Source organism: Vibrio sp. 704, from assembly GCF_033339295.1.
In genome coordinates this window covers 34,794-150,136 of sequence record NZ_JAWOUH010000004.1, presented here as the reverse complement: position 1 = coordinate 150,136, position 115,343 = coordinate 34,794, and the positions used below count along the sequence as shown (strand labels likewise).

103 protein-coding genes, 2 tRNA genes and 1 pseudogene (1 of these 106 only partly in view) are annotated in these 115,343 nt (G+C 44.7%); 51 read left to right on the top strand and 55 right to left on the bottom strand.

Going from position 1 to position 115,343, the window contains the following annotated elements:
• Nucleotides 1-2,026 carry the 5' portion of an excinuclease ABC subunit UvrB gene (uvrB, locus tag R7R24_RS08895; RefSeq protein ID WP_017636056.1) on the bottom strand. 5 nt of this gene lie to the left of the window's left edge, so only the first 2,026 of its 2,031 coding nucleotides appear in the window; the start codon lies at nt 2,024-2,026; its stop codon lies off the left edge, out of view.
• 559 nt (nt 2,027-2,585) lie between these two features.
• Here uvrB and R7R24_RS08890 point away from each other — a divergent pair.
• From R7R24_RS08890 to R7R24_RS08840, 11 genes and pseudogenes are all read left to right on the top strand, one after another.
• A tRNA-Asn gene (locus R7R24_RS08890) sits at nt 2,586-2,661 on the top strand.
• 350 nt (nt 2,662-3,011) lie between these two features.
• A pseudogene (pflB, locus tag R7R24_RS08885) lies at nt 3,012-5,329 on the top strand (formate C-acetyltransferase).
• A gap of 305 nt (nt 5,330-5,634) precedes the next feature.
• Entirely contained in the window at nt 5,635-6,213 is a 579-nt protein-coding gene (rsxA, locus tag R7R24_RS08880) for an electron transport complex subunit RsxA (protein ID WP_005380762.1), read from the top strand.
• 3 nt (nt 6,214-6,216) lie between these two features.
• Nucleotides 6,217-6,813, top strand: a complete 597-nt coding sequence (gene rsxB / locus R7R24_RS08875) for an electron transport complex subunit RsxB (RefSeq protein WP_005380760.1) — start codon at nt 6,217-6,219, stop codon at nt 6,811-6,813.
• Between the two features lie 8 nt (nt 6,814-6,821).
• Entirely contained in the window at nt 6,822-9,572 is a 2,751-nt protein-coding gene (gene rsxC / locus R7R24_RS08870) for an electron transport complex subunit RsxC (RefSeq protein WP_206946729.1), read from the top strand.
• Nucleotides 9,572-10,618, top strand: coding sequence for an electron transport complex subunit RsxD (gene rsxD, locus R7R24_RS08865; protein ID WP_054577635.1), 1,047 nt, complete (start codon nt 9,572-9,574; stop codon nt 10,616-10,618). The genes rsxC and rsxD overlap by 1 nt, the downstream gene beginning before the upstream one ends.
• A 7-nt stretch (nt 10,619-10,625) precedes the next feature.
• Nucleotides 10,626-11,258: an electron transport complex subunit RsxG gene (rsxG, locus tag R7R24_RS08860; protein ID WP_054577634.1), complete on the top strand. Its 633-nt coding sequence runs from the start codon at nt 10,626-10,628 to the stop codon at nt 11,256-11,258.
• Entirely contained in the window at nt 11,258-11,950 is a 693-nt protein-coding gene (locus tag R7R24_RS08855; protein WP_005396543.1) for an electron transport complex subunit E, read from the top strand. Before rsxG ends, R7R24_RS08855 begins: the two co-directional genes overlap by 1 nt.
• A 64-nt stretch (nt 11,951-12,014) precedes the next feature.
• The gene (nth, locus tag R7R24_RS08850) at nt 12,015-12,656 is read left to right on the top strand and encodes an endonuclease III (protein WP_054577633.1); all 642 of its coding nucleotides are present in this window, start codon (nt 12,015-12,017) and stop codon (nt 12,654-12,656) included.
• Nucleotides 12,657-12,688: 32 nt separating this feature from the next.
• Nucleotides 12,689-13,105 (top strand): lactoylglutathione lyase, encoded by a 417-nt coding sequence (gloA, locus tag R7R24_RS08845; protein WP_017635317.1) that lies wholly within the window; start codon nt 12,689-12,691, stop codon nt 13,103-13,105.
• A 150-nt stretch (nt 13,106-13,255) separates the two neighbouring features.
• Complete coding sequence (locus tag R7R24_RS08840; RefSeq protein WP_005384886.1) at nt 13,256-13,690, top strand: DUF2753 domain-containing protein; 435 nt, start codon at nt 13,256-13,258, stop codon at nt 13,688-13,690.
• A gap of 120 nt (nt 13,691-13,810) precedes the next feature.
• On the opposite strand, the gene motY is transcribed toward R7R24_RS08840, so the two are convergent.
• Nucleotides 13,811-14,692: a flagellar protein MotY gene (gene motY, locus R7R24_RS08835; protein ID WP_005384887.1), complete on the bottom strand. Its 882-nt coding sequence runs from the start codon at nt 14,690-14,692 to the stop codon at nt 13,811-13,813.
• A gap of 341 nt (nt 14,693-15,033) precedes the next feature.
• On the opposite strand from motY, the gene rnt reads away from it, so the two are divergent.
• Both rnt and R7R24_RS08825 read left to right on the top strand, forming a co-directional pair.
• A complete protein-coding gene (gene rnt, locus R7R24_RS08830) occupies nt 15,034-15,678 on the top strand; it encodes a ribonuclease T (RefSeq protein WP_005384888.1) in 645 nt (214 codons plus the stop codon).
• A 28-nt stretch (nt 15,679-15,706) separates the two neighbouring features.
• Nucleotides 15,707-17,032 carry a Na+/H+ antiporter family protein gene (locus R7R24_RS08825; RefSeq protein ID WP_017821192.1) on the top strand — a complete coding sequence of 442 codons (1,326 nt, stop codon included), beginning with the start codon at nt 15,707-15,709 and terminating at the stop codon, nt 17,030-17,032.
• 78 nt (nt 17,033-17,110) lie between these two features.
• On the opposite strand, the gene R7R24_RS08820 is transcribed toward R7R24_RS08825, so the two are convergent.
• Nucleotides 17,111-17,740 (bottom strand): DsbA family protein, encoded by a 630-nt coding sequence (locus R7R24_RS08820; RefSeq protein ID WP_005384890.1) that lies wholly within the window; start codon nt 17,738-17,740, stop codon nt 17,111-17,113.
• Nucleotides 17,741-17,814: 74 nt separating this feature from the next.
• Nucleotides 17,815-18,150 carry a Grx4 family monothiol glutaredoxin gene (locus R7R24_RS08815; protein ID WP_017635833.1) on the bottom strand — a complete coding sequence of 112 codons (336 nt, stop codon included), beginning with the start codon at nt 18,148-18,150 and terminating at the stop codon, nt 17,815-17,817.
• Nucleotides 18,151-18,435: 285 nt separating this feature from the next.
• On the opposite strand from R7R24_RS08815, the gene sodB reads away from it, so the two are divergent.
• The 3 genes from sodB to R7R24_RS08800 all read left to right on the top strand — a co-directional run bounded on the left by sodB (nt 18,436) and on the right by R7R24_RS08800 (nt 20,556).
• Entirely contained in the window at nt 18,436-19,020 is a 585-nt protein-coding gene (gene sodB, locus R7R24_RS08810) for a superoxide dismutase [Fe] (RefSeq protein ID WP_005396533.1), read from the top strand.
• A gap of 154 nt (nt 19,021-19,174) precedes the next feature.
• The gene (locus tag R7R24_RS08805) at nt 19,175-19,678 is read left to right on the top strand and encodes a VC2046/SO_2500 family protein (protein ID WP_033907342.1); all 504 of its coding nucleotides are present in this window, start codon (nt 19,175-19,177) and stop codon (nt 19,676-19,678) included.
• Between the two features lie 134 nt (nt 19,679-19,812).
• Complete coding sequence (locus R7R24_RS08800) at nt 19,813-20,556, top strand: SDR family oxidoreductase (protein ID WP_054577632.1); 744 nt, start codon at nt 19,813-19,815, stop codon at nt 20,554-20,556.
• A gap of 143 nt (nt 20,557-20,699) precedes the next feature.
• Here R7R24_RS08800 and adhE read toward each other — a convergent pair whose 3' ends face one another.
• Entirely contained in the window at nt 20,700-23,402 is a 2,703-nt protein-coding gene (gene adhE, locus R7R24_RS08795; RefSeq protein ID WP_054577631.1) for a bifunctional acetaldehyde-CoA/alcohol dehydrogenase, read from the bottom strand.
• Nucleotides 23,403-24,052: 650 nt separating this feature from the next.
• Between adhE and R7R24_RS08790 the strand changes: the two genes are divergently transcribed.
• Together R7R24_RS08790 and R7R24_RS08785 are read left to right on the top strand one after the other, a co-directional pair.
• Nucleotides 24,053-24,691, top strand: a complete 639-nt coding sequence (locus tag R7R24_RS08790; RefSeq protein WP_005380729.1) for a YchE family NAAT transporter — start codon at nt 24,053-24,055, stop codon at nt 24,689-24,691.
• A gap of 35 nt (nt 24,692-24,726) precedes the next feature.
• Nucleotides 24,727-25,590 carry an ion transporter gene (locus R7R24_RS08785; RefSeq protein ID WP_005380728.1) on the top strand — a complete coding sequence of 288 codons (864 nt, stop codon included), beginning with the start codon at nt 24,727-24,729 and terminating at the stop codon, nt 25,588-25,590.
• 57 nt (nt 25,591-25,647) lie between these two features.
• Here R7R24_RS08785 and asd read toward each other — a convergent pair whose 3' ends face one another.
• The gene (gene asd / locus R7R24_RS08780) at nt 25,648-26,763 is read right to left on the bottom strand and encodes an aspartate-semialdehyde dehydrogenase (protein WP_005380727.1); all 1,116 of its coding nucleotides are present in this window, start codon (nt 26,761-26,763) and stop codon (nt 25,648-25,650) included.
• A 431-nt stretch (nt 26,764-27,194) separates the two neighbouring features.
• On the opposite strand from asd, the gene nhaC reads away from it, so the two are divergent.
• Nucleotides 27,195-28,628, top strand: coding sequence for a Na+/H+ antiporter NhaC (nhaC, locus tag R7R24_RS08775; protein ID WP_005380726.1), 1,434 nt, complete (start codon nt 27,195-27,197; stop codon nt 28,626-28,628).
• A gap of 90 nt (nt 28,629-28,718) precedes the next feature.
• On the opposite strand, the gene R7R24_RS08770 is transcribed toward nhaC, so the two are convergent.
• The 3 genes from R7R24_RS08770 to yejK form a co-directional block, all read right to left on the bottom strand.
• Nucleotides 28,719-29,882 (bottom strand): hypothetical protein, encoded by a 1,164-nt coding sequence (locus R7R24_RS08770; protein ID WP_054577630.1) that lies wholly within the window; start codon nt 29,880-29,882, stop codon nt 28,719-28,721.
• 104 nt (nt 29,883-29,986) lie between these two features.
• Nucleotides 29,987-31,315 carry an Hpt domain-containing protein gene (locus tag R7R24_RS08765; RefSeq protein WP_054577629.1) on the bottom strand — a complete coding sequence of 443 codons (1,329 nt, stop codon included), beginning with the start codon at nt 31,313-31,315 and terminating at the stop codon, nt 29,987-29,989.
• Nucleotides 31,316-31,397: 82 nt separating this feature from the next.
• The gene (yejK, locus tag R7R24_RS08760; RefSeq protein WP_005380723.1) at nt 31,398-32,396 is read right to left on the bottom strand and encodes a nucleoid-associated protein YejK; all 999 of its coding nucleotides are present in this window, start codon (nt 32,394-32,396) and stop codon (nt 31,398-31,400) included.
• Nucleotides 32,397-32,481: 85 nt separating this feature from the next.
• On the opposite strand from yejK, the gene R7R24_RS08755 reads away from it, so the two are divergent.
• The 3 genes from R7R24_RS08755 to R7R24_RS08745 all read left to right on the top strand — a co-directional run bounded on the left by R7R24_RS08755 (nt 32,482) and on the right by R7R24_RS08745 (nt 34,785).
• The gene (locus R7R24_RS08755) at nt 32,482-32,709 is read left to right on the top strand and encodes a YejL family protein (RefSeq protein ID WP_005380722.1); all 228 of its coding nucleotides are present in this window, start codon (nt 32,482-32,484) and stop codon (nt 32,707-32,709) included.
• Nucleotides 32,710-32,731: 22 nt separating this feature from the next.
• Nucleotides 32,732-34,540: a DUF3413 domain-containing protein gene (locus tag R7R24_RS08750; RefSeq protein ID WP_054577628.1), complete on the top strand. Its 1,809-nt coding sequence runs from the start codon at nt 32,732-32,734 to the stop codon at nt 34,538-34,540.
• A gap of 154 nt (nt 34,541-34,694) precedes the next feature.
• Nucleotides 34,695-34,785: transfer RNA gene (locus R7R24_RS08745), tRNA-Ser, on the top strand.
• Nucleotides 34,786-34,979: 194 nt separating this feature from the next.
• On the opposite strand, the gene R7R24_RS08740 is transcribed toward R7R24_RS08745, so the two are convergent.
• A complete protein-coding gene (locus R7R24_RS08740) occupies nt 34,980-35,903 on the bottom strand; it encodes a histone deacetylase (protein ID WP_206946727.1) in 924 nt (307 codons plus the stop codon).
• 271 nt (nt 35,904-36,174) lie between these two features.
• Here R7R24_RS08740 and R7R24_RS08735 point away from each other — a divergent pair, with 271 nt between their 5' ends.
• A complete protein-coding gene (locus tag R7R24_RS08735) occupies nt 36,175-36,864 on the top strand; it encodes an SDR family oxidoreductase (protein WP_054577626.1) in 690 nt (229 codons plus the stop codon).
• Nucleotides 36,865-37,047: 183 nt separating this feature from the next.
• Nucleotides 37,048-37,254 (top strand): hypothetical protein, encoded by a 207-nt coding sequence (locus R7R24_RS08730; RefSeq protein WP_005380717.1) that lies wholly within the window; start codon nt 37,048-37,050, stop codon nt 37,252-37,254.
• A 50-nt stretch (nt 37,255-37,304) separates the two neighbouring features.
• Here the strand turns inward: R7R24_RS08730 and R7R24_RS08725 are convergent, their stop codons facing one another.
• Nucleotides 37,305-39,266, bottom strand: a complete 1,962-nt coding sequence (locus R7R24_RS08725) for a DNA topoisomerase III (protein WP_054577625.1) — start codon at nt 39,264-39,266, stop codon at nt 37,305-37,307.
• Nucleotides 39,267-39,369: 103 nt separating this feature from the next.
• Entirely contained in the window at nt 39,370-39,918 is a 549-nt protein-coding gene (locus R7R24_RS08720; protein ID WP_005380711.1) for an NAD(P)H nitroreductase, read from the bottom strand.
• 173 nt (nt 39,919-40,091) lie between these two features.
• On the opposite strand from R7R24_RS08720, the gene R7R24_RS08715 reads away from it, so the two are divergent.
• Entirely contained in the window at nt 40,092-41,408 is a 1,317-nt protein-coding gene (locus R7R24_RS08715; RefSeq protein WP_206946725.1) for an MFS transporter, read from the top strand.
• A gap of 60 nt (nt 41,409-41,468) precedes the next feature.
• On the opposite strand, the gene R7R24_RS08710 is transcribed toward R7R24_RS08715, so the two are convergent.
• Entirely contained in the window at nt 41,469-43,481 is a 2,013-nt protein-coding gene (locus tag R7R24_RS08710; protein ID WP_054577623.1) for an NADPH-dependent 2,4-dienoyl-CoA reductase, read from the bottom strand.
• 224 nt (nt 43,482-43,705) lie between these two features.
• Here R7R24_RS08710 and sppA point away from each other — a divergent pair, with 224 nt between their 5' ends.
• Nucleotides 43,706-45,556: a signal peptide peptidase SppA gene (gene sppA / locus R7R24_RS08705; RefSeq protein ID WP_054577622.1), complete on the top strand. Its 1,851-nt coding sequence runs from the start codon at nt 43,706-43,708 to the stop codon at nt 45,554-45,556.
• A gap of 164 nt (nt 45,557-45,720) precedes the next feature.
• Nucleotides 45,721-46,734: an asparaginase gene (gene ansA / locus R7R24_RS08700; RefSeq protein ID WP_054577621.1), complete on the top strand. Its 1,014-nt coding sequence runs from the start codon at nt 45,721-45,723 to the stop codon at nt 46,732-46,734.
• Between the two features lie 95 nt (nt 46,735-46,829).
• On the opposite strand, the gene R7R24_RS08695 is transcribed toward ansA, so the two are convergent.
• Nucleotides 46,830-47,114, bottom strand: coding sequence for a YeaC family protein (locus tag R7R24_RS08695; RefSeq protein WP_005380700.1), 285 nt, complete (start codon nt 47,112-47,114; stop codon nt 46,830-46,832).
• 101 nt (nt 47,115-47,215) lie between these two features.
• On the opposite strand from R7R24_RS08695, the gene R7R24_RS08690 reads away from it, so the two are divergent.
• The gene (locus R7R24_RS08690) at nt 47,216-48,037 is read left to right on the top strand and encodes a DUF2989 domain-containing protein (protein ID WP_047104411.1); all 822 of its coding nucleotides are present in this window, start codon (nt 47,216-47,218) and stop codon (nt 48,035-48,037) included.
• Between the two features lie 116 nt (nt 48,038-48,153).
• Here R7R24_RS08690 and msrB read toward each other — a convergent pair whose 3' ends face one another.
• The gene (gene msrB / locus R7R24_RS08685) at nt 48,154-48,561 is read right to left on the bottom strand and encodes a peptide-methionine (R)-S-oxide reductase MsrB (protein WP_005380698.1); all 408 of its coding nucleotides are present in this window, start codon (nt 48,559-48,561) and stop codon (nt 48,154-48,156) included.
• A gap of 337 nt (nt 48,562-48,898) precedes the next feature.
• Between msrB and gap the strand changes: the two genes are divergently transcribed.
• The 10 genes from gap (at nt 48,899) to R7R24_RS08635 (ending at nt 59,001) form a co-directional block, all read left to right on the top strand.
• The gene (gene gap, locus R7R24_RS08680) at nt 48,899-49,894 is read left to right on the top strand and encodes a type I glyceraldehyde-3-phosphate dehydrogenase (protein ID WP_005380697.1); all 996 of its coding nucleotides are present in this window, start codon (nt 48,899-48,901) and stop codon (nt 49,892-49,894) included.
• 155 nt (nt 49,895-50,049) lie between these two features.
• The gene (locus tag R7R24_RS08675) at nt 50,050-50,934 is read left to right on the top strand and encodes a D-hexose-6-phosphate mutarotase (protein ID WP_025767193.1); all 885 of its coding nucleotides are present in this window, start codon (nt 50,050-50,052) and stop codon (nt 50,932-50,934) included.
• A 199-nt stretch (nt 50,935-51,133) separates the two neighbouring features.
• Nucleotides 51,134-53,170 carry a methyl-accepting chemotaxis protein gene (locus R7R24_RS08670; protein ID WP_054577620.1) on the top strand — a complete coding sequence of 679 codons (2,037 nt, stop codon included), beginning with the start codon at nt 51,134-51,136 and terminating at the stop codon, nt 53,168-53,170.
• A 96-nt stretch (nt 53,171-53,266) separates the two neighbouring features.
• Complete coding sequence (rlmA, locus tag R7R24_RS08665) at nt 53,267-54,094, top strand: 23S rRNA (guanine(745)-N(1))-methyltransferase (protein WP_005380691.1); 828 nt, start codon at nt 53,267-53,269, stop codon at nt 54,092-54,094.
• Between the two features lie 98 nt (nt 54,095-54,192).
• Nucleotides 54,193-55,140 (top strand): ChaN family lipoprotein, encoded by a 948-nt coding sequence (locus tag R7R24_RS08660; RefSeq protein ID WP_042522507.1) that lies wholly within the window; start codon nt 54,193-54,195, stop codon nt 55,138-55,140.
• Nucleotides 55,141-55,391: 251 nt separating this feature from the next.
• On the top strand, nt 55,392-55,751 hold the full coding sequence (locus tag R7R24_RS08655) for a hypothetical protein (RefSeq protein WP_005380688.1): 360 nt from the start codon (nt 55,392-55,394) through the stop codon (nt 55,749-55,751).
• 398 nt (nt 55,752-56,149) lie between these two features.
• The gene (locus tag R7R24_RS08650) at nt 56,150-57,727 is read left to right on the top strand and encodes an alkaline phosphatase (RefSeq protein WP_005380687.1); all 1,578 of its coding nucleotides are present in this window, start codon (nt 56,150-56,152) and stop codon (nt 57,725-57,727) included.
• A gap of 136 nt (nt 57,728-57,863) precedes the next feature.
• On the top strand, nt 57,864-58,163 hold the full coding sequence (locus R7R24_RS08645) for a ribbon-helix-helix domain-containing protein (protein ID WP_064368687.1): 300 nt from the start codon (nt 57,864-57,866) through the stop codon (nt 58,161-58,163).
• A 140-nt stretch (nt 58,164-58,303) separates the two neighbouring features.
• Nucleotides 58,304-58,699, top strand: a complete 396-nt coding sequence (locus R7R24_RS08640) for a VOC family protein (protein WP_005380685.1) — start codon at nt 58,304-58,306, stop codon at nt 58,697-58,699.
• 17 nt (nt 58,700-58,716) lie between these two features.
• The gene (locus R7R24_RS08635; RefSeq protein ID WP_225491491.1) at nt 58,717-59,001 is read left to right on the top strand and encodes a putative quinol monooxygenase; all 285 of its coding nucleotides are present in this window, start codon (nt 58,717-58,719) and stop codon (nt 58,999-59,001) included.
• Nucleotides 59,002-59,070: 69 nt separating this feature from the next.
• Here the strand turns inward: R7R24_RS08635 and R7R24_RS08630 are convergent, their stop codons facing one another.
• Nucleotides 59,071-60,750: a mechanosensitive ion channel family protein gene (locus R7R24_RS08630; RefSeq protein WP_005380681.1), complete on the bottom strand. Its 1,680-nt coding sequence runs from the start codon at nt 60,748-60,750 to the stop codon at nt 59,071-59,073.
• A 191-nt stretch (nt 60,751-60,941) separates the two neighbouring features.
• On the bottom strand, nt 60,942-61,382 hold the full coding sequence (locus tag R7R24_RS08625) for a YcgN family cysteine cluster protein (RefSeq protein ID WP_005384948.1): 441 nt from the start codon (nt 61,380-61,382) through the stop codon (nt 60,942-60,944).
• A 188-nt stretch (nt 61,383-61,570) separates the two neighbouring features.
• On the opposite strand from R7R24_RS08625, the gene R7R24_RS08620 reads away from it, so the two are divergent.
• From R7R24_RS08620 to aqpZ, 3 genes are all read left to right on the top strand, one after another.
• Nucleotides 61,571-61,819 (top strand): GlsB/YeaQ/YmgE family stress response membrane protein, encoded by a 249-nt coding sequence (locus R7R24_RS08620; RefSeq protein WP_005380625.1) that lies wholly within the window; start codon nt 61,571-61,573, stop codon nt 61,817-61,819.
• 137 nt (nt 61,820-61,956) lie between these two features.
• A complete protein-coding gene (locus R7R24_RS08615) occupies nt 61,957-62,205 on the top strand; it encodes a YkgJ family cysteine cluster protein (protein ID WP_065767476.1) in 249 nt (82 codons plus the stop codon).
• 229 nt (nt 62,206-62,434) lie between these two features.
• Nucleotides 62,435-63,133 (top strand): aquaporin Z, encoded by a 699-nt coding sequence (gene aqpZ, locus R7R24_RS08610; protein WP_005384951.1) that lies wholly within the window; start codon nt 62,435-62,437, stop codon nt 63,131-63,133.
• Nucleotides 63,134-63,184: 51 nt separating this feature from the next.
• Here aqpZ and recR read toward each other — a convergent pair whose 3' ends face one another.
• The 7 genes from recR to R7R24_RS08575 all read right to left on the bottom strand — a co-directional run bounded on the left by recR (nt 63,185) and on the right by R7R24_RS08575 (nt 68,930).
• On the bottom strand, nt 63,185-63,784 hold the full coding sequence (recR, locus tag R7R24_RS08605; RefSeq protein ID WP_005380619.1) for a recombination mediator RecR: 600 nt from the start codon (nt 63,782-63,784) through the stop codon (nt 63,185-63,187).
• A 30-nt stretch (nt 63,785-63,814) separates the two neighbouring features.
• On the bottom strand, nt 63,815-64,144 hold the full coding sequence (locus R7R24_RS08600; RefSeq protein WP_005380618.1) for a YbaB/EbfC family nucleoid-associated protein: 330 nt from the start codon (nt 64,142-64,144) through the stop codon (nt 63,815-63,817).
• Between the two features lie 82 nt (nt 64,145-64,226).
• Entirely contained in the window at nt 64,227-66,332 is a 2,106-nt protein-coding gene (gene dnaX / locus R7R24_RS08595; RefSeq protein ID WP_225491492.1) for a DNA polymerase III subunit gamma/tau, read from the bottom strand.
• 8 nt (nt 66,333-66,340) lie between these two features.
• On the bottom strand, nt 66,341-66,886 hold the full coding sequence (gene apt, locus R7R24_RS08590; RefSeq protein ID WP_005380615.1) for an adenine phosphoribosyltransferase: 546 nt from the start codon (nt 66,884-66,886) through the stop codon (nt 66,341-66,343).
• 162 nt (nt 66,887-67,048) lie between these two features.
• Nucleotides 67,049-67,435 carry a YbaN family protein gene (locus R7R24_RS08585; RefSeq protein ID WP_080276930.1) on the bottom strand — a complete coding sequence of 129 codons (387 nt, stop codon included), beginning with the start codon at nt 67,433-67,435 and terminating at the stop codon, nt 67,049-67,051.
• 33 nt (nt 67,436-67,468) lie between these two features.
• Complete coding sequence (locus R7R24_RS08580) at nt 67,469-67,600, bottom strand: hypothetical protein (protein WP_005380608.1); 132 nt, start codon at nt 67,598-67,600, stop codon at nt 67,469-67,471.
• A gap of 223 nt (nt 67,601-67,823) precedes the next feature.
• Nucleotides 67,824-68,930, bottom strand: coding sequence for a response regulator (locus R7R24_RS08575; RefSeq protein ID WP_005380606.1), 1,107 nt, complete (start codon nt 68,928-68,930; stop codon nt 67,824-67,826).
• A 289-nt stretch (nt 68,931-69,219) separates the two neighbouring features.
• Here R7R24_RS08575 and R7R24_RS08570 point away from each other — a divergent pair, with 289 nt between their 5' ends.
• Nucleotides 69,220-70,095 (top strand): LysR family transcriptional regulator, encoded by an 876-nt coding sequence (locus R7R24_RS08570; protein WP_005384959.1) that lies wholly within the window; start codon nt 69,220-69,222, stop codon nt 70,093-70,095.
• A 65-nt stretch (nt 70,096-70,160) separates the two neighbouring features.
• On the opposite strand, the gene purF is transcribed toward R7R24_RS08570, so the two are convergent.
• The 10 genes from purF to fabB form a co-directional block, all read right to left on the bottom strand.
• A complete protein-coding gene (purF, locus tag R7R24_RS08565) occupies nt 70,161-71,675 on the bottom strand; it encodes an amidophosphoribosyltransferase (RefSeq protein ID WP_005380592.1) in 1,515 nt (504 codons plus the stop codon).
• A gap of 36 nt (nt 71,676-71,711) precedes the next feature.
• Nucleotides 71,712-72,203, bottom strand: a complete 492-nt coding sequence (locus tag R7R24_RS08560) for a CvpA family protein (protein WP_005380590.1) — start codon at nt 72,201-72,203, stop codon at nt 71,712-71,714.
• A gap of 61 nt (nt 72,204-72,264) precedes the next feature.
• The gene (locus tag R7R24_RS08555) at nt 72,265-72,858 is read right to left on the bottom strand and encodes an SPOR domain-containing protein (RefSeq protein ID WP_017820797.1); all 594 of its coding nucleotides are present in this window, start codon (nt 72,856-72,858) and stop codon (nt 72,265-72,267) included.
• Nucleotides 72,859-72,872: 14 nt separating this feature from the next.
• Nucleotides 72,873-74,135: a bifunctional tetrahydrofolate synthase/dihydrofolate synthase gene (gene folC / locus R7R24_RS08550; RefSeq protein ID WP_053349561.1), complete on the bottom strand. Its 1,263-nt coding sequence runs from the start codon at nt 74,133-74,135 to the stop codon at nt 72,873-72,875.
• Nucleotides 74,136-74,181: 46 nt separating this feature from the next.
• Nucleotides 74,182-75,108, bottom strand: a complete 927-nt coding sequence (gene accD / locus R7R24_RS08545; RefSeq protein ID WP_005380583.1) for an acetyl-CoA carboxylase, carboxyltransferase subunit beta — start codon at nt 75,106-75,108, stop codon at nt 74,182-74,184.
• Nucleotides 75,109-75,305: 197 nt separating this feature from the next.
• Nucleotides 75,306-76,100 carry a tRNA pseudouridine(38-40) synthase TruA gene (gene truA / locus R7R24_RS08540; protein WP_033907367.1) on the bottom strand — a complete coding sequence of 265 codons (795 nt, stop codon included), beginning with the start codon at nt 76,098-76,100 and terminating at the stop codon, nt 75,306-75,308.
• A gap of 142 nt (nt 76,101-76,242) precedes the next feature.
• Nucleotides 76,243-80,538 carry a FimV/HubP family polar landmark protein gene (locus tag R7R24_RS08535; protein WP_054577617.1) on the bottom strand — a complete coding sequence of 1,432 codons (4,296 nt, stop codon included), beginning with the start codon at nt 80,536-80,538 and terminating at the stop codon, nt 76,243-76,245.
• A gap of 197 nt (nt 80,539-80,735) precedes the next feature.
• Entirely contained in the window at nt 80,736-81,749 is a 1,014-nt protein-coding gene (locus R7R24_RS08530; protein WP_005380562.1) for an aspartate-semialdehyde dehydrogenase, read from the bottom strand.
• Nucleotides 81,746-82,879, bottom strand: a complete 1,134-nt coding sequence (locus tag R7R24_RS08525; protein ID WP_054577616.1) for a 4-phosphoerythronate dehydrogenase — start codon at nt 82,877-82,879, stop codon at nt 81,746-81,748. Before R7R24_RS08525 ends, R7R24_RS08530 begins: the two co-directional genes overlap by 4 nt.
• Nucleotides 82,880-83,219: 340 nt before the next feature.
• Nucleotides 83,220-84,431, bottom strand: a complete 1,212-nt coding sequence (gene fabB / locus R7R24_RS08520; protein WP_005380557.1) for a beta-ketoacyl-ACP synthase I — start codon at nt 84,429-84,431, stop codon at nt 83,220-83,222.
• A 128-nt stretch (nt 84,432-84,559) separates the two neighbouring features.
• Here fabB and mnmC point away from each other — a divergent pair, with 128 nt between their 5' ends.
• On the top strand, nt 84,560-86,578 hold the full coding sequence (gene mnmC / locus R7R24_RS08515; protein WP_054577615.1) for a bifunctional tRNA (5-methylaminomethyl-2-thiouridine)(34)-methyltransferase MnmD/FAD-dependent 5-carboxymethylaminomethyl-2-thiouridine(34) oxidoreductase MnmC: 2,019 nt from the start codon (nt 84,560-84,562) through the stop codon (nt 86,576-86,578).
• 76 nt (nt 86,579-86,654) lie between these two features.
• Here mnmC and R7R24_RS08510 read toward each other — a convergent pair whose 3' ends face one another.
• The 3 genes from R7R24_RS08510 to R7R24_RS08500 all read right to left on the bottom strand — a co-directional run bounded on the left by R7R24_RS08510 (nt 86,655) and on the right by R7R24_RS08500 (nt 88,145).
• The gene (locus tag R7R24_RS08510) at nt 86,655-87,179 is read right to left on the bottom strand and encodes an NADPH-dependent FMN reductase (RefSeq protein WP_005380552.1); all 525 of its coding nucleotides are present in this window, start codon (nt 87,177-87,179) and stop codon (nt 86,655-86,657) included.
• A gap of 146 nt (nt 87,180-87,325) precedes the next feature.
• Nucleotides 87,326-87,589: a YfcL family protein gene (locus tag R7R24_RS08505; protein WP_005380548.1), complete on the bottom strand. Its 264-nt coding sequence runs from the start codon at nt 87,587-87,589 to the stop codon at nt 87,326-87,328.
• A gap of 25 nt (nt 87,590-87,614) precedes the next feature.
• Nucleotides 87,615-88,145: an elongation factor P hydroxylase gene (locus tag R7R24_RS08500; protein ID WP_005380546.1), complete on the bottom strand. Its 531-nt coding sequence runs from the start codon at nt 88,143-88,145 to the stop codon at nt 87,615-87,617.
• A 332-nt stretch (nt 88,146-88,477) separates the two neighbouring features.
• On the opposite strand from R7R24_RS08500, the gene R7R24_RS08495 reads away from it, so the two are divergent.
• Nucleotides 88,478-89,101 (top strand): trimeric intracellular cation channel family protein, encoded by a 624-nt coding sequence (locus R7R24_RS08495; RefSeq protein ID WP_005380544.1) that lies wholly within the window; start codon nt 88,478-88,480, stop codon nt 89,099-89,101.
• 223 nt (nt 89,102-89,324) lie between these two features.
• Here R7R24_RS08495 and aroC read toward each other — a convergent pair whose 3' ends face one another.
• Complete coding sequence (gene aroC / locus R7R24_RS08490; protein WP_031780893.1) at nt 89,325-90,410, bottom strand: chorismate synthase; 1,086 nt, start codon at nt 90,408-90,410, stop codon at nt 89,325-89,327.
• A 180-nt stretch (nt 90,411-90,590) separates the two neighbouring features.
• Nucleotides 90,591-91,523: a 50S ribosomal protein L3 N(5)-glutamine methyltransferase gene (gene prmB, locus R7R24_RS08485; RefSeq protein ID WP_005380541.1), complete on the bottom strand. Its 933-nt coding sequence runs from the start codon at nt 91,521-91,523 to the stop codon at nt 90,591-90,593.
• 62 nt (nt 91,524-91,585) lie between these two features.
• Here prmB and smrB point away from each other — a divergent pair, with 62 nt between their 5' ends.
• Nucleotides 91,586-92,116, top strand: coding sequence for an endonuclease SmrB (gene smrB / locus R7R24_RS08480; RefSeq protein WP_005380539.1), 531 nt, complete (start codon nt 91,586-91,588; stop codon nt 92,114-92,116).
• A 96-nt stretch (nt 92,117-92,212) separates the two neighbouring features.
• Here smrB and sixA read toward each other — a convergent pair whose 3' ends face one another.
• Complete coding sequence (sixA, locus tag R7R24_RS08475) at nt 92,213-92,677, bottom strand: phosphohistidine phosphatase SixA (protein ID WP_005380537.1); 465 nt, start codon at nt 92,675-92,677, stop codon at nt 92,213-92,215.
• Between the two features lie 375 nt (nt 92,678-93,052).
• Here sixA and R7R24_RS08470 point away from each other — a divergent pair, with 375 nt between their 5' ends.
• The gene (locus R7R24_RS08470; RefSeq protein ID WP_054577614.1) at nt 93,053-95,830 is read left to right on the top strand and encodes an insulinase family protein; all 2,778 of its coding nucleotides are present in this window, start codon (nt 93,053-93,055) and stop codon (nt 95,828-95,830) included.
• Between the two features lie 169 nt (nt 95,831-95,999).
• Nucleotides 96,000-96,254: a hypothetical protein gene (locus tag R7R24_RS08465; protein ID WP_017635936.1), complete on the top strand. Its 255-nt coding sequence runs from the start codon at nt 96,000-96,002 to the stop codon at nt 96,252-96,254.
• Nucleotides 96,255-96,316: 62 nt separating this feature from the next.
• On the opposite strand, the gene fadJ is transcribed toward R7R24_RS08465, so the two are convergent.
• Nucleotides 96,317-98,428 (bottom strand): fatty acid oxidation complex subunit alpha FadJ, encoded by a 2,112-nt coding sequence (gene fadJ / locus R7R24_RS08460; protein ID WP_054575364.1) that lies wholly within the window; start codon nt 98,426-98,428, stop codon nt 96,317-96,319.
• Nucleotides 98,428-99,735 carry an acetyl-CoA C-acyltransferase FadI gene (fadI, locus tag R7R24_RS08455; RefSeq protein WP_054575365.1) on the bottom strand — a complete coding sequence of 436 codons (1,308 nt, stop codon included), beginning with the start codon at nt 99,733-99,735 and terminating at the stop codon, nt 98,428-98,430. The genes fadJ and fadI overlap by 1 nt, the downstream gene beginning before the upstream one ends.
• 720 nt (nt 99,736-100,455) lie before the next feature.
• On the opposite strand from fadI, the gene R7R24_RS08450 reads away from it, so the two are divergent.
• The 4 genes from R7R24_RS08450 (at nt 100,456) to R7R24_RS08435 (ending at nt 104,938) form a co-directional block, all read left to right on the top strand.
• On the top strand, nt 100,456-101,031 hold the full coding sequence (locus R7R24_RS08450; protein ID WP_042522516.1) for a sigma-70 family RNA polymerase sigma factor: 576 nt from the start codon (nt 100,456-100,458) through the stop codon (nt 101,029-101,031).
• Nucleotides 101,024-101,755, top strand: a complete 732-nt coding sequence (locus R7R24_RS08445; RefSeq protein WP_033907380.1) for a DUF3379 domain-containing protein — start codon at nt 101,024-101,026, stop codon at nt 101,753-101,755. Before R7R24_RS08450 ends, R7R24_RS08445 begins: the two co-directional genes overlap by 8 nt.
• A 297-nt stretch (nt 101,756-102,052) precedes the next feature.
• Entirely contained in the window at nt 102,053-103,312 is a 1,260-nt protein-coding gene (locus R7R24_RS08440) for an outer membrane protein transport protein (protein ID WP_005384451.1), read from the top strand.
• 309 nt (nt 103,313-103,621) lie between these two features.
• On the top strand, nt 103,622-104,938 hold the full coding sequence (locus R7R24_RS08435) for an outer membrane protein transport protein (RefSeq protein ID WP_005380525.1): 1,317 nt from the start codon (nt 103,622-103,624) through the stop codon (nt 104,936-104,938).
• Between the two features lie 74 nt (nt 104,939-105,012).
• On the opposite strand, the gene R7R24_RS08430 is transcribed toward R7R24_RS08435, so the two are convergent.
• The 13 genes from R7R24_RS08430 to R7R24_RS08370 form a co-directional block, all read right to left on the bottom strand.
• Nucleotides 105,013-105,786, bottom strand: coding sequence for a VacJ family lipoprotein (locus tag R7R24_RS08430; protein ID WP_005380523.1), 774 nt, complete (start codon nt 105,784-105,786; stop codon nt 105,013-105,015).
• A 216-nt stretch (nt 105,787-106,002) separates the two neighbouring features.
• Nucleotides 106,003-107,217 carry a c-type cytochrome biogenesis protein CcmI gene (ccmI, locus tag R7R24_RS08425; protein ID WP_025767178.1) on the bottom strand — a complete coding sequence of 405 codons (1,215 nt, stop codon included), beginning with the start codon at nt 107,215-107,217 and terminating at the stop codon, nt 106,003-106,005.
• Complete coding sequence (locus R7R24_RS08420; protein WP_005380519.1) at nt 107,217-107,702, bottom strand: cytochrome c-type biogenesis protein; 486 nt, start codon at nt 107,700-107,702, stop codon at nt 107,217-107,219. The genes ccmI and R7R24_RS08420 overlap by 1 nt, the downstream gene beginning before the upstream one ends.
• On the bottom strand, nt 107,699-108,253 hold the full coding sequence (locus R7R24_RS08415; RefSeq protein WP_005380518.1) for a DsbE family thiol:disulfide interchange protein: 555 nt from the start codon (nt 108,251-108,253) through the stop codon (nt 107,699-107,701). The genes R7R24_RS08420 and R7R24_RS08415 overlap by 4 nt, the downstream gene beginning before the upstream one ends.
• A gap of 1 nt (nt 108,254) precedes the next feature.
• Nucleotides 108,255-110,231, bottom strand: coding sequence for a heme lyase CcmF/NrfE family subunit (locus R7R24_RS08410; RefSeq protein ID WP_005384454.1), 1,977 nt, complete (start codon nt 110,229-110,231; stop codon nt 108,255-108,257).
• Nucleotides 110,228-110,713 carry a cytochrome c maturation protein CcmE gene (ccmE, locus tag R7R24_RS08405; RefSeq protein ID WP_005380516.1) on the bottom strand — a complete coding sequence of 162 codons (486 nt, stop codon included), beginning with the start codon at nt 110,711-110,713 and terminating at the stop codon, nt 110,228-110,230. Before ccmE ends, R7R24_RS08410 begins: the two co-directional genes overlap by 4 nt.
• Nucleotides 110,710-110,916, bottom strand: coding sequence for a heme exporter protein CcmD (gene ccmD, locus R7R24_RS08400; protein ID WP_005380515.1), 207 nt, complete (start codon nt 110,914-110,916; stop codon nt 110,710-110,712). Before ccmD ends, ccmE begins: the two co-directional genes overlap by 4 nt.
• An 11-nt stretch (nt 110,917-110,927) precedes the next feature.
• The gene (locus R7R24_RS08395) at nt 110,928-111,671 is read right to left on the bottom strand and encodes a heme ABC transporter permease (protein ID WP_005380513.1); all 744 of its coding nucleotides are present in this window, start codon (nt 111,669-111,671) and stop codon (nt 110,928-110,930) included.
• Nucleotides 111,672-111,780: 109 nt separating this feature from the next.
• Nucleotides 111,781-112,449, bottom strand: coding sequence for a heme exporter protein CcmB (gene ccmB, locus R7R24_RS08390; RefSeq protein ID WP_005380512.1), 669 nt, complete (start codon nt 112,447-112,449; stop codon nt 111,781-111,783).
• Between the two features lies 1 nt (nt 112,450).
• Entirely contained in the window at nt 112,451-113,068 is a 618-nt protein-coding gene (gene ccmA, locus R7R24_RS08385) for a cytochrome c biogenesis heme-transporting ATPase CcmA (RefSeq protein WP_005380511.1), read from the bottom strand.
• Between the two features lie 289 nt (nt 113,069-113,357).
• A complete protein-coding gene (locus tag R7R24_RS08380) occupies nt 113,358-113,852 on the bottom strand; it encodes a DUF2802 domain-containing protein (RefSeq protein WP_054577710.1) in 495 nt (164 codons plus the stop codon).
• A 13-nt stretch (nt 113,853-113,865) separates the two neighbouring features.
• Nucleotides 113,866-114,360 carry a chemotaxis protein CheW gene (locus tag R7R24_RS08375; RefSeq protein WP_005380507.1) on the bottom strand — a complete coding sequence of 165 codons (495 nt, stop codon included), beginning with the start codon at nt 114,358-114,360 and terminating at the stop codon, nt 113,866-113,868.
• 35 nt (nt 114,361-114,395) lie between these two features.
• The coding region (locus tag R7R24_RS08370) for a chemotaxis protein CheW (RefSeq protein ID WP_318119482.1) at nt 114,396-115,343 on the bottom strand (948 nt) is incomplete at its 5' end.

Here is a 115,343-nt window from a genome sequence, read left to right as displayed (position 1 = left end):
TATTTGCGATGAACTGCGCTCGTAGTTTTTCAATCTCGTCACGCTTTTGTGCCGCTAACTCAAATTCTAAATCTTGCGCATGCTGATACATCGCTGCCTCCAGTCGACTGATTTCTTTTTCTAGCTGCTGAGGGGACAGTGCCTCGTAAGTTTGCGAAGGCTCCGCCACTTTCGATAATGGTACCTGTTTAGTGTTACGCTGGCGTTTAGACTTAGTGATATCGCCAAGTTCCATGATGTCTTTGATATTTCGTTTGAGCGCTTGTGGCGAAATACCCATTTCTTCGTTGTACGCTTCCTGCTTCTCGCGACGACGGTTAGTTTCATCCATCGCCTTTTTCATTGAGTTGGTGATTCGGTCAGCGTATAAAATCGCCTTACCTTCGATGTTTCGTGCAGCACGACCAATGGTCTGAATGAGTGAGCGTTCAGACCGCAAGAAGCCCTCTTTATCCGCATCCAAAATTGCAACTAACGAGACCTCTGGCATATCCAGGCCCTCTCTCAATAAGTTTATTCCCACCAGCACGTCAAATTCCCCAAGACGAAGGTCACGGATAATTTCCACACGCTCAACAGTATCAATGTCTGAGTGTAAATAACGTACCTTAACATCATGTTCGTGAAGGTATTCGGTGAGATCTTCAGCCATTCGTTTGGTCAGTGTTGTAACCAGAACTCGTTCATCTTTAGCAGCGCGAATACGGATCTCAGACAATAGGTCGTCGACTTGGGTCGCTACTGGGCGAACTTCCAACTCAGGGTCAAGTAAGCCTGTAGGACGAACGACTTGATCCGCTACATCACCCGCCGATTTTTCTAGTTCGTAATTTCCAGGAGTAGCAGAGACGAAAATCGTTTGTGGCGCTAGTGCTTCAAACTCCTCAAACTTCAGTGGACGATTATCCAAAGCTGAAGGTAACCGGAAACCAAACTCCACCAGCGTTTCTTTACGCGAACGGTCGCCTTTATACATGGCACCTATCTGCGGTACTGTCACGTGAGATTCATCGATGATCAACAAGCCATCATGAGGTAAGTAGTCAAACAGGGTTGGTGGCGGCTCACCTTCCGAGCGTCCACTGAGATAACGAGAATAGTTTTCGATACCGGAGCAAAAGCCCAACTCATTCATCATTTCGATATCGAATTGAGTGCGCTGGCTAATTCGCTGCTCTTCCAGTAGCTTGTTGTTATCTAGAAGCTGCTTTTTGCGCACTTCTAGTTCGACTTTAATATTTTCAATCGCTTCAAGAATGCGATCTCTTGGCGTCACATAGTGCGTCTTGGGATAGATGGTATAGCGCGGCAAGTCTCGTTGTTTGACCACGCCTGTCAATGGATCGAACACACTGATGCAATCCACCTCATCGTCAAACATCTCAACGCGCACAGCGTCTTGGTCTGATTCAGCAGGGAATATATCAATCACCTCGCCACGGACACGGAACTGCCCTCGCTCAAAAGCAACATCATTGCGTGAGTATTGGAGCTCCGCTAGGCGACGAAGCATATCACGCTGATCAATCACATCTCCACGTCGCAAATGAAGCATCATTTGTAAGTAGGATTCCGGATCACCCAAACCATAGATAGCTGAAACCGAAGCAACGATAATAGCGTCTTTCCGTTCCAATAAAGCTTTAGTGGCAGACAGTCGCATTTGCTCAATGTGGGCGTTAACCGAAGCGTCCTTTTCAATGAAAGTATCTGTTGTGGGAACATATGCTTCAGGTTGGTAGTAATCATAGTAAGAAACAAAATACTCAACCGCATTATTAGGAAAGAATGACTTCATCTCACCATATAACTGAGCAGCAAGCGTTTTGTTTGGCGCAAGTAATATTGCAGGTCGTTGGGCTTGAGCAATCACATTCGCTAGTGTGAAGGTTTTACCTGAGCCTGTGACCCCCAACAATGTTTGATGTGCTAGCCCAGCATCGAGCCCCTCAAGCAACTGATTGATCGCTCCTGGTTGATCGCCCGACGGCTGATAATCGGAGACCAATTCATAGACTTTACTCATACCCTTCCTCAATTTTACTGCGCTTTGGCTGTATATATATACACCTTAGCTAATGAAATCTACGTCTATCGAGAATTTAACCATCATTGTTAATAAATTTTCTTGTTTGTCTAGAATGCTATAGCCATATAAAAGTGACTCTGATATAGTACTTCGCCCTAGTTGAAGAGCTACACACATTCTTCACATTATAGTTTCCACAACTTTTCCCCAAAAATTAGCTTAAAACTTTCTTATCCCCAAAAGATTGATTTTTATCCACTTTGAATACCTTTTGATTAAGATCGATAAATCTCTGTTTTATTTGCTTATTTTACGCATAACTCCGACTAAAAATTCATTAAATAAAAACTTAGTTGCATATCAATTTTCTTTACCCAGATCTCATCAACATACTTATCCACAAATTTAGTGGATAACTAACCTCGAGCCTTTACTCGCAAGCCATACAGAAAAGTAAAGCCCTTAACTCAATATTTTTTGCTAAAAATGTATTTTTTTACTGTTGACAGTAGTTTGAGTGCTCGGTAAGATTCTTCCCGCTTTCAAGCAAAGCAATTCCTCCTTAGCTCAGTTGGTAGAGCGACGGACTGTTAATCCGCAGGTCGCTGGTTCGAGCCCAGCAGGAGGAGCCAGATTATAGAAAAGCCGTGTCGCAAGACACGGCTTTTTTGTATCTTAATCGCCATGAAATCTAAGCCAATCTAGGCGCCATAAAATCACACCGAAATAAGTTCAAATTACAGAACTCATAACATTGTCATAGATAGTGTTCTCACAGCACCACACATTTAATTCTGTCTCTTTTCTAGCAAAACACAATCGTAAATAGTTGAATCTATTATTAATGCAATTTAATCATTAAAAAAATGAAAAGCATTCATTTTACTCATAATAAATAAATCCATACGATTAAAAGGGTTAAGAATGGTTCCGTCCTACTCGTCGCCTCCATTCTAATTATCAATAACTTAGGGATTTACTTATGACTATTCCGACAACTGACATGCTAGATGCATGGGCTGGATTTACTGCTGGTGAATGGCAAAACTCTGTCAACACTCGTGACTTCATCCAAAAAAACTATACACCCTATGAGGGAGACGAGTCTTTCTTAGCCGAGGTTAGCAAATCCACTTCAGCATTATGGAACCAAGTGCTTGAAGGCATAAAACAAGAAAGCCGCACACACGCCCCTATTGATTTTGACACAGACTTGCCCTCAACAATCACTTCCCACGATGCAGGCTACATCAACAAAGATCTGGAAAAGATCGTTGGCTTACAAACTGATCAACCGCTAAAACGTGCAATCATCGCCAATGGCGGGATTCGCATGGTAAAAAACTCGTGCGAAGTTTATGGCCGCGAATTGGATCCAACGGTCGAAAAGATCTTCACTGAATACCGTAAAACTCACAACAAAGCGTGTTTCGATCTTTACACCAAAGAAATTCTAGCGTGTCGTAAATCAGGCATCATCACTGGCCTTCCTGATGCCTATGGCCGCGGTCGTATCATTGGTGACTACCGTCGTATCGCCCTTTACGGTATCGACTTCTTAAAAGCAGACAAAAATTCTTAAAAGCAGACAAAAAAGAGCAATACAATTCGACACAGACTTTCCTAGAGCGCGGTGGCGATCTTGAGAAAACACTTCGTCTACGTGAAGAAATTGCAGACCAAGTTCAAGCACTTGAAGACATTCGTCAAATGGGTTTGAAATACGGCATTGATATGTCGCTACCTGCAAAAACAGCGCAAGAAGCGATTCAATTTACCTACTTTGGTTACTTGGCGGCCGTTAAATCACAAAATGGCGCTGCAATGTCATTAGGTCGTACATCAACTTTCCTAGACGTATACCTAGAGCGTGATATCGCAAATGGCTTGATTGATGAATCACAAGCGCAAGAGATGATCGACCACTTCATCATGAAACTGCGCATGGTTCGCTTCCTTCGTACACCAGAATACGATTCATTGTTCTCTGGCGACCCAATCTGGGCAACAGAAGCGATGGCAGGTATGGGGGTTGATGGCCGTACACTAGTATCTAAAACCACATTCCGATACTTGCATACGCTACATACTATGGGCCCTGCTCCTGAACCAAACATGACGATTCTTTGGTCAGAACAATTGCCAGAAGCGTTCAAGCAATACGCTGCAAAAGTGTCAATTGATACCTCTTCTGTTCAATACGAAAACGACGATCTAATGCGTCCTGATTTTGACAATGATGACTACGCGATTGCATGCTGCGTGAGCCCACAGATTGTTGGTCAACACATGCAGTTTTTTGGTGCACGTGCCAACCTTGCAAAAGCGCTGCTTTACAGCATCAATGGTGGTATCGATGAAAAATCGAAAGCGCAAGTTGGTCCAGTCGTGGACAAAGTTCAAGATGAAATTCTCGACTTTGACGCTTTGATGCCACGCTTCGACAACATGTTGGAATGGCTAGCAACACAATACGTCACAGCGTTGAACATCATCCACTACTCACATGACCGTTACAGCTACGAAGCATCACTAATGGCATTGATGGATCGCGACGTGCACCGCACTATGGCGTGTGGTATTGCAGGTCTGTCCGTTGTCGCTGACTCTTTGGCGGCAATTAAATACGCGACCGTGAAGCCTGTTCGTGGTGAAGATGGCATCGCCGTTGATTTTGAAATCGAAGGTGATTATCCAAAATTTGGTAACAACGATGCCCGTGTTGATGACATCGCTTGTGATCTAGTTGAGCGCTTCATGAAGAAAATTCAGAAGATGCACACCTACCGCGAAGCAGTGCCAACTCAATCGATCCTAACGATCACATCTAACGTGGTTTACGGCAAAAAAACGGGTAATACACCAGATGGCCGTCGCGCAGGTATGCCTTTTGGCCCGGGTGCAAACCCAATGCACGGTCGTGATGAAAAAGGGGCGGTTGCGTCTTTGGCATCGGTTTCTAAATTACCGTTTGCTTACGCGAAAGATGGTATTTCTTACACCTTCTCAATTGTGCCTAACGCACTGGGTAAAGATGAATTAAGTCAGAAGAAGAACCTAGCTGCGCTAATGGATGGTTACTTCCATCACGAAGCAAGCAACGAGGGCATTGCGATTGAAGGTGGTCAACACCTTAACGTCAACGTTCTAGACCGAGAGATGTTATTGGATGCGGTTGAACATCCAGAGAAATACCCTCAGTTGACGATTCGAGTGTCTGGTTATGCGGTACGTTTTAACTCTCTAACGACAGAGCAACAGCAAGACGTCATCACTCGTACTTTCACAAGTAAGATATAAACATAGTCCATCAAGCACTCAGAAGATTTAAATAATTAGCTTGTAAATATGCATTGCCCGCTTCTCTTTTCTACCTGGGAGAGGCGGGCTTTTTTTAAAATCACACATTAGATGAAAATTAATAGGTAGTATCCTCTCGCTAACAATACATTCAGCAAACGATTCAATTTCTTATTGATTCATCAAAATAGATCAAATAGACGACTATTTTTCCATCGTGTATGTAAAACCACATCGTTCACTGGTTGTTATTGGTGTCACAAAACACGATAATATCAAGATCGGATTTTAAGAACGTAATAACTATGACCGAATATGTTTTGTTGTTGGTCGGCACTGTGCTGGTGAACAACTTTGTACTGGTGAAGTTTTTGGGCCTATGTCCTTTCATGGGTGTGTCCAAAAAACTGGAAACAGCAATAGGTATGGGCTTAGCGACAACTTTTGTGCTAACGCTCGCGTCAGTGTGTGCGTATTTAGTGGAAAGCTACATCCTTCGTCCACTAGGTATTGAGTACCTTCGAACCATGAGTTTTATTTTGGTGATAGCCGTTGTGGTGCAGTTCACCGAAATGGTTGTGCACAAAACCAGCCCGACGCTTTATCGCTTGCTTGGCATTTTCTTACCGCTGATCACAACAAACTGCGCAGTATTGGGCGTGGCACTTCTTAACATTAATGAAAACCATAACTTTATTGAATCGATCATCTACGGCTTCGGCGCCGCTGTTGGTTTCTCATTGGTGTTGATACTTTTTGCATCCATGCGAGAGCGCATAGCCGCCGCCGACGTTCCTGTACCTTTTAAAGGTGCATCAATAGCAATGATTACAGCAGGTTTAATGTCACTCGCCTTTATGGGCTTTACAGGTTTGGTGAAGTAAGCGATGAGTACGATTTTAATTGCGATTATCGCGTTAGCGGTTCTGGCTGCGATTTTCGGCGCGATACTTGGTTTTGCTTCTATTCGCTTTAAAGTTGAAGCGGACCCTATTGTGGATCAAATCGACGCCATTTTACCGCAAACTCAATGCGGTCAATGTGGCTACCCTGGTTGCCGCCCTTATGCTGAAGCAATTGCAAATGGCGACCACATAAACAAATGTCCCCCTGGTGGTCAGGCAACAATCGAAAAGCTCGCCGACTTAATGGGTGTTGAGCCAGAAGAATCTGCGCACGATCTCGACAGCAAAATTCCAACCGTTGCGTTTATTCATGAAGACATGTGTATTGGCTGCACTAAGTGTATTCAGGCGTGTCCGGTGGATGCAATTGTAGGCGGAACAAAGGCGGTCCATACCGTAATCAAAGATGAATGTACGGGCTGTGACTTGTGTGTTGCCCCATGTCCGACTGATTGTATTGAAATGATTCCTGTGGCAACGACCACAGAAAGCTGGAAGTGGCAACTTCACTCCATTCCGGTACTTAACATTACGGATGCTGCCGACAATGCAGCGAACGTGAAAGATTCAATTAAGTAAGGTTTCACATGTTGTCTTTGATTGAACAAATTCGTACAGGCGCGCTTTGGGATTTCCCAGGTGGTGTGCATCCGGCAGAAAATAAAAAGCAGTCCAACAAAACTGAACTCGCTCATGCGGCTATCCCGTCAGAAATTGTATTGCCGCTAAAACAGCACATTGGTAAAGCGGGTAACCTACTGGTTGCCGAAGGTGACTACTTATTAAAAGGTCAGCCATTAACGCAATCGGAGACCGGCTTTACGGTTCCAGTGCATGCTCCAACATCAGGTACGCTCACCGCGATTGAGCCACGAACTGTCGCGCACCCTTCTGGGTTAAGTGAGTTGTGCGCAGTCATCACGCCTGATGGGAAAGATGCATGGTGTGAAAGAAACCCCGTCGCAGATTACCAACAAGAAACCCCTGACGCACTGATTGATATTATTCGTCTCGCTGGTATTTCTGGTATGGGTGGCGCAGGCTTCCCTACTGCAAAAAAAATCCAATCAGGTTTTGCTCGTACCGAGATTCTTATCGTTAATGCAGCAGAGTGCGAGCCATACATCACGTCTGATGACAAGCTCATGCAAGAACATGCCGAAGAGCTTATTCAAGGTATCGAAATTGTCGAACATATCCTGACACCAAAGCTCACGATTATTGGCATTGAAGACAACAAACCAGAAGCAATCAAAGCGCTAGAAGCTGCGGCTATAAACAAAGACATCGTTATTCGCGTTATCCCAACTAAATACCCTTCTGGCGGTGAAAAACAGCTGATCAAAATTTTAACCAATAAAGAAGTGCCAAGTGGCGCGATTCCAGCAGATATTGGTATTTTGGTCCAGAATGTTGGTTCTCTTTACGCTATAAAACGCGCAGTCATCGACGGTGAGCCGATGATAAAACGCATCGTGACTCTCACTGGTAAAACCTTCAAACAACCACGCAACGTTTGGGCATTATTAGGGACACCAGTACAAGCACTGTTGGATGAGTTTGGCTATAAAGCAGATAAGAAGTTACAGCGTTTAATTATGGGTGGGCCAATGATGGGCTTTACCCTTCCTCACTCCCAAGTGCCGATTACCAAGACAGCAAACTGTATCCTTGCTCCGACTCGTCGTGAGATCTCTCCGCACCAGTATGAGATGGAATGTATTCGCTGTAGCCAATGTGCAGAAGCGTGCCCTGCTTCGCTGCTGCCTCAACAACTGCAATGGCATGCAAAAGCTGAAGAGTATGACAAACTCGAAGAATTAAACTTAAAGGATTGTATCGAGTGCGGCGCTTGTGCGTTTGTATGTCCAAGTGAAATTCCGCTCGTACAGTACTACCGCCAAGCAAAAGCAGAAATTAGAACTAGGACACAAGAAGCGGAAGCTGCAGAGCGAGCAAAACTGCGTTTTGAAGAGAAAAAAGCGCGTATGGAACGCGAAAAAGCAGAACGTGAAAATCGCTTCAAGAAAGCTGCCGATCAGCGCCGTAAAGAGATGAAGTCTTCTGGCGGCGATGATGCGATAGCAGCAGCAATCGCACGAGTGAAAGCTCAAAAGACAGAAACCACAGAAAAAGCAGAGCCAGCAGTAAAACCAGCCGTAGCGGCAGCCATTGCCAAAGCGAAGGCGAAACAAGCGGCAGCAGCTAAAGCAGGCTCTAGTGAACCTGATAACTCAGAAATGGCAAAACTGCGCGAAGAACGCAAACGTCTTGCTCGCGAACGGAAAGCGCAAAAAGAACAAGGCGAAACGCCAGACAATAACGCTGATGATAAAAAGTCGGCAGTTGCGGCCGCCATCGCCCGAGCTAAAGTGAAAAAAGCACAACAAGAAGATTCAACTGAATCTGTAGAATCGGAAACGTCTGCACAGCAAGACAGCGATCCGAAGAAAGCCGCGGTTGCTGCTGCCATTGCACGTGCCAAAGCACGTAAAGCGAAGCAAGCAGACTCACCTGAAGCGGAAGAAGCTGACGCACCTGCTGAGCAAACCGACGATCCGAAAAAAGCCGCAGTTGCCGCTGCAATTGCTCGAGCCAAAGCGCGCAAAGCTAAGCAAGCAGACTCAACCGAAGCGGAAGAAGCTGACGCACCTGCCGAGCAAACCGAAGATCCGAAAAAAGCCGCAGTTGCCGCTGCGATTGCACGTGCCAAAGCACGAAAAGCGAAGCAAGCAGACTCAATTGAAGCGGAAGAAGCTGAAGCACCTGCCGAGCAAACCGAAGATCCGAAAAAAGCCGCAGTTGCCGCTGCGATTGCACGTGCCAAAGCGCGCAAAGCGAAGCAAGCAGACTCAACTGAAGCGGAAGAAGCTAAAGCACCTGCTGAGCAAACCGACGATCCGAAAAAAGCCGCCGTGGCAGCTGCCATTGCACGTGCCAAAGCACGTAAAGCGAAGCAAGAAACGCAAACTGAGCCTGTTGAAGACGCAACTTCTGAAGAACCAGAAGTGGATCCGAAAAAAGCCGCGGTTGCCGCAGCAATTGCGCGCGCGAAGGCTCGTAAAGCGAAACAAGCAGACTCAACTGAAGCGGAAGAAGCTGACGCACCTGCCGAGCAAACCGAAGATCCGAAAAAAGCCGCCGTGGCTGCTGCCATTGCACGTGCCAAAGCGCGTAAAGCTAAACAAGAAACGCAAACTGAGCCTGTTGAAGAAGCAACTTCTGAAGAACCAGAAGTGGATCCGAAAAAAGCCGCGGTTGCCGCAGCAATTGCGCGCGCGAAGGCCCGCAAAGCGCAACAAGAAGCTAATAAAAATAATACTGAGGAGAACGAGTAGTGTCGTTTTTTATTGCCAGTTCACCGCATACCCACAGTCGTCGTAGTACGCCAGACTTAATGAAATGGGTGGCACTTTGCGCACTTCCAGGTTTAGTAGCTCAAACCTACTTCTTTGGCTGGGGAACGCTTATTCAGCTGATTTTTGCCATCGCAGTCGCTGTATCACTTGAAGCCTTAGTTATGGTCTTCCGTAAACGTTCGCCGATGCGAGCACTACGTGATAACAGTGCGATCGTTACCGCTTGGTTATTAGCCGTTGCTATTCCACCATGGTCTCCGTGGTGGATTATGGTGATCGGACTTATTTTCGCGATCGTAATTGCTAAACACCTATATGGTGGCCTTGGTCAAAACTTATTCAATCCTGCCATGGTCGCTTATGTGGTCTTGTTAATCTCATTCCCAGTGCAAATGACGAGTTGGAGTGCCCCGACGTCACTCATACCTGATCACGTAAATTTTGCAGATACACTCTCTTTAATTTTTACGGGCTATGATTACGACGGCTTATCGCTTCAGCAAGTTCGAACAGGGGTTGACGGTGTGACAATGGCGACGCCACTTGATGCATTTAAGACCGGCATTCATACAGGTGCAACCCCAAGCGAAGTACTGTCGCAGCCAATATTCGATGGATTAGCTGGCATTGGTTGGCAATGGGTAAATCTTGCCTACTTACTTGGTGGTTTAGTGATGATCAAAAAACGTATCATCCAATGGTATATCCCCGTAGGCTTCCTAGCGAGCCTGACGCTATTTAGCCTCGTGTTCAGCTTGCTGACCCCAGGGGAAACTGCGTCGCCAATCTTCCACTTGTTATCAGGTGCAACCATGCTTGGCGCATTCTTTATTGCAACCGATCCCGTGTCGGCGTCTACCACCGTTAAAGGACGTTTGATCTTTGGCGCGCTTATTGGTGCTTTGGTCTTTATCATTCGCAGTTGGGGCGGCTTCCCTGATGGTGTTGCATTCGCAGTGTTACTTGCAAATATGTGTGTGCCACTGATCGATTACTACACCAAACCTAGAACTTACGGTCACTGAGGTAAACATGTTAACCGCTATTAGAAAAAATGGTCTGACACTTGCGATCTTTGCCTGTGCAACAACCGGATTAGTCGCCTTTACTCAGTACCTAACAAAAGACCAAATCAAGATACAAGAACAACAACAATTGCTTTCTGTTTTGAATCAAGTCATTCCAGAAAACATGCATGACAACGCACTCACGCAAGCCTGCACTATGGTCACGTCACCAGAACTGGGGACATTGCGTGCGATGCCAGCCTACCTCGCCACGAAGAATGGTGAACCGACAGCAATCGCAATAGAATCCATCGCGCCAGATGGCTACAATGGTGAGATAAAAGTGATTACTGGGATTGATAATCAGGGCAATATTTTGGGGACACGCGTCCTAAACCACCAAGAAACCCCTGGTCTGGGCGATAAAATAGATCTTCGTGTCACCGACTGGATCCTGAGCTTTACGGGCAAACAAGTCACGGAAAGTAACTGGAACTCATGGAAAGTTCGTAAAGATGGTGGTGATTTCGATCAATTTACTGGTGCAACGATCACGCCTAGAGCCGTCGTAAAAGTGGTGCGAAATACCGTTAACTACGTAAACCAATCTCGTGAAGACATTCTTAGCCAGCCTTTGGGCTGTGAAGGAGAGCAGTAATGAGTGAAAATAAATTGCTGATGAAAAACGGTATGTGGAGCAATAACCCTGCTCTCGTACAGCTGCTGGGTCTGTGTCCACTACTAGCGGTTTCTTCCACGATAACCAATGCCTTAGGTCTTGGTATTGCAACCTTATTAGTGCTGGTCGGCTCCAACGTCACGGTTTCTCTTATTCGTAATTACGTACCAAAAGAGATCCGCATTCCTGTGTTCGTGATGATCATTGCCTCTCTCGTTACCTGTGTTCAGTTATTGATGAATGCCTATGCGTATGGTTTATACCTATCTCTTGGTATCTTTATTCCTCTGATTGTAACGAACTGCATTATTATTGGCCGAGCAGAAGCTTACGCGTCAAAAAATGATGTTGCACCCGCTGCGCTAGATGGTTTGTGGATGGGGCTTGGTATGACAAGCGTTTTGGTCGTGCTAGGTGCCATGCGTGAGTTAATTGGTAATGGCACACTATTCGACGGGGCAGATCTGCTATTAGGAGACTGGGCATCCGCTCTCCGCATTCAAGTTTTCCAATTTGACAACAGCTTTCTGCTAGCGCTTCTTCCACCCGGTGCATTTATCGGTGTTGGTCTGTTGATAGCGCTTAAAAATGTCATCGATAATTCAGTCCAGGCACGTCAACCTAAAGAAGAAAAACCAACCATAGAACGTGCTCGCGTCACCAACGCATAACAAGATAAGGCTCTGTCATAGGAGCCTTTTTCATAAACCGCAGAGACGGTATTGGAAGTCAGCAATGAACAAAATAAAAAGAATCGAAATTCTTGAGCGATTACGAGAAAACAATCCGAATCCTCAAACTGAGCTTAACTGGAGCTCCCCTTTTGAACTGCTAATCGCGGTATTACTATCAGCGCAAGCAACCGATGTAAGTGTCAATAAAGCCACCGACAAGCTTTTCCCTGTCGCTAATACACCACAAAGTATTCTCGATTTGGGAGTCGATGGCTTAAAAGAATACATAAAGACCATCGGTTTGTTTAACTCAAAGGCAGAAAACACAATCAAGACTTGTAAGATCTTGTTGGAAAAACACAATGGTGAAGTTCCTGAAGATCGTGCCGCGTTAGAAGCGCTACCAGGCGTAGGTCGCAAGACCGCAAACGTCGTGCTCAACACCGCTTTTGGTTGGCCAACTATTGCCGTCGATACGCACATTTATCGCGTGTCGAATCGCACTAAATTTGCGATGGGAAAAACGGTTGATGATGTCGAGCAGAAGCTATTAAAAGTTGTGCCAGAAGAGTTCAAACTCGATGTGCACCACTGGCTCATTCTTCATGGTCGTTATACGTGCGTAGCAAGAAAGCCTCGCTGCGGTAGCTGTATTATCGAAGATTTGTGCGAATATAAAGAGAAAGTATACCCAGATAGCTAATGCTATTTGTAAATCAAAGCTAGGAGCAAAAAATGTCAAACGGTCGAATTCTCCACACTATGCTTCGCGTAGGTGATCTAGACAAATCCATCAAGTTTTACACTGAAGTTATGGGCATGCAGCTGCTTCGTACTAACGAAAATAAAGAGTACGAATACACGCTAGCGTTTCTTGGTTATGGTGACGAATCCCAAGGTGCAGTGATCGAACTGACTTACAACTGGGGTAAAACTGAGTATGACCTAGGTACTGCTTTTGGTCATATCGCCATTGGTGTTGATGATATCTACACAACTTGCGACGCTATCAAAGCGGCGGGCGGTAATGTGACGCGTGAGCCAGGTCCAGTAAAAGGCGGAAGCACGCACATTGCATTCGTAAAAGACCCAGATGGTTATATGATTGAGCTTATTCAAAACAAGCAAGCTTCATCAGGTCTTGAAGGCTAAGCGGCACTTCTAATAATCACTTGTACTGCAAGTTGAACTCCGATTACAGGCAGGTCTGCGATCTGCCTGTCCTTTTATAAACAAAACTCTTTACTTGATAATAGTTATCGTTTAGATTTATCCGCAACTTCGATATGCGGGATTACGATAATGATCAGTGAATGGGAAAAACACACACTTCTAGCCGATACGGCACTTCAACTAGATGACCCTGTTCGCAGCATTCTTCATTACCAGCAAGCCCTAAGCCTGAGTGAAGATATCAGCGAATGTGTGGAAATTGAGGCGGACGAGCGATTATTAATTTCTGTGATTTCTTGTCATAACTTAGCTCAGTTCTGGCGTTGGGCTGGAGATACTGACTATGAACTCAAATACCTTCAACTGGCCTCTGAGAAGGTCTTAACACTTATCCCACAATGCCCAAATAAAGAGTGTGCAAGCTTTATCGACTCGATAGGATGCTGTACTAAGGCGTTGATAGACTTTATGAAGCGTCACCCTAATCCGGCTATTGCCAAACAGGTTGAAAAAATCGATACCGCCACCAATTGCGAAGTCATTGCCAAATTCCGCTTAAACTAACATTCAAATTATACAGCAGGAATCACCGAAACGTGCTTGGCAAAATACCACTAAAATATTATTAACAACGTCAGTAAATCAAAAACGCCGAAGCTTTCAGCTTCGGCGTTTTTATATGCATCACACTTGGGTTCGCCCTAGAGATATCACGACTCGGCGGTTTTTGTCTTTTCCTATTGGCGAACCGTTATCTGCAATAGGACGACGCTTGCCGTACCCTTGCACTTGAATTCGATCTTCCGGTAGCCCTAGAGACTGAAAATAGTCACGAAGTGACTCTGCACGTCGCTCTGATAAACTTTGACTCGCACTTTTACCATCGGTTGAATCTGTGTACGTCGCCACCAGCACGAGATCGATATCTTGATTATGTCGGATATAATCTGCAATTTGTGATAAACGCTTTTTAGAAGCCTTGGTTAACTGATCACCTTGTCTTTCGTAGTGCAAAATCGTAAAAGCAATGTCCTCGAAACTGTATTTCAATAAGTTGGAAATACAGTCGCTAAACGCGTTGTACTTGTTTTGAAACAGTACTGATGACAATGCGACTTCAATTCTCTGATCTCGGCTCTGCCAATCTTGGTAACTAAAAGTCGGATAACGGCCTTTTTCCAGCTCAGACAAAATGCCCCATGCTGTTTGCCCTCCGACATAACCATCAAACTGTTTAAAAAACTTTAGGTTTGTAATTCGATCGGCGTGTTCACCTGGCCGCCAAGGTGGCGGCATAGAAATGAGACTGACGTTACGTGTTTCTCCCATCGGGCGACGCATTTTTAACTCAAAGTCTAAATTGATTTTTTTATTTGCACGAGATGAAAATACCGCATCTCCAAAGCTTGGAATGGGGTGTACAAGCTGACATTCTAATGGTGTATTGACCACCATTTCCCATTGAGATTGCTGTGGAGTTGCAGCATAACGTTTGCCCATCAAAGCGAAGCTGCTTGTGCTAAACAACGAAAATACAACACCACTGGTAATCAGCCATTTCTTCATCTAATACTGTCTCTTAAACGGCAGTCTGTTGCCGTCAATTTGCATCAATAAAACCACTTCAACCGGCATGCAAAAATCTCGCCAATATAGGGTTATCTGTCACACTGCCATTAATGTGAGCCACCGTGTTCCAATCACCTTAACCGCCACTTAGCGTTTTACTTCCTCATGTTTTATCGGTTTACATGATGCAAAGTATGGCGAATAAACGTCTACATAATATGCAATACAAACTTATTGATTGGATGCAAAATAGAATTCCGGTTTTCTCTTAAATTGCGGTTTTTCTCATCGGTATAATCTGCAATAATGCAGCCTTCGTCACACAAAAATAAGCCAACATGACACTAGAAAATGAAGCTCTAACCTTGAAAAAACGCTTTCGTGGTTATTTCCCTGTGGTAGTAGACGTTGAGACCGCTGGTTTCAATGCTCAAACTGATGCACTTTTAGAAATCTGTGCCGTTACGTTGAAAATGGACGAACATGGCGTGTTGCATCCGGCCTCCACCATTCATTTTCATGTGGAGCCATTTGAAGGCGCTAACTTAGAAAAAGAAGCGCTTGAATTCAATGGTATTCGTGACCCTTTCAGCCCTCTTCGTGGTGCTGTTTCTGAGCAAGAGGCGCTAAAGGAAATTTATAAGCTTATTCGCAAAGAACAAAAAGCCGCAGATTGCTCACGTGCAATTATGGTTGCTCATAACGCAGCATTCGACTTGGGTTTTGTAAATGCAGCAAATGAACGCTGTAAACTAAAAAGAGTCCCTTTTCATCCCTTTGCTACTTTTGATACGGCTACATTAAGTGGCCTTGCTTATGGCCAAACAGTTCTCGCTAAAGCATGCAAAACAGCCGGGATGGAATTTGATAACCGTGAAGCACACTCTGCGCTTTACGATACACAAAAAACAGCAGAATTATTCTGCGGTATTGTCAACAAATGGAAGGCCCTCGGCGGTTGGCCGCTTGTCGACGAAGAATAATAAGTAAACACAACATATTAGGAAAAGTATGAATCCTGTCGTTATATCAGTGTGCGTCATGCTCGTGTTAGCATTGATGCGCGTAAACGTGGTGGTTGCCCTCACGTTTAGTGCCATCGTAGGCGGCCTAGTCGCAGGCATGAGCCTTGGGGATACGGTTGCCGCATTTGAAAGTGGTCTAGGTGGCGGTGCAACTATCGCGCTAAGCTACGCCATGTTAGGTACTTTCGCTGTTGCCATCTCGAAATCAGGCATCACGGATCTACTGGCCAAAAGTGTTATCAAGCGCTTAAATGGTAAAGAAAACTCCGCTTCCACTACTGGCTTAAAGTACGCCGTGTTGGTGGCGTTAGTGCTTGTCACGATGTCATCTCAGAACGTAATTCCGGTCCATATCGCCTTTATTCCAATTTTGATTCCACCTCTTTTGGGCGTATTCGCGAAACTTAAGCTCGACCGACGTTTGGTCGCGTGTGTTCTTACCTTCGGTTTGATCACACCTTACATGATCTTACCTGTTGGTTTCGGCGGTATTTTCTTAAACAACATTCTATTAAAGAACCTACATGACAACGGTTTGGAAAACGTGGTTGCAAGCCAAGTCCCAACCGCCATGTTACTGCCAGGTGCAGGCATGCTGTTTGGTCTATTACTGGCTATCTTTGTTAGCTATCGTAAACCGCGTGTCTACAAAGAAACTGAGTTGACTGTCGTTGACGAAACCGATCATGTCATCAATAAAAAGCACATCTTAGTTGCGGCACTTGGTATTGTCGCTGCATTGGGTGTTCAGCTTTACACGGGTTCAATGATTATCGGTGCTCTAGCTGGCTTTATGGTGTTTACTTTCGGCGGCGTTATTGCATGGAAAGAGACGCACGACGTGTTCACTAAAGGTGTACACATGATGGCAATGATTGGCTTCATCATGATTGCAGCGGCAGGTTTTGCAGCAGTAATGAAGCAAACTGGCGGTGTTGAAACACTAGTACAATCGCTATCAACCAGCATCGGTGACAATAAGCCTTTAGCTGCACTACTGATGCTGATCGTTGGTCTGTTGGTAACAATGGGCATTGGTTCATCGTTCTCTACGATTCCAATCCTTGCAACTATCTATGTGCCTCTTGCGCTAGCATTCGGCTTCTCGCCGATGGCAACGATTGCACTGGTAGGTACTGCGGCTGCGTTAGGTGATGCAGGCTCTCCAGCTTCTGACTCTACATTAGGCCCTACATCTGGTCTAAATGCCGACGGTCAACATGAGCACATTTGGGAAACAGTCGTTCCAACCTTTATCCATTACAATATCCCTCTAATCATCTTTGGTTGGATTGCAGCAATGGTGCTTTAATACTATCGTTTGGATGGATATACATTTAGTTACGAAAAAGCCGCTCAATGAGCGGCTTTTTGTTATTCATAACTGTGGTTATTGCGCTGGCATATTGTCAATAATACGCTCACGAATCAGCTTCAAGGTTGGTTCTGTCGACAGGTAATCGATGGCAATCGGAAAATAAGCGTCGTTAATTTTAAGAACCAAGCTAGGGTAAGAGTTCACACCTAGGCTCTTTGCAAGGCTCAATTGATCTTCGAACACACCCTCTAAGAAAGAGCCATCCATGTCATTCTTGAATTGCTGAACATTCAAGCCAATTTCTCTCGCTAGTTGCAAGTGAGTGGCTTCTTCATGAGGAGGCATCGCACGTAAGTAATACGCATGCTGAATCGCTTCTAGCATCTGCTCATAAGAGTCTTGAAAGCCCGCTGCAATAACCGCACGACAAGATTGGTAAGTGCTTCTAACTGGCGTACAAAGCTTCCAGAAATCGTAGTTAAACTTAGTGCCTAACTGGCGCTCAATCTGCTTCCAAATACCTTCGAGTTTTTGTTGCATCTCGGGCGGCATCGGTAAATTAGTATCTGGCGCAAGACCACCAACCACATACTCAAATTGAATCACACCTGGCAGTTGCTGTTTTAGTTTATCCAGCGTTGGTTTGTAACCCCAACACCAACTGCACATTGGGTCATGCACGTAGTAAAGCTTTATGTTCATTCCACTAACCTAAAAAGAAAAAGGAGCCAGTACGGCTCCTTCGTATTCTATCGCTAAATGTGAGTATTTACGAATTACTCAGCTTGATCTTCAGCGCGCGCTGCTGCTTCTTTGATTAGAGGCTGCAGTTCACCTTTTTGGAACATTTCTAGAATAATGTCACAACCGCCGATAAGCTCACCTTCAACCCATAGTTGAGGGAAAGTTGGCCATTGCGCGTACTTTGGTAACTCAGCACGGATATCTGGGTTTTGCAGAATGTCTACGTAAGCGAACTTCTCACCACATGCCATTAGTGCCTGTGACGCTTGAGAAGAGAAACCACAGCTAGGTAGTTTCGGTGATCCTTTCATGTACAGCAGGATTGAGTTTTCAGAGATCTGCTGTTTGATTTTGTCGATAGTTTCCATCGCTTCCTCATTCATGGGTTTGAACTTTATTTATTTGCCACATTCTACTCAATAACGACAGAATAAAAACCATATAATTAATAAGGCTTAATTTTAGGTTGCTCATTGGCGAGCAATGCAGCACTTCACCACTGCTAACCTCTTAAAATATTTTCATATCGGGGTTTTAATAAAGTAAAAACTTGCTAAAATACTTAGCAAGTCAGCCTTAAAGGCGACATAGCTATAAAAAAACACTGGAAGCAATCGAAAGGTCATCCTTTCAAATCAATGGAGAATCGAGTAATGGCATTTGAACTACCAGCTCTTCCTTACGCGAAAGACGCACTAGAACCACACATCTCAGCAGAGACTCTAGACTACCACCACGGTAAGCACCACAACACTTACGTTGTTAAGCTTAACGGTCTTATCCCTGGTACTGAGTTCGAAGGCAAAACTCTAGAAGAGATCATCAAGACTTCTACTGGTGGCGTATTCAACAACGCAGCGCAAATCTGGAACCACACGTTCTACTGGCACTGTCTTGCTCCAAATGCGGGCGGCGAGCCAACTGGCGCAGTTGCAGACGCAATCAACGCAGCATTCGGTTCTTTTGAAGAATTCAAAGCGAAGTTTACTGATTCAGCAATCAACAACTTCGGTTCTTCATGGACTTGGCTTGTTAAGAAAGCTGATGGCTCTCTAGAGATCGTTAACACTTCTAACGCTGCTACTCCTCTAACAGAAGAAGGTACAACACCACTTCTAACTGTTGACCTATGGGAACACGCGTACTACATCGATTACCGCAACGTACGTCCTGATTACATGAACGGCTTCTGGGCTCTAGTAAACTGGGACTTCGTAGCTGAGAACCTAGCGAAGTAATATACTTCCCCCTAAGTTCAATTTAGTCTTATTCAAAAGCTCGCTATTTAGCGGGCTTTTTTGTTTCGCCTTCCCTAGCACCTTTAAATAATTCCCTCTTTTACTAAAGTTCTTCTTATCCACGCCGTTAAAAGAGCATCGAGCGAGGAACATCATGCAAATTCATACGTTAGACAAAGCTGCAATTATCAACGAACTTCAGTTCGGTAATGGTATTAACCATGCCGTACACGAAGGTCGTCGTGCGGATTTCTCGCTGATTCTGTCTATGTTCTCTAATGATGTTCGCGATGTGGTCCCAGTTGAAGAGGTCCAGGAAGTCATCACCAGTGACAGTATTCTTCGCCAACAATTGGGTTTATCGCAACCTCAAGCTCTTCGTTCTGATAGCAGCAGCTATGAACTCGCAGCTGAACAAGCGAAACAGTTTCACGATGCAGGATTGCCTTCCGCAAAGCTGAGCCATTACCTAAAACCAGATGCGCTGACTTACCTGCCTGAAGACACATTCAACCTACCAGAGGAGGTTTATCACAACCTATCTGGTCATGAGCGACGCAGATTGGGCGAACGCAACAAACAACTGATCCCAGATGCTGGGCTATATAATCAGCTAGTGACGGCTCAACGTCAGCATCAAATTCAAGCTAAAGCATAGAGATCCGCTTTTTATCCAATAGCTTGCAATACCTACACGTCAGAAATGTGACATCTTACAAATTACCGCACAATAGTCCTCACTCGAAAGCGTTAGTTTGAAGCCTTTCACACTGAACCCAACGAATTTCAACCATGCTATTAGCACAAACCACTGGTGTATTGTTTTTCACATATGGATACAGTGAAGGTGCTATGGATATCAAAGAATCAATTATTCTCGTCACGTCTGCAGGTTCGGTTATAGGAAGAACCTGTGCAAATCACTTTGCTCACCTTGGAGCAACGTTGATTCTTTGTGACCAAAATTCTAGCGCTTTGAGAGCGAGCTATGAGCAAATCAGCGCTTTCACTGACAAAGTGTATGCTATGAATGTGTGTAGTGATAACACAACGTCCATTAACTTATTGTTTGACCAGATAGAATCACAGCTACGTGCGACACCAGATGTGATTGTTAATTGCTGGACCAGCTCCCCTATGCCTGGCTTAATGGCGCCAGAACCAATGAGTACTTACATTGATCACTTGTCGTCTGCGGCACGCTTCCTTTATACCTACGGCCAAGTAGGAGCAGAGCGCTTTCGAGCCAGAAACAAGAAAGGCGTCATTGTTAACGTCATTTCTCATGATAACCATGAAGACTTTACGGGAGTTGAAAGCATGGCGGCGTTGGTGTCAGGTTTTACTCACAGCTGGGCAAAAGAACTCACACCATTCAACATTCGAGTGGGCGGCGTTATTCCCTCGGTAAATCATACAAAAGAAGAGCTCAACGATAGGCACTGGGCTGAGATCCAAGACGAACTAGTCCGCAACACAGCATACATCGTCGCGAATGAATACTTCAGTGGCCGAGTAGTTGCGACCGAAGTGTAAGCATACACAGCAACTCTGTTTTCCCAAGCCAGATGTAACTCCTGCACCAAAATAAAAAAAGCCCCAGTCATTTGACTGGGGCTTTAACCTTTTCCCGATTAAGGTTTCGTGCTAGCGAAAACCTTGCTCACTCGATTTTTTAATTACGCGTCAGCTTTTTCTTTCTTTGCTTTAGGTGCTGCTTTTGCTGCTTCTTGGTCTGCTTTCTTCTTGATAACAGTTGTACCTTCGAAAGTTTCGCCTTCAACAAATGCTTTACCGTAGTAAGAAGCCATCAACACACCTTTAAGTTCGCTGATTAGAGGGTAACGTGGGTTCGCACCAGTACATTGGTCATCGAACGCTTCTACCGCTAGCTCATCCAGTTTCGCTACGAAATCTGATTCAGCAACACCTGCCGCTTGGATAGACATTGGGATGTCTAGGTTAACTTTTAGTTCATCCAACCATGCTAGTAGACGTTCAATCTTCTGAGCAGTACGGTCACCTTCTTGGCTTAGGCCTAGGTGGTCAGCAACTTCAGCGTAACGACGACGTGCTTGTGGACGGTCGTATTGAGAGAACGCAGTTTGTTTAGTTGGATTGTCGTTCGCGTTGTAACGTACCACGTTAGAGATAAGTAGTGCGTTAGCTAGGCCATGTGGCAAGTGGAACTCAGCACCCAGTTTGTGAGCCATTGAGTGACAAACACCTAGGAATGCGTTCGCAAATGCAACACCAGCGATAGTAGCTGCGTTGTGTACTTTCTCACGAGCGATTGGGTCATTTGCACCGTTCGCATAGCTTGATGGTAGGTACTCTTTTAGCATCTTAAGTGCTTGAAGAGCTTGGCCATCTGAGTATTCGTTAGCAAGAACAGAAACGTAAGCTTCTAGAGCGTGAGTTACGGCATCGTAACCACCAAATGCTGTTAGAGACTTAGGCATGTTCATTACTAGGTTCGCATCAACGATTGCCATGTTTGGCGTGATTTCGTAGTCAGCTAGTGGGTATTTCGCACCAGTCTTGTCGTCAGTAACAACCGCGAATGGAGTAACTTCTGAACCAGTACCTGAAGTTGTAGTGATACATACAAGCTCAGCTTTTTTACCCATTTTAGGGAACTTGTAGATACGTTTACGGATGTCCATAAAGCGCATTGCTAGTTCTTCAAAGTGAGTTTCTGGGTGCTCGTACATTACCCACATGATTTTCGCTGCATCCATTGGTGAACCACCGCCTAGCGCTAGGATAACGTCAGGTTGGTAGCTAGCCATTTGAGCCGCACCTTTTTCTACTACAGACAGTGTTGGGTCAGCTTCAACATCGAAGAATGTTTGAACTTCCATGCCTTGAGCTTTTAGTAGGCTTACTACGTCATCTGCGTAACCGTTGTTGAATAGGAAACGGTCAGTTACTAGGAATGCACGTTTCTTACCTTCTAGGTCGCCCAGTGCGATTGGAAGGCTACCACGACGGAAGTAGATTGACTTAGGTAGTTTATGCCACAACATGTTTTCAGCTCGCTTCGCTACAGTTTTCTTGTTGATTAGGTGTTTAGGACCTACGTTCTCAGAGATAGAGTTACCACCCCAAGAACCACAACCTAGCGTTAGAGATGGCGCAACGTTGAAGTTGTACAAGTCACCGATACCGCCGTGAGTAGTCGGGATGTTGATTAGGATACGAGCTGTCTTCATCTTGTCACCGAAGTAACGGATACGGTCAGCGTTAGTATCTTGGTTAGTGTAAAGACCAGATGTGTGGCCGATACCACCAATCTCAACCATAGTTACCGCTTGAGCAACCGCGTCTTCGAAGTTGTCAGCACGGAATAGACCTAGAGTTGGAGATAGTTTCTCGTGAGCGAATGCGTCATCGTGAGATACTTTGCCCAGACCTTCACCAACAAGAACTTTAGTGTCTGCTGGAACTTTAACGCCTGCCATTTCAGCGATTGCTGCTGCTGGCTGACCTACGATTTTCGCGTTTAGCGCGCCATCGATAAGAAGCACTTTACGAACTTTATCAGCTTCTGCTTTGCTTAGGACATAAGCTTTGTGAGAAGCAAAACGCTCTTTCACTTCGTCGTATACTTCATCAACTACGATTGCCGCCTGCTCAGAAGCACATACTACACCGTTGTCGAAAGTCTTGGACATAAGGATAGAAGCAACAGCACGTTTGATGTCTGCTGTTTCATCGATAACAACAGGAACGTTACCTGCACCTACACCGATTGCTGGCTTACCAGAAGAGTATGCTGCTTTAACCATGCCTGGACCACCAGTTGCAAGGATAAGCGCGATGTCATCGTGTTTCATTAGAGCGTTTGAAAGCTCAACAGAAGGCTGGTCGATCCAACCGATGATGTCTTTTGGTGCGCCTGCTGCTACTGCTGCATCTAGAACGAGTTTAGCTGCATCGTTAGTTGAGTTTTTCGCACGTGGATGTGGTGAGAAGATGATACCGTTACGAGTCTTCAAAGAGATTAGAGATTTGAAGATCGCTGTAGAAGTTGGGTTAGTCGTTGGTACGATACCGCAGATGATGCCTACAGGCTCAGCGATAGTCATAGTACCTAGGTTGTCATCTTCTTCTAAGATGCCACACGTTTGTTCGTCTTTGTATTTGTTGTAGATAAACTCAGAAGCGAAGTGGTTCTTGATTACTTTATCTTCAACAATACCCATACCAGATTCTTCTACCGCTTGTTGAGCTAGCGGGATACGGGCCTGGTTAGCTGCAAGCGATGCTGCACGAAAGATTTTATCTACTTGCTCTTGAGAGTAAGTAGCGAACTCTTCTTGCGCTTTCTTAACGCGAGCAACCATTGCATCTAGTTCAGCCATATTAGTTACAGGCATAGGGAATCTCCTAAAATTAACAAATATTAAAAACTTTTTACTAAGGCTATTACTTATCGTTTTTACTGTTTATCAGTCACTTAGAAAACAAACGTCTTAGTAAATTGCTTTCAGGACTGAGTATAATATTTCAGAGTGTGAAAAAAATTGACTTGGATCAGTTCTCACCACCTAAATACTACCAAAGTGGTGCCTCATCACACCAAAATGACATAAATAATTGATAAACAAATAAATTAACTTTCATTTTTTATTGAGCAAAAAAGAAGCAAATGGACAAATAAATAAAAGAAACTACAACAACCTGTAAAAAAATTTCATTTTTGACCAACAAAATTACATGTAGGACCAATTCTTTGTGCTACTGAGAGTATATCGAACCGAATACATCTCTCTACAAACCACCTTGGTTTTTATCAAAAATGTGCGAATGTTAACGTTTATGTAAAACAGTGCAATTTATCAGCAACTTTATACGTAACATTTCCTTTCCAGATTAGATACAGTTTATTAAAGAATTAGTTTTTCTCACTTAAATGGCAGGGAATGCGTTAGTTTTTTTCATTTCTTACAACCTAACTTTTGCCTTACATTACGCCCAAATTACCCCTTCTCCTTTTCACTAATGTGAACTTTGATGAGTAAGCAACATGCAAACTTTTGAACTTGCTATCTTCTTGCAGTTTTTTCTCGGTTTGGTCGCCGCAGTAAACCCTGTTGGTATCATGCCTGTGTTTGTGTCACTAACCGGGCATATGACACCAGACGAAAAGCGCAATACGGCAACAACAGCAAATGTGGCTGTTGCGATCATCCTGATCATTTCGCTTTTTGCTGGTCAGTTACTGTTAGACATGTTCAGTATTTCTCTGGATTCGTTTCGTGTCGCTGGCGGGTTGCTATTACTTAGCATCGCATTCTCGATGATGAGCGGTAAACTGGGGGAAGATAAGCAGAACAAACAAGAGAAAACGGAATACGTCAGTCGTGAACAGATTGGTGTGGTCCCTCTTGCAATGCCTTTAATGGCAGGGCCTGGTGCAATCAGTTCGACTATTGTTTATGGTGCACGCTACCCAAGCATGTTCGATACCGTGGGCATTAGTATTACGATTGGTTTGTTCTGCCTTTGTTCATGGCTATTGTTCCGCTCTGCCCCATTGATCGTACGATTTTTAGGTCAAACTGGAATCAACGTCATTACTCGTATCATGGGTTTGATATTGGGCGCGCTTGGCATAGAGTTTATTGCGAATGGCTTACGCAACTTATTTCCAGGATTAGCCTGAGTTTCTATAAAATTGTATGATAGAGCGATTCAACAATGGATCGCTTTGTCATGACGACTGACTCTCTTAAACATACTCTATATGTCACCATTTTTGGTACTCATACCAAAGCTGGTAAAACGTTCGATATTGCTCTCATTATCGCGATCATCAGCTCGTTAATCGTACTGGTGTTAGATTCGATACCCTCCGTTCGGGCCGAGTGGGAAAAAGAGCTGAAGTTTATTGAATACACATTTACTGGCCTATTCACGATTGAATACCTTCTAAGGCTTTATTGCTCTCCTAAACCTGCCGCCTACGCAAAGAGTTTTTATGGTGTCGTCGATTTACTTGCGATTTTGCCCACTTATTTAGCACTCTTCTTCCCATCCGCTTCGTTTATGGGTGTGATCAGGGCGCTGCGAGTGATGCGAATATTCCGCATACTCAAGTTAGTCCGATACCTCCAAGAGTCCAATATCCTCTTACGTTCACTGCTTATGGCGCGCAGAAAGATTTTTATCTTCTTTAGTTCCGTCGCCATTATGGTAACGATTTTCGGCTCGTTGATTTTTATCATTGAAGGACCTGAAAACGGATTTACTAGCATTCCTAAGAGTATTTATTGGGCGATCGTGACCATCACAACGGTTGGGTATGGTGACTTGGTCCCTCAAACAGACCTAGGTAAAGGGCTTGCATCACTCACCATGTTACTGGGTTATTCCATTTTGGCGGTACCTACAGGTATTTTCACTGCCGAACTGCACCAAGAGATGCAATCGCACAAAGTATTGGTGAAATGCCCAAACTGCTCCCACGCAGGGCACGACTCTGACGCAATTTACTGTAAACATTGTGGTAGTGAACTGGCCGATCCAGACAAAAGAGTCGTCCGAACGGAAGACGACGCATGAAAAAAGAGCTCCCTACGGAGCTCTTTTATTTTGTCATCAAATAAAGGATTGATGTGATTATGCTTTCTCAGACAGAATAATTCTCAGAGTACGACGCAATGGCTCCGCAGCACCCCAAAGCAGTTGGTCACCAACAGTGAAAGCATTTAGGAAATCATCACCCATTGCCATCTTACGTAGACGACCCACTGGTACAGACATTGTGCCCGTAACTTTTGCCGGTGTTAGCTCTTGAGCAGTGATGTCACGGTCGTTAGGAATCACTTTCACCCAATCGTTATGAGTGGCGATGATTTCTTCGATTTCGTCCATTGGTACATTTTGTTTAAGCTTGATAGTAAGTGCTTGAGAGTGACAACGCATCGCGCCAATACGCACACAGGTACCGTCAATTGGGACAGGTGAACTTTGAGAACCCAAAATTTTATTCGCCTCGGCGCCCGCTTTCCACTCTTCTTTACTCTGACCATTATCGCGCTTCACATCGATCCATGGGATCAACGAACCAGCTAGTGGCACACCGAATTTATCGGTAGGGAAAGAGCCGCTGCGCATTGTATCCGCAACTTTCTTATCAATATCTAGGATAGAGCTTGATGGGTTTGCAAGTTCAGAGCTCACAGAGTCATTGATAACGCCCATTTGCGAGATCAACTCACGCATATTTTGCGCACCAGCACCAGATGCGGCTTGATAAGTCATTGCGCTTGTCCACTCAACAAGGCCTTTCTCAAATAGACCACCTAGCCCCATTAGCATTAAACTAACCGTACAGTTACCACCGACAAATGTGTTCGTGCCACCGTGGATGCCTTGTTGGATTTGCTTTAAGTTCACTGGATCAAGTGTGATGATCGAATCTTCAGCCATACGTAGCGTAGAGGCCGCGTCAATCCAGTAGCCTTTCCAACCAGCCTGACGAAGTGCAGGGAAAACTTTTTCTGTGTAGCTACCACCTTGACAGGTGATTACCGCATCAAGCTGTTTTAAGCTTTCAATATCATACGCGTCTTGCAGTAAGCCTGCGTCTTTTCCTAAGTTAGGAGCAGGAATACCAACTTGAGAAGTACTGTAGAATACTGGTTCGATTAGGTCGAAGTCTTTCTCTTCAACCATACGCTGCATAAGGACTGAACCAACCATACCGCGCCAACCAACTAAACCAACTCTCATCGTATTAACTCTCCATGTATTAAAAAACCTACCCCATAGTTAATTTTTCACAGCAAAATCTCAACCCCTATTTTGTAAATAAGCGCGTTTTTTAACCTTTTCCTCTGAAAAACCGGGTTACACGAGATTTTTTAGTGTTTGGTTTGCGGTTTTAACCATTTTTCAAGTAGGGAAAGCACTTTAGCCCCCTAATTGGTCTTACCACTCAATGAGAAAATAACACATGAGGCACAATAATTTCACATTACACAACATTTAAAACCAAAAAAGTTAAAACAAACTAACAGTTAATTTCACAAGCAAACGTTTTTACCGACGAACATCAAGATAAAACACCAAATGTTCGAAATATAATTTTTGTTAATGTATGTTATGCGCGATTACAACAAGGAGCGCCTTCCTCTATTGCTCCAAGATTGACAGAGGCACATATGAAGCAAGTTACACCACGCCTACCAAGCTTGATACAGGTATTTATCTCGCTCGGTTTATTTCTCCTGCTGGCATTTTCGTTCACAGCCAAGCTAGACCTACCGATTCAGCTAGCGCTATACATCGGTTGGTTCATTGTCATGATATTGGGCATAAAGCTTGGCCATCAGTATAAAGATCTGGAAAAAGCAGCACTAAATGGCATTTCCAATGGACTTGGAGCCGTTTTAATCCTTTTGGCCGTTGGCGCGCTTGTAGGTACTTGGATCTCTGGTGGTATTGTTCCAACCATTATTTACTACGGCCTTAAAGCAATCCACCCTTCCATCTTTTTGCTCGCGACCATGATCATCTGTTCATTGACTGCGCTAGCAACTGGCACATCTTGGGGTGCGGCTGGCACGGCAGGTATTGCAATGATGGGTATCGGTCAAGGTCTTGGTGTTCCTGCGCCAATCACTGCAGGTGCCGTACTTTCAGGCTGTTACTTTGGTGACAAAATGTCGCCTCTATCGGATTCAGTAATCCTTGCTTCATCTATGTCTAACGTTGAAGTGATGGAACATATTAAAGGCATGTTGCCGATAGCACTCATTAGCTACATTATTACAGGCATTATGTTTACTGCATTTGGCTTCCACTACGCAGGTCAAGTTGACATGAGCCAGGTAGACTCTGTCATTAAAGCGATGGAACAGCAGTTCTACATCACCCCTTACTCATTTGTTCCTGTGATCATCGTATTGTCACTTCTAGCGATGCGTATGCCTTCATTCCCAGTGATCAGTTTTGGTTCTCTGCTAGGTATTATTTGGGCAGTGATGATCCAAGATGTCGATTTCCTAACCGCGTTCAACACGGCTTGGGCTCCGTTTGCAATCTCATCTGGCGTAGATTTCATTGACTCAATCCTTAACCGTGGCGGCATGTCTTCAATGCTTGGGTCGGTAGCGGTTATCGTATTCGGCCTTGGTTTTGGTGGTCTACTAGATAAAGTAGGCGTGCTAGAGACTATCGCGAAGCTGTTTGAAAAACGCGTTCAAAGTGCAGGTTCATTGGCAACAAGCACAATTGGTACGGCCTTTATGGGCAACGTATTTGGTTCAGCGATGTACGTTTCACTTATCCTGACCCCAAAAATCTGTGCGAAGAACTATGACCGTCTAGGCTACAAACGTAAGAATTTGTCTCGTAACGCAGAATTTGGCGGCACGCTAACCTCAGGTATGGTCCCTTGGAGTGACAACGGTATCTACATGGCCAGTATTTTGGGTGTTGCTACACTGTCTTATGCCCCGTTCATGTGGCTGAGTTTTGTATGTATCATCGTAACGATCTTCACTTCTTACATGGGTTGGTTTGTTGATAAGTGCGAACCAACAGCAGAAGCAGTTGAAGAAGCTGAAGGCGAATTAAAGCAGCAAACCGCTTAACTTCGCAGAGATAGGAAGAACCTCCCTTTCGAATTCAATACTAAAAAAGAGCGCTTTAAAGCGCTCTTTTTTTATTTCCAAAACAAATCGTTAGCTTTGTTTGACTGGCGTTTTCACGGCTGCACGCTTCCCAAACCAATAGCCCAAGCCAAGCGGTGCAAAGAATATAACGGCAATGAACAGAATAAAGTAGATGATGGTACTTTTGACAAGTTCAATCAGCTTAATCATTGCGAGATTCACAACCTCTTGCGACACTCGATCCATATCTTGAGCAAACTTCTCGCGCTCATGGGTAATGATCTGTGCGATTTCTTGGCGCTCTCTGGCAACCATCAGCTCTATAGCTTGGCGTTCTTCACCCAACTGAGATAAACGCGCCTCCGTCCTTTGATCGATATCGTCAACCAAAGGTTGTAACTCCAGCGCCATTTGTTCTGCCAAATAACGCATGTACTCTGGGTTGTTATCGATAAAATCCCTCATCGAATCAGCGGTAACTTGCAAACTATTGAGCGCCGCATTGACTTTTTCGATACTGTCAGAGCTATTCAAGGCCAACAACTGCGCTTTCCACGTCATAATTTTTGGTGTCTGCTCTGATACCAGACTTAGACGATCAGAGACATCCCCAAGTGCTTCTGGCATCGTGCCTAGCGTTGTAACGGCTTCCTCTTCGCTAATTTGGTTTGCATCTAACCACCTACGGTAAGCCGGAGTCCTAATCATGCTTAAATCAGCGAATGGATGCTGCTTGGCGAACTCTGCAACAAACGTTTGTGTCTTGATGTATGCTTCTTTCTTCAATAAAGATTGAGCCAGTTTATCTACCTCTTTCGCTAAATAAACGGAAACTAACTTGGCCTCATCAGACGCAAAGAGCTCATTACCAGAAGCGGTAGTAAAGAACTGTTCCATTTGTAGCGTGAAAGTCCATGTATCAATCAGTGCAGCCATTGGGGACACTTGGTATGCAGAAGCTTGGATGCCTTCTTCAGCATTTATCTTCCAAAGTAAAATATAAGATTGATGAACTTTATCATGAGGCTCATATTGTTCGTGTAGTGCGTCTGCTGCTTGCTCAACCTGAGCAAAAAACTGCTGCGCATACTCACGAGTCAAAAGACGCATATTGAGCTCTTGTTTGGTAAGAGGGACGGTTTGACTCTCGATCTTGACTTCGAGCAGGGAGCACCCTGAAAGCATCATAACCAGCCCTATCAACATCATTGAAGACATTCGGCGAACGGACATGAAAACACCTTTAACAAATTGTATAGAACAGGAATAAAGCGAACTAAGTCATATAGTTCGAGCCTTTATTACCTCAACTCTTATGACATTAAGTCAGAGCAATATCAATCTGTTAGCGCTTCTGTTATCTTTTCACTATTGAGAACATTATTAGCAAAAAGTATGGTTTGTTTTAGGACATCATCTAAACATGCCAACTTCTCTTCCGGCACTTTTTGCCCTTGTTTAATCAACAGTTCAATATCACCCGAAATACAGTGCAATGGCATTGCACCTAAACTCCCTGAGACCCCTTTAAGACTGTGTGCGGCTCTTTGCGCTTGCTCTTTATCCTCTTCTAACAGCTGATACATTTTAGTGCCATCGCCAGAGTGGTCCTGAATAAAGACCTCCAGTAACATCCGCACAGCGCCCTCGTCACCAGACAGAGAATCTAACATTTTATTGATATCTATGTACGGCTCACGTTCCACTACTCCCACTTGTGATGAATTCACCTCATTACAACTTTTTTCGTTCATTTGGACGTTTTGAAAATTTTCTGACTGAGCTGAGGGAACAGTGTTAGCTCCATTTTCATCATCGCCAACTTGCTCTGACTTTTTATCATCGGTTCTGGGTAGTGGTATCGGTTGAATCGTTTTTGGGGAGAAGGCTCCCCATGAAATGAGGAAAAGGAGCAAACCACTGATTACAGACAGCCAAACAATAAAAGTCATTAGCTTCTGTTCCAACTGATCATTTATCGAAGTTAACTGGTTCGGGAAATCTGGATTAAGCAGTTGATTAGATAAATAACTGCCCTGTGCCTGAGCAGATAGTGCGCTTGAGGTTTGAGCAAGCTGGCGCTGAAGAGCACTTCGCTCTTCGGGAGAGAGTGCCTCTGATTCAATAAAAAGTCGGTCTAAGTCACGGTAAGTATCGCTATTCGTTGCAGAGTCACTAAAGACAGACTCAAAAACAAGCGCACCTAAGCGATAGTACATTGCCTGAATTTGCTCAGAGTTTTCTGTTCGAGCACGGCTGCTTCGTAACTGTTCAGCTAACGAAACCAATTCACTGTCACTTCTTACAAAAGCTCGAGCACTTTCTAAAAATCGGTCGGTCGTATAAAGCAATTGAGTGATGTCTGGTGTGATTTTCCCTTCAGAAAACTCACTTTCAAGCTGTAAGCGAACTGCATAAGCCAACTGAAGTTTCAGTGAAATTTGGTCGACGTGTTTAACACGGTAAGGCAGATCGAAGTTAAAAAAGTGCCTGACTTCTTCAACTTTACTTCCTAACTCATTTACAGTCGAAATCGTTTGAATCGTTTGTTTGGCTTGCAGCCAAATGCCAAGTGCTAAAACACTCCACAAAACGAACCAGAACCAAACAAACCGCCGTATTCCTTCTTTTAGCTTCAGCAACACTTGCCCCTCGCATATCTCCATTAATTACAAGCATATACTATGGATGTTTCTTATTCACATAAAAAAAGAGAGCCGTTTGCTCTCTTTATTTAACGATATGATTTTAATTGCGACTTAACTGATCTTTTAGATTTGGAGGCGTCCCTTTAATCGTTAAGGTATCCGTTTCTGGATCATAAAAAATACGCTCGCCAAGTAAGAGACTATCGAAGCTAATATTCAAACCACCACCAGCTCCAACAAATTTAGTCAGTTTGCGAACCGTCGCACGATCACCTGGGAAAGACTCTTCAAGTTCGTACCCTTGCTCTTTGGTGAAATCCATAAAGCTCGTGCCATCTTGGCTTTGAGGAAGCTCTCCGGAAAGTTCTGAGATTTGAACTTCATCACCGGATTTAATTTGCTCATTGCAGTAGTCGTAAACTTGTTTCTTGTACTCGTTCACTTCTTGCTTTTCTAGCTTCGAGTCAGCACAAAAATCATCCACCGCCTGCATCAACACTAAGTTTTGTTGTTTAGTATCTAAGCCAATATCCGCTTGCAGAAAATCTAGGAAGAAGTCCGCCACTTTACGGCCAACGCGTCCTTTAATGTATTGCAGATAACGATTGGATTCCTTGTCGGTCTCGTAGCTCGACAGGTCGATGCGTGCGGCAATATCCATTTTGGTGATATCTAAGTAATCTGTCGCACTGATGTCCAAACCTTCGGTCACTTTTAAACTTTGATTCATTGGTAAGATACCGATGAACAAGTAGTCCGTTGCTAAACTCTGATACTCAGCGAAAACCAAGATACCTTCATCCGCAAATGGGTACTTAATCAACTCTTCTTTCAAGCGATTTGCACTAATTTGTGAGAAGTCGTAAAAATCTCGCTCTCCTTTGCGCATTTCTTGAAGCCAAAATTGAAATTCGCTGTCTGACTGGAAAGCGCCAAAACCTTTACCAGCTTTAGAATGGAATACTCGGTGAAGCTCAGCGACTAAGTTTTCTGTAGATGCATCGTTCTCTAATGATGCTGGACGAAAGTTTACAACCAGCTCGTCCTGATCGTTTTTGCACAGTTGATGCAGAATAACGTTTGAAAGATGAAGACTCATAGTGATTTTATCTTGCTACAAGGTTTTAGTTGATGGGCATTGTAGGTTATCATAAGCCGCTTTTACTATCATTATTAGAGTCTTTATGCCGATTACATCTAAATATACTGACGAGCAAGTAGAAAAAATTCTTGCTGAAGTAGCAACAGTTCTTGAAAAACACGCTGCTTCTCCTGAGTTGACGCTAATGATTGCCGGAAATATCGCAACCAATGTCTTAAATCAACGTGTTGCTGCTTCACAACGCAAAGCGATTGCTGAAAAATTTGCTCAGGCGCTGATGTCTTCTTTAGAAACACCAAAAACACACTAATCACGGACAATAGAACACATACATGGTAGACAGCGGAAACTCATACGGCGAACGTGTATCTCGACTAGTTGGTTGGGGTCACTGGTTTGCATTCTTCAATATCGTTGCATCGATGTTGATAGGCACACGCTACATTGTTCAGTCTCCTTGGCCCGAGACGTTACTTGGTCAGTTTTATCTGGCGGTTTCTTGGGTTGGTCACTTTGGCTTTCTAGTTTTCGCACTTTACTTGCTTGTTCTATTCCCGTTGACGTTTATCCTGCCATCGCGGAAATTGTTCCGTTTGGTGGCAGTGATTTTCGCAACCGTTGGGCAAACCATATTATTAATTGATACCCAAGCGTATCAGTCGATCAATTTGCACTTAACTCCCGTTGTCTGGGAGTTACTATTCAGCGAAGACAAAAGTGCGCTCAGCACTGACCTACAACATTTATTTGTTGTGATGCCGCTGATCTTCCTTATTCAACTCGCACTATCCGAATGGGTATGGCGAAAACAGCGCAAACTATCTCATAAGCACGTAGGACGCCCTCTCGCGGCCGTCTTTTTCCTCAGCTTTATGACCAGCCATTTGGTTTACATTTGGGCAGATGCGTATTTTTACAACCCAATTACTAGCCAGCGTTCAAACTTCCCTTTGTCTTACCCGATGACGGCGAAGAGTTTTATGGAAAAACATGGTCTACTTGACCGTGAGGAATACCTAAAACGTTTAGCAGAAAACGAAGGCAACGTAGAGTTAGTCAACTACCCTCTTGAAAAGCTTGAGTTTAACCGCCGAGTTAATAAGCTCAATGTGTTGATGATCAGCATAAACAATTTACGAGCGGATGCGCTGAACCAAGAAGAGATGCCTAACCTCTATGAGTTTGCTGAAAACAATCAGAACTTCCGTAATCATTACAGCTCAAGTAATGATACATACGGGGCCTTTGGTTTGTTCTATGGCTTACCGACCAGTTATGCATCAAGCATCAAGGCGCAAGGTGCTTCCCCAGTATTGCTCGATGTACTGAAAGATCAGGGCTACAACTTTGGTTTATTCAGTGGCAGTGGGTTTGAAGATGATCTCTACTCAGAAATTATTTTCCGCGACTTGAACTTAGCGGAAGACCTAAATGGCACGCAAGCTCATACCGATAAACAATCTATCGCAAACTGGAATACATGGTTAGCAGAGAAAGCAAGTCAGCCATGGTTTAGTTACATCGAAGTCACCACCGTTGATAATTTTGAATCGATTCCTTCAAATAATGACGAAGAAATGCCCGCAAGTGAGCGATTCAAAAAAGCTTATGAATATGCAGTGAAGTCGGCGGATAGAACTATCGCAGGTATTATTGATGAACTAGAAACGACGGGACAACTGACAAACACCATCGTAATCATCACTTCTAATCACGGTAGTGAATTTAACGAAACCAATACGAACAGCTGGGGAGCAAACAGCAACTACAGCCGTTATCAATTACAAGTTCCGATGGTGATCCATTGGCCTGGAATGCTAGCTGGCGAATTTAATCACAGCACAAGTCACTTGGACCTCTCAGTTACACTGTTGCAAGATATGCTCGGCGTATCTTCCAACCCATATGATTACAGTAGTGGTCGCAACCTATTCGATGAAAGTCGTCGTCGCTGGATCTTGGCGGGCGATACTCGCGAGCTTGCCTTAATTACTAGCTCGCAAACCACAGTGATCGATAAGTTTGGCAACTACAAGCTGTATGACAAAAACTACAAACGACTTAGAGATGATGCACCGAAGTTGCCAGTTTTGATGCAAGGTTTAACTGAGTTACAGCGTTTTTATTCTAAAAACGATTAATACCTAGCAATCCATATACTATTCAAACTCCCCTTTTTGGGGAGTTTTTGTTTATTTAAACAACACAAACCACAAATTTGCGCAGTAAACATCCAATCAGTTCAACTAGGGGTTTACAACATTTTCAAAGCCTTATATTATGCGCCTCAACAACGGAGAGATGGCTGAGTGGTTGAAAGCACCGGTCTTGAAAACCGGCATACGTTAATAGCGTATCTAGGGTTCAAATCCCTATCTCTCCGCCACTTTTAGAAAAAGCCCGCTAAGAAATTAGCGGGCTTTTTCGCATCTCCAGACTTAAAAAGATTTGTACAAATCACTTATCACTTCTTGAACGCAACTAAGCACTCCGCCACACTCAGAAAGAACCCACAAAAAATTAATGCCCTTTTCGTTCGTTCCAGTGTTGAATCAATTTGATATTTACGTCTCGTTGTATCTACTCATCAATAAAGGCTTCTTTAGCGGCATTGATAAGCTGCAAGTGGATTGGGACGAGGTCAGCATGATTCGTTCGATATCCACCTCCAACGACAGCTGCGACAGGGATACCTCGAGATTTCACTGTGTGCATTAAAAATCTATCACGTTCTAAAATCCCTTGAGTCGACACATCAAAATATCCAAGCTCATCGTCCTGATGTATATCGACACCAGCATCGTAGATAACTAAATCAGGGCGATGAAGATTAAGTGCCATATCGACCACTTCTTTAAACGCCATTAAAAAATCCTCATCACCTGTTCCTCGCACCAAAGGCACATCGAGGTCAGACTGAGGCTTCCTCGCTGGGAAGTTTTTATCACAGTGGAAAGAAAGCGTGATGATATCTGGCTCATCGTCACATAAAGTTGCTGTTCCATCCCCATGGTGAACATCACTATCAATGATCAATACTTTATCGACATGCTCGACTTCGAGCGCTTGCCTGGCCGCGATCACTAAGTCATTAAATAAACAAAAACCACTGCCAAACTCTTTGTGTGCGTGGTGATACCCACCACTCAAATGAATGGCCACACCGTACTCAAGTGCCTTTTTTGCGGTCAGAGCCGTGCCCGCTGCTGAAGTTAGCGTTCTGGTAATGAGAGACTCACTCCAAGGAAAACCTATTCGGCGCATCTTCGCAGCTGGCATGTTTCCACTAACAAGTAACTCGACGTATTCCTCGTCATGAACACGTTTTACTTCCCCAACAGTTAATGCTTCGGGCTGGAAAAGCTGCGTGTGCTCTTTCCAGTTATCTTTCTCCATATGCACCAATACCGATTCATAGAGGTACTGGTATTTCATAATTGGGTAACGATGCCCCTCTGGCAACTCAAGTTGAGAATAAATCGGGTGGTAGATAAATGGCAGCATGAGAAATTCTTAATAACAATGGTAACGAAATAGTATCAACTTAAAGGGTTGAATAAAACGCAATTTAATTGATAATGATTTTCAATATTAATTAAATTTAATATACATATGAATTCTACTTTCTTTGCTATTCTCGGCGCACTATTTGGCTCTCTTTGTGCCCTGTCCCTATTTTCATCTCTTGTTGTTGGTGCGTGGTGGTTGGTTGATTTTATTGTGCTTAACTAACACAATGACTTTCAACTGAAATCAAAAAAACATAGGTGTTTGTATGAGTCAAACCGTCTTTATTACCGGAGCAAATCGCGGCATTGGCCTTAGCTTAACTGAGCTGTACCTGAAGCAAGGCCACCAAGTACATGCTACTAGCCGCTCCTTAGAGAACAGTTCAGAACTACAAACTCTAGCCTCACAATTCAGCAATCTAGTTTTGCACGAACTGGATGTCACGCACTACGAACAAGTCGCTAAGCTTGCCGATAAACTCCCTGCCATCGACTTACTCATCAATAATGCAGGATATTACGGCCCCAAGGGATATGGCTTTGGAAATACTGACGTAGAAGCATGGCGTAAAGTCTTCGAAGTAAACACCATTGCTCCGTTAAAACTGGTTGAGTACTGTTACCCTCGCTTACAACAAGGCAAGATGAAAAAGATTGCTTGTATCTCATCAAAAGTCGGCAGTATGACCGAAAATACGTCCGGCGGCGGCTATATTTATCGCTCATCGAAAGCGGCGCTTAACTCGGTTGTGAAAAGCTTAAGTAATGATTTAACACCTGAAGGATTTACCGTTTTAGCGCTTCACCCTGGTTGGGTAAAAACGGAAATGGGCGGACCAAATGCATTGATAGATACGCAAACCTCCGCACAGGGCCTCGCGAACGTGATAGAGCTGAGTACACCGCAACTTTCAGGTCGATTTATTAACTACGATGGTACTGAGTTACCTTGGTAGCAGCATTAAGACACAACCATCACTAAACCAAATACCATCAAAGCCAGGCTTCATAATCGTGACTTGGTTGGCAAACATAATGTTCATCAGTGATCCACCAGCATAATTCGCGCAATCTAACTTGAATTTATCTACATCCAATCCAGACTTAGGAAAAAGTAGAACAAATAAGGAGAAAGCTCGATGGCAGCAGATAGGGATTTGGTTAATTTTAGCGAAGAGCACGAACTAAATTACTGCTTGAGAAGTGCTGGTAAACGCCAAACTCAAGCGAATCGAGATACATTAGTTGACTTGGGCAACCAGGTGAAAGAGGTACTGGACAAACGCGTGTTAACTCAAGGTGAAGTAAGAGGCGCGATCCAAAACCACGGTGATCTGTTCGAGTAATCTATTTTCAAGCATGCGCGGTGTTTAATTACGCCGCGCTTGTCCTATGCCTACTTACCTTTGGTTGAACGAGATTTAGTCGCGCCACCATTCTTTGAATAACTGCGCTTTTTACGTTTAAACGCAGGACGTTCCACCTTGGGTAGATGACGTAATGAATCAGGGATAGGCCCTGCTTTTACTTGTGCCATCAAGCTATCAATGCGCTGTTCCAGTGCTTGCATGAACGGCTGATATGCTTGATTTCTCTCTGCCATACCTTGTAACTGGTGCTCCCAATGAGCCGTCATATCAGGGTATGTTGAATCTTCTGGCAAGGCATGAATGAGACCTCTTCCCGCAGGAGAACTGAGAATTGACTTACCTTGACGCGTAAGCAGTTGGCGTTTGAACAGCGTGTCCAAAATACCAGCGCGAGTCGCTTCCGTGCCTAGCCCATCAGTGTCACGAAGGATTTTTTTCAGTTCTTTATCCGCAACGTAACGGGCGATCCCGGTCATCGCTTGCAACAGCGATGCTTCGGTAAAATGCTTTGGTGGCTCGGTTTTTCGGTCTTTTATTTCCCCTTCACGACAAGTTAACACGGTGCCTTCGGGTAGCGGTGGCACGGCATCAATACCTTCATCTTCCTTGTCAGTTTTGCCCATTAGCGCTTTCCAACCCGGCGAAACTAACTGACGACCTTTCGCGACAAACGTACCACCAGCGATATCGAAAACCAATTTCGCTTCTGCGTAAACCGCCGCCGGATAGAACTGCATGAGGTACTGGCGAGCAATCAATTGATACACTTTCATCTCATTGCCGGAAAGCGCATTCACATTAGCTTGCTTCGGTGTAGGGATAATCGCATGGTGCGCATCCACTTTTTTATCGTTCCAGGCTTTGGACTTTAATGTTAAGTCTGCTCCCTGAACGGCAACTTGCAACTCTTTTGCGTTATTCGCAATAGCAGTTGTCACCGTCCCTGCTTGTGAGTAGTGTTCCATCGGCAAATAGCGACAATCTGAACGCGGGTAAGTGATCAGCTTGTGCTTTTCATACAATGCCTGACAAGTATCTAGTACTTGTTGCGCACTCATACCATAGCGCTTCGCGGCATCGATCTGTAAAGCAGATAACGAATAAGGTAATGGTGCTGATTGCTTGGTTTGCTTTTGTTCCGACTCTGTCACTTTTGCGGGTTGATTTGCAATACGGTTTGCAACATTTTCTACCAACTTACGGTTTAATACTCGACCTTCTTCGTCCTGCCAAGGCTTGCATGCCTCACTTGGCTTCCAACGAGCACGAATATCAAAAGTACCATTGGCATCTTGATATGGGATCAGAGCATGTAGGGTAAAATAGTCCTTCGGGACAAAGTTTTCGATTTCTTCATCACGACGCACCACTAAGCCAAGAACTGGCGTTTGCACTCGCCCTACCGAGAGAACACCTTGATACCCTGCTTTTTGACCAAGCAAGGTATAAGCACGAGACATGTTCATACCATACAGCCAATCAGCCCGAGAGCGGGCCAATGCTGAAACTGAAAGTGGGATAAACTCGCGATTACTGCGCATAGAACTGAGAGCACGTTTAACCGCAGGTAAGTTTAAGTCGGAAATCAACAAACGCTGTGTAGATTCCTTCTTGGTTTTAGATAACTTGCAATAGTCGAGAACTTCATCAACTAACAGCTGACCCTCTCGATCTGGGTCTCCTGCATGAATGACTTCGTTAGCTTCTTTGAGCAATTTACGAATCACTGTTAATTGCTTACTTGCACTTTTCCTCGGTCTGAGCTGCCATTGCTGCGGAACAATTGGTAAATCTGCCATATTCCACTTTTTATAACGCTCATCGTAAGCGTCGGGTTCGACTTGTTCGAGTAAGTGGCCGATACACCAAGTAACGATATCCCCGTTCCCACAGCGGATGAATCCTTGATCTTTCTTTTGAGGGTTTGGCAGTGCAGCGGCAATCGCACGGCCTAAACTTGGTTTTTCAGCAATAAACAGACGAGACATAACGTTTTGGAAATAAATATAATTAGGGCCACATTATCGAATGTAGCCCTAATAAATCAAGAAAAACTGTATAAATAAACAGTCAGTTTATTTAAGTTTTTAGTTATAGGAATTCAACAAACTGAGAAAGGTCACGCTCAGGAACTTTCATCGGTGTACAACCAGGCGTGCCTAAGTACAAGAAACCAACAATCTCATCGTCACCCTCTAAACCAAATGCTTGATGAACTTCTGGATGGAACATCCACTTACCTGAGCGCCAAAACCCTTGAAAGCCTTGCGCTACGGCAGCCATTTGCATCGCTTGTACAGCGCATCCCGCAGATAAGTGTTGCTCTAGTGCTGGTACTTTCTCATGTTCTGTTACTTTAGCAATCACCGTGATCACCATTGGTGCGCGAAATGGGGCATTCTTTACCTTTTCGACCACCGCTTCATCACTATTTTCAGCTTCTGCCGCTTTTACCAAGATATCTGACAGTTTTTTCAAACCATCGCCCTGTGCGATAACGAAACGCCAAGGGGTTAATCCCGCATGGTCAGGCGCACGAAGGCCAGCACGAATGATGTTCTCAAGAGCTTTACCTTCTGGTGCAGGCGCGGATAACTTCGCGATAGATCGGCGATTGAGCAAAAGATCGAGAGCGTCCATGAAAGAATCCTTATTGAATATCGTTGTTATTTTGTTTACGCCACTTTAGCACAATCTGCTCCTGCGAATAACAACCGGTTTTCTGTGGGCTTGATAACGTGCTTCACTTAACATCAATCTGGGTTTAATGTTAATTTATTCGCGAAATGAATAAGTTGAACATAGGCAGGTTGATGAACAAGGACAAACAAAACAGCATTTACGAAAAGATCGTTAATGACGAAGATGCCCGTGCCTGTAAGGCGATTCCTGAATCAGCTTGTCATCAAGTTCCCGGCAACTTTCTTAAAATCATTCTCGCTCAATTTTTAACGAAAGTCGGCGATGCGTTAATCAATCCTAAAGTCACGTTGCCGTGGATACTACAAAGTCTCGGGGCTCCGGTTTACTTAATTGGTTGGCTGGTTCCTATTCGTGAGTCAGGATCCCTTATCCCACAACTTAGCATCGCGCACTACATCCGACGCATTCCAGTAAGAAAATGGGTCTGGGTAATTGGCAGTATCTTGCAGGCTCTTTCCATATTTGCAATCGGATTGGTCGCATTAACTCTAACAGGAGCAGCTGCGGGTTATGGTGTGATTGCATGCCTTGTGATCTTCAGCCTCTCACGCGGTTTAAATTCCGTCGCATCAAAAGATGTATTGGGCAAAACCATCCCTAAAAACCAACGAGGTCAAGTCAACGGCTGGTCTTCAAGCTCTGCTGGCCTGGTTACGCTGCTTTTCGCGAGCCTTCTGGCACTAGCCTGGTTATGGGACGAAGAGCCGACAGAGCGCTTTTACGGTCTGAGTTTAGGCTTAGCGGGCGTCATATGGCTCATCGCGGCATTCGTCTATGCGCGAATTAATGAGTATGCCGGTGAGGTAGACGGTGGTCGAAATGGCGTCCTCGAAGCATTTAAACAACTCGCGTTACTTAAGACAGACGTGACCTTTCGTCGATTCGTTATCACGCGGACACTATTTTTATGTTCTGCGCTGAGTGCACCGTACTACGTTGTGCTGGCACAGCAATCTCTGGGTGGACAGCTCTGGGTGCTAGCTCTCTTTATGTTTGCGAGTGGCTTAGCCTCCTTTGTGTCAGGTCCTTTCTGGGGAAGAATGTCCGATCGCTCTAGCCGCAGTGTGATGGTCATAGGCGCAATGATGAGCGCGCTACTTGGTGTTGTGTTATTTGTTTACGATACATGGGTCACCGCTAGCCAAAGCTTCCTATTCGTGATTCCTCTGCTTTACTTTTGTGTTTGTATTGCCCACGACGGAATACGAGTCGGACGAAAAACCTATTTAGTTGATATCGCAGAAGGTGACAAACGGACGAGCTATGTAGCCGTGAGTAACACAGTGGTTGGGATAATGCTACTTCTAATGAGCTCTCTTGGTGTTATGTCGAACTTCTTGAGCCTTTCAGCTGTGGTGTTAGTGTTCTCTTTTATTACTTTTGCTGGCGTAGTAATGGCCAAACAACTGCCAGATATCAGTGACTAGTTCTATACAAAAAAAGCTGCGCTCAAAGCGCAGCTTTCATGGTAAACACACATTAAAAAGCTAGAGTTTTACCGCCAATTTAACACCTTGACGAATCGCACGCACAGCATCAAGTTCACCCGCATGGTCAGCTCCGCCAATGATATGAATCTTCTCTTCAAGTTCAGACCATTTATCTTCAAACGGACGTACAGACTCTTGCCCAGCACAAATGACGACTTTGTCCGCGTTCAATAATTGTTCTTTTCCATCTACATGAATGTGCAAACCTTGATCATCAATTTTATCGTAAGACACGCCACCGACTAAATGTACGCCCCGTTTTTCAAGGGTACGTTTATGGATCCAACCTGTCGTTTTACCCGGACCTTTACCTACACGACCTTTACGACGCTGAAGTACCCAGACTTCTTTATCGCTGACCGCATCAGGGTAAGGATATAAACCACCCGGCTGAGACATCTCCTTGTCGATTCCCCATTCATGCAACCAGTCATCCAACGTTTGTCCAACTGGCTCTGTGAGCATGGTCGCGACATCTACGCCAATGCCACCAGCACCAACGATAGCCACTTTCTCACCGACTGGCGTTTTGTCTCGAATGAGAGTTTGATAGTCGACGACTTTCTCTGGGTTATCAATTCCATCAATATTGACTTTACGTGGCTCAACACCCGATGCCATCACTATCTCATCGTATTCTGTGAGTAAGTCATAGTTCGCTTCCGTCGATAAGTGCAGATTCACGCCTGTTTCATCAATACGGTTAGCGAAATATCGTATCGTCTCTCGAAACTCTTCCTTACCAGGGATCTGCATCGCAAGACGGAACTGACCACCGATGCGGTCGTTCTTTTCGAACAAATCAACCTTATGGCCACGTTCAGCCAGTGTGGTCGCACAAGCCAAGCCCGCAGGTCCAGCACCAACAACTGCAATGTTTTTCTTTTTAAAGGCTGGTTCAACAACAATTTCGGTTTCATAGCACGCTAGAGGGTTCACTAAGCAACTGGCGCGTTTACCTTTAAACACGTTATCTAGACACGCCTGATTACAACCAATACACGTATTAATAAGCTGCGCTTTTTCCTGTTCGGCTTTAGCAACAAAGTAAGGATCGGCCAAGAATGGGCGCGCCATCGAAACCATGTCGGCATGACCGGAAGATAAAATGCGTTCTGCTTCATCTGGCGTATTTATACGGTTGCAAGTGATAATAGGAACCGAAACGTGAGGTTTAACTTTTTCCGTAACCCATGTAAACGCACCGCGTGGTACTTGAGTCGCAATTGTCGGAATTCGAGCCTCATGCCAACCGATACCCGTATTAATAATCGTGACGCCAGCCTCTTCAAGTGCTTTCGCCAATTCGATAACGTCTTCAAAAGTGCTGCCCTGCTCGACAAGATCCAGCATAGAAAGACGGAAGATGATGATGAACTTGTCACCCACCGCCTTGCGTACCGCTTTAACAATTTCTAGCGGAAACCGCATACGTTTTTTATAGCTGCCACCCCATTCGTCGTAACGCATATTAGTACGTTTACATAAGAATTGGTTTATCAAGTAACCTTCCGAGCCCATTAACTCGACGCCATCATAACCAGCAAGCTGTGCTAACTCCGCACTATTAGCAAACGCGTCGATGGTTTTCTTTATCTGGCGGTCGCTCATTTCACTCGGAGCAAACTTTGCAATCGGCGCTTTAATGCCAGATGCACTTTGCGAGAATGGATGCATTGCATAACGCCCAGCATGGAGAATTTGCAACGCAATTTTACCACCGTGCTTGTGCACCGCTTCTGTCACAACTTTATGGGCTTTAGCATGTTTTGGCTTGCTGAATTCAGCACTCAACGGGTGTAAACGACCGCGTAAGTTAGGAGAAAAACCTCCGGTTACAATCAGTCCGACACCGCCTTTCGCGCGTTCTTCATAAAAAGCAGCGAGCTTCTGTAATCCTTCTTTGTGCTCTTCTAAGCCCGTGTGCATTGATCCCATCAGAACTCGGTTTCGCAATTGTGTGAAACCGAGATCCAGTGGCTTTAATAGGTTTGGGTACATGGCAGACATCACTTAACATCCATTGTTATTATCATGGTCTGACCAGATTAAGCCTGCTCAACCAAAAAATCAAACAAGCGTTTACATTTTTGTAACACCGATCAATCTCGTGTGAAAATATGCCAATTGTTGAGTGGTCGTGATAAGCTAAAAAAATGTTATCTTTTGAGATCTTAGAGATAAGAACCCATACTTTGTTAGACTCGGCGTAACTATCTCGTTATGGAGACAAGATGAAAAAACTCTTCAAATTTATTGGTTTGATATTTAAAGGGATATGGAAAAGTATCACTTTCATCAGACTCGCACTGGCAAACCTAATTTTCTTGCTGATGATTGCCGTTTTCTACTTTGCCTTTACTTATACCGGAGACGGTCAACCTGTCGTCGAAAAAGAATCTGCATTGGTGATGAACCTTTCAGGCCCAATTGTCGAACAAAGACGTTATGTAAACCCAATGGACTCTTTTGCTGGTTCCCTTTTGGGTAATGAGTTACCGAAAGAAAACGTCCTTTTCGATATCGTTGATACTATTCGCTACGCGAAAGACGATCCTAAAGTGTCTGGATTAGTGCTAGCACTACGAGACATGCCAGAAACAAATCTCACGAAACTACGTTACATCGCGAAAGCGTTGAACGAATTTAAAGCGTCAGGCAAACCCGTTTACGCCGTAAGTGATTTCTACAACCAAAGCCAATATTACTTGGCAAGTTACTCTGACAAAGTTTATCTGGCACCTGATGGTGGTGTATTGATTAAAGGTTACAGCGCTTACTCAATGTACTACAAAACGTTACTTGAAAAGCTTGACGTTTCTACTCATGTTTTTCGCGTAGGTACTTATAAATCCGCTATCGAACCTTTTATTCGTGATGACATGTCCGATGCGGCGAAAGAGTCAGCAACACGTTGGGTTACTCAATTGTGGAGTGCTTTTGTTGATGACGTAACAACAAACCGAAACATTGATGCGAAAGTGCTTAATCCAACCATGGATGAGCTGATTAACGAGATGAAGTCTGTAAATGGCGATATTGCTCAGCTCGCAGTCAAATTGGGGCTAGTGGATGAACTTGCTACACGCCAAGACATTCGCACTCTATTTGCAAAACAGTTTGGCAGTGACGGCAAAGACAGCTACAACGCGATTGGTTACTACGACTACCTTGCAACGATTCGTCCCGATTACACACTACCTCAGCACGACATCGCCGTTGTTCTAGCAAGTGGCGCGATTATGGACGGTCAACAACCTCGCGGAACTGTTGGTGGTGACACAGTCGCAAGCTTGCTGCGTCAAGCACGCAATGATGAAAAAGTGAAAGCGGTCGTATTACGAGTAGATAGTCCAGGAGGCAGTGCCTTTGCTTCTGAAGTGATTCGTAACGAAGTAGAAGCTCTGAAGCAAGCAGGTAAGCCGGTTGTTGTATCCATGTCGAGTTTGGCTGCTTCTGGTGGTTATTGGATTTCAATGAGCGCAGACAAAATCGTTGCTCAGCCAACAACCCTGACGGGCTCCATTGGTATATTTAGTGTCATCACCACGTTTGAAAAAGGCTTTAGCAAGTTAGGTATTAACACTGATGGCGTTGGCACATCGCCGTTCTCAGGTGACGGTATTACCACTGGCCTTTCTGAGGGCGCGTCTCAAGTGTTCCAATTAGGTATCGAACACGGTTACAAGCGCTTTATTTCTCTAGTTGGCGAGAATCGCGATATGTCTCTAGAGGAAGTTGACAAAGTTGCTCAAGGTCGAGTTTGGACTGGCCAAGATGCACTATCCTTTGGTCTTGTCGATCAAATGGGTGACTTTGATGATGCTGTAGAGCTAGCGGCGAAACTAGCGAACGTGACCGATTATGGCATTTACTGGGTAGAAGAGCCTCTTTCACCTACTGAACTATTTCTACAAGAGTTTATGAAACAGGTGAAAGTCTCTCTAGGTATTGATGCTACAAGCTTGCTACCAAAAAGTCTTCAACCCGTAGCTCAACAATTCGAACAAGACGCAAGCTTGCTCCAAAGCTTCAACGACCCTAAAGGTCAATACGCATTTTGTTTGAACTGCCAAGTGCAGTAGTTTTTCCATCAATATTACAAAGGGCACTTCTACTTGAAGTGCCCTTTTTATTAGGCTTTGCATCTCCTCAGATGACTTTCTGATGCTGTGCGTATAGCCTCGCATCTCAAGGTTATTTAGGTATATAATCCCCGCCTCTGTTCCCCTACACGAAAGAAAAAACGATGACTAGAAAACACATCTACATCGCTTACACCGGTGGTACCATCGGAATGCAAAAATCCGACCACGGCTATGTGCCTGTTGCTGGCTTTATGGAAAAGCAATTAGCAAGCATGCCCGAATTCCATCGTCCTGAAATGCCGGATTACACCATCCACGAATACGACCCTCTGATTGACTCATCAGATATGACACCTGCTGACTGGCAGCAGATTGCGAATGATATTCGTGACAACTATGACAAATACGATGGTTTCGTTATCCTACATGGTACTGACACCATGGCGTACACAGCGTCCGCATTGTCTTTCATGCTTGAAAACCTTGGTAAGCCAGTGATTGTAACGGGTTCACAAATCCCTCTCGCAGAGCTGCGTTCTGACGGCCAAGCAAACCTATTAAACGCGCTACATATTGCGGCAAACTACCCGATCAACGAAGTAACTTTGTTCTTCAATAATCAATTGATGCGTGGTAACCGCAGCACAAAATCTCATGCTGACGGTTTTAATGCCTTTACTTCACCAAACCTTCCTCCACTATTGGAAGCTGGGATCAATATTCAAGTTAGCAACAGCGTAACCGTTGGTGCACAACCAGAAGGTGAGTTTAAGGTTCACAACATCACGCCACAACCAATCGGTGTGATCACCATGTACCCTGGTATTTCACACGAAGTTATCCGCAACACGCTTCGTCAGCCCGTGAATGCGATGATTCTTCTGACTTTTGGTGTCGGCAATGCTCCTCAAAACCCTGAGCTGCTTGGTCACCTGAAAGAAGCCTCTGAGCGCGGCGTTATTGTCGTAAACCTAACTCAGTGTTTGGCAGGTAAAGTGAATATGGGCGGATATGCCACAGGTTGTGCGCTCGCAGACTCTGGTGTTATCAGTGGCTTTGACATGACGCCCGAAGCGGCGCTGGCAAAACTACACTACCTTCTAAGCCAAAACCTTTCTTACGAAGAAGTAAAAGCGAGAATGCAACAAGTACTGCGTGGTGAAATGAGCCTGTAAGTTCAAGCTTTCTGCGATCTAAAAAGCCCAATACAATTTGGGCTTTTTTCTTTCAAAATCAAAATAATAAAATTTTGAGAAATAAGGCGTAAGGATTAATCAATGTTCGGATTGACACGAACAATATCGCTCTCTTCTCCGCTGAATTGTTTTTTAAGCTCTTGTTTTGATTTAAAACTGATTTCACCACCGGCTGCAACCGTCATATGCTGCGCATCAGTATTATGTTTTGATTGATACAACATCACAGCTTGCATACACGAATCTCGCTGCTCTTTAGAAAGTGTTGTACCCTCAGGCCATCTTCCCGTTTCTACTGCATAGACTAAGCGATCATAAACTTCTGGAGTCATCGCTTGTAATAGTTGTTCTGCGTCCATAGTGTACCTTCTTATTACATTCTATTTACAGAACATAACGGGTTAAGAAACTGAGTCAAGAATACGAAAATGAATTGGTGTAACGGATCACAAGCAAAGCCATGAAAAGAACAAACTGGTTACTTCTCAGCCTCGCATGTTTTGCGCTATCGGGCTGTTTTGAAGGTAACGTGACAACCGAAGAGTTGTGCCAAAAAACACCAGAGCTGCGTTGCGAGCAGCTCAATATGGATGACGGCCAATGTCGAATTCCAAGAACAAATTTGGTTTGGCATCGGTTTGAGCAATTGAAAAACCCATCAGAGGCCAACCAAATCATCGAATACGGTCTGGTCGCTGGATATAGGAAATGCTTAGAACTCGCCTCCCAGATCACCCCTATTGATCAAAGTGCTCTCAAAAGACAACGCTTTAATGCATTGGTACACAGTATTGATGAGCTAGAGCGCATTGTAAACGAGTTAAAAGGCTCAGAAGACCCGGCTACTTTGTATTTCTTATGGTCTCAAACGGGAGATACTCAAGCTCGGCGCGCATTTTTACAAATGGAAGGGTCTCCCCAATTAAATAATGCTGAGATGCAATATGCATTAGCCACTTTTTATACCAACCGAGATACCAAGAAAACCCTGGAGCTTCTTAATAACGCGTTGTCTTTATCTGATGAAGACAACATCAATCCGGTCATTCTCAAGTCAATGGCAAGTATTCATCAGGGGCTTGGAGACAAAGAGCAAGCGTATCTATGGGCAATGGTCGCGAAGAGATTCGACGTACCGCTTGCTGATGAAAAGCAGCTCCAACGTATGTTCAATTTCAGTCATCCAGAGCGATATAAGCAGTTGGATGAATTAGCCGAATCGGTGGCGAAAGCCATAGAGAAAGGTATCTATTCCCCAGCAATGATACCCAGTGAGATATAAACGAAAAACTCCCGCAATGAGCGGGAGTTTTTATTTAAGTCGAGCGACACTCAGATCACCGTTGAGCATGAATCATCCTGAAAGGATAAAACATCTCGAGCACAATTTTGTCGTTATTATTCTGATTTGTTGAAAATTAACGACACAGAATTAACACAAAAACGCTCTCCTGTGGTCTGTGGGCCATCTTCAAAAACGTGCCCTAGATGGCTATCACACGTTGCACAACGAATCTCTGTACGTACCATTCCGTGACTTAGATCTTCTAAATAGCGCACCGCTTGATCGTTGATAGGCGCATCAAAACTTGGCCATCCGCAGCCAGAGTCATACTTGTTATCAGAGACAAAGAGAGGGGCATTACAACAAGTACAAGCATAAACACCAGTTTCCTTATTATGCAGTAGCTTACCGCTGAAAGGAGGCTCTGTACCTTGCTCTCGGCAAACACGGAACTCTTCATCAGACAGTTGCTCACGCCACTGTTCATCTGACTTCGTCACTTTTTTCCCGCTTTGTTCCACGACTTTCGGCTCCTTATTTACTGTTCTTGGTATTGACTTTTTTAGCAAAAAACTTGCTTCTCTTAACAGTTGTAGCACATACTTTCTCACCAGGACACCATGCGTAATTAATTTGATAAGAGCACTTATCTCACCAGTTATATTACGCCAACTGGGCTACAGAAGAATCAGTTAAAAGTTTAAAAAACGTACATTTGCAAAGAATTGTTAAAAAAAGCGTCGCTTTTTTTTGACTTTAAACAAGTTAAGTCCGATTATCACTTGCAGATGTTTACTGGATTCTGTAATTTTACTACCAGTTATCTTTAATCAGAAATTAAGTTGTGGAGCAACTATAATGACTATCAAAGTAGGTATTAACGGTTTTGGCCGTATCGGTCGTTTCGTATTCCGTGCAGCGCAAGAGCGCAACGACATCGAAGTAGTAGGTATTAACGACCTTATCGATGTAGATTACATGGCATACATGCTTAAGTATGACTCAACTCACGGCCGTTTCAACGGTACTGTTGAAGTTGAAGGCGGTAACCTAATCGTTAACGGTAAAACTGTACGTGTTACTGCAGAGCGCAACCCTGAAGACCTAAAATGGGACGAAATCGGTGTTGACGTTGTAGCTGAAGCAACTGGTCTTTTCCTAACTGACGAGACTGCACGTAAGCACATCACTGCTGGCGCGAAAAAAGTTGTACTAACTGGTCCTTCTAAAGACGCTACTCCAATGTTCGTTAACGGCGTAAACTTCGACACTTACGCTGGTCAAGACATCGTTTCTAACGCTTCTTGTACTACTAACTGTCTAGCGCCTATCGCTAAAGTTCTTAACGACAAGTTCGGTATCGAATCTGGTCTTATGACTACAGTTCACGCAACTACAGCAACTCAAAAAACTGTAGATGGTCCTTCTGCTAAAGACTGGCGCGGTGGTCGTGGTGCTTCTCAAAACATCATCCCATCTTCAACTGGTGCTGCTAAAGCTGTAGGCGTTGTACTTCCAGAAGTAAACGGCAAACTAACTGGTATGGCTTTCCGCGTACCAACTGCTAACGTTTCTGTAGTTGACCTAACTGTTAACCTAGTTAACGGTGCTTCTTACGAAGACATCTGTAAAGCGATGAAAGAAGCTTCTGAAGGCGAACTAAAAGGCGTTCTAGGCTACACTGAAGATGCAGTTGTATCTCAAGACTTCATCGGCGAAGTTTGCACTTCAGTATTCGATGCTAAAGCTGGTATCGCGCTAACTGACAAATTCGTTAAGGTTGTATCTTGGTACGACAACGAAATCGGTTACTCAAACAAAGTTCTAGACCTAATCGCTCACATCTCTAAGTAATTAGAAAGTTAGCAATTAGCGAATAACTTCGTTAAAGAAAAGGCGGCTCTAGAGTCGCCTTTTTTGTATCTGGAATTTGAGAGAATACAGGCTCGATGTTGCATTTAATGTGCGAAGCGCGTCTAAAAGCTCTCCCCAGCGATAGGAAACTACACATGGATTTAAAAACTCTCCCAGCCCTAACGGTGCTATCTGATAACGTCACTATCGTTGAAGTTGATCAGATAAAAATCGTCCGCGTGATTCATGACAAAGCAACGGCAGGCATCTCGCTACACGGTGGTCATGTCGTGTCGTTCACGCCTGTAGGTCAAGAAGATCTGATCTGGATGAGCGAAAAAGCTGTCTTCGATGGTAAAGCTGCTCTTCGCGGTGGTATTCCGGTTTGTTGGCCTTGGTTTGGGCGTATTGCTGCTCCAGCTCACGGCTTTGCCCGCACCGCAGAATGGGAGTTGGTTGAACATCGTGAGAACCATAACGGTGTGATTGTTGAACTTGCTCTGTTCCCGACAGAAGAAATCCACGATATTTGGCCCCATATGTTTGACGCTCGTTTGGTGATTGAAGTGGGCGATGAGCTAAAAGTGACGCTCAAAGTCATGAACATTGATGACGAGGCTTGGACCTTCTCTGGCGCATTACATACTTACCTAAACGTTGGAGACATTAAGCAAGCACAAACGACAGGCATGGGTGCCGAGTACATTGATAGCTTGAAAGCTGATGCGGTATGCCAAGGTGGTAATGTTCTACAACTAACTGACACGATTGATCGCGTTTACACGCAACCAGAAGCGAAAATTTTGGTAAAAGACCCGGTATTGGATCGTACGCTAAGCGTACACAACCAAGGCCACAACTCAGCAGTATTATGGAACCCTTGGGCAGAAGGTGCGCAAAGCATGGGTGACATGGCTGACGATGGTTATCAAACCATGTTGTGTGTGGAGTCTGCTGTTCATGCACCAAGTATTGAGCAAGGTCAAACGCTCCAACCAGGTGAGACACATGAACTTGTCACTGTCATTTCAGCGCAGTAAGAATCACCATATAAAGGCCGGGGATACCCGGCTTTTTTTTGTAATAAAAGCTCTGCTTAGATGGTCCTATCTTTACTAACTTATTGGTTACTGGTCACTTTTGACGGTTTCATTAATAAATATCAAAAAAATTGATCATATAAACCGATAGCATACCGATACAAAACTCATAAATAATAAAAATATCAGGAATTAGTCTATGTTAGAGAGATACCGAAATCAAAGTGTCGGATTCCAGTTGAAACTGGTGATTACTTTGTGTCTATTCATTGCTTTCAGCAGTATTGCAGCGCTTGTTTACCGCAACGCTTCCGATGTTCTATTGGAAAGCACACTGAAAGAACACCAATCTAAAGTAGAATCAATGGCAAAAACCATTGCTGGCCAATTCGATGCTTACCTGCACACCGCTAAAGTCCTCGAATCTACTTTTCGCAATGGCTACCTTGCCGGTGTCTATGTCGAAAATTACACGGTTGACTTCATGGGACATGAAGTACCAAACATCACTCAATACAGTGAAAGCTTAATTAATAACACCAAGTTGGTCGACAGTTTCACACGTGATACCGGCGCTATAGCAACGCTATTCGCACCGTTGGGTGACGACTTTATTCGGGTGTCCACCTCCCTAAAAGATCCACAAGGTCAACGAGCGGTCGGAACCACGCTAGGCATCAACCATCCTGGTTATCAGCAACTTAAAGCAGGACAACCGTATTACGCTCAAATTAAATTGTATGGCGAGCGCTACATTACCTACTATGCCCCAATCAAAGATGCGACAGGAAAGGTAGTAGGCCTATCGTTTATTGGCTTACCAGTAGACCAAGCGACACAAACCTTATTCGATGCACTCGAAGAGATAAAATGGGGCGACACTGGTTACACCATTATCGTTGATAACGACGAAAACAATCTTGGTAAATACCTACTTCATCCAGCAAAAAGCGGCTCAGATTCGTCAATACTAGAAGTCGCCGACTACAATGGTCACAAGCCTTTTGGTCAGATTTTCGAACAATCTAGTGGATTAATTCGCTACCCTTTCGAGTACCAAGGTAACGTAGGCGAAAAGTATCTTGTCTACACAGAGGTTCCAGGTTGGAACTGGAAACTGCTAGGCGGTACGTTTATCAAAGAAGTTACAAAAGGTAGCGACACGCTTCTCACACTCATTGCCATCATTTCTTCGGTAGCGGCAATCATTACTTTTGTTGTACTGACACTTTTCTTGAATCACAGCTTACAACCTCTCACGACTCTAAACTCATACATGACTCGCTTAGCCGGCGGCGAAGTCAGCTTGAACATCCCAGCGTCTCGTAAAGCATCAAAGAATGAAATTACGAACCTGAGCTCGGGTGTCGCCAGTATGGCAAGTCAGCTCAATGAACTTGTCGGTAAGATCCGTTCAACAAGCGACTTAGTGGAGAGCAACTCCACCAGCGTTGCCAACGATGCACATAGCAATTTGACCCAAGCCGACCGACAACAACAAGAAGTCGAGCAAGTTGTGACAGCGATTGAAGAAATGGCCTCTTCCGCTCAATCTGTCGCACAACAAGTCGAAAGCATTGCGGAAAACGTACGCTCAGCAAATACCGATAGCCAGTCTGGTCTCGCGATTGTTGAAGGCGTATGTATCGACGTTGCTCAACTTAACGATCAATTGGATCAATCAGCAACGGCTATCGAGCAAGTAAATCGCGATAGCGAGAGTATTCAAACCGTCACTAAAATGATTGATGAAATTGCTGAGCAAACCAATTTACTTGCCTTGAATGCCGCCATTGAAGCAGCACGAGCAGGTGAACAAGGTCGTGGCTTCGCAGTTGTAGCAGATGAAGTGCGCACACTTGCGCACCGAACCCAAAGCTCAGTTCAGGATGTCGTGGAAATTATCGAGAAACTAAAAGGGTCGACTCATAATGCAGTTAATATGATGACAGACAGCCAACGCAGTGCAAACCAGGTCTTGGACAAAGCACAAGACGCGGGCACAGCATTAGAAGCCATCGCAGTACAAGTGCAGTCGATAGCCTCTCAAGCCGACGCCATTGCAGCGACTTCAGAAGAACAAGCTCAAGTTTCACAAGAAATTGCAGCAAATGCCCATTCTATCAGTGAACTTAACCGAGAAAGCCGCAACACGAGCGCAAAAACCTCGCAAAGTGCCATTGAACTTCAACAACAAGCACGAAACTTGAAAGAGCAAGTCGACTTCTTCCACTAATACTTAATAAGAGCCGACCCAGTCGGCTCTTTTTGTTTCACTTGATACCACGCTTTTTGATAGAATTTGCCGCCCTACTTTCTGTTCGAGATCGTCATGAACTATCAATGCCCTCTATGCCACCAAGCTCTAGCGTTAAATGAAAAAACGTTTAAGTGCGAAAACAATCATCAGTTTGACTTAGCAAAAGAAGGCTACGTTAACTTGATGCCAGCGCACCACAAACGTTCTAAAGATCCTGGTGACAACAAAGAGATGATGCAAGCTCGTCGTCGATTCCTCGAAGGAGATTACTACAACCCAATGCGCCAAGAAGTGGCGCAGCTGTGTGCAACATACACTGAGGGGAGCACCCATCAATTATTAGATATTGGTTGTGGTGAAGGTTACTACACAGATCAAGTACAAAAGACGATAGAAACACAAGCGAACCATGCCACGATTTATGGCTTAGACATTTCCAAAGTTGCCATTCGTTACGCGGCGAAGCGTTACACGCACTGCAACTTTAGTGTGGCTTCTAGTCACCGACTTCCCTTCGCAAATGAATCCTTAGATGCCATTTTGCGCATTTATGCCCCGTGTAAAGCTGAGGAGCTGCAGCGCGTTGTAAAAAACGACGGCGTTGTTGTCACGGTTACTCCTGCTAGCCGCCACTTATACCAACTGCGTGAGCGCATTTATCAAGAAGTTCGTCTTCACAATGAAGAACCAGAACATATTGAAGGGTTTGAATTAGAGCACCAGCAGCATCTTAACTATGTTATGGACTTGAAAAACGGAGCCGCAATCGATTTATTGCAAATGACGCCATTCGCATGGAAAGCAACCGATGCTCTTCGTGAAGAGTTGAAATCCGCTACACTTTTCCAATGTGAGGCTGATTTTATGTTGCGTGTATATCGCAAAAAAACACTCAATTAATAAGTCAAAAAAAACAACAAACGCAAATAGTTATCATTTATATTGATTCATTGCTCAGCCTCCATTAATATCATCCGGACATTTTTGGAGGCTTTTCAATGCGCTTTTCTACTTTGAGCTTGCTCTTTGCAGGCTTACTTACTGGTTGCTCTTCATATACGCACACCGACTCTCACGCAACCTCAGCGGAAGTCACTAGTTTTTACGACTACCAACTATACACCCCTTCTGGCGAGCACATCGCTCTAAGCAAACTGCCAATTGAGCTGCAACAAGCAGATGTCATTCTTATTGGTGAATGGCACACACACGCCGGCGTTCATCGCTTTCAAACCGATATGCTCAAACAACTTACGTCCTACGACCGCTCACTCGCGTTATCTATGGAACAATTTACCCGCGACAAACAACCTGTTGTTGACGCTTACCTACGTGGGGAGATCGGCGAACAGTACTTAATGAAACAAGCCAACGCTTGGCCCAATTATGAAAGCGACTATCGCCCTCTCGTGGAGTTTGCTAAGCAGAAAAATCTCCCGGTCATTGCAGCAAATGCACCAAAGAGCATTGTCCGATGCATTGGTCGACAAGGGCTAGATTACATTAACAAGCTCGATGATGATCAGCGGATGTTCATTGCACAAGCCATCAACACTGGTAGTAGTCCGTACAAAGAAAAGTTCATGGCATCCATGCATCACGGTAAGCCAGAGCAGACGGAAAAACAGTTTGCAGCTCAAGTTACTTGGGATGAAACTATGGCGGAATCTATCGTTAGCTACCTAGACGACAACCCAGGCGCTCAGGTTGTCCATGTTGCAGGCAAGTTTCACACCGAGCAAGGGTTGGGTACGGCAGCATCAATCTTAAGCCGCAACCCGAGCTTAAAAGTGGTTGTAATTAGCCCAACAGATAACGTGCTTTCTGATAATACTGACTATCAGTTAGAGGTTCTCGCACCACCAGTACGGTATGTACAAGATGCTCACCGCATGGCGGCATATCAACATCTAACTAAACGCAATAACGATCTTCAATGTAAGTAGCTGCTCTTCAATTTAAGTTACTACCTTGCCGTTGCGTTGCATCATCACACCGCTCCGAGTTCATCGAGTGACAAGGGTCTGCTTCCTGCTGGTCTATTTTTTGCTAATGATCACCAATAGAAACTAGAAGCGGCAAAAGCAGACCTGTTTTTATCCAAATAGCTTCAGAAATAAACTTTGCCGCCGATAAAAATATAACTGCTTTTTACCCGCACTCAGTGACCGAGTGTCGATGTTCCAAGGAGTATTCGATGAATCCAGTAGGAAGCACTTCTGTTAATAGCTATGCCAAACAATCTGTCGCCTCTAAACAAGCAAGTATTGCACAAGAAGAAACTAGTGCTTCGCCGCTGAAAGTCGAACACAATAAGGTGACGCTTTCGACCGAAGGCAAAGCGCTACTTGCCGCTCTGCAACAAATCGAGCACGACAGCAAGAAAATAGAAGCAGAAGATAAATCTGTTGGTGAAAAGGTCGAATCTTTCACGCATGGTGCGCTTGGCATGGATCACCCCGATAAAATCGAGAAAGAAGAGGATGGCTCATATTCTGCGGGTCAATACCTTTCTGCGGCACTTACCGTTGGTGGCATCATACTGGCATTAGTCTGATAACCAGTCTGATAATCGTCACGACAACAAATCCTATTTGAACCAAACACTTACTGCAGCCCATAATTTAATAAGCCAAAGAACGATATGATGCAAACGTAAGTGAATTCGACCGCTCTTGTGGCCCGATAATATATGCTCGTTTATTGCTCCCTAAACTAGGTTTCTTGTGAAGGCACTGAATGGATAACTTTAGTCCATGCTTTCAACTCCTAAGCGTAATCCAAGCCCACGTTTGTGGGCTTTCTTCTTTCCAAACTAACGAACGTTAGAGAGCGACTCATTTTTTCTGCAAAACCAAACAAAAACGACAATTTGGTTAAACTTTTATTACCGACACAAAACTTTCATAAATCATTGCTTTAATGCCTGCGCTTTCAATAAACAAGGAAAATATAATGAAGCGCTTAGTATCTCCAATCGTTACGGCAGTGGCTGCATCTACCCTCTCTTTCAACGCACTCTCAGCTGAAATCAAAAACGTCATTTTGATGATCGGCGACGGCATGGGTCCTCAACAAGTTGGTTTACTCGAGACCTACGCAAAACACGCACCTAACTCGGTTTACAAAGGCGAAAGCACAGCGTTATACAAACTCGCTCAAGAAGGTGTGATTGGATCATCACTAACCAATCCAGAAGACGCAATTGTCGTCGACTCTGCGTGCTCAGCTACGATGCTAGCGACAGGAATCCCTACCGCTTCTGAAGTCATTGGCATTGATAGCCAAGGCAACCATGTCGAAACTATTTTGGAAAAAGCCAAAAGTAAAGGTAAAGCGACAGGGCTCGTCTCTGATACGCGTATGACCCACGCAACGCCAGCAGCATTTGCCGCTCATCAACCACATCGCTCCCTAGAAAACAATATTGCGGCGGATATGCTCGAAACAGGCGTAGACGTGATGATGTCTGGTGGACTTCGTCATTGGATTCCAAAGTCGACAAACGACAAGGGAGAGACATACGAGCAACTTGAAAAACTCACTCAAGGTAATGTCTACCTAAAATCGAAACGCAAAGACGAACGCAACTTGCTTGCCGAAGCGCAAGACCAAGGCTATAGCTTAGCTTTCAGCCGCGATATGCTCACACAAGCTAAAGGTGACAAATTACTTGGACTTTTTGCTTACTCGGGCATGAACGATGGTATTGCCTACAGTCAAAGCAAAAACGATCCAAAACGCACGCAGCCATCGCTGAAAGAAATGACCACCAAAGCAATCGACATTCTTTCAAAAGACAAAGACGGTTTTTTCTTGATGGTTGAAGGCGGCCAAATTGACTGGGCTGGCCACAGTAACGATGCAGGTACGATGCTGCATGAAATGCTTAAATTCGATGAAGCGGTAAACTCAGTTTATGAGTGGGCAAAAGGCCGTGATGACACCCTGATCATTGTTACTGCTGACCACGAAACCGGCTCTTTTGGCTTTAGCTACTCATCAGCAAACTTGCCTAAACCACAAAAACGCGACGGCGAAGCATTCAAAAATCAGGATTACGCGCCAAACTTCAACTTTGGTCAGTTCGAGATCCTCGATGGTTTATACAACCAAAAGAAAAGTTACTACGGCATGATCAGTGAATTCCAAGCGCTTGATAAGAAAGAGCAAACTCCAGAGAAGTTTGCGGAAGTCGTGAACGCAAATAGCGATTTTTCGATTACGCCTGAGCAAGCAGAACGCGTATTAGCAAGTAAACCAAATCCATACCGACTCGCTGGACACAAATACTTAAGCGAAGAGAACGTACCGACAATCAATGACTTTGATGCTTTCTTTCCTTACAACGACCGTGGCAACTTGCTAGCGCGTGAGCATGCAACAAAGCAAAACACAGTATGGGGGACGGGTACTCATACGCATACTCCTGTCAACGTATTTGCTTGGGGACCTGCAGAAACTATCCTTCCGGTATCAAAAATCATGCACCACTCGCAACTAGGCGAGTACTTGAAGCAACAAATTAAATAATCAACTTGCACTTACTTCACAACTCGTGATGTTTCAACGCTCTCGCAAGGGAGCGTTTTTTTATGCATGAAAACAGTTGACGTTTTAAATCGTACACCACAATAATTATGGGTCTTTAATTATATGAATAAAGAAAATGTGCGAAATCTTTGCTAAGCAACCCCAAGACAACTATCAGTTCATCACCCGCTCTATCCGTATTGATGGTCACGCGACCAGTGTAAAACTTGAAGCGAGCTTTTGGACAATTCTTGAGGAAATCGCTAGTGCTCAAAACATGACGGTTCCTAAATTCATAAGCACTGTTTATCAAGAAGCACTCGAATACAATGGTAAAGTGAACAACTTTGCCTCCTTACTTCGATGCGCTTGCCTCACTTACGCCCGCCAACCTCAAGAGACCACTCGTCAAGCACTTGCGCAACTTAACAGGTAATAGCAACCAACCGAGCAATAACCATCCTAGGCTATGCATCCGTATTATAAACCCTTGAGCATCTTCTAATTTGTCGTACTAGAGTACTACCCAGACTCCTTTTGAAATCGCTAACCTGTGCGGACTATCAAGGAGTACCTATGACAAAAATGATTCACACCATGATCCGAGTAAGTGATCTGGACCGCTCTCTACAATTTTACTGTGACGTACTTGAACTAGAAGTCGCTGATCAATACATCTTTGATGGCTTTTCTCTAACCTATCTAGCCAACCAAGAAACTGGCTTTGAATTGGAACTGACGCACAATCACGACCAAAGTGAGCCCTACACTCACGGCTCAGGTTACGGCCACCTTGCCGTCAGCGTGGAGGACATTGAACAAGCCCACAAACGCATTAAATCTCTCGGCATTGAAACTGGTGACATCAAAGCCTTTGACCATCAACAAAAGCATTTAGCAACGTTCTTTTTTGTAACCGACCCTGATGGTTACAAAATTGAGTTCCTGCAACGCCAAGGGCGTTACCTATAACAAAAAGAGTAAACATTATGATTCACTTGACGGCTACCTTTCATGCACAACCGGGAAAAGAACAAGAGTTGAAAGAGGTACTTACCCGAGCGCTTGAACCTACTCGCAATGAAGAAGGTTGCGTTCGTTATCAATTGTTCCAAGATAAAGACAATACATGCCACTTCGTTTTTCAGGAGCAATTTAAAAACCAACAAGCATTTGAGCTTCATGGTAAAACAGAACACTTTACTCTTTTGATTAGCCAGATCGACAACTTGTTAGAATGCGAGCCGAAACTGGTGTTCTTCGACGAACTGTAACTATAGCGCTAACCGAAGATCAAAAAAGGCACTCTATCTAGAGTGCCTTTCACTAGTTGGGACCTGTGATTAAGCGTCTTGCTTCTCCACCATATGCAAATGCACATCTTGTTGTGGGAAAGGAATCGAAATACCTTCTCGGTCGAAGCGTAGTTTCACCTCTTTTGTCACATCCCAGTATACATCCCAGTAATCATCCGTTTTTACCCAAGGACGCACAATAAAATCTACAGAAGACGTATTTAATGTATGAACTTTGATCATTGGCTCTGGAGTGCGAAGTACCGAAGGGTGAGAGGTAATGATATCAGACAATACTGACTCCGCTTTTAAGAGGTCATCCGCATAGCCAATGCCAAACACCATATCCACGCGGCGAATGCGTTCATGCGTGACGTTCTTAATAACATCTCCCCAGATTTTGCTGTTAGGCACAATAATAATTTGGTTATCAAACGTACGGATTGTGGTGTTCACCAAACTCATATGGCTTACCTTGCCATCCACACCGCCAGCATACACAAAATCACCAACATCAAATGGGCGATAAATAAGCAGCATCATACCCGCCGCGAAGTTGGATAACGTGTCTTGCAACGCGAAACCAATAATCACACCAGCAATACCGAAACCGGTTAGGATTGGCGCTAGGTTCAAACCAAGCTGAGATAAGCCCACCATGATACCGATCACCCACACGAATTTGCCGGACATCGAGATAAAGAAGTCCTGCATCAAGTGGGAAAGTTTTAAGTTTTTCGATGCAACTGCTTTACGGACGACTTTGCGAGTTAACTTAGCCAGTCCGCGAGCGATCAATAAAATCAGCGCAAAAACAAACAACTGGAAGATATGCTGCGGTGCATTCTCGGCAAACCAATCCAGTGCCGAGTTGGACCAGTGACTCAGTATTGACCACACAACTTTGGTATTCAGTAAATCATGGGTGATATTACCCGTCACTTCAAAAATTTGGCGTTTGTATTCAGACGTTTCTAAACCGACTTTATCACCAATTGAAATCAGGTTGCGTAAGCTTTCTGTCGCAATATTTAGCCTTTGTTTAGTAATGAGCTGACTAAGTTGCAACGACGCTTTTTCCGACTCTGGGCTAGACGAAAGTTGGGAGCCAATGATCTCACTTTGCTGACTCAAGTACTCAATTGAAGCAGACAGTAAGCGCATACGTTTATCAATTTTATCTTTTAGTTCCGCTTCTGCGCGCTCGTTTTGGGCCCCTAGCTCCTTCAACCAAGCGAGATTTTGCCAGCTCGAATCGAAGCTAACATCAAGATAACGCTGTAGCTCTCGATAATCATTAACAAGAGCAAGCTTCTCTTCATCCTTAGCCTTATTTAAATCCTCGACGACTTTCTTTATTTTTTCCGATAGATAGTTCGTCGCGTCCTCAGAGTATTGTTCTTGTTTTTTAACTAGCAAGATCAGCTTGTCGCGAGAGATAGTTTCACGTTCAATCGCTGACGCTAACTGGCTTCTTAATTCTTCATTCTTTTGGAATAGTTGCAGTTGAAGGGCATCACGCTCGTCGCCACTCGCTTGCGAGAGGCTTTGGGATAAATCCACAATCTCTCGGTTCAAGTTGTCAATCGAGATTTCGGCAGCAGAAGGCTCTTGGATATCGTCAGTAGCAGTCGCATGAACAGCCATTGGGGAGAACATAATGACGGCAAGTGCGAATAATGTCACCCAAGATGTCAGGCGCAGTTTCTGGGGGAAATGAAACGTCATGTTTACCTCATAGGAAACAATCCTGATCAAAACAATCAGGAATAGAAGTGTAAAGCGTTGAAATCATACTCCTAAGTTTACAACACTAAATAATAAACTGAGCAGCATTTCGTTAGCGAGACGTCAAAGTTGGGAGCCCCAATAGCAAACAAGCCTTTCATTTAATCAATGAAAGGCTTGTTTGTATTCGACTAAGGACGGTTGGGATGATTTAAAATATGGTCTTCCCAATCCACCACATCAATCTCGTAAACGACTTTGTTACGGACACTTTCCCCTGCCGCATGCATTGCGGACTTAGAGCCTGTAATCAGCGGATGCCATTCTGGTAAAGGCTGCTTTTCAGCCAACAGACGGTAAGCGCACGTGTGTGGCAGCCAAGTAAAATCGTCGATGTCTTCTCGGGTCAGCTTGGTGCACTCTTCACCCGAAGTGAAACGGTTTGGGTAATCCTTACATGAACACGTTTTACTGTTCAGCCAGCTACAAGCCACATTGGTATAGTAGATTTCATCGGTATCTTCATCCATAAGCTTATGCAAACAACATTTGCCACAACCATCACAGAGAGATTCCCATTCCTCTTCTGTCATCTGCTCTAACGATTTACTTTGCCAAAATGGAGTGCTCATACTTCAGGTCTCACCAAGGGAATTTAGGGGGCGATTTATACTCTTCTCAACGCAAAAGTTCAAGTTTTGAGAAGATCTTGCATCCTTCCCACATAACGGTGGAGATATTCAACTACTTTCGTTTTACTGTTCTATCCTTAAACAAGTTTCCATTACTCAATTGATCAAGAAGGCATTAAGGAGTTTTCATGGGTATTATTTCTTGGATTATTTTGGGCTTAATCGCCGGCGCACTTGCTAAATGGCTCATGCCAGGAAAAGATGGGGGCGGTTGGATTGCAACAATGTTACTTGGTATTGCAGGGGCATTTGTAGGTGGCTTCCTTGGCGGCATTCTCGGTTTCGGCGGAGCAACTGGCGTCAACATTGGTAGTATCATTACCGCAACACTAGGCGCATTTATTCTGTTGTTTGTTTATAACCGTTTCTTAAAATAATCACGATGATTTAAAAGCAAAAAACCAAAAAGGGAGCGTAATGTTAAGCGCGCCCTTTTATTTTTTTCTTTCTTCACTCTTCCAATCCACGTCAAAATGACCATAATTGCCCCCTTAATTTTTAAGAGGTTTACATTATGGATTGTCGATTAGGATGTGGAGCGTGCTGTATTGCGCCAAGTATCTCTTCACCAATACCTGGAATGCCCAAGGGCAAACCTGCAGGTGTTCGTTGTGTGCAACTCAACGACGACAATTTGTGCAAGCTATTTGGTAAGCCTGAACGCCCTAAAGTCTGTCACGATTTTAAACCGTGTCCGATTGTATGCGGCAAGACCAATCAAGAAGCACTCGACAACATCACTGAATTAGAACAATTGACGTAATGCGACTCTAGACCACACGTTTAAAGTTAGTACCTCGGTTGTTTCTCTCCGAGGCAGTAATCAAAGCAAACTCAAGATTTAGCACTCCCCCCCTCAGCCTTTTATCTCACCCTTGAGAACTCTTGCCACATAGCGTTCCATTTGCGGTTTTTGCGCGATCTCCCTCACAATTTATTGACAATTCTCGACTATGTTCAGCGGGTCATTTAATTAAAGATCAGGAAAGAACATGAATAAGTATTTGGCTGAGGCTTTTGGCACGTTCTGGCTAGTGTTAGGCGGCTGTGGTAGCGCGGTGTTGGCTGCGGGTTTCCCTGAAGTGGGTATTGGTCTGTTGGGCGTTTCTTTGGCATTCGGTTTAACCGTTCTGACGATGGCATTTGCTATCGGTCATATTTCAGGTTGTCACTTGAACCCTGCAGTGACAGTTGGCCTTTGGGCTGGCGGTCGTTTTGAGACAAAAGACGTTGCTCCCTACATCATCTCACAGGTTATCGGCGGGCTTATCGCAGGTGGTGTGCTTTACGTTATTGCATCTGGACAAGCAGGATTCGATGTTGTGGGTTCTGGCTTTGCCGCCAATGGTTATGGTGAACACTCTCCAGGCCAATACTCGATGATCGCTGCACTTGTGACTGAAGTTGTCATGACGATGATGTTCCTGATTGTCATTATGGGTGCAACAGACAAACGTGCGCCACAAGGCTTTGCACCTATCGCAATTGGCCTGTGTTTGACTCTCATTCACCTGATCAGCATTCCTGTCACCAATACGTCAGTAAACCCTGCTCGTAGCACGGCAGTCGCAGTATATGTGGGTGACTGGGCGGTTTCTCAGCTATGGCTGTTCTGGATTGCTCCTATTGTGGGTGGCGTGCTTGGTGCGGTTATCTACAAAAACCTTCTTGGTAAAGAATCGAACGATTAATCGTTCCCAACTCTCAAAATCAAAAAAGCCGCTGAATTCAGCGGCTTTTTATTAAATTCTGTGTCGACCTAATAGCGAATGTGACAACGTCGTGCCATCAACAAGCTCTAGCTCCCCACCGACAGGCACACCATGCGCGATGCGGCTGGCATCAACTTGGTGCTCTTTACATAGCTCTGCGATGTAGTGGGCAGTGGCTTCACCTTCAACTGTTGGGTTTGTCGCCAAAATCACTTCGGTAATATCACCGCGACGTAAGCGGTAATCAAGGACATCTAATCCAATATCACTTGGACCAATACCATCTAATGGCGACAAATGCCCCATAAGAACAAAATACCGACCAGAATATTGGCCTGTTGCTTCAACGGCTGCGATGTCTGCCGGGCTTTCTACCACACAAATTTGACCATTTTCTTGGCGTTTTGGGTTGGTACAAATGTGACAGACTTCTTCTTCGGTGAAGGTTCGACACTCAGTACAATGACCTATTTCTGTCATTGCCTGACTCAGCGCATCTGCAAGCTGCAAACCGCCTTTTCTATCGCGCTGTAACAAATGAAAGGCCATACGCTGCGCTGACTTGGGGCCAACCCCAGGTAGACAACGTAAGGCCTCCATCAATTGTTCCAGCATATGACTGGTACGCATTAAAAGTCCGCTTAATTAAATATCAGCAGATTAGAATGGCATTTTCATACCTGGTGGTAGTTGCATACCGCCAGTTACAGAAGCCATTTTCTCTTTTTGAGTTTCTTCAACACGACGGGCTGCATCGTTGAACGCCGCAGCGATCAGATCTTCAAGCATTTCTTTGTCGTCTTCCATCAAACTTTCATCGATGTCAACACGACGTACGCTGTGACTACCAGTGATAGTAACTTTAACTAGGCCAGCACCAGACTCGCCAGTTACTTCCATATTCGCGATTTCTTCTTGAAGCTTTTGCATGCGATCTTGCATTTGCTGGGCTTGCTTCATTAGGTTGCCCATACCGCCTTTACCAAACATGTTTATCTCTCTGGTTTAATGAGGTGTTGCATCAATTAATGGGGTTATACCTTTGGGTTTTCAACCCCATTCCATTCGATTATTAGATAGGGCGCACACTATCTTTATCAAGCTCTGCAGCAAAACGACGTTCAATAAATTGAACATTTGGATCGTTTTCTAAACTGTTCAGCGCTTGCTGTAATTTCTCTTGGTAGAGCCTATCTCTCAGTTCAAGTGGTGTTTCTCCACTCTCCCCTATTTCGATGCTCATGTGGCACTCTTCACCTAACACGGTATTAAGTGCTTTGAGCAATTCGGCTTGAGCTCTATCAGTATTCAAATGAGCTTGGCTGCTTCTCAATAGTAACGAAACGGTTGTTCCTTCCTTACTATAATGAGAGTTTAGCGCAAGTTGCTCTACCAGCTTAGGGATCTCCATTAAGCTGATTAGCTTCGCCCATTCATTATGTTCTAATGACTCATCGATGAGCTTTTGTGCCATTTCAGGCGTTTTCTCATGCTCAAGTGCCTGCTTGAGCTGCGTAGGTGTCAGTTTTGTATTTACTTTTGTCTCAACAGGCTTGCTTGGACGCCAGCGATACGCTTCTTCAACTTGTGGCTCCGTCGACTTCGGAGCTGAGTTTGGCGACACCTGCGCGGAATTGCCATGCAATTGCGCTACTCGGTCGATAACCGATTCTGGTTGTGCAGATGCCGCTTTAGGCTTTTTTGAGCCACCATTTTGAGGAGTGTTCTGTTGTAGGCCTTGACGCTGAGAACGTAATTGGTGACGTAAACCGCTTAGACCACCGCGCGCCGGTGTTGAAACGCTCTCTTGCACTTGTTGAGGTGGCGTTTCATGCTGCGGTGCAGGGTTTTCGCTCATCGGCGGCGCCATATCATACTGTGGCGGAACCGTCTCATATCCACTCGCGTGATATTCAGGTTGTGAATTGGATGAAGGTTGAGGAGCCACTTGTGGTGAGCTTTGTGCTGGACTCGGCTGCTGAGCTCGAGGAGATGCTACTGTCCGAGCTGGCGCAGCCTTTGGTTGACTGGTACTTTGAGCCGGAGATGACGCTGGCTCGCAGTTACTAGAAACAACATTTGCCCCACTGTTATTTGATGGGCGGAACGCCATCATACGCAGCACAATCATTTCCAGACCGACTCGCCCATTTGGCGAGAGAGTCAAATCTTCACGACCTTTCAATGCAATTTGATAGTAAAGCTGAACGTCTTGCGGACTTAGTGCTTTACTCAACAACTCGATTTTTTCTGCATCTGGCTGCGCTCGGTCTAGCGACGCTGGCAGCGCTTGATACATCGCAATTCGATGAAGCTGTGTTGCGACTTGCTGCAACAAACCATCCCACTCAACACCATTTGCTGCTAATTGCTGGATTTTATCCATGGCTTGTTGAGGTTGCTTGCTACTGATTGACTCTAGTAAGTGAATCGCTTGGTCGGTATCAATCGTCCCCAACATGTGGCTGACAATATCGGTTTGCACCGCACCGTTACCTAAAGCAATTGCTTGATCAGTCAAGCTAAGAGCATCACGCATACTGCCATCTGCAGCATGTGAGATCATACCCAACGCTTTTGGCTCTGCTGAAACTTGCTCTTGACCTAGGATGTAATCAAGTTGCTGGTGAATATCATCAACGCTGATTGGTTTCAGATGAAACTGAAGACAACGCGACAATATAGTGACAGGCAGCTTTTGTGGATCAGTTGTTGCGAGTAAGAACTTCACATACTCTGGCGGCTCTTCCAGGGTTTTCAACAACGCATTGAAAGAGTGACGCGATAGCATGTGCACCTCATCGATGAGGTACACTTTAAAACGTCCACGAGCAGGTTTGTATTGAACGTTGTCTAACAGTTCACGAGTGTCTTCAACTTTAGTACGTGATGCTGCGTCGATTTCAAGAAGATCGACAAAGCGACCTTCATCAATTTCACGACAAGTATCACACTTACCACAAGGTGTCGCGGTAATGCCGGTTTCGCAGTTCAAGCCTTTGGCAAACAGCCTACCGATACTCGTTTTACCCACACCACGAGTCCCGCTGAACAGATAAGCATGGTGTAAACGGTTTTGCGCCAGTGCGTTTTCCAACGCCGTCAGGACATGTTTTTGTCCGACAACTTGGTCAAACTGATTAGGACGCCATTTTCGCGCTAAAGCTAAATAACTCATTGAATGTATTAATGTCCTTCAAAATCGCAGATGCTGTACACGTTTAGACCTAGTGCTTCTAAACGTTTATCGCCACCGATTTCTGGTAGGTTGATAACGAACGCAGCGTGCTCAACTTCACCACCCAGTTGGCGAATCAGCTTAGTCGTCGCTTCAATAGTACCGCCCGTTGCCAATAAATCGTCGACAACCAGTACTTTGTCGCCTTCAACGATGGCATCTGTATGGATTTCTAGTGTATCAACGCCGTATTCAAGCTCATAAGATTGAGCAACAGTAGGGCGTGGTAGCTTGCCTGGTTTACGCACTGGTACAAAACCAACACCTAGCTCAAGCGCTAAAGGCGCGCCAAATAGAAAGCCACGAGCTTCCGTACCCACAACCTTGGTAAAGCCCATATCTTTGTAACGTTCAACAAGTAAGTTGATCGTCGCTTGGTATGCTTTCGCATCTTCAAGAAGGCTCGTCACATCACGAAATAGAATGCCTGGCTTTGGGTAGTCTTGGATGCTTTTGATGCTAGATTTGATCAGTGAAATTGTTTCTGTAGTCATAATACCGATTTACTTAGATTGGCTCATCGCCCTCTCTAATCGCAGTATCACGAGGGCAACGAACAATAGGTTTTCACCACTATGTGCTTATTTTCGTAAAAGTCACAGGCGCTGAAAATACAAACGCCCACTCGAAGAGCGGGCACACTATTCTCTACAATCTTAGTGATTTTCTTCTCGGTCAGCAACCAACTCAATCACAGGCAGACGCATAAACCAGCTGAGTAAAACGATTAGCATCACTAAAAGACCAATTTTTACCCAAACGAGGGGGACAACAACGATTGAAACCATGAAACTAAGCGCAATAAAAATCGCACCACGCTTTTTTACTTTTGAAGTAACAGCCCGATGCTTATGCCAATTGTCGAGAATAGGTCCAAACGTTTTGTGGTTATGTAACCATTGATGAAATGCGGGGCTACCACGCATAAAACATGCGCTAGCAAGCAAAATAAAAGGTGTGGTGGGTAAAAGTGGAAGGGCTATGCCGGCTATGCCGAGCACAATACAGAGTCCACCAACAGTATTGAAAAAGTAACGCTTAATACGAATGGTGAACTCCGGTACAAAATAGCTAGATTAAAAGCCTGCGTAACCATTCATTACACGAAGCCAGGTTAGCGTTGCAGGAAGTGTTGGGATCAAAAGAACTGCAATAAAACCTAAAAAGTAAAAAATATTATAAGGCTCTTTAAAATCTTTGTCTGCCATGATGTGTCTTCTCACTAGTTGACTTTGCTTCTCCCAAGGCACAGCGTTAAATTATCGTTGCACAAATGGGTCATTATTGTTTTAAGCGCTGACTATACATTAAACAGCCAAATCTAAACACCAGTAAAAAGTAAGGTTATTAAACTAAACGTATGTTGTTTTGGTGGTTCTAAAAAGATAATAAGCAGCGTAAGGACGCTGCTTATTGGTTTGCAAGTCATAATTATACTAGTCGGGATTTCCGGGTAATACTTAAACTAAAACTTGAAGAACCTAAACACCCGATAGACAACTGTCCTGCAACACTAAGCGGTAAATCGCGGGTGATGAAGTTTTTCATACTTCCTCCCCCTAAACGGTTACCTGCTGCGATGTGTTGATTCGTATTTCCGTCAGACCAATGGCTATCTAAACCCGCAGGCAATATAGAGACCGAGGATGAAGCGAGGTCGGCGACACCAAACACAGCATTGACTGCACCCGCACACTCCGAACACTCAATTCCTTTTTCAATGATCCCTACCATGTCCTTGAGATCAGCACTGAAACTTTTCAAGTTACGGAGATAGTCGTCAAACAATGCCCTAACGAGCAATGTCGTCGCAACTCCATCATTAGCTTGGGAAGCAGAATCAACGAGATAAAACGCAAATTGACCATTCATTAACCAACGATAATCGAAAACCAAGGGCATCACATCCGTCGATTGCAATAAACGGTACGAGCAGCGCCAATCTCCCTGAGCAGCATCCTTCTCTGGCAATAGCGCTTGCAGTAAATCTCTTGCCGCACTCGGATTCTGTTGTAAATATTCCAGATGCCAATACAGCTCTTGTTCATCTGGGATTTCACCACCATCATCAACTCTAAACCACTGACTTGAAAAGTCACGTTGTTCTGAGAAGTGACTATCGGTATCTTCTAGCGTATTCTCTATCGCCTGAGATAGGTGCTCATAATTACCTATCGGTTTAGGAAGAAAATCTTTAATACCAAATCGCAACGCTTTCGCGACATCGGACATTTCATCCGTGCCTGATACCACGATAAGCGGCATATATGGGTATTCGAGACTAACTTCTTCGACGAACTCGATACCATCTAAGACCGGCATCGATAAATCACATAAGATAAGATCGGGTTGGCATTCCCTGAGTTGTTGAAGCGCTTCTAGGCCGTTTTCTGCTTCTACTACTTTAAAACCCTGACTTTCTAAATAGGCATTGGTTACTTTACGAAATATTGGATCATCGTCCACCAACATTATTAGTTTTTGATTAATCACTTCCTGTGCCGAGACCATTGCCGTTTGACTGTGAGTCTTAAACATACCTTTATACCTCACAAAGCTCAGTCAAAAAAACAGATTTATTATTAAGTCATTATTTTTGTTGTGTTTACTTCCAGCAAAACGTGTCACAGCAAGACCTGAGGCCGCTTCGCCTTGTTATAAAACTTAGCTCGGAAACTGCATTAATACAAATATTACGGCGTATAACAGTATTTACTCAAACAGGGTTGCTGTGTTCAAATGATGCAACATGTTGACTTAAAGCAAGCTTTGATCACAAAGTTAATTATAAATTAACCGTAATCGGTAATTTAATGTGTCTGGAAATATGAAATTAGATGACTTAAACCTGTTTCGACTGGTTGTCGAAAATGGGAGCTACACCGCAACTTCGCGAAAAACCATGATCCCGGTTGCGACCATCACCCGACGCATTCAAGCGCTAGAAGACTCTGTCAATCTTCGACTATTGAACCGTCATGCTCGCAAACTCTCGCTCACTGAAGCAGGGGAACGTTTTTACCATGAGTGCTCTCCTTTACTACAAAGGCTAACAACCGCAGCAGAGGAAATCACTGACGACTGCCGAGGAGCATCCGGCAAGATTAAGATATCCGCGCCTTACAACTTAACTAAACGAATGATGATGCCGATGTTCAACAGCTTTATGAAGCAGTACCCGGACATCAACATTGAGCTAACGACAGAGAATAATGCGGACAAGCTTGACCCTACTGAATGGGATGTAATTTTTCGAGTGGGACCTCAACGCGACTCTAGCCTCATCGCGCGTAAGATTGGCGAAGTGAAGGATATTCTCGTTGCAAGCCCTGACTATCTAACCTCGAATCCTGCGCCACATCATGCAGAAGAGCTCTCTAACCATTCATTGCTAAAAGGGTACCCGCTTATTAAGTGGACCTTGATTAATAGCAAAGGCGAGTCTGTGGTGAATGTTGACCGTGGTCGTTTTCAAGCAAACGCGCTCAATGTGGTGCGCAGCGCTTGTTCCGAAGGTTTAGGCATCACACTAATGCCAGATGTCATGATCAAAGAGTACATCGAGAGCGGCGATTTGGTACGCGTACTGCCAGATTGGAGTGCAAACCCGCGCGACATTTATATGCTTTACAACCACAAAGATCACCTGCCAGAGAAAGTTCGCCTCTTTATTGACTTTGTGATCGCTTATAACATTCACTAATTAGATAGCGAAAACAAAAACCAGAGCCGAAGCTCTGGTTTTTTTACGACTTAAGAAAGCGCATCCTATGCGCCTTCGTTATGAAGCTCTAGGTTTGCTAAGTCTTGTTGGATTTCAAGTTGTGTTTTCGCATCATCGTTACGAAGACCATCTAAAAAATCTAGGTATTGTTGGTCGATATCACCCGTTACGTATTCACCGTTAAACACGGAAGTATCGAACTGAGTAATGTCTTGATTTCCAAGACCTACAGCTTCTACCAAATCTTCTAGACGTTGATAAATAAGCGCATCGGCACCAATCTGCTTACAAATTGTATCGTTGTCACGGCCATGGGCAATAAGCTCTGTAGCACTTGGCATATCAATGCCGTATACGTTCGGGAAACGAACTTCAGGAGCCGCTGAGACCATGTACACTTTCTTGGCACCAGAATCACGAGCCATCTCAATAATCTGCTCTGACGTTGTACCTCGAACAATAGAGTCATCCACCAGCAACACATTCTTACCTTTGAATTCCGAACGAATAGCATTCAACTTGCGACGTACTGATTTCTTACGTTGTTGCTGGCCAGGCATGATAAACGTACGTCCAACATAACGGTTTTTCACGAAACCCTGGCGATAAGGGATATCGATCGCTTGAGCGATTTGCAGTGCAATGTCGCAAGACGTTTCAGGGATAGGAATGACAACATCGATATCAAGGTTTGCGTAATCTTCACGAATACGTTCGCCCAGCTTTTTACCCATTTCAACGCGAGCACTGTATACCGAAATTTTATCGATGAACGAATCTGGACGAGCAAAGTACACGAACTCGAAAATACAAGGGTTCAGCTTAGGATTATCTGCACACTGCTTCGTGTAAAGCTCACCGTCAAACGTTGCGTAAATCGCTTCACCAGGTGCAACATCACGGACGAAATCAAAACCGACCGCATCCAATGCCACCGATTCAGACGCAACCATGTACTCTGCTCTGCCGTTAACTTCACGCTTACCTAAACAGAGCGGGCGAATACCGTGTGGGTCACGAAATGCAATCATACCATGACCAATGATCATGGCGGTCACAGCATAAGCACCGCGAATTGTGCGATGAACATTGGTAACTGCGCGGAATACGTCTTCGGTCGTGACATTTCCTTTTACTGAGTCAATTTCGTGCGCCAGTACATTTAGTAATACTTCAGAGTCTGAAGTGGTATTGATATGACGGCGATCTTTTTCAAACAGCTTCTGACGAACTTCGTTAGCGTTAGTCAAGTTACCGTTGTGGGCAAGTGTAATACCGAAAGGAGAGTTTACGTAGAAAGGTTGAGCTTCTGAAGCGCTTGAACTGCCTGCTGTAGGGTAACGAACATGACCAATTCCGACCTCGCCTTGCAGGCGTTGCATGTGTCTTGCTTCAAATACATCCTTGACTAAACCGTTCGCCTTACGCAGACGAAAACGATTGCTTTCTATGGTACAAATACCAGCGGCATCTTGGCCACGATGCTGTAACACCGTTAACGCGTCATAAATAGACTGGTTTACAGGCGTTGTGCCCACGATTCCAACAATACCACACATGTCCTAATCCTCGATTTGCGACAGTAGCTGGCACTACTAGATAGTGCCAGACAGAAAACTTGATGTTGCTTGTAAATGCTCGAAGAATGGGGCGATGATACGGCTGAACTCAGGGATCAACTGTGAATCTTTCCACCAATCCGAGCTTGGGAATGCAGTAAACGCATCCATAAAAAACAGCACCGCAGAAACAATTAAGACTCCGCGTAGACCACCAAATACAATCCCGAGAATTCGGTCCGTACCTGATAGCCCTGTTTTTTGTACCAGTTGACCAATGACGTAATTCACCACTGCACCAACTACCAAGGTTGCGACAAATAACGCCGCAATCGCCGCTCCGTTACGAAACATATCATCTTCGATGTTGGTGAAGTACACCGCCAATTTGGCATAGTAATTACTGGAGATAAAAAACGCTCCAAACCAAATCACCAAAGACAAAGCTTCTTTAGCAAAACCGCGAACTAAACTGATCAGAGCTGAAAATCCGATCACACCTAAAATGATAAAATCTATCCAATTCATCTTTTCTTCATCTTAAGTTGGCGCGCATTTTAACAGAAAAAATGCTGACGCAAACGTTTTCTTATGGATTTAATGGCTTAAATTTAAGCAATTGACCTTTTGAACCTGTAATTTTTTGTAATTCTTGAACTTGTCGTTCAAGTTTACTTTTTGACACATCAGGGCCAACAATCACTCTCGTAAACTCGTTTTCTTTCTTTGTGTGAGCTTGATAACCACGCTTTTGCAAATCCGCGACAAGCGCGACAGCATTTTCGTGATTCTTAAGTGCCATCAACTGAATGATCCAAGCTGAATCTTCATATTGATTTTTCTCTTGAACAGGACGAGTGACGACCTCAACTTGCTCTGGCTGTTTGATGACCTCAGGTTTAGATGTTGGCGCTGGCTCGGGCTCAGAAACGGCTACTTGAGCATCCTCACGTTCTTGCACTACAGCTTCAACCGGAGAATCCGGTAACGTAATGTCGTCTTCCACTGGCTCTAATATTTCGAAGTTTTCCACATCACTATCAAGTTCTGGTTTGATAGGAATACTGGCAAATTCTTCTTTGTAGTGCAGTTTCTTACCATCTAGCACATCGGGAAGAACAATGACTCCGACTGCGACTAGAATGATAGTGCCGACTAAACGACTTTGGAATTTACTTGCCATCAAAATACCTTTACTTATTTATTATTTGATTGCCAATGTTCCAATACCTCTCCGACGGTATGGAATGAGCCAACCACCAGAATAACGTCTCCTGTCTTTGCGTGGCTTCTCGCACTCTCGAAGGCGTCAACAGGGTTTTCAAAATGAACTTGCCCATCAGGTAAGTATTGGCACAATTCATCAGCGGTCGCCGCTCTCGGTCCAGTAAGCGACGCTGGATACCATTGTGTTGCAACTGGAGTTAGAGCTTCAATGGTTGCTTTAATGTCCTTGTCATGCAGCATTGCAACCACAATATGGATATTCTTACCCAGATATTGTTGCTTCACTCTCTCTACCAAATACTCAGCAGAGTGCGGGTTATGAGCGACATCAAGGACTATTTCAGGTTCGTGATGCAGTACCTGCATACGCCCCGCCAAACGAGCATTATTCAAGCCATTGACAATATTTATGTCAGTGATTTGCAATTCCGAAGCCCCTAGTGCCATCAGTGCAGTGGCTGCATTTTGTAATGGTAGCGATGGGATTGGTAAATCCTCTAACTCAAATGCCCCACTGCTCCATTTCCAACCATTATCAGTTAGTTGGTAATCGTACTGAATACCTACTTGGAAGAACTCAGAACCAATATCGTCAGCATGAGCCGCCACGGTCGCTGGTGGCGTTGGTTGACCACAAATTGCTGGCTTCCCTGAACGGTAAATGCCCGCTTTTTCAAAGCCAATAACATTGATGTCATCACCAAGCCAATCCACATGATCGATCGCTAAGCTCGTAATAACAGAAACATCATGGTCAACAACGTTAGTGGCGTCTAGACGACCGCCAAGTCCTACTTCAAGTAAGACAACGTCAACTTTCTCTACTTGGAAAATACGTAGCGCAGCAAGTGTACCGAATTCAAAGAGGCTAAGGCTAATATCACCACGCTGCTTTTCTACATAATCGAATGCTTCACAGTGCTTTGCATCTACAACATCGACGCCATTAATGCGTACACGCTCGTTGTAACGAATCAGGTGCGGAGAACTGTAAACACCGACTGAATAGCCAGCATCAAGTAAAATGGCTTCCATTAACGCACACGTTGAGCCTTTGCCATTGGTTCCGGCAACGGTGATTACGGTTGGAGCTGGTTTGGTAAGATTGGCTTTGTTTGCTACCGCTTGGACACGGTCTAAGCCTAGATCAATTGCTGAGGAATGAATATTTGCTAAATAATCAAGCCACATCTCTAATGAAGATGTGGCTTGAGGAGTTGGGTTTTGGGTCATCTAACTTTAACCATTAAATTCTTTGGTTTTTATGTTAGTTGATACTTTACCCTTTTTCGTCCGCTTCTGGTACAGAATATGGCTCTTCATTTGGAGATTCGTTAACCGAAACCACCAAAGGAGACTTGTGGTTAGTCATCTTAGCGATAAGACCACCCACACGCTGACGCATTTCACGACGGTCAACGATCATATCAATAGCACCGTGATCAAGTAGGAACTCACTACGCTGGAAACCTTCAGGAAGATCTTCACGTACAGTTTGCTCGATTACACGACGACCAGCAAAGCCAATGAGGGCCTTAGGTTCACCGATGTTGATATCACCCAACATAGCCAAACTTGCTGATACACCACCCATTGTAGGGTCAGTTAGAACAGAAATAAACGGCAGACCTTTTTCTGATAAACGCTCAAGCGCAGCACTGGTTTTTGCCATTTGCATAAGAGACATTAAAGCCTCTTGCATACGAGCACCACCACTTGCTGAGAAACAAACAAGCGCACAGTTATTTTCAATGGCTGCATCCACTGCTTTCACAAAGCGAGCACCAACGACTGAACCCATTGAACCACCCATAAAGGAGAATTCAAACGCACACGCCACAAGCGGCAGACCAAGCAATTCACCCTGCATAACAACTAGCGCATCTTTCTCGCCGCTGTTTTTTTGTGCAGCAGAGATACGCTCTTTGTATCGCTTAGAATCTTTAAATTTCAGTTTATCCTGTGGCTCAAGTTCAGAACCTAATTCAACTCGATTACCTTCATCTAAAAATGTTTCCAAACGACGACGCGCTTTCATACGCATGTGATGGTTACACTTTGGACAAACTTCTAAGTTACGCTCTAGTTCAGCATGGTATAAAACCTGTTCACAAGAGGTACATTTAGTCCACACACCTTCTGGGATAGAAGCTTTGCGTGAACTTACTAGATTACTTTTCTCTAAAATCTTTTCAAGCCAACTCATGGAAGACCTTTTCTCTCAACTCTTCCGCTTCATTGCGAAAGATATAAATTCGACATAATACCGACGGATTAAACCATATCTTGCAGCTACTGTAGATAAAAAACTGGTTGTACCTATTTTTGATATCGTAAATAGCGTATGTTTTCCGTTCACATTCAATGTAAACACTACCGATATTTTGAAATAAGTTTGTAAAATTAGTTCAAATTATCTGGTAAAAACAGTGGACCGATCGGCACTTCAGGTAACCCAAACTCTTCTGGGTAGTCTACATCTACCAGGTACAGACCTTCCGCTTTCGCTGTCGCACCCGCTAGTTTGCGATCTTTGGCGTCTAATAACCACTTGATCCATTCAGGACTCTCTTCGCCACGTCCAACTTTTATCAAGCTACCCGTGATATTACGAACCATATGATGCACGAACGCATTGGCTTTAATATCAATAACCACATAGTTTCCATGGCGCGTAACGTTCAGATGCATCAAGTTTCGAAATGGACTGCGAGACTGACAATGCGCCGCGCGAAACGACGTAAAATCATTTTCGCCGAGTAGGAACTGCCCTGCTTCATGCATTTTTTTCTCGTCGAGCTCACCATGATAGTGACTAACCCCCGAGTTTAAGATGCCTGGACGTAAAGCATGATTGAAAATAATGTAACGATAACGGCGCGCTGTCGCTGAGAATCTTGCATGGAAATCATCTGAAACTTCTTGAGCCCAACGAACCGCTATATCGCTCGGCATGTTCGCGTTTGCGCCCATGGTCCAAGCTACCATTTTTCGAGTAACGTTGGTATCAAAGTGCACAACTTGTCCCGTGCCATGCACGCCTGCGTCTGTCCGACCAGCACACTGAACTTCAACTGGGTGATTAGCGACGACGGACAATGCTTTCTCTAGCTCTTCTTGGACACTTTTCACTTCTCTTTGGCGCTGCCAACCAAAGTAGTTTGTACCGTTGTACTCGATACCTAATGCGATTCTCATCTTAACCTTCGAACTCTAAAATGGGGCGGGAAGTATATACTCAAGTCACCTCAAGTTGCCAGTTTCACCAAGGGTGACATAAAGGTAGCATCCTACTAACGGGACACAAAAAGGGTAGCAAACGCTACCCTTTTGTTTCGGTTTATCGGCCATTAATGGCGTCAATCAGGCTTTTTGCTTCGCGGCGAATATCATCCTCACCGTAAACAATCGCCTCTTCTAGTAGTTTAATCGCCCCTTGAGAATCGTTCATCTCGAGATAGATTTTAGCCAAATCCAGTTTCCCAGCCGCTTCAGCATTGCTATCTACGTCAATATCGCCGATCTCACCGATAACATCTGGAAACTCGTTCAATCCGACATCGAGCTTAAGGTCTTCTTCTTCGAACTCACCACCTTCTCTGTCGACCTGAGCCATCAATTCATCAATCGTCATAAATTGATTTTTCTTCGGGTCGAAGTCATCCAAGTCGCTTTGCTCTGCCCAGTTTTCTTGCGCGATCTCTGGCTGACTTAGTGCATCACTCGAATTCCAAACATCACGCTGGTCCTCAGGCACTTCTTCAGTAGAACTTACGTTATCAGCAGCGGGTTTAAAGCCATCCCAATCATCTCCAACATCAAGCATGGTTTCAAAATCCATACCTGCACTTGCGATGGTGTCACTGTCTAGTTTACCTTCAAATACTTCTGAGTTTGCGTCTTCCGCAAGAAGGTTAGCCATTGATGATTCATCATCCAAATTACTGAGCGGCTCACCCTCTGTCGCTGTTGGCTGCACTTCTGGGTCAGTATCAAAGCCGTTTTGCTGCGCAAATACTTCAAACAAAGCATCATGATCGTTATCGGCTTGAATAGCTGGTCTCGATGTCTCTGCTTCAACCTTAGGGCTCTCTGACGCACCCTCGTTCATTGACGCGAGAACATCTTCCTCATTGAACTCTGGAAGATCTTGGTCGTCAAAACTTAACTCTTCATCCTCACCGGAGATTGGTTCTATATCTGCAGTCTCAGAGCTCGGTAATTCTGGCTCTTCTTCCATCGACGCCAAGGCATCTTCTTCGCTGAACTCTGGCAAATCGAGCTCATCAAAATTGAACTCTTCTTCGGACTCAGTTGGCAAGTCGGCTTCAACCTGTTCTGGCTCAACGGACTCGGACGTTTCTAACTCCGGCTCATCCGCCATAGACGCCAATGCGTCTTCTTCACTAAACTCAGGAAGATCTAGCTCATCAAAATTGAATTCATCTTCTGATTCAGTTGGCAAGTCGGCTTCAACTTGTTCTGGTTCAACGGACTCGGACGTTTCTAACGTAGGCTCGCCAGCCATAGACGCCAGTGCATCTTCTTCACTGAACTCTGGCAAATCGAGCTCATCAAAATTGAACTCTTCTTCGGACTCAGTTGGCAAGTCGGCTTCAACCTGTTCTGGCTCAACGGACTCGGACGTTTCTAACTCCGGCTCATCCGTCATAGACGCCAATGCGTCTTCTTCACTGAATTCTGGAAGATCCAGCTCATCAAAATTGAACTCTTCTTCGGACTCAGCTGGTAAGTCAGCTTCGACTTGCTCTGGTTTAACAGACTCGGACGTTTCTAACTCCGGCTCATCCGACATAGACGCCAATGCGTCTTCTTCACTAAACTCAGGAAGATCCAGCTCGTCAAAATTGAACTCTTCTTCGGACTCAGCTGGCAAGTCGGCTTCAATTTGTTCTGGTTCAACGGACTCGGACGTTTCTAACGCAGGTTCGCCAGCCATAGATGCTAGAGCATCTTCTTCGCTGAATTCTGGAAGATCTAGCTCATCAAAATTGAATTCTTCTTCTGAATCGTTGGTCGACTCAGTTTCCGGCTCCAATTCAGGTTCATCCAGTAGCCAATCTTCTTCTTGTGGAACACCGAATTCATTTTCTATTGTATTTGGTGTCGGTGTGAAGGCTGGAATGTCTTCCTCTTGCTCAACGTGAGGCTGTACCTCAGCATCGGACTCCACGGATGGTTCTTGTGTTGAATCAGTATCGGTAGCCTCTTGTTGTAGTGATGAAGCTTCCTCTATCTCCGTTTGTGTTTTTTCAACTTGCTGCGGTAAATCGTCTTCACTATCAAATAGAGCGTCAAGTTCAGCAGAAAAATCCGCTTTTTCTTGTTCTGTTGGCAGAAGTTCTTCACTGTCTGACTCAAATAGGTCGTCTAGCTCGCTCATTAAAGGATCATTCTCTGGTGAGAGGTCCTCTAAATCACCAAGAAATTCATCGCTGCTAAATGGCTCTGAAGCAGCCTCTGGCTCGGTTAATGGTTGCTCTTTTGCAGCTTGTTGCGTGTCTGGTTGGCTTTCACTTAATAAAGCGTCGATGTCCAATCCAGACTCAATGTCCTGATCTTCATGAGTTTGTTCTGACTCAACTACGGAAGATGGCTTTTCGTCGGCGTCTGGCTCACCAAAACCAAGTGATTTCAGTAACTCTTCCTCTTCCGATTTATTCTGCTCTGGGCTCTCGTCCTCTCGAATCAGATCATCAAACGGATCTAAATCAGCTTCAGTCTCTTCATCAAGTTCAGAGGTAACATCATCAATGAGTTCATCCAGTAAGTCTGTGCTATCTGCGTCTAACTCTTCGATCGAGTCATCACCTTCAAAACCAGAGATTGCTTCTAGCTCGTTTAGTGGATCAAACTCGTCTGTGTCATCTTCATCAAAATCAATGAGTTCATCGAGTAGCTCTGTACTGTTTTCATCTAGAACAGGACCTTCATTGGCGTCAGCTTCTCGAACTTCCGATTCGCTAGCCGGTTGTTCATACTGGGCCAATAGCTTATCGATATCGTCGTCAGATGCCTCTCCTACACTAAAGTCATCATCCGACACAGGCTGTTTTAACTCAGGCTCATCAGTATCTAAATCGAAGTCATCGTTGCCAAGTTCAGCAAACAAGTCATCAAGCATATCCTGGTCGACAGTGTCACTTGGTAACTCTTCTGACGGCTCATCGGCTGCAAGTAACTCGGCAAATGCGTCGTCTGAAAGCGAGTCTGATTTCTCATTCGTATCATCCGAAAGATCGAAGCCAGACTCATCGTCATCGAGCACTTCTAGTTCTGGAGCAACCTCATCTAAGGCTCGCTCCATTTCTTCTAAACCAAGCGCTTTTTCTTCGCCGTTGACTTGGATACCATTGTTCGATGATTCAAACTCATCCAGACCAACATCTAGGTCGCCGTCATCGCCAATATCTGCAAATGGGTCATCGTCCCCTTCCAGATTGAAATCAAGTTCTTCATCGTCGAGGTTAGCAAAGACGTCTTCTTCTAAATCTGACTTCTCTTCTTGTAAAGACTGTGTGTTGATATCTTCATCTGCAAACAATTCATCATCAAGCGTGAGCTCTTCATCAAGCTCATCCGCCGCCGCTAAACCGATTGGCGCTGCAAGAGGATCAACGTTTTGCTGTTCCTGTGCAGCCGCATCTTCCTCTTTCGCTTTAGAGCGTCGACCAAGAAGCATAACAACTAGCAACGCAATCAAAGCACCAGGAATTAATGCCGCAAGACCAACAAGCCAACCATTCGACAAAATTTTGTCCATGGTGCTTGGTTGCATGCGTTGTTGTTCAGCAAGGCGCTGGCGTTCTTCAGCAAGCAGCTTCTCGACTTCTGAGCGAATGCGTTCTTCGTCATTCAGCTCGCTTTTCAAAGTTTCGACTTCGCTTTGCACTTCTGACAGCATCAATCGAAGACGATGGTTCTTCTCTTCTAATGAGTCTAATTCACTTTGTGAGCCTTGAAGTTTGTCCTTTAGCGCACTGACCTGCTTTTCACCCTGCGGAGAGGTAGTTACTGGTGGCGCAGGGATGACGGGTATTGTTTTCGGAGTTGGTTTTGGCTCCGTTGCTGCCACTGTCTCTGGCTTAGCCGCAGGCTTGGGTTCTACTTTAATTTGTGGCTTTGGTTGCTCGGTGACTCGTTGTGCTGGCGTCGCTCTATTTGTCGGCTTCGGCTGTTTTAACTTAGCTTCATGCGCCTTCATAATCGCAACAGCTTGCGCTGTGGTCGCGCTTTGCACTTGCTCTAGAGAAGGTACTCGTAGCCGACTCCCTGGGATCAATTCATGAATGTTTTGGTTCTCAAACGCTTGAGGGTTAATTCGGTAAATGGCAAGAAGCGTTTGTTGAACGGTAACACCGCGTGAAGGTCGTAATTCTGAAGCGATCGACCATAGTGTTTGATTTTCACCAGTCGGACCAAAGAAACGTGACGGTTGAGTATTCGCAGGAGGAGCAGGTAATGCTCGCTCAATATCTTCAGCATAGCTCGGAGATGATTGCACTTCACCAGACGGTCCAACAAGACGAATTCCTTCGGCTTGAACCACTGATGATGTCTGAGTCGCGCTCATCAACACAAGGGCTGCTAACAAACGCTTATAATTTTGACGCATAGAAGGCTCAGTTTTGTGCTAGATACAATTTGAAATGGTGATCGGTTAAATATATCGGATATCGCATGCAAAACTATAGCGTTGAGAATAAAAAATGTGTGGCTCTCGCCATATTCGTACTAATCTCACACTATTTTGTTTCGTTCGTACAAAAAAGCCTCGCACTGTGCGAGGCTTTGAAATGAACTGTAAGCGACTTAGTAGTAATCGCGGATCAGAACTTCTGCGATTTGCACCGCGTTAGTTGCCGCGCCTTTACGCACGTTATCAGCAACAACCCACAGGTTTACGCCGCTATGATGGCTGATATCGTTACGGATACGGCCAACCATTACATGGTCTTTACCGCCCGCATCGCGAACTTGTGTAGGGAAGTCTTCACCGTGGAACACTTCGATACCGTCAGTTTGCTCAAGCAAGTTAACGACTTCTTGTGCATCGATAGGTGAACGAGTCTCAATGTGAAGTGCTTCTGCGTGACCGTAGAATACAGGAACACGTACACACGTTGGATTGACTGTGATTGATGGATCGTTAAAGATCTTCTGTGTTTCCCACACCATTTTCATTTCTTCTTTGGTGTAGCCGTTTTCCATCATTTGATCGATTTGTGGAATACAGTTAAACGCGATCTGTTGAGAGAATTGCTTCTTGTCTGCAGGCAGACCGTTTAGCAGCTTCGCCGTTTGACCTGCTAGCTCATCGATACCCGCTTTACCTGCACCAGACACCGATTGGTAAGTTGATACGTTAATACGCTCAATACCCACCGCATCGTGAATTGGTTTTAGTGCCACCAGCATTTGGATGGTTGAACAGTTAGGGTTCGCGATGATGTTACGGTTACGAAACTCTGCAATCGCTTCTGGGTTTACTTCAGGCACAACAAGAGGAATGTCGTACTCGTAACGGAAGTGTGATGTATTGTCGATAACAATCACGCCTTCATCAGCGGCAATTGGAGCCCACTTGGCTGATAGCTCACCACCAGCAGAAAACAGTGCGATATGCGCTTGAGACCAATCGAACTCTTCTACGTTTTGAACGCGTACCGTTTTACCATTGAAGCGATAAGTCTTGCCTTCGCTGCGCTCACTCGCGAGTAGGAAGATTTCGCCTACTGGGAATTTGCGCTCTTGAAGCACATCCAAAATTGTTTCACCGACCGCACCGGTCGCACCTAAAATGGCAACATTATATTGCTGGCTCATTGACTTACCTCAATCTGAAAACCTAGTTCTGCTAATGGAGCAAGGTTACATGTTTTGTTACCCACTAGCGTGACAGCGCTGTATTCACGGCGATCCCAGTAGTTTTTACGCATCAGGTCAAAAGCGCCTGGCTTACTGATTTCACGGCGGAAAAGAGCGTCATCTCTACGCACATCATAGATTAACTGCGTGATGTTATGCAGTGTTGCTTCGTCCCAAGCTCTGTCCAATACCATAGTAGGAACAGGCGCGGTTGGCAGTAAATCGCTGGCATGCGCACGTAATTCGTTATTTAAGAACTCACAGTAGCTGTTGAAAATCATCGTTGTACCGCGAGCTTTCCCTTCCAAGCCGTAGCCTGCAACGTGAGGGGTTGCGAATGCTAGCAGAGGCAGAAGCTCCATATCAACCTCTGGTTCAAATTCAAATACGTCGAGTGCCGCTGTAAAGCCATCATTTTTCAAAAGACGTTGCTTCAAAGCAGCGTTGTCAACGATGGGACCTCGAGCCGCGTTAATCAAAATTTGATCGCTGCGGAGACCATTTAATACCTTCTCTTCAATCAAATGATGCGTTGGGTATGGGCCATCTTTGGTGATTGGCGTATGTAGTGTAATGATGTCTGAGCTTTCAATCAGTTCTGTCAACGGAGTAAAGCTACGAGGATCACCAGCCTCTTGTTTGAATGGGTCATTGATGAGAACTTTAATACCCATGCCTTTCAAACATTTCTCTAGGTAGCTACCTACTTGGCCTGCACCAATAATACCTACCGTCTTGTCAAATACCGAGAAACCTTGTTGCTGAGCGAGCACCATCATCACGCTGAACGCGTATTCCGCCACACCCACTTTGTTACACCCTGGCGCCGCAGTGAAGAAAATGCCTTTCTCTTTTAAGAGTGCTTGGTCAACATGATCCATGCCTGCCGTGGCCGTACCAACAAACTTCAGCTTGTTTGCTTTGCTGATCAGATCAGCATTCACTTTGGTGACTGAGCGAATCATTAGGGCATCAACATCCACTAAATCATCGGCGGTCAGTGTACGACCTGGTTTTAGAATTACGTTACCGAGTTGGCTGAATAGCTCTTCAGCATACGGCATATTTTCATCAACAATAATTTTCATAGCGCCAGCGTTCTAACATCCATTTGTAAGAGTTCGTTTATTCGCAAGATGCGAAACTAAAGCGATTGTGCCCTTTTCCCGAAAAATCTCAAGATATAACACCAATAAACCTCAAGGAGGTAACTCCTATAGAATCGATTGACGGGAAGCCTAGAGAAAAGTAGAAACAGAGAAAAGAAAAAGCCCGGCTAAATAGCCGGGCAAAGTTCCAGAACAAAAGGATCCTATCCCGCTCTCCATGGGATAGAGTCTGCGTCTGTTCGATCAGTGTGACTGATCAAGCTCTGGAAACTGGATTGTTGGCGTTTACAGTACTCTCGCAAGGCGCCAACAAATTCAGTTAACCTTGGTACTTTTTAATAACCAAAGTTGCGTTTGTGCCGCCAAAGCCAAAGCTGTTTGACATTACGGTCGTTAGCTCTGCATCACGTGCTTCTGTCACGATGTCCAGACCTTGTGCTGCTTCGTCCAAGTTTGAAATATTGATGCTTGGAGCAATGAAGTTTTTGTCTAGCATAAGTGTTGAGTAAATTGCTTCGTGCACGCCCGCTGCGCCGAGTGCGTGGCCAGTCATTGCTTTTGTTGCAGAGATTGCAGGGCTGTTCTCACCAAACAATTGTTGGATAGCACCAAGCTCTTTCACGTCACCAACTGGTGTCGATGTGCCGTGCGTGTTGATGTAATCCACACCATCTACGTCTTGCATCGCCATCTTCATACAACGAATTGCGCCTTCACCTGATGGCGCTACCATGTCGTAGCCATCTGATGTCGCACCGTAACCTACGATTTCACCGTAGATTTTCGCACCACGTGCCAGTGCGTGCTCTAGTTCTTCAATAACTAGCATGCCGCCGCCGCCCGAGATAACAAAACCGTCACGGTCTGCATCGTATGTACGAGATGCTTTGTCTGGCGTGTCATTGTATTTGGTTGACAGTGCGCCCATCGCATCAAACATCATAGTTTGAGACCAATCTAGCTCTTCGCCGCCACCAGCAAAAACAATATCTTGTTTGCCTAGTTGAATAAGCTCCATAGCATGGCCGATACAGTGTGCAGATGTTGCACATGCAGAGCTCATTGAGTAGTTCACGCCACGAATCTTAAATGGCGTAGCAAGACAAGCAGAAACAGTAGAAGACATAGTACGAGGAACCATGTAAGGACCAACTCGCTTTACGCCTTTGGCGCGCATCGTGTCTGTCGCTACCGTTTGATTGTATGCAGAAGCACCGCCAGAACCTGCAACGATACCGGTACGATCGTTTGAAACCTGCTCTTCTGTAAGACCAGCGTCTGCGATTGCCTGCTCCATTGATAGGTATGCATAAGCAGCCGCATCACCCATAAAGCGCATCTGCTTACGGTCGATGTGTTCCGCCGGGTTGATTTTTAGGTCACCCCATACTTGCGAACGAAGACCGTGTTCTTTGAACTGCTCAGATGCAGTGATGCCAGATTTGCCCGCTTTAAGAGACGCTAGAACTTCTTCGACGTTGTTACCGATACTTGAAACAATACCCATACCGGTGATTACGACTCGTTTCATTATGACATTCCTATAATTCAAAAATCCGCTAGATGATAACTAAGATAGTCAACAAAAGTGGTCAGCTTTCCCATAAATTCGTACAATCGCCCCATTCTTACCGCGCCAAATCACAAATTTGCACCATTATGACTTCAATAAAAAACGCAGAACTTGGTTGGAACGAAGCTGGTACTCCGGTTTCAGACCAATTTGATGATGTTTACTTCTCTAACGTAAACGGTCTTGAAGAGACACGCTACGTTTTCTTAAAACAAAATCATCTCCCAGAAAGATGGCAGGAATTTGACCAAAGACGTTTTGTCATTGGTGAAACCGGATTTGGCACGGGATTAAACTTCTTAGCAGTATGCCAGTGGTTTAGTGAGTTTCGTCGTCAGCATCCGGACGCAACATTGAAAGAGCTGCATTTTATTAGCTTTGAAAAATACCCATTAAGCAAAGCCGATTTAAAGAAGGCGCATGAAGCTTGGCCTGAGCTAGCTGAATACGCGGAAAAGTTACAAAAGCACTATCCTGCCGCTGTGCCGGAGTGTCATCGCATTGTTTTAGAAGACGGCGCAATCACACTCGACCTTTGGTTTGGTGACATTAAAGACTGCATGCCGCAAGTTCCATACAACGAACAAGGTTTGATTGATGCTTGGTTCTTAGATGGATTCGCGCCAAGCAAAAACCCAGAAATGTGGAACCAAGGCCTGTTCAACAACATGGCAAAGCTAGCCAATCAAGATTGTACAGTTGCCACGTTTACCGCAGCAGGCTTTGTACGTCGTGGTTTGAACGAAGCTGGCTTTACAATGAAAAAGGTGAAAGGTTTCGGCACTAAGCGAGAAATGATCGCCGGCTCTATGGAGCAACGTGAAAAGCAGTCGAACCATCTCCCTTGGTTCAATCGCTCAGCATCTAGCAATCTTGATTCGATTGCCATCATTGGTGGTGGTATAGCTAGCGCGGCGTTAGCGAAAACGTTAGTTCGTCGTGGCCAAAACATCACCCTTTACTGTAAAGACAAACAACCAGCCAAAGGAGCTTCAGGCAATCGACAAGGAGCCGTTTATCCACTGCTTAATGGCCCGCACACGGGTGTTTCACGAGTGTTTGCTCCTGCATTTTTGTTCGCACGTCAGTTTGTTGAACAAGCAGCACAAGAGATCGATTTTGATCATGACTGGTGTGGCGTGACTCAGTTGATGTGGGACGACAAATCCACAGACAAACTGGAGAAAATACTTACGGGTAACTTCACACCAGAGCTCATTCACAAGCTGTCCGCCGAGGAGACTGCGAACACTATCGGGTTACCTATTGATATGGCATCTGTGCACTACCCAATGGGAGGGTGGCTGTGCCCTGCCGAGTTAACTCGCGGGTTAATTAAACAATTGGAGCAGACGTCGTTACTCTCAACGAAGTTTGAACACCATGTTGAGGCATTAGATTGGGATGAAAAGCGTCAGCTCTGGCTACTAACGGCGAGTGGTCAAACATTTGAGCACTCAACGGTTGTGATTGCGAACGGCCATGAGTTCCAGACATTGAGTCAAACCGCTTCCCTACCAATGGGACAAGTGAAAGGACAAGTCAGTCATGCGCCAGCAACCGGAACGCTGAGTCAGCTGAAAACGGTGTTGTGTTACGACGGTTACATGACACCTGTTAACCCAAGTAATCAACACTTGTGTATCGGTGCAAGCTACGACCGCAGTCACCTTGACTACGAATTTGATGAAAACGCCCAAAAAGATAATGCGGAAAAGCTAGTGAAATGTGTACCGAATCAAACATGGGCAAAAGAGGTAGATATCACTGGTAATCAATCTCGCCAAGGTATTCGTTGTGTTAGCCGAGATCACTTACCATTTGTCGGAAATGTGGGTGACTTTGAGACGATCAAAACGCAATACGCCAACTTACAAAATCAAAAAGAAGAAGAGGTAGAAACCATTCATCAGTACCCTAACCTATTCTGCTTCTTAGGTTTAGGATCTCGTGGACTGAGCTCTGCACCATTATTAGCTGAAGTGTTGGCCTCCCAGATCTGTGGGGACCCGCTGCCATTACCGGTTGATGTATTGACCGAACTTCACCCAAGTCGAATGTGGGTTCGTAAACTAAGAAAAGGCAAAGCCATTACCGAGCTGTAAGAGTATTCTCTCGTTTTAATTCCCGACACAGATACGTGTCGGGAATCGCTAACTCACTAAGTTGCTCGTACTGAGATTACTTCAGCAGTGCAACTGCCTGTTTCACTTGCTCTGCCACTTCTGGGTTTACAACCTTACCCGATTCCACGTCAAAATTTTCGTAGAAGCTCGGCACAGATAACGATGCCTTTACATCCGCGCCAAAAAATTGAGCAGAACCTGTCGCCGCCGCAAGAACACTTTGTGCACCACCGGGACCTGGGGAAGTTGCTAAATAAACGACAGGTTTGTTTTGAAATACATTACGCTCAATGCGCGTCGCCCAATCGAACAAGTTTTTATAGGCCGCTGGGTACGAACCGTTATGCTCTGCGAAGGAAACAACGAGAGCGTCAGCCTCCGCCAAGTCACGTAAAAACGCGACAGCCCCTTCAGCTTGACCAATTTCTTTCTCTTTGTCCTCGCTAAACATTGGCGCTTGATAATCGTTTAAGTCTAGAACATTCACTTGAGCGCCTTCGACTTGGTTTGCTGCGTATGTAGCAAGTAGTTTGTTGATTGAGGTAGAGCTGGTAGATGCACCAAATGCGACAATTTTCATGGTTGTAATCCTTTGTTCACGTTTTATGCTGATCAGAATAAAAGTTGAACTGTTTCGCTACAACCACAAAAATTTTATGGAGAGGTTCGAATTTTTCGAAGTAGTAAATGACTAGGATTAAATAAAGGGAGAACGCTGCTTGGGGATTAAGCCTGAGCCTGGAGCTCTTGCCACAAATCACTGACAATCACGCGATCGGCCGGGCTTAACTCGGTACGCGCATCTTCTAAGCTGCTCTCAATGCGTGACTTCAGCTCAGTAATATCGCTAATCCCTTCTTCTTCACAAGACGCCGCGGATAAAGAGATGTGACCACGTAAATAACCACCAGCAAACAATTCATCGTCAGATGCTGTTTCAATTCGAGCATCAATCAGTTCCAGTAGTTTTTCTTCAAATTCAATAATCATGGTGTATCTCTGAGGTTATTAGTGGTTATTTAACGCAAAAGTCCGACGCTTCCAGTGGCTTAGTTTGATAAAATGCGCGCAGGGCATCAGAAAGCATTTTCACTCGCAAAGGCAAGCCAACGTCCAAAATACCTAGCACTTCTTTATGCACTTTTTTCATAAAGCCGAGCCTATCTGGTTCAAAATCGCCGTGTAGATTGTCACAACTCACCGTAAAAGGGAAGCCAGCGCTTTGTGCCAGAATCCATTCATAAGCTTGAGGTCGCACTTCAACTTTCTCAAACTCCGCTTGAACTTCTGCTGTTCGCCCATCGGGTTCATACCAATAGCCAAAATCTTCCAGCAAACGACGCTCTGGACCAGCCACACACCAATGCGAAATCTCGTGTAAAGCAGAGGCGTAAAAACCCCGAGCAAAAATAATCCGATGATGAGGGTGTTCATCATCAGCAGGAAGATAAATAGGCTCATCACCACCTAACTCTAATTTCGTATTAAATTGTTCTAAAAAGGTGTCATTAAAAATGGTGATTAAGTCTTGGTATTCGTGGGTCATCGTCGAGTTTGTACTTCAGTTTGACATGCGCTGCATATTGTCGCTGTTTTTAGCTATGAGGTAAAGGCAACCCCACATTTTTGGTTATTAGTTGAATTTATCTGAACATCGCTTTCTCCATACAATTTCTCATTCGTCAGCGTACTTATTTACCACTACACTCTCGCCTTATTTTGATGCCGTTCAAACCGCTATTTTTAAGCCGTTTGATTACAAGCATGTTGCTGGTTTTAATCACTTTTTAAGAGAGATAGAACCGTTTGTAAGTGTTGTTACTTCGCCTACGCTGATTCTCGTAGAACGTAGTGACTTTTTACGTTGAGTGTTTCCCTATGTTGCTAAGTGTGTTGTATATCATTGGTATCACGGCTGAAGCCATGACAGGTGCGTTAAGTGCTGGTAGAAGAAAGATGGACTGGTTTGGTGTTATGTTGGTGGCCAGCGCAACGGCCATTGGTGGTGGCACCGTACGTGACATTCTATTAGGCCACTACCCTCTTGGTTGGGTAAAAAACCCAGAGTTCCTTGCAATTACGTGTGTTGCAGGTGTGCTAACAACAGGTTTAGCGAAATGGGTGATTAAGCTGAAAGGTCTGTTCATTCGCCTCGATGCATTAGGTTTAATCGTGTTTAGTATCATCGGAACAAAAATTGCGATGGGCATGGGCTTGCACCCTGGTATTTGTATGGTTTCAGCGTTAGTAACTGGTGTATTCGGTGGGCTACTTCGCGACTTAATCTGTCGCCAAACACCATTGGTACTGCATGAAGAGCTTTACGCTTCTGTCGCTCTTATCGCATCAGGAATGTACTTAGCGCTATTAGAATTCAATGTTCCCGATGTCACTGCCACTATTATTACACTGGTTACTGGTTACATGTTGCGTATGGCTGCGGTACGCTTTAAGTGGCGTCTGCCTTCTTTCCATTTGGAAACCGAAGGCTCGATTCATTAAGCAAAAACTACTTAAACAAAAAAGGTTGCCTGATAAAATTGTGCCACCCGCGATTCAGTGAGTGGCATAATTTTATATTCAGTCATCCTGAACAGCGACGAAGGAGCATGATTCAGGATATATTATCCGAGCACTCTGTTGTCAGAGATGTTTCTTTCTCTTTTCATCGTGCTGAAATTAGATTCCTAGTCTAGCTATAGCTCGCTGGAATGACACAAAGCTCTTAAATCTTCGGTGTTTCAGTTGTTACGCCATGGTTTTGACCACGGTGGCGTAGTAAATGATCCATCACCACAATAGCCAGCATCGCTTCTGCGATAGGCACAGCACGAATACCCACACATGGGTCATGACGACCTTTGGTGATCAACTGAGTTGGTTCACCTTCTTTTGTGATGGTCTCACCCGGCACAGTGATACTTGATGTTGGCTTAAGCGCAATGTTTGCGACAATGTCTTGACCAGTCGAGATACCACCAAGAATGCCACCCGCATGATTACTACCAAAACCTTCAGGAGCAAGCGTATCACGGTGCTGACTGCCTTTTTGGTTTACCACCTCGAAACCGTCTCCGATTTCCACGCCTTTCACCGCGTTGATGCTCATTAGTGCGTGCGCGATGTCTGCATCCAAACGGTCAAATACGGGTTCCCCAAGACCAACAGGCACGTTAGTTGCCACAACCTGGATTTTTGCGCCAATAGAGTCGCCTTCTTTTTTCAGGTCACGGATAAGTTGGTCAAATGCTTCTACTTTGTCAGCATCAGGGCAGAAGAATGCATTGTTCTCGATTTCGTTCCAATCTACCTTGTCGATAGATACATCACCCATTTGTGACAAGTAAGCACGAATCTCAACACCAAACTCATCTTTTAAGTATTTCTTCGCGATTGCACCAGCAGCCACACGCATTGCGGTTTCACGAGCTGAAGAACGGCCGCCACCGCGATAGTCGCGGATGCCATATTTTTGGTGGTAAGTGTAATCAGCATGACCCGGTCTGAACTTATCTTTGATGTCAGAGTAGTCTTTTGAGCGCTGATCGGTGTTTTCAATTAGCAAACCGATCGATGTGCCCGTGGTTTTGCCTTCAAAAACACCAGAAAGAATTTTAACTTCATCCGGTTCACGACGTTGTGTGGTGTAACGTGATGTGCCTGGACGACGGCGGTCGAGATCGATTTGTAGATCTGCTTCTGTAATTTCCAACCCCGGAGGACATCCGTCTACGATACATCCCAGTGCGATACCGTGACTTTCCCCGAATGTCGTCACTCGGAAATGTTGTCCGATACTGTTTCCTGCCATTACTTCCTCAAGTTTTTTATCGCCACGCTCTATCAAAACAGAGCATAGCTGCTTTCCAATTCTTCGTGGATTCATAGTGGCTTTATTACGTTTTGATGTAAAGAGTTAATATCGGCGAGGTATGCATAAAAAAACACCGAGCATAAAGCTCGGTGTTTTGATGTTTAGTGCAAGACTCTATTAGTCTTTGTACAGTTTAAACTCTTCTGCACACTCAACCAGCTGGTCACGCGTTAGCATAAATACGCCATGACCGCCGTTCTCGAACTCAATCCAAGTAAATGGAATCTCTGGGTACTGTTCCATCATATGAATCATTGAGTTGCCGACTTCACAAATAAGAATGCCGTTATCTGTTAGATAATCTGGCGCGTTAGCAAGAATACGACGCACTAGTTTTAGACCATCCGTACCCGCAGCTAGCCCAAGCTCAGGCTCATGCGTGAACTCATCTGGCAGGCTGTTCATGTCTTCTTCATCCACATATGGTGGGTTAGACACGATTAGATTGTATTTCTCTTTTGGAAGATCACGGAACAAATCAGAGCGAATTGGGAACACTTGCTGCTCCATGCCATGATCTTGTACGTTTTGCTCAGCCACTTGTAGAGCATCTGTAGAGATGTCGATCGCATCCACTTCTGCTTCAGGGAAAGCGTGCGCACAAGCAATCGCGATACAACCAGAACCCGTACATAGGTCCATGATGCGCGTAGGCTCTTCCACCAACCAAGGTTGGAATTCCGCTTGAATCAATTCGCCGATAGGAGAGCGTGGCACAAGTACACGCTCATCAACGAAGAACTCAAGACCGCAGAACCATGCTTTGTTGGTTAGGTATGCTGTTGGCGTACGCTCGTTGATGCGTTTTACTACGCGCTCAACAATACGCAGACGCTCGCTTGTCGTTAGGCGAGAGTTCAATACGTGCGGAGGCACATCAATCGGCAAGTATAAGGTTGGCAGGATAAGCTGAACTGCTTCATCCCACGCATTATCAGTACCATGACCGTAAAACAGGTTCGCTGCATTAAAGCGGCTTACCGTCCAACGAATCATATCTTGAAGGGTATGCAGCTCCGATACCGCTTCTTCTACAAAAATCTTATCCAAAATTGCCTCCGAAAAGCGCTACAATACTGCCAATAAAGTTTATTAATGAAATTGTTTACCTAATGAGCAAAAAAGACACCGAGAACGATGACGATTTCGCCTTGTTTCAGGAAGCAGTACAGGGCGTAAAAAAGTTGCGACAGGATACCATAATCCAGCAACCAAAAAAAAATACTAAGCAAAAAGAAATCAAGCGCTCCAACCGTGAAGCGAGTGACTCTGAATTTTACTTTTCAGACGAGTTTGTCCCTCTATTAAACGATGAAGGTCCAACTCGTTATGCACGTGACGACGTCTCCACTTATGAAGTCAAACGTCTACGTCGTGGCGTGTATGTACCGGACGTGTTCCTCGATATGCACGGCATGACACAGCAAGAAGCAAAACGCGAGCTTGGTGCGATGATAGCCTATTGCATCAAAAACGAGATTCATTGTGCGTGTGTACAACATGGTATTGGGAAACACATCCTGAAACAGAAAGCCCCACTTTGGTTAGCACAGCATCCTGACGTTATGGCTTTTCACCAAGCGCCTCTAGAATTTGGTGGTGATGGTGCGTTGTTAGTGTTGCTTTCAATTCCTGAAAAGTAATAGGCTTACCGTAGACACGATGAAACGAAAAGGCAGGGATCTCCTGCCTTTCTTATTCTGTCTCTAATTTGCAAACGCTTATTTTGGTTTAGACACTTATGGCGTAATATGCCATAGCACTTCACCATTTTGTGTTTGTAAATCATATTCAATGCACACTAGCCCTGATGTAGGAAACATCGGTGGTGTCATGTCTTTTACAAACTCTGAAGTCAGATAACCGACCAAAGGCAAATGCGATACGAACAAAAGCGAGTCCAATTGTTCGACTTCTATTAACGCACTTGCGAAATCGAAGACATGCTCGGACTGGCCATAAGGTGTAATATCTTCACAAGTTTCAATGCTTTTTGCAGAGAAATACGCACTGATCTCTTGCCAAGTTTGTTGAGCTCTAATGTACGGACTCACCAACACTTTATCGAATTGCGCAAAACCCTGTTCTTTACAGGCTCTCGCAACCGCTTCTGATTCGACTCTGCCTCTTGGGGTCAATTGTCGTGCTGCGTCTGAATCTGCAAAATGCTCGGCTTCACCGTGACGCATGATGAATATTTTCATGTTATTTCCTAGGGATAGCTAACGCTACCAAAAGGTTGACTGCTATCTTTATTAGATAGACGGGGCTAACTTTAACAATGACGAAACAAAAATACTGATATAATTATCTGTTCATTATACCAATTCGCTTGTTAAAGATAGCGACTTTCTTAACAATCTATTAAAAGAATGTACTCAGTTCATCACACTATTTAACTGTGCAATGAGTTCAGAGCATTCACTCAAACAGTTCTTACCCATACGCAAACGCGATGGGCCTGTGCAGAAGTCTACGAATAACAAAAATACGGCAAGCAGTATTTGTCGAAACGCAAACTTTGCGCCCCCCCGCGAGGGGAGCCTAAATTACTGTAATGCGAAATCTGGAGACGCATCGTGCATCTAAGTCCTAACGATTCAAATCAATACCGCTACATTACCTTGAGCAATGATCTGCGTGTACTGCTGATTCATTCCGATACGGCTCAACAGTCGGCAGCTGCTCTGGCAGTGAACGTTGGACACTTCGACGACCCAAACGATCGCCAAGGTCTGGCACACTATTTAGAACACATGCTTTTTTTGGGTACGGAAAAATACCCTAAAGTGGGCGAGTTTCAAAGCTATATTAGCCAACACGGTGGAACAAACAACGCTTGGACTGGTACAGAGCACACTTGTTTCTTTTTCAATATTGCTCCAAATGCCTTTGAAAGTGCCTTAGATCGATTTAGCCAATTTTTTACCGCACCTTTGTTTAACGAAGAAGCATTAGACAAAGAGCGACAGGCTGTCGACTCCGAATACAAGCTCAAACTCAATGATGATTCTCGTCGCCTGTATCAAGTTAACAAAGAAGTCATCAATCCAGAGCACCCGTTTTCAAAATTCTCTGTCGGAAACTTAGATACTCTTGGCGACCGAGATGGTAAATCCATCCGCGACGAAATTGTGGAGTTTCACCACTCTCAGTATTCCGCCGATTTGATGACACTGACTCTATTTGGGCCACAGTCGCTCGATGAACAGCAAGCTTGGGTAGAAACCATGTTTGCCGACATCCCAAATCACCACCTTCGTGGAAAATCGATTGATGTACCGATAGGCACTGAGGAAAGCACGGGCATTTTGGTTCAAGTCGAGCCGCTCAAAGAGTTCCGTAAACTGATTCTCACATTCCCCATGCCGGGAATGGATGCGCATTATAGCGTGAAGCCACTCTCCTACTTTGCTCACCTGTTGGGTTATGAAGGAGAAGGCAGTTTGATGCTTCAACTCAAAGAAAAAGGCTGGATTACCTCTCTCTCAGCGGGCGGCGGCGCGAGTGGCAGTAACTACCGAGACTTTACCGTAAGCTGCACCCTGACGCCAAACGGCTTAGATCATGTTGATGATATCGTTCAAGCGGTTTTTCAATACCTCTCGATGATCAAACAAGACGGGTTAGATGAATGGCGCTATCTCGAAAAACAAGCGGTATTAGAATCGGCTTTCCGCTTCCAAGAGCCATCGCGCCCAATGGATCTCGTCAGCCATCTGGTGATCAACATGCAGCACTATCAACCGGAAGACACGGTTTATGGTGACTACAAAATGGCGGGCTACGATGAGGAGTTACAGCGTTCATTGCTGCGATACTTAACCATCGATAATGTACGCGTCACTTTGATTGCTAAAGGCCTGGAATACAACCGTACTGCCGAATGGTACTTTACCCCGTACTCCGTCACACCTTTTAGTGAAGACCAACGTCGTTTCTATCAACAAATCGATCCAAGCTGGCAATTCGTCTTACCGGAAAAGAACCCTTATATTTGCTACGATCTCGACCCCATGCCACTCGAAAATGGTGATTCACTGCCAGAGTTGATTGAGGATCTCGAAGGGTTTCGGCTGTGGCATTTGCAAGATGACGAATTTCGCGTGCCCAAAGGTGTCGTTTATGTCGCTATCGACAGCTCTCATGCCGTTGCATCACCAAAGAACATCGTCAAAACGCGCTTATGTGTAGAGATGTTCCTCGATTCGCTAGCAAAAGAAACCTATCAAGCAGAAATCGCAGGGATGGGTTACAACATGTATGCTCACCAAGGTGGCGTGACCTTAACCCTCTCAGGGTTCAGTCAAAAGCTGCCTCAGTTGCTAGAAATGATTCTGCACCGTTTTGCTTCTCGAGATTTCAGCCCTGCTCGCTTTGAAACCATCAAACAACAATTGTTACGAAACTGGAGAAATGCTTCACAAGATCGCCCTATTTCGCAGCTGTTTAACGCACTTACTGGGTTACTTCAACCCAATAACCCGCCTTTCGCAACCTTAGTCGAAGCGCTAGAAGAAATCGAAGTCGATGAACTCTCGGTATTCGTAGAATCCATTCTTGCAGAACTGCACGTTGAAATGTTTGTTTACGGAGACTGGCAACGCCAGCAAGCCCATGACATGGCTACGACCTTGAAGGATGCTCTAAGAGTTAACGAGCAACGTTATGAAGAGGCACTTCGTCCGCTCATTATGCTAGGTAAAAATGGCAGTTTTCAACGTGAGGTGCATTGTAATCAGCAAGATTCAGCAGTCGTTATTTACCACCAGTGCGAGGATATTGAGCCTCGCAGTATCGCGCTATACTCATTGGCCAATCACCTTATGTCGGCAACGTTTTTCCACGAAATCCGTACCAAGCAGCAATTAGGTTACATGGTAGGCACTGGCAATATGCCGCTAAATCGTCACCCTGGTATTGTACTGTATGTGCAGTCACCTAATGCAGCACCTGCCGAGCTGGTTACCTCAATCGATGAGTTTTTAAATGCCTTTTATATGGTGCTGTTAGAGTTAAACGATTACCAATGGCACAGCAGTAAGCGCGGCTTGTGGAACCAAATAGCAACGCCGGACACCACACTTCGAGGACGGGCTCAACGTCTTTGGGTTGCGATAGGAAATAAGGACACTGAGTTTAACCAACGTGACAAGGTACTGGCGGAGTTGAAGAAGCTGACGCGCGCAGACATGATTCGCTTCGTTGTGAACGAATTGAAACCTCGTACTGCAAATCGTTTGATCATGCACTCTCAAGGTCAAGCGCATTCGGAGGCTCCGCGCATCCATCTAGGACAAGAAATAGGATCGATTGAAGAGTTCCAACTTCGGCCAAAAGATTGCGGCTTGGGGTGATCTAGTTGCGCAGAAATAAAATTGTCGAATACTAAGTATGTACCTAGAGCCCAGTGAGATTGTCGGTCTCATAGATTGAATCGGCACCATAATTAGCAGAAAATTGAAATTACGCCATTACGGCTTATGCTCTAATTCCCCGCACTAAAAATAACTTAATGAGGTAGTCATGAAAAAAGCACTTTTACTTGTGGCTCTTATACTGCCATTGGCATCTGCTCACGCTGAAATCTCAGTCAAAGGCGATGGCTTCGAATTAAGTGACGACTGTGTGCGCCTTAGCGGAGACAATGTATCTATCAACTCAGATGATTGCTCTTCAAAGCAGTGGAATGATAAAGACAAAAAAGGTAACAGCAGCGTTCACGGGGACGACAACCCAGGTAAAGGCCACAATAAAGATAAGAAAGACAAGAAGAAGTAACCATTTCTTCTTTATGAAAAAGGCTTGCCACTGGCAAGCCTTTTTCTCTACCGAAGCAACGTTTAATAGAACGTTGTCCCTTCACCAGCTCGAGTAAGCAAACCATCACATGGCGCGTAACGATCGCCATACTTCGATGCAAACTCATTCATTTTCTCTACGAGCTCTTTAATGCCAAATTGGTCCATGTAACGGAACGGACCACCCAAGAACGGTGGGAAACCAATACCAAATATCGCGCCAATATCACCGTCACGTGACGAGCGAATGATGCCATCATCCAAACAACGTACCGCTTCATTCAACATTGGCAACACACAGCGCAACGCAATATCGTTATCGCTTAGCTTAGATTCAGGGTCGAGCTTAAGCAGTTTGTAAACTGATTTGTCGACATCTTTCTTCTTGCCCTTGTAAGTGTAAAACCCCTTACCACTCTTGCGTCCTTTACGTCCATCATTTAACAAGATATCAAACACATCCGGGCCTTTGAATCGGTCACCTAACTCATTAACCAGAATCGGCATAATTTTCGCGCCAATGTCGACACCGACTTCATCCAGTAAGGTAATCGGGCCGACAGGGAAACCAAAGTCAAGCAACGCCGTATCAATCTTTTCGATCGGTTCGTTAGCCAGCAGAATATGCGCCGCTTCGTTCATGTATGGCGCAAGAATGCGGTTCACGTAAAAGCCCGCTTTGTCTTTCACTACGATCGGGGTTTTACCTTGCTTCTTAGCAAGTGCAACAACTGTTGAAACGGTTTCATCTGACGTCGTTTCATGCGGAATCACTTCCACCAAAGGCATTTTTTCTACTGGGCTGAAGTAATGCAAACCCACTACGTTTTCTGGACGCTCTGCTTTTTCTGCAATTTTGTGGATAGGCAACGAAGAAGTATTGGTCGCAAAGATAGTTTCTGACTTAGCGTTCGCTTCAATGTCCGCCACCATTTTTTGCTTAAGATCTAAGTCTTCAAAAACGGCTTCAATTACGACATCAATATGATTAAAACTGGTAAAATCGACACCACCAGACAGTTGCAGCATTTTCGCTTGCAGATCGGCCTTGGATAGAATGCGACGTCTGCGCTGTTTCTCAAATAACTTGTAGTTGTAGTTGAGCGCATTTAAAACGCCATCGTTGCTAACATCTTTGATGCGAACAGGTACTTTTGCTTTTGCAACAGACACATGGCTGATTCCGGCGCCCATCAGACCACCACCAAGCACACCAACTTTATGAACTGGTGCTGGTTTCGCATCCGTGCCATTTTCTTTCTTCATTTCTGTTGTGGCAAAGAAGATCGAACGGAGCGCTTTTGACTCTGAGCTCATCACAAGCTCACCAAAGCGCTTCGCTTCAAGTTCTTGGCCTTTAGCGAAGCCTTTCTCTAAGCCATGTTGAATAACTTCTAGAATTGCAACCGTTGCTGGATAGTTACCGCGAGTTTTTTGATTCGTTTTCTTCGCAGCTTGCTCAAATACAAACTTGCGCCCTAGCCCGCTACCAGACATCACCTTTTCTTTCGTCGATAGCTTTTTCGTGCCCTTGTTTTTACCTTTGTCGATAAACTGTTTTGCTACGTCGAGCAAAATGGTGTCAGGCACACAGGCGTCCACAACGCCCAATTTTTTAGCTTTCTTCGCACGAAGTTGTTTACCCGTCAGGATCAAGTCCAACGACGGTAACAGGCCAATCAAACGTGGCAGACGCTGAGTACCACCAGAACCTGGCAATAAACCAAGTTGTACTTCTGGCAGACCTAAACGCGTTTTGTCAGAATCCGTACAAACACGATAATCACATGCAAGAGCCAGTTCTAAACCACCGCCCAAACATGGGCCATGAATAGCCGCAACGACAGGATAAGGTAAGTCCGATAGCTGCTGGAACAACTCCTGACCTTGCCTTGCTAAGGCTTCCGCTTCACTTGCTGTGGTGCATGCTTCTAGCATTCGAACATCAGCACCCGCAACAAAATTGTCCGGTTTTAGGGAGTGGATGATCATCCCTTTAATACCACTGGAGTCTTTTAGCTGAGCAAAAATTTCTTTCATTTCGTCAGCAAAAGCCGCCTGCAGCGTATTCATTTTTTCATTAGGAACATCGATGGCTAACCAAGCAATATTTTGCTCATCAACCTTTAGACTAAATGCTTTTTGCTCGCTCATTACTCAACCTCCAGAATCATTGCCGCACCAAGACCACCAGCAGCACATGCGGTATTCAATGCAATACCACCGCCACGGCGTTTTAGCTCTCGTAGGGTTTGCGTCATCATACGCGCACCAGTCGCAGCAAATGGGTGACCATAAGCAATTGATCCGCCAAGCACGTTGAACTTATCCATGTCAATTTCACCAATCGCTTTTGAGCGACCAAGGTTTTCTTGAGCAAACTTATCGGAAGCAAACATCTTCACATTCGCCAATGCTTGAGCAGCAAAGGCCTCGTGCATGTCGATCAACGTCAGGTCTGACAGTTCCAAGCCTGTATTTTCAAGCACTTTCGCTGTGGCATAAGTCGGCCCCATCAGCATGTCCTTTTCCACGCCGATAGCAGAGAATGCATAACCTCGGATGTAACCAAGAATCTCCATTCCGAGCTCTTTCGCTTTACCTTCTCGCATCAACATCACTGCCGCACCACCATCAGTCAATGGCGTACTGTTCGCAGCCGTAACACTGCCATACTGACGATCAAACGCAGGTCGCAATTTCGCGTATCCCTCAACCGTTGAGTCATGACGGATATTGTTGTCTTCCGAAATCCACTTTTTGTATGGTTCAGGGAAAGCCGTCATCACTTCATCTTGGATTTTTCCTTCTTTCCAAGCTTGAGAAGCCAGCGTATGAGAACGATGTGCAAGCGCATCCTGTTCTGCGCGAGAAATACCATGTGTTTTAGCCATTTGCTCTGCAGTTTGTCCCATGGATAAACCCGTAGAGTACTCTGCTACTGCTGGTGGCACTGGCATCAGGTCTTTAAAGCTCAAGTTTTTGAGGATACTAAGCTTCTGACCCATTGTTTTTGTCTTACTAAGAGCAAGCAGATTAGAAGCCAATTTCTTTGATACGCCAATAGGCAGGACGGAAGAAGAGTCTGCACCGCCAGCAATACCAATATCGATGGTTCCCGCCATGATGCTTTCTGCGACATTAACCGCCGCTTGAAAACTCGTCGCACACGCTCGAGTCACACTGTAAGCATCAGTATGGATGTTCATACCGGTGCCTAACACGATTTCTCGTGCGATGTTTGGCGCTTCAGGCATTTGTACTACTTGTCCAAATACCACTTGTTCGATTAGCTTCGGATCAATATCTGTTCGAGCAAGCATTTCGCTTACTACCATTTTCCCTAAATCGACCGCTGGCACTTGGCTAAATTCCGTGCTTTGACGAGCAAAGGGAGTTCGAAGCCCCGCGACAATAGCGACACGCTCACCATTGCGTGTTTTTACTTCCTGCTTGCCCATTGTTTCTCCTTAAATACAAGAGGTCTGACCTGATGCATTGTAATGAATTTGTTAAATTTATCAAACGTGCGTTTAAATAAACGTGAAGCAAGTAGTTCAATTACTCTACTTCTTTGATTCTTATGCGATTACTAATGGTTAACTATAGAGAGTTAAAACGGTAAGAGGTATACGGAAAGTAAAATCGAAGCAAAAAAAAACCACACATAACTGTGTGGTCGGAATATCTATAAAACAATTAACTTACGCCAATTGAAAAGTAATCAGTTTCCTGATTAGGAGAAAGTAAAGTCAGCCTTCAAAAGGAAGTGTCATCTTGCTCAACATGTTAGTCGCAATGACTAACGAGATGACAAGGTGTACTATAACCCCTTCACTGCTTGATATTTTGAAATAGATCAATTTTATAGTGATTTTACGAGTTTTAAGCTCACCTAAAGCGATTATTGATTCAAAACAATTCAAGAATCCACCATCAGAAGTCCCTTTTAATGCTCCATCGAGTGAACTTATCCAAGCCATTGATTACTAATGATGATATTGTTAACAATATATATCAATTCGTGTTCGATGATATCTGACATTTGCGTATACACTTTTAGGTAACCACATGGCTTATTGTGTCAAAGGGGTTGCATGACAAATCCTGCAACCAAAACCGCTAAGCGATGAAGCAAGTAAAGTCATGCTCAGAACAAGTAAGAAACTCACAGAGCGAGGATGGAGGCTCCTGTGGCCATATTAAAAATGTTTGGAAAGAAAAATTCCAACAGTCCGGTCAACTCTGATATGGACAAGCAAAGAAAATACGAAGCGCTCGTCCGAGGGTATCATCGTGACTTGTACCGCTACGCATATTGGTTGTGCAAAGATAAAGCGGTCGCGGAAGATCTAGTTCAGGAAACCTGTCTTAGAGCTTGGAAGTCACTCGATAGCCTCCAAGACGAAAAAGCTGCCAAGTCTTGGCTCATCACAATATTGAGACGAGAAAATGCGCGCCGCTTCGAACGTAAACAATTTGATTTAGTTGATATCGATGATTACGGCAATGATGCTAAAGTCAGCGATGACCCACATCACCAGCAAGAATGGCTGCAGGCACAGATCATGAAGCTCGATGTTGAATACCGTGAGCCTTTATTTCTCCAAGTTGTTGGTGGTTTCAGTGGAGAAGAAATTGGTGACATTCTTGATTTAAATAAAAATACAGTGATGACTCGACTATTTCGCGCTCGTAATCAACTTAAAGAGATGTTGGATTCTCAAGATACCAAGAGAGGACAAAAGAATGGATGATTTAGAATTTCGTCGTCGTATTTTGTCGGATCCAAAACAAAAGGATGAAGAGATTCTGCAAGCTTTAGCTGGTAGCGACGCCAACAATAAGTTTGTTGATGACGTTTTGGATCTCGATGTAAAAATTAAACAAGCCATGAATGTGGATGTACCCGAAGATCTCGCAGATAAGATTTTATTTAGCCAGACGTCGAGTGCACTTGATGAAGAGAAGGTCGTAAGACCAAACTTTGTCCGCAAAGCAATGGCACTTGCCGCTTCTATTGCGTTCACCGCAGGGTTATTAGTTGGCCAAGTAAACTGGGGAAATGTTTTGGTGTCTCCAGCACAAGCCAGTTTAGCGGATACCGCGATGAAACACGTTATTCATGAAGAACCGTTTGTTCGTCATCTTGATGAGGATGTACCGAGCTCGCAAATTAATGCGAAAATGTCGCCATTTCATTACCAGTTTAGTGAAAACTTTCCATATCACGTTTACTACCTAAACCACTGCGGTTTTGGCGAATCCAATGCGGTGCATATGGTGTTCCAAGGTCCAAAAGGTAAAGTAACGTTATTTATTACTGGTATTCCAAGCGAACAAAGTACCGACTTTAGTAAGGATGGCATGACCGGAATCGTTCAGCCCGTCGGGAGTTCAAGCCTGATTTTAGTCGGGGAAGAAGGTGAAAATATTGATGCGCTCGCTACGACTCTTGCATCAATGATTAAGCCGATGTAACAACTTCGACGATTTCCAGCCTTCAAAAGGTTAAATGCCGCTAAATGATCTTATTTAGCGGCATTTTTGTATAAATAGAACGCAAAACATTCACCACCGCTATACCATTTAGAGCTTAAACTCTAAATTATGCATTTTAAGTGCAATTTCCCGTCTTTTAGACATCATTTCTGCAATTTTTATTCAATTTTATCCAATGGTCGGATTTGTCCAAGCAATTATTGATACTACTATCTGCGCCACTGAGCAAAAGCTCAATTTATCGTCCAAAGAGACGAATCTAATAAGGAAAAACAAATGACTCAGAACACGCGTCTGTTTAAAAAGACTCTCCTAGCAGTAACGGTAGCTTTTGCCTCAGGTCAATCGATGGCAGCGGGTTTCCAAATCAACGCTCAATCAGCAACTGGCATCGGCCGTGCATTTGCTGGTGATGCAGTAATCGCAGATAATGCAGCAGTAATGGCTCGTAACCCAGCAGCAATGGCTCTGTTTGATAAAATGGAACTGTCGCTAGGTTTCGAAAGCATTACTTCAATGATTGAAGTGAAAGATGCGAAATATAACGTTAATACTCCTTTGGGCTCCAATACTGTAAGTGTTGCTGATACTGATGATGTGGGTGATACGTCAATAGCTCCAAACATTCACCTAATCGTTCCAGTAAATGACAAGTTTGCATGGGGCGTAAACGCATACTCTAATTTCGGCACTAAAACTGAATTTTCAGATAACTACACCGCAACAGAGTACGGTGGTCTTACGGATGTAAAAAGCTTCAACTTTGGATTGGCGGGTTCTTACCGTTTAAACGAACAATGGAGCTTTGGTGCTGGTTTAGATTTAATCTACGGCCAAGGCACAATGAAGCGTACAACTAGCTCTTCAGTCCCAAGGGTTGGCGGTCAAAAAATTCTGGACGTAGATAAAGCTGATGGTTGGGCTGTTGGTTTTAACGTAGGTACTGTGTACGAACTAGATGAAAACAACCGTTTTGGTCTAGCGTATCGTTACAGCCCTGAATTTACGGCAAAAGACGACAAAGGTCAGGAAATCACGCTACCTCTACCAGATATGGCCGAGTTTTCTGGTTTCCACAAAATCCAAGACACTAAGTTTGCTGTACACTACAGCATCCAATACATCGGTTGGAAAGATTTCGACCAAATTGATTTTGAGAACCTAAATCAGGGTTTACTTAAAGGTGGTTACTCGAAAGACTATCAATGGCAAGATGGCTGGCACTACGCAATTGGTGGTACTTACTACCTAAACAACAACTGGACACTTCGTGCTGGTTACATGTACGACACAAGCGCTCAAGATAAAGTAACGTCTATCTCGGTACCAGACTCAGATCGCCAGTGGTTCTCCACAGGTTTCTCTTACCATATTGATAATAGCTCAAACATCGATTTTGGCTTCACGTACTTGTTAGGTGAAGATGTAAAAGTTAATGAGAATACTCAATTAGCTCCTGGTCTTTCTACCGGTGTAACAGCAACAACTCATGCTGATGCAATTCTATTCGGCTTACAATACAGCCGTAGCTTCTAAACGCTTCGCTGTTAGTTAGTAGAAAAATACTTTATATAAAAGGCTGGATTTCCAGCCTTTTTTCATATCTGCGATTTATTGCTCACTCAATTTGAGTGAACACGTGTATCTAAATCTCACAATTAGGACGCACAGCTGTTCGCTGAATTCCGTTTACAAGCCTTTCACAGTTAGATTATTAAACCGCAAAAATAACATTTGAAAGGATAATATTTCAAAAGACCACTTACGCTGGATTTTCATTTCTAAAGTAAAAACTCTACCTTTAAACTTTCGTCCCACGTTATAAACAAATCAGCGAACATTCGAATGAAAACCAACAAGACTCTTCTATCAACAGCAGTGGCATTAAGCCTACTTGGCACAACGGGCATGGCTAACGCAGCAGGTTTCCAACTTGCTGAATATTCTGCAACAGGCCTAGGTCGAGCATATGCTGGTGAAGCTGCAATGGCTGACAACGCAAGTGCACAATGGCGTAACCCAGCAATGCTAACTTATTTGGAAGGCACTCAAGTGTCCGTTGGTGCAATCTATGTGAACCCAAATATTGATATTGAAGGTGATGTAAACTTCCACGGTAGCACTTCTTCTGCATCTTCAGATGACTTCGCACATGATGCAATCATTCCAAACTTCTACCTATCACACCAATATAATGAGAAATTCGCGATTGGTTTGGCATTTGGCACCAACTACGGCATGGAAACCGATTTAGGTAAAGGCTTTGGTGCATCGCACTTCGGTAACGAAGCAAGCGTAACGACAATGGAAGCGAACTTAAACGCAGCTTACAAAGTCAATGAATCAATCAGCGTTGGTGGTGGTATCCGTTACATCATCGGCGAAGGCAGCTTTGGCGCAGCAGCTCCTAAGAATAACGTTGTAGGGTTAAATCCTGAAACTAATCAACCAATCAGTGTTCCTCAAGGTACCGCTCTAAAATACATGGAAGGTGACGATACCGCTTGGGGCTGGCAAGTTGGTACAGCATGGCAGATCAATGAAAATAACCGTATCGGCTTCGCGTATAAATCTGAAGTTGAACTGAAGCTTGAAGGCCATGCTGAAGGTCTTGGTTTTGGCTTCGGTACTTCTGAACGCGACAACGGCTACATGTATCTAAACCTGCCTGCAACGGCTGAGTTGGCAAGCTTCCACCAAGTAACAGACCAACTTGCGTTACACGCAAGCGTTAACTGGACGGATTGGAGCTCTTTCGAGAAATTGGAAGCACGTCTAAATACTGCTGGCACGCATATGGTTAAAGTAGAAAACTGGGAAGACAACTATCGCTTTGCTGTTGGTGCTACTTACCAGCTTGATCCTAAGCTAGCGCTACGCACTGGTATTGCATACGATACTTCAGCGGTAAGCGACAAAAACCGCACGATTACTATTCCAGAAACTGACCGCACTTGGCTAAGTATTGGCGCAACGTACGATTGGACGAAAGACTTCAGCCTAGACGCTGGCTTCACCTATATTTTTGCGAAAGACGCACCAATCGTTGAGTCTCGTGGTTACAAGTCAGACGACACTGCAGAACAAGTCGGCGGCCAATTCGTAGGCGAAACTACGGGTAATGTTTGGCTAATCGGTGTTCAAGCAAACTACCGTTTCTAACCAAGCTGCAAAATACAAAAAAGGCTTAGCATCAGCTAAGCCTTTTTTCATTTCTCTATTGTGAAGAACAACGCTTAAAAGTCTTCTAGATATTCATCTAAATACTCTTCTTCTTCGATGTTAACTTCTTCTACCGTTTCAACTTCTGCTTTAAAGTTTTGACGCTGGATATAAACATCGCGAGTTAGAATATATGGATCCGGCGACGAGTCTAGCTGCGCTTCTTGCGGTACTAATAAAGCACGCTTCTCCATTCCTTCAAACGCCCACTTACCCAAACTCGCCCAGAAGTTGAGATAAGAGAGGGGTAAATACGTACTATCTACGGTATCTGTCACTTCACGTAAGGTATACGGACCATAACCTGGAACCATGAAGTAAGGGCCATTTCCAACACCATAGTGGCCTACTGCATCACTGAACGCTTTCTCGTCGTACTTCGTAATACCCGCGGCACTTGCAATATCGAATAAACCGAAAATACCGAACGTCGAGTTAATCCAAAAACGGTTAAAGTGGTCCACGGCTTTCGTACCATTACCCATGATTAAGTTATTAACCATGCTTGCTGGCTCATCTAAGTTCGATAAGAAGTTAGCGATACCAGAACGAATAGGAACTGGCGTGTATTCTACATACGCAAGTGATACAGGACGAACCAAATACGGATCTAAATATTCGTAGTTGAGTTCCCACATGGTTCGGTTAAAGCCTTCCAACGGGTCATACACATCAGAAGTCGTTTGATTTGTTTCTTGTCCTGTTACTGCTTCATCAGGCGCACTTGAACAGCCAACCAGTCCAACGGCTAACAGCAACAAGAAGGTAGATTTACCCTTGTTATACATTTTATTTTCCATAACGACTATTAATGTACCTAAGTCACCCCGATTAACCATTGTACGTATGTTGAGCAGGATACATAGTAAAGATGACTCAGATATGGGAATAAATAAAGGCCAGCAATCGCTGGCCTTCGGTATTCTACTCGATCGTTTAGAGTCATACCACTAAAGGCAACTGACTCTACCTCGTTGTCATGTTTCAGAGACAGATGTTAACAATTAATACTGCTGATCAATGGTCACTTCTACTGGTGCGCCAAATTCAACGACGTCACTTTCTCCGTGCCAATCTTGATCACGCGTTGCTACGTTACCGTCAGAATCTACACGCACACGGACGATTAGCTTATCGAGTGAAGATAACTTTTGCCCTTGCATCATGGCATTGCCATCATCTAATACGACTGTGCGAGGGAAAGTACCTAGCGGATAACGAGCAGCAGCCACAGGCATTGGGGAGCCATCTGAACGATGTACTGACACAATCAGAACTGCGTTTGGATCCAACTGAGCATTTGGTGCCACATCAATTGTCACAGCTACACTCTTATCCTGTGAAACCGCTTCGCCCATTTGCTTACGAGCACTCTCAATACTGCGTGACAACATCTCGTAGCGGCTATCTTCTGGACCAATCATTTGCTGCATGATTCCCCAGTACTTGATGGCAGCCGGGAAGTCTTGACGCTCAAACGCATCGAACGCTAACAAAGAAAACACACGCAGATCGACATAGTCTTGCTGCATCAGCTTGCCGAGTAATGAGCGAGCCGTCGCTTGATCCATTTCCTCTTGAGACAGCATCAGAGCTTGTGCATAACCCAACATCACATCTGGGTCTTTTGGCTCTAGGCGGTACGATTTTTCCATCGCATCGATAGCTGTGGTGACATCACGATTTGCTAACGCAATACGACCTAGCAGTAACCAACCTGTCGAGTCTTCCGGCTGGTAATGTAAGCGAGTTCGAAGGGCAAGGGTCAAATCCGCCATTTCATCGTCACTCAGCGGCTCAGAAGAAGCCGACATCAGCTTTTTCGATAACTCAGGTAGATTTGCAGACACTTCTTGCCATTGAACAATATCGTCTGACGCGCCAAATTTATAATACAAACCATAGCTCAGCACCACCGTCAGAATTACCGATGGAACTAAAACTGCGATTGGAGAAACCTTGGTTTCTTTTTGCGCTCTATCACCAGGGATATCGTCAAGCAGTGATTGCTTTAGATCAGAAATCAGTTCGTCTTCACTTTCAACTAGACCTTCGTCAGTTTCTTCTGCAAGCTCAGATAGTCGGTCTTTATAAAATGCCTTGTTAAGCTCATCGCGTAACACATCATCATTGTTCGCTTTTTGTTTAAGCAGCGGCAAAGCCACCAGCGCACAAGCAATAAGCGTGAGAACAACGGTGGAAATCCAAAATAGTGTCATTACTTCTTATCTCCGTTGTTCTCTTCTTCAAGCAATGCTTTTAAACGAGCTTCTTTTTGCTCATCCCATTGCTCGTCACTGCTCGCTTTTGCCTTAACTTTAGATTTACGGCTACGCAGCACAATCAAACCAAAACCACCCAGTACTACAGCGAGTGGCCCTAGCCACAAAATCGCAGTCGCGACCGTAAATGGTGGGTTGTAAGTCACGAAGTTACCGTAACGGGCGATCATGTAATCAACAATCTCATCTTTGGACTTACCTTCTTTGGTCATTTCGTACACCTTATGGCGTAAGTCCTGAGCAAGTTCAGCGTTAGAATCCGAGATCGTGTTGTTCTGACATTTAGGGCAACGGAGCGTATGGCTTAACTCTTTGAACTGCTGTTCTTGTTCCAAATTATCAAACTCGTACACTTCAATGGCCGCATGAGCAGCAAGAGATAATGTCATCGCAGCAAAAACGGCAAGAATTAGCTTTCTCATTGCTTCGCCTCCTCAACCAATTTGTTGTAAAGCGGCTCCAGTGTTTCTGACCAATTACGTGGGTTTACATCCCCTACATGGCGATAGCGAATCACACCATTTGCATCAATAATGAATGTTTCTGGAGCACCATAAACGCCAAGGTCAAGGCCAAGCATACCACTGCCATCAAATAGGCTGATCAAGTACGGGTTGCCGAGATCATTCAGCCAACCTATTGCTTTATTACGATCATCTTTGTAATTCATACCGATGATCTTAACGCCCTTACCCGCCAATTCGTTTAGGTATTTATGCTCTGCATAACACGTTGGGCACCACGTTGCCCAAACGTTCAAGAGCAACGGTTCACCTTTAAAAATTGATTGGTCGTACTGTTTTCCAGGCTCAGCCAGGTCTTCTAAATGAAATTCAGGAACTGGCTTGCCAACCAAAACCGACTCCAATTTAGTTGGATCATCGCCCTCTTGGTTACGCATTAATTGGGTTGCGAAAATGCCCGCTAGAATCATGAAAGCGACAAGCGGAATAAATAAGATTTTCTTATTCATGTTATGCCTCCTGCTCTTTTGACTTCGCGTTTTGCTTCGGCGATTTACGGAAGCGGTAGCGTTTATCAGAAATCGCTAGTGCGCCGCCTAATGCCATAATCAAAGAGCCAGCCCAAATCCAACGAACGAACGGTTTATAGTAAATACGAACAGCCCAAGATCGGTTGTCGTCTAAACGTTCACCCATTGCAATGTATAAGTCGCGGCTAATACCACGGTCAATGGCTGCTTCAGTCATCATAGACTTAGCCGTACGGTAGAAGCGCTTCTCTGCGTGAAGCGTATTCACGTATTTGCCATCGTGTGTGATCTCAAAGTCTGCGATGTAGCCATCGTAGTTTGGACCATCTTTATCACGCAAGCCTGAGAAGTAGAAATCATAGCCTTGAATTTGGAAGTGTTCGCCAGGTGCTAAACGTACATCACGCTCGATGCTGTAGTTCTGTACCATCGCAATACCGATAACAGATACCGCCAGACCAACATGACCCAACATCATTGCCCAGTGGCTACGTTGCAGCTTGCGAACACCTTCACTAAAGCTATGACGGTGCGTTGCGCGCTCGTACAGTTCAAAGCCATGCATCGCAATAATCCAAATCGCCATCACCCAACCAATGTAAGCCATGGTTGAGAAGAAATCGGCAAACAGGTACACGCATAGCGCGGCCAAGGCGAAAGCAAGCACACCTGAAACGAGCATTGGTTTCACAAGTTTAGATAAATTGTCTCGCTTCCAACGAATAAGAGGACCAATACCAAGCAGGAAAGCGAATGGCATCATTAACCACGCAAATAGCATGTCAAAGAATGGCGCACCGATAGAAACCGACCCCAAACCAAGCTGCTTGTGTACGAGCGGCAACAGTGTCCCCACTAACACCACAACAAGAGCGGCGATAAGTAATACGTTGTTGGCTAAGAGCGCATTTTCACGTGAGACTAAGTCGAAGTTACCTCGTACACGCACTGCTGCACCTTTTACGGCAAACAGCAATAAAGAGCCGCCGATAACGAAAACGAGGAAGCCTAGAATAAACATACCGCGCGACGGGTCAGACGCGAACGCGTGCACCGATACTAAAATACCGGAACGGACTAAGAAGGTGCCCAACAAACTCAACGAAAATGCAGAGATTGCCAATAGTACCGTCCACGCTTTAAATGTGCCGCGTTTTTCTGTCACGGCAAGAGAGTGGATTAATGCGGTACCCGCTAACCAAGGCATGAATGATGCGTTTTCTACTGGGTCCCAGAACCACCAGCCACCCCAGCCAAGTTCGTAGTAAGCCCACCAAGAACCTAGTGCGATACCAAGTGTTAAAAATACCCATGCAGCGGTTGTCCAAGGACGAGACCAACGAGCCCAAGCCGTATCAAGGCGTCCGGTCATTAGGGATGCGATCGCAAAAGAGAACGCAACCGAGAAACCAACATAGCCCATGTAAAGCATTGGCGGGTGAACAATCAAACCAGGGTCTTGAAGCAGAGGGTTCAAGTCACGTCCGTCAACCGGGAAGAACGGTAACGTACGTAGGAATGGATTTGACGTTAAGATGATAAACAGTAGGAAACCCACTGAGATCATGCCCATAACAGCAAGTACACGTGCAACCGACTCTTGCGGCATACCACGACTAAACGTCGCTACAGCGACAGTCCAAGCAGCTTGGATTAAAACCCATAGCAACAGTGAACCTTCGTGTGCACCCCATACTGCGGTTAAACGGTAGTACCAAGGAAGCTGACTATTCGAGTTGCTCGCTACATACTGTAACGTGAAGTCGTTGGTATAAAATCCCCAACATAAAATGGCGAAAGAGAACAACAGCATCAGGAACATAGACCAAGATAGCGGTCGCGCTGTGTTCATTAGCATGGTGTTATTATTCGATGCTCCCCACAATGGCAATACGCTCAACAGCACTGCCATTGCAAGCGAAAGAATGAGAGCAAAGTGACCGATTTCAGCAATCATTGGCCGCTTCCTTGTTTCTGTTCGGTGCTGTATTGAAGCGGTTCATGCGTTTTCTTCATCGCTTCTGCAATTTCTGGTGGCATGTATTCTTCATCGTGCTTCGCTAGGACCTCAAATGCCTCAACTGTCGTGGCATCTTTCAGTACACCTTGAGCAACAATACCCTGCCCTTCACGGAACAAGTCAGGAAGAATACCGTCATAGGTAATCGTCACTTTCGGACCGACATCGTGCAGGTCAAAACTCACTTTCAAAGAATTAGGATCTCGACGAACTGAGCCCACAACCACCATTCCACCGATACGCAGACGCTGGCCTACTTCTGGCTTGGTGCCATCTGGCTTACCATTAACCAATTCCGTTGGAGTGTAGAAAAGGTCCATATTTTGATTAAGCGCATAAAGTATCAAACCAATGGTGGCACTAATACCGATAAAGATCGCTAGTACAATACCTAGCCTCTTTTTACGTCTCGGGTTCATAAGGTGTTCTCCATGTTCTTCGCTGCGTCGATACGAGCTTGACGGTCAATTTTTGCTTTCACTTCTTTCAATAATGCATCACCGCGGCGAAGGCTAGTGATCAGAAGAATCAGCATGGATAAGAAAGTAATACCAAACGCACTCCATACGTATGATGCGTAGCCACCCATGGCAAAAAAGTCGCTCAGAGATTCAAAATGCATAATCAGTTACCTCACTGAGTTTGTTCTGTTGCGAGTTTGCGCACCCAAGGGCGGTGACTTTCTTTACTGATGATTTCGTTACGAAAACGGACCATCGTCACGGCACCAAAGAAGAACGCAAAGCCAAAGATGTTCAGCAATAACGGCCAAAGCATGTCGGATGAAATAGAAGGTTGTTCAAATTTCGTGATCGTCGCACCTTGATGAAGCGTGTTCCACCATTCCACGGAAAAGTGAATGATAGGTAGGTTTACTACGCCTACGATCGCTAAAATACCAGCAGCTTTTGCGGCGGTTTTTTGATCGTCAAACGCATGGTAAAGCGCAATCACACCAAGGTAGAGAAATAGAAGAATCAATTCAGATGTAAGACGGGCATCCCATACCCACCAAGTGCCCCACATAGGCTTGCCCCAAACAGCACCTGTAAGTAGAGCAATAAAAGTAAATACTGCACCAATCGGAGCCATCGCAAGTGCCGCCATATCAGATAGGCGAACTTGCCATACTAGGCCAATAAATGCAGCGATCGCCATCGACATATAAACGCCCATAGACCAAATAGCTGATGGGACATGAATGTAGATGATTCGGAAACTGTCACCTTGTTGGTAATCTGAAGGCGCAAATGCAAGCCCCCAAACCGTACCAACCGATAAGCATACGAGGGCCAATACAGAAAACCAAGGCAGAAACTTACCACTCAAACGATAAGCTGCTTCTGGCTTGGCATAAGGATGTAGCCATTTCCACATGTTTTGTTCTCACTCTTACTTCAGGGACACTGTCTAAAGGGTTGAGACCGTAGCAGTGCTTTAATAATAATTCTTTGATCAAGCGCCGCTTCATTGGCACTTTATTGAGTTAGTTGACACTAACTCGTAATGCGGCACTGATGGCAAAAGGCGTTAATGTCATCGCCCCCATTAGCATCGCACCTAAAATCGCTAGTTGACCGTTATACGCCATACCGAGTGCGGCAGCATCAATTGCCGATGTTGCGAAAATCAAAATTGGGATGTAGAGCGGAAGAATAAGCAAACTCAAAAGAACGCCACCCTTTTGCAACCCAACAGTCAACGCCACACCAATGGCGCCAATAAAACTTAGTGTTGGTGTACCGATCATCAAGGTTAATACAACCGATAGCCAAGTATTGAAGTCGAGCGAAAGTAAAACCGCCAATAATGGGCTAATTAAAATCAGAGGTAACCCTGTTAACAACCAATGTGCTATGACTTTTGAAACCACTACAAGTTGCAATGGAATCGGCATTAGCATCATTTGTTCTAGTGCACCGTCTTGAAAATCATCACGAAATAGACGCTCTAATGATAATAAGGCGGACAGCAATGCGGCAACCCAAACGATGCCCGCTGCAATACGTGCTAACAAATTAGGCTCTGGTCCAATACTCAGAGGAAAGAGAGTAATGACAATAATAAAGAACCACAGCGGGTTCAGAATGTCTGCCTGACGGCGAAATGCGATTAGGAGCTCACGACGAATGATGGTGGTCATCGAGGAAATCATATCAGTCACCCAGCTTTATTTTTCTAAGTTTCGGGCTGTCCGCAAACATATCTTGATGCGTCGTCAACACAACAATACCGCCATTATCAGCATGACTTGCGAACAAAGATTCAAGCACCTTGACACCTTGCTTATCAATGGCAGTCAACGGCTCATCTAAGATCCATAAAATTTGCTTACTGAGCCATAACCTTGCCAATGCGACTCGTCGTTGCTGACCTGCGGAAAGTTGTGCTACAGGCACATCTTCTCGACCAGCTAATCCTACTTGAGTCAAAGCGATAAAGATTTCTTCGTCTGAAGAGCGATTATTTTGAATAGATTGATAAAAACGTAAGTTTTCTAATGCGGTAAGCTCTCGTTTCACTCCTGTTTGATGTCCTAAGAAAAGCAGATCTTGATGGAAAACATCACGAGATTTTTCAACCTCTTCGCCTTTCCATTTAATGACACCTTCTTCTCTATCACCTAACCCTGTCACAATCCGTAGCAATGTAGTTTTACCAGTACCATTACGCCCTTCGATCTGGACCAATTCACCAGGCTTAATTTCAAACTGCAGGTTTTCAAACAGAACCCTTTCATCACGGATTGCTGTCAGGTTAGACACTTCTAACATAGAGCTTCAACTAAAAAATGAACGAGCCGCTATATTAGCACAGCTTAGTTATGACAAAACAGGATAAGAGGGCTAGGTTACATGTAAGTTCATGTATTTTTGTTAATTAATCATCACACTTTAATAAAATTAACTATAAGTAGTTATAAGCGCTCATTTTGAATTTGAGAGGCCAGAGCTAAGAGCAAGATCGACTGAAGGTTATCTAGGGTTGTATTTAAGAAGAGCATTAGCGGCTAAAAACAAAAAAGAGGCGTAATAACGCCTCTTTTTTATCGCTTGATAACCTTTAGCGTCGACGACGTCCACGCGCTGGATATTCTGCGCCATCTGATGGCTGACCACTTAATGGTGGAATCTTCTCTTTCCCTGCCAGTTTCTTCTGCAGTGAAAGCATCAACTCAGCTTCGGCTTTTGGTAGTTCGCACTCTTCAATCAGCTCGTTGATATCAGCGCCAAGCTGTACCATTTTAGAAGCGCGACTGTACAAGCGACCATCAGTATCAGCGTGTTCGAGTTCGCGAATTCTCTCGTTTAAGTGCTGAATAATGTCTTGTTGCTCGGTCACTTTTTGTCCAAGACCAACAACAACCGAGCGCACTTCGAGTAACTGCTTACTCAACTTTTGCACTTCTTTATCTGCGTGTCGAGATTGAGCTCGTTGTTGATCTAACTGCTTTTGTAACCCCGAGCGAATCCGCAGTTGCAAAACAACCAATACCAACACGATAAAAGCGACGCCACCCGCAAGGAATGGGGCAGATAAAAGAGTCTCTTCAGCCATCATCATTCAGCCATTAAAGGTGAGCCATCTCGTCCCACTCGTCATCTGTTAGCAGCTTGTTCAAATCCACAAGGATAAGAAGCTTGCCGTCACGGTTGCTCACACCCTGGATGAACTTCGCACTCTCGTCGGTACCAACTGAAGGCGTCGTATCAATTTCAGAAGAACGCAGATAAACAACTTCTGCCACGCTATCTACTAAGATACCAATCACTTGACGCTCAGACTCGATCACAATAATACGAGTGTTGTCAGTGACTTCGCCTTCCATCAGGCCAAAACGTGAACGTGTATCGATAACAGTAACTACATTACCGCGTAGGTTGATGATACCAAGTACATAATCTGGTGCACCTGGAACAGGGGCAATTTCAGTATAACGAAGTACTTCACGAACTTGCATTACGTTGATGCCGTACGTTTCTTCTTCTAGCTGGAACGTCACCCACTGAAGAACTTCGTCATTCGATGCATCTTTCTTCACTTCTACTTCAAAAGCTTGAGACATAGTTAATCCTCGTTAATGTCGTTCCCGACTTAAATCTAATTCAGTGATTTGACATCTAAACCGGCGTTTAGCATGTCAATGAGCGCCTGGACATGAATTAAGGCACACATTTTTTCTTTTACCATGCCCGCTAGCCAAGGGCGTTTACCCGCCTGCTCACGCCAGCGAACCTTGTCGATATTAAGCGTTTCAGTCCCCCTTAATTGGTTACTGGCCAACCCCCACATGCTCTCACCAAGCATGACGACATATTGGTAGTTATCTTTATAGCTATCATCACGAAGCTTATCTGCCATCACCCATTTCGCGGTATCGACGACATCAAACTGCTGCTCGCGATTTGTTTGTAGCCCCAAATACCAGGCGGGTTTTCCTATCAAATGGTTAAGCTCGCTAATGCGATGAATACCACCTAACTCATCAAGAGGTACAGCAAACGTGACACCATTCACATCAAAGTAAAGAACTTGGAAGTCCTCACTTCGCTTCGTGCTTTCCCAGACCGTTGGTATATCGGAATCTGCTTGTGTTTCGAGTTCAGTATCGACGTTCGATTCTATATTGATACTTTGTTCGATCACTGCGTGAGGTTCATCCACCTCTGGTTGCGCTTCCTCAAAAACTGGCTCATCAATCACCCAGTCCTGTATTTCCTCAACACCCTGAAGCTCAGGCACCTCACTAAAGGTTTGTACCTCAGGCTCAGCCGCTTTTATCTCTGCTGCAATATCAATCGTATTTTGTTCAAGAATACTATCAATATCCAACTCAGCCACTGGGTTGCTTGCTTCAAGCTGACTTAATAGCCTTTGAACATCTTCCAGGTTTGGAGCTTCCAACTCTGGCGGATATGTTTCTTGAAACTGGTACGTTTCTGGCTCCGAGTATTGTAGCTGTAATTCTGGCTCTGGCTCTGGCTCTGGCTCTGGCTCTGGCTCTGGCTCTGGCTCTGGCTCTGGCTCTGGCTCTGGCTCTGGCTCTGG

Bases quoted from the DNA above. Each gene is read 5' to 3' on its own strand.
- aqpZ (WP_005384951.1), top strand. From the start codon at position 62,435: ATGAATAAGTATTTGGCTGAGGCTTTTGGCACGTTCTGGCTAGTGTTA.
- sodB (WP_005396533.1), top strand. From the start codon at position 18,436: ATGGCATTTGAACTACCAGCTCTTCCTTACGCGAAAGACGCACTAGAA.
- R7R24_RS08840 (WP_005384886.1), top strand. From the start codon at position 13,256: ATGATCAGTGAATGGGAAAAACACACACTTCTAGCCGATACGGCACTT.
- R7R24_RS08375 (WP_005380507.1), bottom strand. From the start codon at position 114,360: ATGTCTCAAGCTTTTGAAGTAGAAGTGAAGAAAGATGCATCGAATGAC.
- R7R24_RS08660 (WP_042522507.1), top strand. From the start codon at position 54,193: ATGCGCTTTTCTACTTTGAGCTTGCTCTTTGCAGGCTTACTTACTGGT.
- R7R24_RS08510 (WP_005380552.1), bottom strand. From the start codon at position 87,179: ATGAAAATTGTCGCATTTGGTGCATCTACCAGCTCTACCTCAATCAAC.
- R7R24_RS08670 (WP_054577620.1), top strand. From the start codon at position 51,134: ATGTTAGAGAGATACCGAAATCAAAGTGTCGGATTCCAGTTGAAACTG.
- R7R24_RS08815 (WP_017635833.1), bottom strand. From the start codon at position 18,150: ATGGAAACTATCGACAAAATCAAACAGCAGATCTCTGAAAACTCAATC.
- R7R24_RS08640 (WP_005380685.1), top strand. From the start codon at position 58,304: ATGACAAAAATGATTCACACCATGATCCGAGTAAGTGATCTGGACCGC.
- R7R24_RS08440 (WP_005384451.1), top strand. From the start codon at position 102,053: ATGACTCAGAACACGCGTCTGTTTAAAAAGACTCTCCTAGCAGTAACG.
- R7R24_RS08500 (WP_005380546.1), bottom strand. From the start codon at position 88,145: ATGACCCACGAATACCAAGACTTAATCACCATTTTTAATGACACCTTT.
- nth (WP_054577633.1), top strand. From the start codon at position 12,015: ATGAACAAAATAAAAAGAATCGAAATTCTTGAGCGATTACGAGAAAAC.
- rsxA (WP_005380762.1), top strand. From the start codon at position 5,635: ATGACCGAATATGTTTTGTTGTTGGTCGGCACTGTGCTGGTGAACAAC.
- R7R24_RS08740 (WP_206946727.1), bottom strand. From the start codon at position 35,903: ATGCTGCCATTTATCTACCACCCGATTTATTCTCAACTTGAGTTGCCA.
- nhaC (WP_005380726.1), top strand. From the start codon at position 27,195: ATGAAGCAAGTTACACCACGCCTACCAAGCTTGATACAGGTATTTATC.
- rsxB (WP_005380760.1), top strand. From the start codon at position 6,217: ATGAGTACGATTTTAATTGCGATTATCGCGTTAGCGGTTCTGGCTGCG.
- rsxG (WP_054577634.1), top strand. From the start codon at position 10,626: ATGTTAACCGCTATTAGAAAAAATGGTCTGACACTTGCGATCTTTGCC.
- adhE (WP_054577631.1), bottom strand. From the start codon at position 23,402: ATGCCTGTAACTAATATGGCTGAACTAGATGCAATGGTTGCTCGCGTT.
- apt (WP_005380615.1), bottom strand. From the start codon at position 66,886: ATGACTACAGAAACAATTTCACTGATCAAATCTAGCATCAAAAGCATC.
- ccmD (WP_005380515.1), bottom strand. From the start codon at position 110,916: ATGCATTTTGAATCTCTGAGCGACTTTTTTGCCATGGGTGGCTACGCA.
- ccmI (WP_025767178.1), bottom strand. From the start codon at position 107,217: ATGACACTATTTTGGATTTCCACCGTTGTTCTCACGCTTATTGCTTGT.
- R7R24_RS08525 (WP_054577616.1), bottom strand. From the start codon at position 82,879: ATGAAAATTATTGTTGATGAAAATATGCCGTATGCTGAAGAGCTATTC.
- dnaX (WP_225491492.1), bottom strand. From the start codon at position 66,332: ATGAGTTATTTAGCTTTAGCGCGAAAATGGCGTCCTAATCAGTTTGAC.
- accD (WP_005380583.1), bottom strand. From the start codon at position 75,108: ATGAGTTGGCTTGAAAAGATTTTAGAGAAAAGTAATCTAGTAAGTTCA.
- R7R24_RS08420 (WP_005380519.1), bottom strand. From the start codon at position 107,702: ATGAGAAAGCTAATTCTTGCCGTTTTTGCTGCGATGACATTATCTCTT.
- R7R24_RS08600 (WP_005380618.1), bottom strand. From the start codon at position 64,144: ATGTTTGGTAAAGGCGGTATGGGCAACCTAATGAAGCAAGCCCAGCAA.
- ccmA (WP_005380511.1), bottom strand. From the start codon at position 113,068: ATGTTAGAAGTGTCTAACCTGACAGCAATCCGTGATGAAAGGGTTCTG.
- R7R24_RS08465 (WP_017635936.1), top strand. From the start codon at position 96,000: ATGAAAAAAGCACTTTTACTTGTGGCTCTTATACTGCCATTGGCATCT.
- R7R24_RS08645 (WP_064368687.1), top strand. From the start codon at position 57,864: ATGTGCGAAATCTTTGCTAAGCAACCCCAAGACAACTATCAGTTCATC.
- R7R24_RS08710 (WP_054577623.1), bottom strand. From the start codon at position 43,481: ATGTCTGCCATGTACCCAAACCTATTAAAGCCACTGGATCTCGGTTTC.
- R7R24_RS08435 (WP_005380525.1), top strand. From the start codon at position 103,622: ATGAAAACCAACAAGACTCTTCTATCAACAGCAGTGGCATTAAGCCTA.
- R7R24_RS08530 (WP_005380562.1), bottom strand. From the start codon at position 81,749: ATGAGCCAGCAATATAATGTTGCCATTTTAGGTGCGACCGGTGCGGTC.
- R7R24_RS08755 (WP_005380722.1), top strand. From the start codon at position 32,482: ATGCCGATTACATCTAAATATACTGACGAGCAAGTAGAAAAAATTCTT.
- rlmA (WP_005380691.1), top strand. From the start codon at position 53,267: ATGAACTATCAATGCCCTCTATGCCACCAAGCTCTAGCGTTAAATGAA.
- R7R24_RS08495 (WP_005380544.1), top strand. From the start codon at position 88,478: ATGTTGCTAAGTGTGTTGTATATCATTGGTATCACGGCTGAAGCCATG.
- R7R24_RS08620 (WP_005380625.1), top strand. From the start codon at position 61,571: ATGGGTATTATTTCTTGGATTATTTTGGGCTTAATCGCCGGCGCACTT.
- purF (WP_005380592.1), bottom strand. From the start codon at position 71,675: ATGTGTGGTATTGTTGGAATCGTGGGCACAACGCCTGTAAACCAGTCT.
- rsxC (WP_206946729.1), top strand. From the start codon at position 6,822: ATGTTGTCTTTGATTGAACAAATTCGTACAGGCGCGCTTTGGGATTTC.
- R7R24_RS08825 (WP_017821192.1), top strand. From the start codon at position 15,707: ATGAATCCTGTCGTTATATCAGTGTGCGTCATGCTCGTGTTAGCATTG.
- R7R24_RS08630 (WP_005380681.1), bottom strand. From the start codon at position 60,750: ATGACGTTTCATTTCCCCCAGAAACTGCGCCTGACATCTTGGGTGACA.
- R7R24_RS08805 (WP_033907342.1), top strand. From the start codon at position 19,175: ATGCAAATTCATACGTTAGACAAAGCTGCAATTATCAACGAACTTCAG.
- folC (WP_053349561.1), bottom strand. From the start codon at position 74,135: ATGACCCAAAACCCAACTCCTCAAGCCACATCTTCATTAGAGATGTGG.
- R7R24_RS08555 (WP_017820797.1), bottom strand. From the start codon at position 72,858: ATGGCAAGTAAATTCCAAAGTCGTTTAGTCGGCACTATCATTCTAGTC.
- asd (WP_005380727.1), bottom strand. From the start codon at position 26,763: ATGAGAGTTGGTTTAGTTGGTTGGCGCGGTATGGTTGGTTCAGTCCTT.
- R7R24_RS08750 (WP_054577628.1), top strand. From the start codon at position 32,732: ATGGTAGACAGCGGAAACTCATACGGCGAACGTGTATCTCGACTAGTT.
- R7R24_RS08415 (WP_005380518.1), bottom strand. From the start codon at position 108,253: ATGAATAAGAAAATCTTATTTATTCCGCTTGTCGCTTTCATGATTCTA.
- mnmC (WP_054577615.1), top strand. From the start codon at position 84,560: ATGACTTCAATAAAAAACGCAGAACTTGGTTGGAACGAAGCTGGTACT.
- R7R24_RS08735 (WP_054577626.1), top strand. From the start codon at position 36,175: ATGAGTCAAACCGTCTTTATTACCGGAGCAAATCGCGGCATTGGCCTT.
- R7R24_RS08560 (WP_005380590.1), bottom strand. From the start codon at position 72,203: ATGAATTGGATAGATTTTATCATTTTAGGTGTGATCGGATTTTCAGCT.
- R7R24_RS08575 (WP_005380606.1), bottom strand. From the start codon at position 68,930: ATGTTTAAGACTCACAGTCAAACGGCAATGGTCTCGGCACAGGAAGTG.
- aroC (WP_031780893.1), bottom strand. From the start codon at position 90,410: ATGGCAGGAAACAGTATCGGACAACATTTCCGAGTGACGACATTCGGG.
- R7R24_RS08410 (WP_005384454.1), bottom strand. From the start codon at position 110,231: ATGATTGCTGAAATCGGTCACTTTGCTCTCATTCTTTCGCTTGCAATG.
- R7R24_RS08650 (WP_005380687.1), top strand. From the start codon at position 56,150: ATGAAGCGCTTAGTATCTCCAATCGTTACGGCAGTGGCTGCATCTACC.
- R7R24_RS08535 (WP_054577617.1), bottom strand. From the start codon at position 80,538: ATGCGTCAAAATTATAAGCGTTTGTTAGCAGCCCTTGTGTTGATGAGC.
- fadI (WP_054575365.1), bottom strand. From the start codon at position 99,735: ATGGGCAAGCAGGAAGTAAAAACACGCAATGGTGAGCGTGTCGCTATT.
- ccmB (WP_005380512.1), bottom strand. From the start codon at position 112,449: ATGATTTCCTCGATGACCACCATCATTCGTCGTGAGCTCCTAATCGCA.
- R7R24_RS08635 (WP_225491491.1), top strand. From the start codon at position 58,717: ATGATTCACTTGACGGCTACCTTTCATGCACAACCGGGAAAAGAACAA.
- R7R24_RS08580 (WP_005380608.1), bottom strand. From the start codon at position 67,600: ATGGCAGACAAAGATTTTAAAGAGCCTTATAATATTTTTTACTTTTTA.
- R7R24_RS08450 (WP_042522516.1), top strand. From the start codon at position 100,456: ATGGAGGCTCCTGTGGCCATATTAAAAATGTTTGGAAAGAAAAATTCC.
- truA (WP_033907367.1), bottom strand. From the start codon at position 76,100: ATGAGAATCGCATTAGGTATCGAGTACAACGGTACAAACTACTTTGGT.
- rnt (WP_005384888.1), top strand. From the start codon at position 15,034: ATGACACTAGAAAATGAAGCTCTAACCTTGAAAAAACGCTTTCGTGGT.
- R7R24_RS08725 (WP_054577625.1), bottom strand. From the start codon at position 39,266: ATGTCTCGTCTGTTTATTGCTGAAAAACCAAGTTTAGGCCGTGCGATT.
- R7R24_RS08715 (WP_206946725.1), top strand. From the start codon at position 40,092: ATGAACAAGGACAAACAAAACAGCATTTACGAAAAGATCGTTAATGAC.
- R7R24_RS08570 (WP_005384959.1), top strand. From the start codon at position 69,220: ATGAAATTAGATGACTTAAACCTGTTTCGACTGGTTGTCGAAAATGGG.
- R7R24_RS08690 (WP_047104411.1), top strand. From the start codon at position 47,216: ATGAAAAGAACAAACTGGTTACTTCTCAGCCTCGCATGTTTTGCGCTA.
- R7R24_RS08765 (WP_054577629.1), bottom strand. From the start codon at position 31,315: ATGGAGATATGCGAGGGGCAAGTGTTGCTGAAGCTAAAAGAAGGAATA.
- R7R24_RS08770 (WP_054577630.1), bottom strand. From the start codon at position 29,882: ATGTCCGTTCGCCGAATGTCTTCAATGATGTTGATAGGGCTGGTTATG.
- recR (WP_005380619.1), bottom strand. From the start codon at position 63,784: ATGCGTACCAGTCATATGCTGGAACAATTGATGGAGGCCTTACGTTGT.
- ccmE (WP_005380516.1), bottom strand. From the start codon at position 110,713: ATGAACCCGAGACGTAAAAAGAGGCTAGGTATTGTACTAGCGATCTTT.
- R7R24_RS08430 (WP_005380523.1), bottom strand. From the start codon at position 105,786: ATGTATAACAAGGGTAAATCTACCTTCTTGTTGCTGTTAGCCGTTGGA.
- fabB (WP_005380557.1), bottom strand. From the start codon at position 84,431: ATGAAACGAGTCGTAATCACCGGTATGGGTATTGTTTCAAGTATCGGT.
- R7R24_RS08785 (WP_005380728.1), top strand. From the start codon at position 24,727: ATGGATCGCTTTGTCATGACGACTGACTCTCTTAAACATACTCTATAT.
- ansA (WP_054577621.1), top strand. From the start codon at position 45,721: ATGACTAGAAAACACATCTACATCGCTTACACCGGTGGTACCATCGGA.
- R7R24_RS08395 (WP_005380513.1), bottom strand. From the start codon at position 111,671: ATGTGGAAATGGCTACATCCTTATGCCAAGCCAGAAGCAGCTTATCGT.
- R7R24_RS08820 (WP_005384890.1), bottom strand. From the start codon at position 17,740: ATGAACATAAAGCTTTACTACGTGCATGACCCAATGTGCAGTTGGTGT.
- gap (WP_005380697.1), top strand. From the start codon at position 48,899: ATGACTATCAAAGTAGGTATTAACGGTTTTGGCCGTATCGGTCGTTTC.
- gloA (WP_017635317.1), top strand. From the start codon at position 12,689: ATGTCAAACGGTCGAATTCTCCACACTATGCTTCGCGTAGGTGATCTA.
- yejK (WP_005380723.1), bottom strand. From the start codon at position 32,396: ATGAGTCTTCATCTTTCAAACGTTATTCTGCATCAACTGTGCAAAAAC.
- R7R24_RS08505 (WP_005380548.1), bottom strand. From the start codon at position 87,589: ATGATTATTGAATTTGAAGAAAAACTACTGGAACTGATTGATGCTCGA.
- R7R24_RS08730 (WP_005380717.1), top strand. From the start codon at position 37,048: ATGGCAGCAGATAGGGATTTGGTTAATTTTAGCGAAGAGCACGAACTA.
- R7R24_RS08695 (WP_005380700.1), bottom strand. From the start codon at position 47,114: ATGGACGCAGAACAACTATTACAAGCGATGACTCCAGAAGTTTATGAT.
- smrB (WP_005380539.1), top strand. From the start codon at position 91,586: ATGAGCAAAAAAGACACCGAGAACGATGACGATTTCGCCTTGTTTCAG.
- R7R24_RS08445 (WP_033907380.1), top strand. From the start codon at position 101,024: ATGGATGATTTAGAATTTCGTCGTCGTATTTTGTCGGATCCAAAACAA.
- R7R24_RS08800 (WP_054577632.1), top strand. From the start codon at position 19,813: ATGCTATTAGCACAAACCACTGGTGTATTGTTTTTCACATATGGATAC.
- R7R24_RS08380 (WP_054577710.1), bottom strand. From the start codon at position 113,852: ATGGCTGAAGAGACTCTTTTATCTGCCCCATTCCTTGCGGGTGGCGTC.
- motY (WP_005384887.1), bottom strand. From the start codon at position 14,692: ATGAAGAAATGGCTGATTACCAGTGGTGTTGTATTTTCGTTGTTTAGC.
- fadJ (WP_054575364.1), bottom strand. From the start codon at position 98,428: ATGAGCGAGCAAAAAGCATTTAGTCTAAAGGTTGATGAGCAAAATATT.
- R7R24_RS08790 (WP_005380729.1), top strand. From the start codon at position 24,053: ATGCAAACTTTTGAACTTGCTATCTTCTTGCAGTTTTTTCTCGGTTTG.
- R7R24_RS08615 (WP_065767476.1), top strand. From the start codon at position 61,957: ATGGATTGTCGATTAGGATGTGGAGCGTGCTGTATTGCGCCAAGTATC.
- R7R24_RS08655 (WP_005380688.1), top strand. From the start codon at position 55,392: ATGAATCCAGTAGGAAGCACTTCTGTTAATAGCTATGCCAAACAATCT.
- R7R24_RS08855 (WP_005396543.1), top strand. From the start codon at position 11,258: ATGAGTGAAAATAAATTGCTGATGAAAAACGGTATGTGGAGCAATAAC.
- sixA (WP_005380537.1), bottom strand. From the start codon at position 92,677: ATGAAAATATTCATCATGCGTCACGGTGAAGCCGAGCATTTTGCAGAT.
- R7R24_RS08720 (WP_005380711.1), bottom strand. From the start codon at position 39,918: ATGGACGCTCTCGATCTTTTGCTCAATCGCCGATCTATCGCGAAGTTA.
- sppA (WP_054577622.1), top strand. From the start codon at position 43,706: ATGAAAAAACTCTTCAAATTTATTGGTTTGATATTTAAAGGGATATGG.
- R7R24_RS08625 (WP_005384948.1), bottom strand. From the start codon at position 61,382: ATGAGCACTCCATTTTGGCAAAGTAAATCGTTAGAGCAGATGACAGAA.
- R7R24_RS08675 (WP_025767193.1), top strand. From the start codon at position 50,050: ATGGATTTAAAAACTCTCCCAGCCCTAACGGTGCTATCTGATAACGTC.